At 69.8% G+C, this 113,312-nt stretch carries 101 protein-coding genes (1 of these 101 running past the window's edge); 59 read left to right on the top strand and 42 right to left on the bottom strand.

What is annotated here, in order from left to right; all coding sequences use genetic code 11:
* From FMP39_RS00505 to FMP39_RS00490, 3 genes are all read right to left on the bottom strand, one after another.
* Window positions 1-575: the 5' portion of a bestrophin family protein gene (locus tag FMP39_RS00505; RefSeq protein WP_141588078.1), read on the bottom strand. 349 nt of this gene lie to the left of the window's left edge; 575 of the gene's 924 nt are visible here — the first part of the coding sequence; it begins with the start codon at window positions 573-575; its stop codon lies beyond the left edge, outside the window.
* A 459-nt stretch (window positions 576-1,034) separates the two neighbouring features.
* Window positions 1,035-1,334, bottom strand: a complete 300-nt coding sequence (locus tag FMP39_RS00495; protein WP_141588077.1) for a DUF378 domain-containing protein — start codon at window positions 1,332-1,334, stop codon at window positions 1,035-1,037.
* A 134-nt stretch (window positions 1,335-1,468) separates the two neighbouring features.
* Window positions 1,469-2,386 carry a LysR family transcriptional regulator gene (locus tag FMP39_RS00490; RefSeq protein ID WP_141588076.1) on the bottom strand — a complete coding sequence of 306 codons (918 nt, stop codon included), beginning with the start codon at window positions 2,384-2,386 and terminating at the stop codon, window positions 1,469-1,471.
* A gap of 130 nt (window positions 2,387-2,516) precedes the next feature.
* Here FMP39_RS00490 and FMP39_RS00485 point away from each other — a divergent pair, with 130 nt between their 5' ends.
* Together FMP39_RS00485 and FMP39_RS00480 are read left to right on the top strand one after the other, a co-directional pair.
* Window positions 2,517-3,518 carry an NAD(P)-dependent alcohol dehydrogenase gene (locus tag FMP39_RS00485; protein ID WP_228557521.1) on the top strand — a complete coding sequence of 334 codons (1,002 nt, stop codon included), beginning with the start codon at window positions 2,517-2,519 and terminating at the stop codon, window positions 3,516-3,518.
* 209 nt (window positions 3,519-3,727) lie between these two features.
* Entirely contained in the window at window positions 3,728-4,462 is a 735-nt protein-coding gene (locus tag FMP39_RS00480; RefSeq protein WP_194858172.1) for a glutathione S-transferase family protein, read from the top strand.
* 94 nt (window positions 4,463-4,556) lie between these two features.
* On the opposite strand, the gene FMP39_RS00475 is transcribed toward FMP39_RS00480, so the two are convergent.
* The 3 genes from FMP39_RS00475 to FMP39_RS00465 form a co-directional block, all read right to left on the bottom strand.
* Window positions 4,557-5,591: a rod shape-determining protein gene (locus FMP39_RS00475; RefSeq protein ID WP_011556714.1), complete on the bottom strand. Its 1,035-nt coding sequence runs from the start codon at window positions 5,589-5,591 to the stop codon at window positions 4,557-4,559.
* Window positions 5,592-5,760: 169 nt separating this feature from the next.
* Entirely contained in the window at window positions 5,761-6,312 is a 552-nt protein-coding gene (locus FMP39_RS00470) for a hypothetical protein (protein ID WP_141588073.1), read from the bottom strand.
* Window positions 6,313-6,496: 184 nt separating this feature from the next.
* A complete protein-coding gene (locus FMP39_RS00465) occupies window positions 6,497-8,473 on the bottom strand; it encodes a hypothetical protein (protein WP_141588072.1) in 1,977 nt (658 codons plus the stop codon).
* Between the two features lie 387 nt (window positions 8,474-8,860).
* On the opposite strand from FMP39_RS00465, the gene FMP39_RS00460 reads away from it, so the two are divergent.
* Together FMP39_RS00460 and FMP39_RS00455 are read left to right on the top strand one after the other, a co-directional pair.
* Window positions 8,861-9,310, top strand: a complete 450-nt coding sequence (locus FMP39_RS00460) for a hypothetical protein (protein ID WP_228557520.1) — start codon at window positions 8,861-8,863, stop codon at window positions 9,308-9,310.
* A 139-nt stretch (window positions 9,311-9,449) separates the two neighbouring features.
* Window positions 9,450-11,549, top strand: coding sequence for a cation:proton antiporter (locus FMP39_RS00455; RefSeq protein ID WP_141588070.1), 2,100 nt, complete (start codon window positions 9,450-9,452; stop codon window positions 11,547-11,549).
* A 42-nt stretch (window positions 11,550-11,591) separates the two neighbouring features.
* On the opposite strand, the gene FMP39_RS00450 is transcribed toward FMP39_RS00455, so the two are convergent.
* A complete protein-coding gene (locus FMP39_RS00450; protein WP_090487873.1) occupies window positions 11,592-12,311 on the bottom strand; it encodes a glycosyltransferase family 2 protein in 720 nt (239 codons plus the stop codon).
* An 81-nt stretch (window positions 12,312-12,392) separates the two neighbouring features.
* Complete coding sequence (locus tag FMP39_RS00445; RefSeq protein ID WP_141588069.1) at window positions 12,393-13,835, bottom strand: aminotransferase class I/II-fold pyridoxal phosphate-dependent enzyme; 1,443 nt, start codon at window positions 13,833-13,835, stop codon at window positions 12,393-12,395.
* 188 nt (window positions 13,836-14,023) lie between these two features.
* Between FMP39_RS00445 and FMP39_RS37275 the strand changes: the two genes are divergently transcribed.
* The 7 genes from FMP39_RS37275 (at window position 14,024) to FMP39_RS00415 (ending at window position 18,688) form a co-directional block, all read left to right on the top strand.
* Window positions 14,024-14,260: a SelT/SelW/SelH family protein gene (locus FMP39_RS37275; RefSeq protein WP_225888260.1), complete on the top strand. Its 237-nt coding sequence runs from the start codon at window positions 14,024-14,026 to the stop codon at window positions 14,258-14,260.
* Between the two features lie 226 nt (window positions 14,261-14,486).
* Window positions 14,487-14,915 carry a hypothetical protein gene (locus FMP39_RS00440; protein WP_228557519.1) on the top strand — a complete coding sequence of 143 codons (429 nt, stop codon included), beginning with the start codon at window positions 14,487-14,489 and terminating at the stop codon, window positions 14,913-14,915.
* Between the two features lie 203 nt (window positions 14,916-15,118).
* Window positions 15,119-15,436 (top strand): hypothetical protein, encoded by a 318-nt coding sequence (locus tag FMP39_RS00435; protein WP_228557518.1) that lies wholly within the window; start codon window positions 15,119-15,121, stop codon window positions 15,434-15,436.
* 53 nt (window positions 15,437-15,489) lie between these two features.
* Entirely contained in the window at window positions 15,490-16,314 is an 825-nt protein-coding gene (locus FMP39_RS00430) for a 2,3,4,5-tetrahydropyridine-2,6-dicarboxylate N-succinyltransferase (RefSeq protein ID WP_141588067.1), read from the top strand.
* A gap of 40 nt (window positions 16,315-16,354) precedes the next feature.
* Window positions 16,355-17,005, top strand: a complete 651-nt coding sequence (locus tag FMP39_RS00425) for a dimethylsulfonioproprionate lyase family protein (protein WP_141588066.1) — start codon at window positions 16,355-16,357, stop codon at window positions 17,003-17,005.
* Between the two features lie 25 nt (window positions 17,006-17,030).
* Window positions 17,031-18,119 carry a succinyl-diaminopimelate desuccinylase gene (gene dapE / locus FMP39_RS00420; protein WP_011556702.1) on the top strand — a complete coding sequence of 363 codons (1,089 nt, stop codon included), beginning with the start codon at window positions 17,031-17,033 and terminating at the stop codon, window positions 18,117-18,119.
* 167 nt (window positions 18,120-18,286) lie between these two features.
* Complete coding sequence (locus FMP39_RS00415; RefSeq protein ID WP_141588065.1) at window positions 18,287-18,688, top strand: cell envelope biogenesis protein TolA; 402 nt, start codon at window positions 18,287-18,289, stop codon at window positions 18,686-18,688.
* Window positions 18,689-18,761: 73 nt separating this feature from the next.
* Here the strand turns inward: FMP39_RS00415 and FMP39_RS00410 are convergent, their stop codons facing one another.
* The 12 genes from FMP39_RS00410 to FMP39_RS00355 form a co-directional block, all read right to left on the bottom strand.
* Window positions 18,762-20,102 (bottom strand): hypothetical protein, encoded by a 1,341-nt coding sequence (locus FMP39_RS00410; RefSeq protein WP_228557517.1) that lies wholly within the window; start codon window positions 20,100-20,102, stop codon window positions 18,762-18,764.
* A 393-nt stretch (window positions 20,103-20,495) separates the two neighbouring features.
* Entirely contained in the window at window positions 20,496-21,788 is a 1,293-nt protein-coding gene (locus FMP39_RS00405; protein WP_141588063.1) for a hypothetical protein, read from the bottom strand.
* A complete protein-coding gene (locus FMP39_RS00400; RefSeq protein WP_011556698.1) occupies window positions 21,785-22,096 on the bottom strand; it encodes a 4a-hydroxytetrahydrobiopterin dehydratase in 312 nt (103 codons plus the stop codon). Before FMP39_RS00400 ends, FMP39_RS00405 begins: the two co-directional genes overlap by 4 nt.
* A gap of 53 nt (window positions 22,097-22,149) precedes the next feature.
* Window positions 22,150-23,511 (bottom strand): hypothetical protein, encoded by a 1,362-nt coding sequence (locus FMP39_RS00395; protein WP_228557516.1) that lies wholly within the window; start codon window positions 23,509-23,511, stop codon window positions 22,150-22,152.
* Complete coding sequence (gene glpK, locus FMP39_RS00390; protein ID WP_141588061.1) at window positions 23,508-24,998, bottom strand: glycerol kinase GlpK; 1,491 nt, start codon at window positions 24,996-24,998, stop codon at window positions 23,508-23,510. The genes FMP39_RS00395 and glpK overlap by 4 nt, the downstream gene beginning before the upstream one ends.
* Before the next feature lie 92 nt (window positions 24,999-25,090).
* Window positions 25,091-25,315, bottom strand: coding sequence for a hypothetical protein (locus tag FMP39_RS00385; protein WP_141588060.1), 225 nt, complete (start codon window positions 25,313-25,315; stop codon window positions 25,091-25,093).
* A 168-nt stretch (window positions 25,316-25,483) separates the two neighbouring features.
* Complete coding sequence (locus FMP39_RS00380) at window positions 25,484-27,118, bottom strand: hypothetical protein (protein ID WP_141588059.1); 1,635 nt, start codon at window positions 27,116-27,118, stop codon at window positions 25,484-25,486.
* Between the two features lie 163 nt (window positions 27,119-27,281).
* The gene (locus tag FMP39_RS00375; protein ID WP_141588058.1) at window positions 27,282-28,166 is read right to left on the bottom strand and encodes a hypothetical protein; all 885 of its coding nucleotides are present in this window, start codon (window positions 28,164-28,166) and stop codon (window positions 27,282-27,284) included.
* Window positions 28,167-28,345: 179 nt separating this feature from the next.
* Window positions 28,346-29,584, bottom strand: coding sequence for a lipocalin-like domain-containing protein (locus FMP39_RS00370; protein ID WP_141588057.1), 1,239 nt, complete (start codon window positions 29,582-29,584; stop codon window positions 28,346-28,348).
* 3 nt (window positions 29,585-29,587) lie between these two features.
* Window positions 29,588-32,128 (bottom strand): FtsX-like permease family protein, encoded by a 2,541-nt coding sequence (locus FMP39_RS00365; protein WP_141588056.1) that lies wholly within the window; start codon window positions 32,126-32,128, stop codon window positions 29,588-29,590.
* Window positions 32,125-32,853 carry an ABC transporter ATP-binding protein gene (locus FMP39_RS00360; protein ID WP_141588055.1) on the bottom strand — a complete coding sequence of 243 codons (729 nt, stop codon included), beginning with the start codon at window positions 32,851-32,853 and terminating at the stop codon, window positions 32,125-32,127. Before FMP39_RS00360 ends, FMP39_RS00365 begins: the two co-directional genes overlap by 4 nt.
* 65 nt (window positions 32,854-32,918) lie before the next feature.
* Window positions 32,919-33,725, bottom strand: coding sequence for a carboxylesterase (locus FMP39_RS00355; RefSeq protein ID WP_141588192.1), 807 nt, complete (start codon window positions 33,723-33,725; stop codon window positions 32,919-32,921).
* Between the two features lie 75 nt (window positions 33,726-33,800).
* Between FMP39_RS00355 and FMP39_RS00350 the strand changes: the two genes are divergently transcribed.
* The 8 genes from FMP39_RS00350 to FMP39_RS00315 all read left to right on the top strand — a co-directional run bounded on the left by FMP39_RS00350 (window position 33,801) and on the right by FMP39_RS00315 (window position 39,311).
* The gene (locus FMP39_RS00350) at window positions 33,801-34,091 is read left to right on the top strand and encodes a DUF3467 domain-containing protein (protein WP_011556689.1); all 291 of its coding nucleotides are present in this window, start codon (window positions 33,801-33,803) and stop codon (window positions 34,089-34,091) included.
* A 91-nt stretch (window positions 34,092-34,182) separates the two neighbouring features.
* Window positions 34,183-34,941: a hypothetical protein gene (locus FMP39_RS00345; protein WP_141588054.1), complete on the top strand. Its 759-nt coding sequence runs from the start codon at window positions 34,183-34,185 to the stop codon at window positions 34,939-34,941.
* Window positions 34,942-35,024: 83 nt separating this feature from the next.
* Window positions 35,025-35,930, top strand: coding sequence for an oxygen-dependent coproporphyrinogen oxidase (gene hemF / locus FMP39_RS00340; protein ID WP_141588053.1), 906 nt, complete (start codon window positions 35,025-35,027; stop codon window positions 35,928-35,930).
* 1 nt (window position 35,931) lies between these two features.
* A complete protein-coding gene (locus FMP39_RS00335; RefSeq protein ID WP_141588052.1) occupies window positions 35,932-36,435 on the top strand; it encodes a hypothetical protein in 504 nt (167 codons plus the stop codon).
* A gap of 78 nt (window positions 36,436-36,513) precedes the next feature.
* Window positions 36,514-37,446 (top strand): Immediate early protein ICP0, encoded by a 933-nt coding sequence (locus FMP39_RS00330; protein ID WP_228557515.1) that lies wholly within the window; start codon window positions 36,514-36,516, stop codon window positions 37,444-37,446.
* A gap of 81 nt (window positions 37,447-37,527) precedes the next feature.
* Window positions 37,528-38,142: an RNA polymerase sigma factor gene (locus tag FMP39_RS00325; protein ID WP_186817864.1), complete on the top strand. Its 615-nt coding sequence runs from the start codon at window positions 37,528-37,530 to the stop codon at window positions 38,140-38,142.
* A 72-nt stretch (window positions 38,143-38,214) separates the two neighbouring features.
* Window positions 38,215-38,859 (top strand): anti-sigma factor, encoded by a 645-nt coding sequence (locus FMP39_RS00320; RefSeq protein ID WP_090487919.1) that lies wholly within the window; start codon window positions 38,215-38,217, stop codon window positions 38,857-38,859.
* A gap of 23 nt (window positions 38,860-38,882) precedes the next feature.
* Window positions 38,883-39,311, top strand: a complete 429-nt coding sequence (locus FMP39_RS00315; RefSeq protein WP_043612483.1) for a hypothetical protein — start codon at window positions 38,883-38,885, stop codon at window positions 39,309-39,311.
* A gap of 16 nt (window positions 39,312-39,327) precedes the next feature.
* Here FMP39_RS00315 and FMP39_RS00310 read toward each other — a convergent pair whose 3' ends face one another.
* Window positions 39,328-40,113, bottom strand: a complete 786-nt coding sequence (locus FMP39_RS00310; RefSeq protein ID WP_228557514.1) for a hypothetical protein — start codon at window positions 40,111-40,113, stop codon at window positions 39,328-39,330.
* 59 nt (window positions 40,114-40,172) lie between these two features.
* Entirely contained in the window at window positions 40,173-40,748 is a 576-nt protein-coding gene (locus FMP39_RS00305; RefSeq protein WP_011556680.1) for a hypothetical protein, read from the bottom strand.
* A gap of 469 nt (window positions 40,749-41,217) precedes the next feature.
* Here FMP39_RS00305 and FMP39_RS00300 point away from each other — a divergent pair, with 469 nt between their 5' ends.
* The 8 genes from FMP39_RS00300 to FMP39_RS00265 all read left to right on the top strand — a co-directional run bounded on the left by FMP39_RS00300 (window position 41,218) and on the right by FMP39_RS00265 (window position 50,713).
* Window positions 41,218-41,457 carry a chaperonin gene (locus tag FMP39_RS00300; protein ID WP_167371056.1) on the top strand — a complete coding sequence of 80 codons (240 nt, stop codon included), beginning with the start codon at window positions 41,218-41,220 and terminating at the stop codon, window positions 41,455-41,457.
* A 20-nt stretch (window positions 41,458-41,477) separates the two neighbouring features.
* Entirely contained in the window at window positions 41,478-43,139 is a 1,662-nt protein-coding gene (locus tag FMP39_RS00295) for a phospholipase D-like domain-containing protein (protein WP_141588049.1), read from the top strand.
* A 152-nt stretch (window positions 43,140-43,291) separates the two neighbouring features.
* A complete protein-coding gene (locus FMP39_RS00290; protein ID WP_141588048.1) occupies window positions 43,292-43,786 on the top strand; it encodes a hypothetical protein in 495 nt (164 codons plus the stop codon).
* A gap of 133 nt (window positions 43,787-43,919) precedes the next feature.
* The gene (locus FMP39_RS00285) at window positions 43,920-45,335 is read left to right on the top strand and encodes a hypothetical protein (protein ID WP_141588047.1); all 1,416 of its coding nucleotides are present in this window, start codon (window positions 43,920-43,922) and stop codon (window positions 45,333-45,335) included.
* Window positions 45,336-45,462: 127 nt separating this feature from the next.
* A complete protein-coding gene (locus tag FMP39_RS00280; protein ID WP_090487935.1) occupies window positions 45,463-45,846 on the top strand; it encodes a BlaI/MecI/CopY family transcriptional regulator in 384 nt (127 codons plus the stop codon).
* Window positions 45,847-45,850: 4 nt separating this feature from the next.
* On the top strand, window positions 45,851-48,283 hold the full coding sequence (locus FMP39_RS00275) for a M56 family metallopeptidase (protein WP_141588046.1): 2,433 nt from the start codon (window positions 45,851-45,853) through the stop codon (window positions 48,281-48,283).
* A 223-nt stretch (window positions 48,284-48,506) separates the two neighbouring features.
* Window positions 48,507-49,676, top strand: coding sequence for a tetratricopeptide repeat protein (locus FMP39_RS00270; protein WP_141588045.1), 1,170 nt, complete (start codon window positions 48,507-48,509; stop codon window positions 49,674-49,676).
* Window positions 49,677-49,942: 266 nt separating this feature from the next.
* Window positions 49,943-50,713: an SDR family NAD(P)-dependent oxidoreductase gene (locus FMP39_RS00265; protein WP_141588044.1), complete on the top strand. Its 771-nt coding sequence runs from the start codon at window positions 49,943-49,945 to the stop codon at window positions 50,711-50,713.
* 52 nt (window positions 50,714-50,765) lie between these two features.
* Here FMP39_RS00265 and FMP39_RS00260 read toward each other — a convergent pair whose 3' ends face one another.
* The gene (locus FMP39_RS00260) at window positions 50,766-51,929 is read right to left on the bottom strand and encodes a sorbosone dehydrogenase family protein (protein WP_141588043.1); all 1,164 of its coding nucleotides are present in this window, start codon (window positions 51,927-51,929) and stop codon (window positions 50,766-50,768) included.
* 114 nt (window positions 51,930-52,043) lie between these two features.
* Window positions 52,044-52,946: a DUF1684 domain-containing protein gene (locus tag FMP39_RS00255; RefSeq protein WP_141588042.1), complete on the bottom strand. Its 903-nt coding sequence runs from the start codon at window positions 52,944-52,946 to the stop codon at window positions 52,044-52,046.
* Window positions 52,947-53,030: 84 nt separating this feature from the next.
* Here FMP39_RS00255 and FMP39_RS00250 point away from each other — a divergent pair, with 84 nt between their 5' ends.
* The 4 genes from FMP39_RS00250 to FMP39_RS00235 all read left to right on the top strand — a co-directional run bounded on the left by FMP39_RS00250 (window position 53,031) and on the right by FMP39_RS00235 (window position 55,014).
* Window positions 53,031-53,921, top strand: coding sequence for a 2-oxo acid dehydrogenase subunit E2 (locus FMP39_RS00250; RefSeq protein WP_228557513.1), 891 nt, complete (start codon window positions 53,031-53,033; stop codon window positions 53,919-53,921).
* A 30-nt stretch (window positions 53,922-53,951) separates the two neighbouring features.
* Window positions 53,952-54,179 carry a hypothetical protein gene (locus FMP39_RS00245; RefSeq protein WP_141588040.1) on the top strand — a complete coding sequence of 76 codons (228 nt, stop codon included), beginning with the start codon at window positions 53,952-53,954 and terminating at the stop codon, window positions 54,177-54,179.
* 79 nt (window positions 54,180-54,258) lie between these two features.
* Window positions 54,259-54,606: a TipAS antibiotic-recognition domain-containing protein gene (locus FMP39_RS00240; RefSeq protein WP_141588039.1), complete on the top strand. Its 348-nt coding sequence runs from the start codon at window positions 54,259-54,261 to the stop codon at window positions 54,604-54,606.
* 102 nt (window positions 54,607-54,708) lie between these two features.
* Window positions 54,709-55,014: a cyclic-phosphate processing receiver domain-containing protein gene (locus FMP39_RS00235; RefSeq protein WP_141588038.1), complete on the top strand. Its 306-nt coding sequence runs from the start codon at window positions 54,709-54,711 to the stop codon at window positions 55,012-55,014.
* A gap of 28 nt (window positions 55,015-55,042) precedes the next feature.
* Here the strand turns inward: FMP39_RS00235 and FMP39_RS00230 are convergent, their stop codons facing one another.
* Window positions 55,043-55,615 (bottom strand): bZIP transcription factor, encoded by a 573-nt coding sequence (locus FMP39_RS00230; protein ID WP_141588037.1) that lies wholly within the window; start codon window positions 55,613-55,615, stop codon window positions 55,043-55,045.
* Between FMP39_RS00230 and FMP39_RS00225 the strand changes: the two genes are divergently transcribed.
* Window positions 55,614-56,381: a hypothetical protein gene (locus FMP39_RS00225; RefSeq protein WP_141588036.1), complete on the top strand. Its 768-nt coding sequence runs from the start codon at window positions 55,614-55,616 to the stop codon at window positions 56,379-56,381. The genes FMP39_RS00230 and FMP39_RS00225 overlap by 2 nt on opposite strands.
* A 285-nt stretch (window positions 56,382-56,666) precedes the next feature.
* Here FMP39_RS00225 and FMP39_RS37680 read toward each other — a convergent pair whose 3' ends face one another.
* Window positions 56,667-57,116 carry a transglycosylase domain-containing protein gene (locus FMP39_RS37680; RefSeq protein ID WP_228557546.1) on the bottom strand — a complete coding sequence of 150 codons (450 nt, stop codon included), beginning with the start codon at window positions 57,114-57,116 and terminating at the stop codon, window positions 56,667-56,669.
* Between the two features lie 519 nt (window positions 57,117-57,635).
* Window positions 57,636-59,945 carry a TonB-dependent receptor gene (locus tag FMP39_RS00215; RefSeq protein ID WP_228557512.1) on the bottom strand — a complete coding sequence of 770 codons (2,310 nt, stop codon included), beginning with the start codon at window positions 59,943-59,945 and terminating at the stop codon, window positions 57,636-57,638.
* A gap of 121 nt (window positions 59,946-60,066) precedes the next feature.
* On the opposite strand from FMP39_RS00215, the gene FMP39_RS00210 reads away from it, so the two are divergent.
* From FMP39_RS00210 to FMP39_RS00200, 3 genes are all read left to right on the top strand, one after another.
* Window positions 60,067-60,951, top strand: a complete 885-nt coding sequence (locus FMP39_RS00210) for a hypothetical protein (RefSeq protein ID WP_141588035.1) — start codon at window positions 60,067-60,069, stop codon at window positions 60,949-60,951.
* Between the two features lie 199 nt (window positions 60,952-61,150).
* Window positions 61,151-68,587: a HAMP domain-containing protein gene (locus tag FMP39_RS00205; RefSeq protein ID WP_141588034.1), complete on the top strand. Its 7,437-nt coding sequence runs from the start codon at window positions 61,151-61,153 to the stop codon at window positions 68,585-68,587.
* Between the two features lie 122 nt (window positions 68,588-68,709).
* Complete coding sequence (locus FMP39_RS00200; RefSeq protein ID WP_186817988.1) at window positions 68,710-70,692, top strand: ATP-binding protein; 1,983 nt, start codon at window positions 68,710-68,712, stop codon at window positions 70,690-70,692.
* Window positions 70,693-70,803: 111 nt separating this feature from the next.
* On the opposite strand, the gene FMP39_RS00195 is transcribed toward FMP39_RS00200, so the two are convergent.
* The gene (locus tag FMP39_RS00195) at window positions 70,804-71,976 is read right to left on the bottom strand and encodes an ankyrin repeat domain-containing protein (protein ID WP_194858171.1); all 1,173 of its coding nucleotides are present in this window, start codon (window positions 71,974-71,976) and stop codon (window positions 70,804-70,806) included.
* Between the two features lie 438 nt (window positions 71,977-72,414).
* Between FMP39_RS00195 and FMP39_RS00190 the strand changes: the two genes are divergently transcribed.
* The 4 genes from FMP39_RS00190 (at window position 72,415) to FMP39_RS00175 (ending at window position 75,747) form a co-directional block, all read left to right on the top strand.
* Complete coding sequence (locus tag FMP39_RS00190) at window positions 72,415-73,197, top strand: aldolase (RefSeq protein ID WP_141588032.1); 783 nt, start codon at window positions 72,415-72,417, stop codon at window positions 73,195-73,197.
* 180 nt (window positions 73,198-73,377) lie between these two features.
* Entirely contained in the window at window positions 73,378-74,271 is an 894-nt protein-coding gene (locus FMP39_RS00185; RefSeq protein WP_141588031.1) for a dihydrodipicolinate synthase family protein, read from the top strand.
* Window positions 74,268-74,690 (top strand): hypothetical protein, encoded by a 423-nt coding sequence (locus FMP39_RS00180; RefSeq protein WP_141588030.1) that lies wholly within the window; start codon window positions 74,268-74,270, stop codon window positions 74,688-74,690. Before FMP39_RS00185 ends, FMP39_RS00180 begins: the two co-directional genes overlap by 4 nt.
* A gap of 151 nt (window positions 74,691-74,841) precedes the next feature.
* Complete coding sequence (locus FMP39_RS00175; protein WP_141588029.1) at window positions 74,842-75,747, top strand: NADP-dependent oxidoreductase; 906 nt, start codon at window positions 74,842-74,844, stop codon at window positions 75,745-75,747.
* 3 nt (window positions 75,748-75,750) lie between these two features.
* Here FMP39_RS00175 and yedA read toward each other — a convergent pair whose 3' ends face one another.
* The gene (gene yedA / locus FMP39_RS00170; protein WP_141588028.1) at window positions 75,751-76,734 is read right to left on the bottom strand and encodes a drug/metabolite exporter YedA; all 984 of its coding nucleotides are present in this window, start codon (window positions 76,732-76,734) and stop codon (window positions 75,751-75,753) included.
* Window positions 76,735-76,967: 233 nt separating this feature from the next.
* Between yedA and hrcA the strand changes: the two genes are divergently transcribed.
* Window positions 76,968-77,999, top strand: coding sequence for a heat-inducible transcriptional repressor HrcA (hrcA, locus tag FMP39_RS00165; RefSeq protein WP_011556651.1), 1,032 nt, complete (start codon window positions 76,968-76,970; stop codon window positions 77,997-77,999).
* A gap of 6 nt (window positions 78,000-78,005) precedes the next feature.
* Here hrcA and FMP39_RS00160 read toward each other — a convergent pair whose 3' ends face one another.
* Window positions 78,006-80,855 (bottom strand): carboxypeptidase regulatory-like domain-containing protein, encoded by a 2,850-nt coding sequence (locus tag FMP39_RS00160; protein WP_141588027.1) that lies wholly within the window; start codon window positions 80,853-80,855, stop codon window positions 78,006-78,008.
* Between the two features lie 79 nt (window positions 80,856-80,934).
* Entirely contained in the window at window positions 80,935-82,044 is a 1,110-nt protein-coding gene (locus FMP39_RS00155) for a lipid kinase (RefSeq protein ID WP_228557511.1), read from the bottom strand.
* A gap of 134 nt (window positions 82,045-82,178) precedes the next feature.
* On the opposite strand from FMP39_RS00155, the gene FMP39_RS00150 reads away from it, so the two are divergent.
* Entirely contained in the window at window positions 82,179-82,658 is a 480-nt protein-coding gene (locus FMP39_RS00150) for a transcriptional regulator (protein ID WP_141588026.1), read from the top strand.
* Window positions 82,659-82,715: 57 nt separating this feature from the next.
* Here the strand turns inward: FMP39_RS00150 and FMP39_RS00145 are convergent, their stop codons facing one another.
* From FMP39_RS00145 to FMP39_RS00135, 3 genes are all read right to left on the bottom strand, one after another.
* Window positions 82,716-83,432 (bottom strand): HAD family hydrolase, encoded by a 717-nt coding sequence (locus FMP39_RS00145; RefSeq protein WP_141588025.1) that lies wholly within the window; start codon window positions 83,430-83,432, stop codon window positions 82,716-82,718.
* Between the two features lie 46 nt (window positions 83,433-83,478).
* A complete protein-coding gene (locus FMP39_RS00140; protein ID WP_141588024.1) occupies window positions 83,479-84,282 on the bottom strand; it encodes a hypothetical protein in 804 nt (267 codons plus the stop codon).
* A gap of 78 nt (window positions 84,283-84,360) precedes the next feature.
* Window positions 84,361-84,708: a hypothetical protein gene (locus tag FMP39_RS00135; protein WP_011556645.1), complete on the bottom strand. Its 348-nt coding sequence runs from the start codon at window positions 84,706-84,708 to the stop codon at window positions 84,361-84,363.
* A gap of 211 nt (window positions 84,709-84,919) precedes the next feature.
* On the opposite strand from FMP39_RS00135, the gene FMP39_RS00130 reads away from it, so the two are divergent.
* The 3 genes from FMP39_RS00130 to FMP39_RS00120 all read left to right on the top strand — a co-directional run bounded on the left by FMP39_RS00130 (window position 84,920) and on the right by FMP39_RS00120 (window position 88,822).
* Window positions 84,920-85,918, top strand: coding sequence for a site-2 protease family protein (locus tag FMP39_RS00130; protein ID WP_194858170.1), 999 nt, complete (start codon window positions 84,920-84,922; stop codon window positions 85,916-85,918).
* Window positions 85,915-86,670 (top strand): hypothetical protein, encoded by a 756-nt coding sequence (locus tag FMP39_RS00125; protein ID WP_141588022.1) that lies wholly within the window; start codon window positions 85,915-85,917, stop codon window positions 86,668-86,670. Before FMP39_RS00130 ends, FMP39_RS00125 begins: the two co-directional genes overlap by 4 nt.
* 163 nt (window positions 86,671-86,833) lie before the next feature.
* Complete coding sequence (locus FMP39_RS00120) at window positions 86,834-88,822, top strand: ATP-dependent DNA helicase (RefSeq protein WP_141588021.1); 1,989 nt, start codon at window positions 86,834-86,836, stop codon at window positions 88,820-88,822.
* Window positions 88,823-88,825: 3 nt separating this feature from the next.
* On the opposite strand, the gene FMP39_RS00115 is transcribed toward FMP39_RS00120, so the two are convergent.
* Window positions 88,826-91,111: a TonB-dependent receptor gene (locus FMP39_RS00115; RefSeq protein ID WP_141588020.1), complete on the bottom strand. Its 2,286-nt coding sequence runs from the start codon at window positions 91,109-91,111 to the stop codon at window positions 88,826-88,828.
* Complete coding sequence (locus tag FMP39_RS00110; protein WP_090488753.1) at window positions 91,108-91,386, bottom strand: LysR family transcriptional regulator; 279 nt, start codon at window positions 91,384-91,386, stop codon at window positions 91,108-91,110. The genes FMP39_RS00115 and FMP39_RS00110 overlap by 4 nt, the downstream gene beginning before the upstream one ends.
* 77 nt (window positions 91,387-91,463) lie before the next feature.
* Here FMP39_RS00110 and map point away from each other — a divergent pair, with 77 nt between their 5' ends.
* The 7 genes from map (at window position 91,464) to FMP39_RS00075 (ending at window position 98,242) form a co-directional block, all read left to right on the top strand.
* A complete protein-coding gene (map, locus tag FMP39_RS00105) occupies window positions 91,464-92,246 on the top strand; it encodes a type I methionyl aminopeptidase (RefSeq protein WP_141588019.1) in 783 nt (260 codons plus the stop codon).
* 95 nt (window positions 92,247-92,341) lie between these two features.
* Entirely contained in the window at window positions 92,342-92,998 is a 657-nt protein-coding gene (locus FMP39_RS00100) for a DUF2231 domain-containing protein (RefSeq protein WP_228557510.1), read from the top strand.
* 134 nt (window positions 92,999-93,132) lie between these two features.
* Complete coding sequence (locus FMP39_RS00095) at window positions 93,133-93,735, top strand: hypothetical protein (protein WP_141588017.1); 603 nt, start codon at window positions 93,133-93,135, stop codon at window positions 93,733-93,735.
* Window positions 93,732-95,465 (top strand): hypothetical protein, encoded by a 1,734-nt coding sequence (locus FMP39_RS00090; protein ID WP_141588016.1) that lies wholly within the window; start codon window positions 93,732-93,734, stop codon window positions 95,463-95,465. Before FMP39_RS00095 ends, FMP39_RS00090 begins: the two co-directional genes overlap by 4 nt.
* A complete protein-coding gene (locus FMP39_RS00085; protein WP_228557509.1) occupies window positions 95,462-96,322 on the top strand; it encodes a hypothetical protein in 861 nt (286 codons plus the stop codon). The genes FMP39_RS00090 and FMP39_RS00085 overlap by 4 nt, the downstream gene beginning before the upstream one ends.
* A 155-nt stretch (window positions 96,323-96,477) precedes the next feature.
* Window positions 96,478-97,935, top strand: a complete 1,458-nt coding sequence (locus tag FMP39_RS00080) for a S28 family serine protease (protein ID WP_141588014.1) — start codon at window positions 96,478-96,480, stop codon at window positions 97,933-97,935.
* 103 nt (window positions 97,936-98,038) lie between these two features.
* Entirely contained in the window at window positions 98,039-98,242 is a 204-nt protein-coding gene (locus FMP39_RS00075) for a hypothetical protein (protein ID WP_090488020.1), read from the top strand.
* A gap of 60 nt (window positions 98,243-98,302) precedes the next feature.
* Here FMP39_RS00075 and FMP39_RS00070 read toward each other — a convergent pair whose 3' ends face one another.
* From FMP39_RS00070 to FMP39_RS00050, 5 genes are all read right to left on the bottom strand, one after another.
* Window positions 98,303-98,866, bottom strand: coding sequence for a regulatory protein RecX (locus FMP39_RS00070; RefSeq protein WP_090488022.1), 564 nt, complete (start codon window positions 98,864-98,866; stop codon window positions 98,303-98,305).
* 66 nt (window positions 98,867-98,932) lie between these two features.
* The gene (locus FMP39_RS00065; RefSeq protein WP_141588013.1) at window positions 98,933-99,322 is read right to left on the bottom strand and encodes a VOC family protein; all 390 of its coding nucleotides are present in this window, start codon (window positions 99,320-99,322) and stop codon (window positions 98,933-98,935) included.
* Between the two features lie 36 nt (window positions 99,323-99,358).
* Window positions 99,359-100,468 (bottom strand): type IV pilus twitching motility protein PilT, encoded by a 1,110-nt coding sequence (locus FMP39_RS00060; RefSeq protein WP_141588012.1) that lies wholly within the window; start codon window positions 100,466-100,468, stop codon window positions 99,359-99,361.
* Window position 100,469: 1 nt separating this feature from the next.
* Window positions 100,470-102,188: a type IV pilus twitching motility protein PilT gene (locus FMP39_RS00055; protein ID WP_141588011.1), complete on the bottom strand. Its 1,719-nt coding sequence runs from the start codon at window positions 102,186-102,188 to the stop codon at window positions 100,470-100,472.
* A gap of 252 nt (window positions 102,189-102,440) precedes the next feature.
* Window positions 102,441-102,977 (bottom strand): N-acetyltransferase, encoded by a 537-nt coding sequence (locus tag FMP39_RS00050; RefSeq protein WP_011556629.1) that lies wholly within the window; start codon window positions 102,975-102,977, stop codon window positions 102,441-102,443.
* A 288-nt stretch (window positions 102,978-103,265) separates the two neighbouring features.
* Here FMP39_RS00050 and FMP39_RS00045 point away from each other — a divergent pair, with 288 nt between their 5' ends.
* The 5 genes from FMP39_RS00045 (at window position 103,266) to FMP39_RS00025 (ending at window position 108,601) form a co-directional block, all read left to right on the top strand.
* Window positions 103,266-103,985, top strand: coding sequence for an ATP/GTP-binding protein (locus FMP39_RS00045; protein WP_141588010.1), 720 nt, complete (start codon window positions 103,266-103,268; stop codon window positions 103,983-103,985).
* Complete coding sequence (locus FMP39_RS00040; RefSeq protein WP_141588009.1) at window positions 103,982-105,475, top strand: ATP-binding protein; 1,494 nt, start codon at window positions 103,982-103,984, stop codon at window positions 105,473-105,475. The genes FMP39_RS00045 and FMP39_RS00040 overlap by 4 nt, the downstream gene beginning before the upstream one ends.
* Window positions 105,476-105,545: 70 nt before the next feature.
* Window positions 105,546-106,133, top strand: a complete 588-nt coding sequence (locus FMP39_RS00035) for an NYN domain-containing protein (protein ID WP_011556626.1) — start codon at window positions 105,546-105,548, stop codon at window positions 106,131-106,133.
* 143 nt (window positions 106,134-106,276) lie between these two features.
* On the top strand, window positions 106,277-107,107 hold the full coding sequence (locus FMP39_RS00030; protein ID WP_228557508.1) for a hypothetical protein: 831 nt from the start codon (window positions 106,277-106,279) through the stop codon (window positions 107,105-107,107).
* Between the two features lie 96 nt (window positions 107,108-107,203).
* A complete protein-coding gene (locus FMP39_RS00025) occupies window positions 107,204-108,601 on the top strand; it encodes a di-heme oxidoredictase family protein (protein ID WP_141588007.1) in 1,398 nt (465 codons plus the stop codon).
* Window positions 108,602-108,625: 24 nt separating this feature from the next.
* On the opposite strand, the gene FMP39_RS00020 is transcribed toward FMP39_RS00025, so the two are convergent.
* The gene (locus FMP39_RS00020; protein WP_141588006.1) at window positions 108,626-110,155 is read right to left on the bottom strand and encodes a hypothetical protein; all 1,530 of its coding nucleotides are present in this window, start codon (window positions 110,153-110,155) and stop codon (window positions 108,626-108,628) included.
* A gap of 129 nt (window positions 110,156-110,284) precedes the next feature.
* Between FMP39_RS00020 and thiL the strand changes: the two genes are divergently transcribed.
* From thiL to FMP39_RS00005, 3 genes are read left to right on the top strand one after another with little or no spacing between them, the layout of a single operon-like run.
* A complete protein-coding gene (gene thiL / locus FMP39_RS00015; protein ID WP_141588005.1) occupies window positions 110,285-111,232 on the top strand; it encodes a thiamine-phosphate kinase in 948 nt (315 codons plus the stop codon).
* A 56-nt stretch (window positions 111,233-111,288) separates the two neighbouring features.
* Window positions 111,289-112,674, top strand: coding sequence for a methyl-accepting chemotaxis protein (locus tag FMP39_RS00010; RefSeq protein ID WP_141588004.1), 1,386 nt, complete (start codon window positions 111,289-111,291; stop codon window positions 112,672-112,674).
* Window positions 112,671-113,279 (top strand): MmcQ/YjbR family DNA-binding protein, encoded by a 609-nt coding sequence (locus FMP39_RS00005; protein ID WP_228557507.1) that lies wholly within the window; start codon window positions 112,671-112,673, stop codon window positions 113,277-113,279. The genes FMP39_RS00010 and FMP39_RS00005 overlap by 4 nt, the downstream gene beginning before the upstream one ends.
* Window positions 113,280-113,312: the final 33 nt, after the last annotated feature.

The following is a 113,312-nucleotide window of genomic DNA, read 5'->3' as shown; positions in this document are numbered from 1 at the left end:
CGCGTCCGCAGCTCGCTCCAGGTGATGTCGGTGAGATGCTTCTCCCGGAGGAGCGAGGCCAGCTCCCGGTCGTGCTCCCGAAGCAGGGCGTTGGGGCGGTTCTGGCTGGCCAGTACGCGCGAGGACTCCGACTCCGGCAGCAGGCGGCTGATGTCCTCCCGGGCGTCGTGCCCGCGCAGGTGCGCGACCATCGCGTGGGCGAAGGCGATGTTCCGCCTCGTCAACCTGCGCGCCGCCTGCTTCGCTCCGCTGCTGTCATCCCCCAGGAGCGCGATGGCCTCATGGGAAAATGAACGCAGTTCAATGATGAGCGCGCCCCAGTGCTTCCGGGCCTCCCACCACCGGTCGTAGCAGGCGTTGTTCCGGAACCCGAGGAAGATGGAGAGCGCGATGCCCAACAGGGACAGCGGCGCCGGTGAGGAGATCTGCAGGTCCAGATAGCCTTGCCGGTACGCCCAGACGACGAGCGCGGAGAGCGCCGCGATGCCCAGGACGTGGGGCAGGACGCGCGGGAGGATGGTCCCGCGCACGACGAAGAGGAGCCGAAGCGAGCTGAGGCGAGGACGAACAATCACGGGCAGGGACCTTCCTGCGCCAAATGCCTCCGGGTCGCAAGCGCTCCTCTTGGGGGACTGTGCAGGCGATTAGGGGGAGCGGGGCCCGCTGGTAAGCGTGTGCCACTCTCCGTCGTGAATCCGCCCGATGGTGTGGTCCGCGAATGACCAGACGCCGTCGCAGGCTCCTCGCCGTACGGTGAACTGCAACGGCGCTTCTTTCGGAAGTTCCAGGGGGGCGCAGCGTCTGGCCGAACGCATGGTCGATGCCAACCAGATGCGCGCAGTGCCCGTCTCTGCCTGGATGAAGGCGTCCTGAAGGAACCCGGCATCGGGGATTCCAGACATGGCGACGACTTCCTCGTGCGGCGGCCCCGGCCCGGGATGGACGGGCCGAGGCGGAACCGCCGCGTTGTGGGTCGCCGAACGAATCACCCGAGGTGGACTCAGGGGCCCGTGAGAACCACGGGCCCGCCTGAGTCAGGGACGCACTTCGGTTCTGCGGTGAACCCCCATGTCCGTTCTCGGCGTGGTGGTGGCTCCCAGGCTCTTCTTCCAGGGGAAGGTGAGCGCCAGCGCGACGCCCGACAGACCCACGATGGAGTAGATGAGGCGGCTGAGCGCGCTCATCGCCGTTCGTGTCTCGCCGCCGAACAGCGCGTTCACGAGGTTCCAATTGAAGAAGCCAATCAGGCCCCAGTTGATGGCGCCGATGATGGCCAGGACGGCCATCGCCTTGGCGAGCCCTCCTCTGGTTCGATCCGCGTCCGCTCGTTCCATGGCTCGTATCCTTGGCTAGGTGTGTTCCACCCGTGCAGGTGGGTGATGCCTCCCGCATAAGGTGTTGCCCGGACGCGTCCTGGCTACTCCTCCGGCACCGATTGTCCGGCTTGGTGCTCCGGACGCCATGCGGCTCAGCGGGAGCGGGGCTCCACCAGTCGCTCGGGAATGCGCGCGACGAGGAGGTCGATGGCCGCGCGCACCTTCGAGGTCAGGTGTTTGCTCTGGGGCCACACCGCGTAGATTTCGTTGCCATAGGGGCGCTGCGTTTCCAGTACTTCGACGAGTCTGCCGCTGCTCAGGTGCTCGGCGATGAGCCAGCGAGGAAGCCACGCCAGCCCGGCCCCCTGCACCGCGGCGTCCATGATGGTCTCCACGTCGTCGAAGCGCAGGCGCGCCTGGACGGCGATGCGCTGCTCGCCGCCTTGTCCGTCCGGGAATCGCCAGGGCTTGTTGATGCCGTTGCGGCCGTAGACGACCGCGTCGTGCTCGCCCAGGTCTTCAAGTGTCTTCGGGCGGCCGTGGCGCTTCAGGTAGCCGGGCGCGGCGCAGACGGACATCGTCTGGACGCCCAGCCGGTGCGCCGTCAGTCCCGCGTGGTCCGCCAGTGGCCCGACGCGGAGGGCCAGGTCGTAACCTTCCTCGACGAGGTCGACCATCCGGTCGCTGAAGGCGATTTCCAGCTCCAGTCCCGGATGCTGGAGGACCAGCTCGCGCAGCAGCGGCGCGGCGCAGTGCCGGCCGAACATCACGGGCGCGCTGACGCGCAGGCGCCCCGTGGGCGCGCGCCGTCCGGAGTCCAGCGCCGTCTCCGCCGCCTCGAGCTCCGCCAATGCGCGCACGCAGCGCTCGTAGAAGGCCTGGCCGTCCTCGGTGAGGCTCTGCCGGCGCGTGGTGCGCTGGAACAGCCGGGTCTCCAGACGCTCCTCCAGCCGCGCGATGCTCTTCCCCACGGCCGAGCGTGAGAGCCCCATGCGCTCCGCGGCGAGCGCGAAGCTCCCTGCCTCCACGGCCTGGACGAACGCGAAGACGCCCCCAAGGCGGTCCCTCATGACGCTGCTCCCATTGGTGCCTGCGTGTCTCCAGTGACTCGACAAAGTGTCGCCACTGGCGACGCTGCTTCGTCCGTATAGCTCCCGCATCACTTTCATGCAGGACGCGGAGCGGACGATGGGCGCAACGATGAAGCGTTGGCAGGCGAAGCAGGCGGGACGGGCGCACCTGGAACTGACGGAGGTGGCGATTCCCTCTCCGGGTGCCGGTGAGGTGTTGATTCGCGTGTCGGCGGTCTCCCTCAACTACCGCGAGAAGCTGATGCTCGACGGGGGGGGCGCCCTGACGGCGCACCAGCCCTTCACGCCGGCTTCGGACATGGCGGGCGTGGTGGTCGCGGCGGGCGCGGGCGTGCAGCGCTTCAAGGAAGGGGCGCGCGTCATCGCCAACTTCCAGACGGACTGGGTGGACGGGCCCGCGCCGCGTGGGACGGTGCGCAGCCTGGGCGGAAATGCGCCGGGCGTGCTGGCCGAGTACGTCGTCATGCCGGAGCAGTGGCTGGTGGCGTCTCCCGAAACACTCGATGACGTGCAGGCGAGCACGTTGCCGTGCGCCGGCCTCACCGCGTGGACGTCCCTGGCGGAGCTGGGCGGGCTGCGGCCGGGGCACACGGTGGTAACGCAGGGCACGGGCGGCGTGTCCCTGTTCGCGGTGCAGCTTGCCGCCGCCATGGGCGCGGAGGTCATCGTGCTCTCGGGGGACGAGGACAAGCTGGCCCGCGTGAAGGCCCTGGGCGCCGCGCACGGCATCCATCGGCGCCACACCCCGGAGTGGCATACGGCGGTGCTCGAGCTGACACGAGGCGCGGGGGCCGACCACATCCTGGAGTTGGTGGGTGGGGACAACCTGGGCCGGTCGGTGAAGGCGCTCGCGTCGGATGGACGCGTCTCGCTCATCGGCGTGTTCGAGGGCTTCGAGAGCCGCTTCCCGGTGCAGCCCTTGTTCCTGAGCTCCGGCGTCATCCAGGGCATCTTCGTCGGACACCGGCGTGGGCTGGAGAACCTGGTGCGCGCGGTGGACCGGCTGGCTTTGAAGCCCGTGGTCGACACTGTCTATTCGCTCGATGCGCTGCCCGCGGCGCTCGAACACCTGGACCGCGGACCGTTTGGCAAACTGGTCATCACGGCTTGACCTGGCCCCGTGGCGAATCGTGCGCCACGACGCGCTCGGGGGACCCCGGTGGTGGTGCTCCAGGACGAAAGACAGACGCGTGCGAGGGTGAAAGACCACGACATGCGTTGGCGGAAGACATAACGATGGGCTCGGGCGGCGCTGCGAGGGTTTGAAGCGTCAGCGGGCCTGGAGTGGCGCAGGCGCCCGGGCGTACTGTCCCGGGCGGCATGCGTACACTCTATGGACTCAGTTACTCGCCCTGGACGGAGAAGACCCGTTGGGCGTTGGACCACCACCGTGTGGCCTATCGCTACCGCGAGCACCTGCCGCTCATCGGCGAGCCGCTGCTGCGCTGGCGTACGCCGCGCGGTGTGCGGCCCGCCGTGCCATTGCTCATCGAGGAGGGCGAGGCCTTTCCCGGCTCGTTCGTCATCGCGCGGCGCGCGGAGGAGCTGGGGCAGGGTGAGCCACTCTTTCCCGCCGCGAACCTCCCGGTGATTCAGCGCTGGGAGGACGACAGCGAGCAGGTGCTCTCCGTGGCGCGCGCCAAGGTGGTAGCGGCGTTGCTGGAGAGTCGTCAGGCCCAGGTGGAGAGCCTTCCCGCCTTCCTGCCCGCGGGGCTCCGGTCGGTCCTGGCACCGTCCGCGAGGCTGGGCGCTCGCTTCGTGGCCCGCAAGCACCAGGCACCCGTGGACATCGCCGCCGCCGTCCATGAGAAGGTCATCCCCACGCTGGAGCGCCTGCGCGAAGCCCTGGGCGGCCGGGACTACCTGCTGTCGCGCTTCAGCTACGCGGACATCACGGCCGCGCTGATGCTCCAATTCGTGAGGGCGGTGGACGACGGCTACCTTCCCCTGGGGCCGGGGACGCGAGCGGTGTGGAGCGACGCGGCGCTCGCCTCCCGCTTCCCGGACCTGCTCGAGTGGCGGGACGGCCTCTACGCGAAGCACCGCCGTCCCTGAACCACTCGCGCGCGGACCTGCCAGACAGCGCCCTGAAAAGCGAAACGGCGCCAGCCTCGTGAGAGGTGGCGCCGTGGAGCCGAAGCCCGGAGGCTCAGCCCGGCTGGCAGACCTGCCGGAGGATGTCGAGCGACTCCAGCGCCTTGCCCGCGCCAATCACGACGGCGGAGAGCGGGTCCTCGGCGAGGAACACGGGCAGGCCCGTCTCCTCGCGCAGCAGCGTGTCCAGGTTCTTCAGTAGCGCGCCGCCACCGGCCAGGACGATGCCGCGGTCGGCGATGTCGCCGGCGAGCTCGGGCGGGGTGCGCTCCAGCGTCAGCTTCACCGCCTCGACGATGCCGTTGACGGGCTCCGCCAGCGCGTCACGCACTTCGTCGCTGGACACCGTCAGCGTGCGCGGCACGCCGGCCACCAGGTCGCGACCCTTGATCTCCATGGTCATGACCTCGTCCGTCGGGTACGCGGTGCCGATGCCCATCTTGATGAGCTCCGCCGTGCGCTCACCGATGAGCAGGTTGTACTTGCGCTTGACGTACTGGATGATGGCCTCGTCCAGCTTGTCGCCGCCGATGCGCACGCTCTTGGCGAACACGATGCCGGCGAGGCTGATGACCGCGACGTCGGACGTGCCACCGCCGATGTCCACTATCATGTTGCCGCTAGGCTCCGTCACCGGAAGGCCCGCGCCAATGGCCGCCGCCATGGGCTGCTCGATGAGGTAGACCTCGCGGGCGCCCGCGTTGGCCGCCGCCTCGCGCACCGCGCGGCGCTCCACCTCGGTGATGCCGGAGGGGATGCCGATGATGATGCGCGGATTGACGAGCGTCTTGCGGTTGTGCGCGCTCTGGATGAAGTAGCGCAGCATCGCGGCCGTGATTTCGAAGTCCGCGATGACGCCGTCCTTCATCGGACGGATGGCCACGATGTTACCCGGGGTGCGCCCGAGCATTTCCTTGGCTTCCTTGCCCACCGCGAGGACCTTCTTGCCCCCGCGCGCGTCCTGCTGGACGGCCACCACCGAGGGCTCGTTGGAGACGATGCCCTGGCCGCGGATGTAGATGAGCGTGTTTGCCGTGCCGAGGTCGATGGCGAGGTCACGCGAGAAGAGGGTGTGAAGCCAGTCAAACATACGGGGGCGGGAACTTTCGGGGGGTCGGCGGAATTTCCCCGTCATAGCGGGGGCAGACGCGGGCCAAGGTACTACGCGACGCAGCACGGAGGAAGAAAAGCCGGTAGCGGCGTTCACATCCGCCTGGGGGGCAGTCGGCCAGCGGACGCAGGCGCGGCGCTTCCGGCTCTCAGGGAGTGGGCGTGGGCTCGGCCTGCGCCGACTCGAAGCGCGCCGCCACCAGCCCCGCCTCCAGCGGCTTCTCCTCGGGGAGCGCCGTGGGCGGCAGCGTCCCCTGGGCCTCGGCGTCGCGGTACTCCGGCGTCTGGCGCAGGGCCTCGCTGGTGACGTGGAGCAGCGTGTCACGCACGGGCTCGAACAGCAGGGCGGTAAGGTACCAGGCCGGGGCGTAATCCAAGCGGATGAGGCCGTGTACGCTCCACCTGTGCGGCGCGTAGTCCCACGGGCAGCGGCCGAGCAGGCGCTTGAGCAACCAGCCCGTGCCGTACTCCGCGCCGAAGATGAGCCCCGTGTAGACCAGGGCCCGCAGCGGCCGGGGCAGGGGCTTGAGCCGGGCGGAGACCTCTTCCAGCGCCAGCGCCGTGCCTCCGTAGATGGGGTGCATCCACAGGTAGGTGCGCGCCGTGGCGTTCCGGTCCTTCTTCAGCGCGGCCCCCGTGCCGGTGAACATCACCTCGAGCACCCAGCCCACGCACCCATAGACGAGGAATCTTGAAAGCACTTCGGAAAGCTAAGGCTGCCCCGCAGAAGGGGCACTCCCGCCCCTTGGGGTCGGTGCTGGCCGCCTGCCTCGGCTGTGCCATGGCGGACGGTGTGCCTGTCCCCAGGGGGATTCCAACTCGGACGACACGGGCCCACACGCGCAGGAGCCCGCCCAGGGCGGGCGGGCCCCCGACAGCGCCGGCTCAGCCCGGGATGCCGGCCGACCAGCGCTGCGTGAGGTACAGCTCGGCGAGCTGGGCCGGGCTGAGGTCCTTCTCCTCGCCCACGTAGGTGCGCTCGGTGGACAGACCCACCTCGCCGCCGCCCACGCCCGCGTGGACGCCCACGCCAAAGTCGCCGGTGACCTTGTGCTTGTCCTGGACGGTGGCCTTGATTTCGACCTTGTCCTTGAGCTGGTTCAGCGCCTGGCCCACGTCGCCCTGGGCGATGCTGCCGAAGGCGCCGCTGGTGGCGATGTCGTTGATGTTGCCGCTGATTTCCGCCTTCACCTCGCGGCCCGTCGCGCCGCCCAGGCCCAGCGCGGACGCGTTGGCCTGGCGCGAGTCGGTCAGCGTCAGCTTGGCCTCATGGGTGTCACGCACGCTGGCGCCAATCTCGCGAGCGGTGCCCTTCGGGTCCTTGATGAAGTCGGTCGGGTTGAAGCCCTCGGGCAGCTCCACGCTCTGCTCCAGCTCCACCCCGAGCGAACCGGAAACCCCCGCGGACGCGTTGGTGGGCAGCGACACGGAGTCCCCGCCACCGGTGGGGATGCCCACGCCCGCGGACGCGCTGGCGTTGGCGTTGATTTCGAGGCTCTGCTTGAGGGTCAGCTTCTGGGGCTTGCCGCCCTCCATCTCGATGCGGGCCGTGGTGCTCTGGTTGACTCCGGCACTCGCGCCGGCGCCCGCGCTGATGGCCTCCGGCAGGCCCTTCATGCCCAGCTCGGCGTTGACGCTGGCCTCGGCGCCCAGCTTGAACTCCACGGCGCTCATGTTCTTCGTCAGGCCCGCCAGGTCCGACAGCGGATCCCCGAGGACCTGATTCACGCCGGCGCCCAGCACGGGGTTGCTCGCGGCAGCGCCCGCGGTGGCGGTGGAGGCCGCGATGATGCGGGTGGCGTTCTTGGCCTCCTCGGCCGTGTCGAACTTGAACTCCACCGTGGCCCCGGCGGTGCCGAAGGCCTCCGCGCCCGCGTCCGCCGCGCCCTTGGCGCCCAGCTTGGCCGCGACGCCCGCGCCCACCTCGCCGGTGACGGACACCGTGTAGCCGCCGCCCTCTTCCTCACTGCGGCTGACGCCCAGGGTGCCCTTCACCTTGCCGGCCACCGTGGCGCCGTTGGCCTCGGCGTAGAGGCTGATGGAGGTGCTCTCACCCGGCTTGAGCTGGTCCACCTGCCGGTTGAGGTTGACCGCGTCGCCAATGGCCCGGGCCGTGTCCACCGGGTCCCGCACCACGTCCGCGGTGCCCTGGAGCGCCCCGCCGATGATGTCGTTGGTGATGCCCTGCAGGGGGTTGAGCGTGGGCGCGTCCTGGATGGCCCGGCCCGCCACGTCCAGGCCGTCCGCGGCGATGTCGGTCGCCTTGTCGAGCACCGGGCCCGCCCGCTGCGCCGCATCCTTGAGGACATTGCCCAGGCCATTCGCGGTGACGGCGGCCGCGGTGCCCGTGGCGCTCAGCGTGCGCTGGGTCGCGGTGCGGCCCGCCTCGAACACGTCACCGGCGGCGTTGCGCACGTTGCCCGCCGCGTCCTGCACCCGGTCCTTGGTTCCTTCGACGACGTTCTGCGTCGCGTTGGCCACGCCGCCCACGACGTTCTTGGTGGCGTTGGCCACGCCGCCCACGGCGTCACCGGCCTTGTCCTTGGCATCCTCGACGACGTTCTGCGTCGCGTTGGCCACGCCGCCCACGACGTTCTTGGTGGCGTTGGCCACGCCGCCCACGGCGTCACTGGCCTTGTCCTTGGCGCCCTCGAAGACGTCCCGGGCCCGCTCCTGGGCCGCGTTGGAGACCTTCTCCTTGGCCTCCTGCGCCTTGGCCGCCGCCTGCTCCGCGGCTTCCGCGGCCTTGCGCGCCGCCGCCTCCGCCGCGCGCCGGGCCGCTTCCGCCGCACGCTTCGCCGCGGCCTCGGCGGCCCGCTTCGCCGCGTCCGCCGCTCCGCCAATCAGTTTTCCGATTCCCATGGGGGCTTCCTTCTCCAGGCTGTCACGGCCGTGGGTCGTCTCGCGGGGGCGGGACGCGGCGCGTGCGCGCTTCAGGGTGTGGTGCCGGCTGGGGCCTTGTGGCGGGCCAGCCGAAGCCCTCAGCAGTGTCGAGTCTTGAAAGCAGGCATGGACGACTCCTGCCCTTTAGAAAGAGCGGGTACGCTGTGAGGGCTGCGGGGATTCTCAGGAAATGAGGCGGAAGAGTTTCGTCGGCGCGGCAGAAACCTGGCCGCCGAGCGCTGGATTGGCGTTTTCCCGCCGTGGGGGAGCGCTTTACTGGGTGGCACCCGCGTAATACAGGAGAAGCGGATGTGCTCAGCCGGCCCGACAGCCCCGCTATCCCCACCCGGGCGACGCGCGCGCGGGATGCTGCTGGCCATTGTCCTGGGCACGGCGCTTGCCTCCGTGCCGGGGATCACCGCGTTGGAGCTGGTGGTGGCCGCCGAGGTCCACGCCGCGTACGGGTCCTCTGAGAGAAACGGCGCGCGGGTGGACCGGGGCGGCGTGGCCTTCGTGGGCAAGCGCACCCGCCAGTTGCGCTGTGGGCGCCTGGCCGGGGTGGGGAGTGACACCTGGGCCGCGGTGATGAGCGCCCCGGCCGGGGTGAAGACGAAACCGACCCTGGGCCGGGAACGCGAGTGCTTCCAGCCGGGCTTCCATGAAGCCCACCGTCAGGCTCGAGAACGGCAGCGGGCCGTTGCCACCGACACCGTCCGGCTGCTGCGCTCCGCGGCCCGGATGGTGCGAGGCGGCAACGCCGGTGACCGGCCGACGCTCGTCACCCAGTCGTTGCGCGGGCCTCCCGGGCGCGGCTGAAGACGGCGCTCGGAATCGGGCCGGCCGGTAACGCGCCTGCCTTCTTCGTTTCCTCCCGCATGATGCGCGGTCCGACGCACAGCGCCGGGCCGGTCCGAACCTCAATCTTCCGCTAGGTTGTTTTTTTCGAGGTGTACCGATGCATGGAGCCCACGAGGTCCTCCAAGCCATTGCCGTCGTCCTGTGCGTCGCGGCCGTGACGACGGTCCTCTTCCAGAAGCTTCGCCAGCCCGTGGTGCTGGGCTACATCCTGGCCGGCCTCGTCGTCGGCCCGTACCTGCCGATTCCGCTCGTCGCCAACCCGGAGGTGGTGACGACGCTCTCGGAGCTGGGCGTCATCCTCCTGATGTTCTCGTTGGGGTTGGAGTTCAGCCTCCGCAAGCTGTTCGCCGTGGGCCCCACGGCGGGTGTCACCGCCGTCATCCAGTGCAGCATCATGATTTGGCTGGGCTTCGTGGTGGGGCGCGCCTTCGGGTGGACCACCCTGGAGAGCCTCTTCACGGGCGCGCTCATCTCCGTGTCCAGCACCACCATCATCGCCAAGGCCTTCGACGAGCAGAACATCCGGGGCCGGCTGCGGGAGCTGGTGGTGGGCGTCCTCATCGTCGAGGACCTCATCGCCGTCCTCCTGATGGCGACGCTGACGGCCATCTCCTCCGGCACGGGCCTGTCGGTGGGGGAGCTGTCGTTGACGACGGGCCGCCTGGTGGCGTTCCTCGTCGGGCTGGTGGTGGTGGGGCTGTTCATCATCCCCCGCGCGGTGCGCTACGTGGTGAAGCTCAACAAGCCGGAGACCACCCTGGTGGCCAGCGTGGGCATCTGCTTCGCGGTGGCGCTGCTGGCGCAGGCCTTCGGGTATTCGGTGGCGCTGGGGGCCTTCCTGGCGGGCTCGCTGGTGGCGGAGTCCGGCGAGGAGAAGGTGGTGGAGCACCTGGTGCAGCCGGTGAAGGACATCTTCGCGGCCATCTTCTTCGTGTCCGTGGGCATGCTCATCAACCCGGCGCTCATCGCGGAGCACTGGGCCGCCATCCTGGTGCTCACGGTCGTGGTCATCGTGGGCAAGCTCTTCAGTGTGACGCTGGGCGCGTTCCTCACGGGGCACAGCACCCGGACCTCCGTGCAGGCGGGCATGAGCCTGGCGCAGATTGGCGAGTTCTCCTTCATCATCGCGGGCCTGGGCCTGTCGCTGAAGGCCACGGGCAACTTCATCTACCCGGTGGCGGTGGCCGTCTCCGCGATTACGACGCTCACGACGCCCCTGCTGATTCGCGTGTCGGGGCCGGTGGCCAGCTACGTGGACCGCAAGCTGCCCAAGCCGCTGCAGACGTTCGTGACGTTGTACGGCACCTGGGTTGAGCGGCTGCGCGACGCGCCCCGGCGCCAGACGTTCGGGGCCTCGGTGCGGCGGCTGGCGCGGTTGATGGTGCTGGACGCCGTGCTGCTGATTGTCCTGGTGATTGGCACGTCGTTGACGGCGGGCAAGCTGGGCTCCTTCATCGAGCAGCGGCTGGGCATCGATGAGAACCTGTCCCGCTACATCATCCTGGGCGGCGCGGTGCTGCTCTCCATCCCGTTCCTGGTGGGCGTGGTGCAGGTGGCGCGCCGGTTGGGCGAGGAGCTGGCGGAGGCGGCGCTGCCCGGGCGGAAGGATGGGCGGGTGGACCTGGCGGCGGCGCCCCGGCGCGTGCTGCTGGTGACGCTGCAACTGGGCATCATCCTGCTGGTGAGCGTGCCCGTGGTGGCGATTACCCAGCCCTTCGTCCGGGGCGCCATGGGCCCCCTCATCGTGCTGGCCCTGATTGGCGCGCTGGGCGTGACGTTCTGGCGCGGCGCCACCAACCTGCACGGCCACGTCCGCGCAGGGGCGCAGGTCATCGTGGAGGCGCTGGCGGCGCAGTCCCACTCGCGAGAGCCGGGCGCGGATGAGCACGCGCTGGACCACGTCTCCAAGGTGCTCCCGGGCCTGGGTGAGCCCGTGCCCGTGCGGCTGGAGGCCTCCAGTCCCGCGGCGGGGAAGACGCTGGCCGAGGTGAACCTCCGCGGCCTCACGGGAGCCACGGTGCTGGCCATCCGGCGCGGGGACTCAAGCGTGTCCGTGCCGTCCGCGCAGGAGGTGCTGCTGCCGGGGGACGTGCTGGCGCTGACGGGCACGCAGGACGCGGTGGAGGCGGCCAAGAGCCTGCTCACCGGTGCACCGGCGCCTGCTTCGGAGCCGGAGCCGACGGGCGCCCAGGTGTAGGGGCCACGGGCCTGGGGGCGGCGTTCGTTCCGCCCCCGGGGCCTACCGCTTCACGCTGTACTTGGCGATGGCGTAGAGGGCGCGTACGCCGTCCTTCCAGCCAATCTTCTTGCCCTCTTCGTAGGTGCGCCCGTGGTAGCTGATGGGCACCTCGAAGACGCGCCAGCGGCCACGGGCCACCTTGGCGGTGATTTCGGGCTCGAAGCCGAAGCGGTCCTCCTCCACCTGCACGGAGCGCAGCACCTCGGCGCGGAAGGCCTTGTAGCAGGTCTCCATGTCGGTGAGGTTCAGGCCGCTGGTCATGTTGGACAGCGTGGTGAGCACGTTGTTCAGCACGGTGTGCCAGTAATAGAGGACGCGCCGGGGCGTGCCGGTGAAGCGGCTGCCGAAGACGACGTCCGCAACCCCGTCGATGATGGGCTGGATGACGTTGGGGATGTCGCGCGGGTCGTATTCCAGGTCCGCGTCCTGGACGATGATGATGTCACCCGTGGCTTCGGTGAAGCCTCGCCGCAGCGCCGCGCCCTTGCCCTGGTTCTTCTCCTGGAAGAGGACGCGCACCTCGTTGCGGTTGCGCGGTGTACCGCCCAACAGGCCCACTCCCTGCTCCTGAAGCTGGCGAAGGAATTCGCGGCTGCCGTCCTTGGAGCAGTCGTCGATGAGGACGAGCTCCTTCGGGAAGTCGACGGCGACGCAGCGGCGCAGCAGTTCGGCGAGGGTGGGAATCTCGTTGTAGACGGGGATGACGAGTGAGACGAGCATGGCGTTTTGCGGCTGTACCGCATTTTGCGTCATGGGGCGACCTTCTGGCACGGAAGGTGTGGGCCGGGTGGGGCGCGGCGTTCAGCGGAGCGCCGCGGCCCGGAGCGCGTCCATGAGGGCGTCCAGGTCCGTGTCGGTGGTGAGCGGGTTGATGAGGGTGACACGGAGATAGACGCCACGGGGCAGCTTTGTCTGCACCAGGTAGAAATCTCCGCGAGTCACCAGGCGCTCGCGCAGCTTCGTCTGGAGGGTGTCCCACTGCTCGGCGGGGATGTGCGCGGGCGTGTGACGGAAGCAGAGGATGTTGCACTCGGGCGGCACGGCGACCTCGAAGTCGCTGGCGGCGGCGAGGCGCTGGGCGAAGCGGTGGGCCTGCTCATAGGACTCCGTCACCGCGTCGGAGAAGAGCCGGGTGCCCAGCACGGCGAGGCAGGCGTACACCTTGAGGGCCATCATCTCCTTGGTGCACTCCAGGGTGCGCAGGCCGATGTCGCTCCAGGGGCGCTCCGCGTCGCCGTGGAAGATGTAGCTGGCCTCCTGTGAGAAGGACTCGAAGGAGCGAGCGCCGTCGCGGAAGAGGACGGCCGTCACCAGCGCGGGCATCAGCAGGCCCTTGTGGGCGTCCCAGATGACGGAGTCCGCCCGGTCGATGCCGCGCACCAGGTGCCGGTGGGCGGGGCTGAGGACGGCGGAGGCGCCGTGCGCGCCGTCGACGTGGAGCCACAGGCCGTTGCGCTCGCAGAAGTCGGCCACGGGTTCCAGTGGGTCGAAGGCGCCGGTGGCGGTGGAGCCGGCGCTGGCCACCACGGCGATGGGCTTGCGTCCAGCGCGCGTGGCGGACTCGAGCGCGGCGTCGAGTGCCTCGGGGCGCAGGCGGAAGTGTTCGTCCACGGGCACGGGCGTCACGCCGCCTTCGCCAAAGCCCATGACGCGGGTGGCGCGGGCAAGGCTGTAGTGCGTCGTCTGGGCGGCCAGCACGGTGAGGGGCGGGCCGGCGTGGGCGCCGCCGTTCCATGCGTCGTAGCCGGCCTTGGCCTGCCGCGCGGCGAGCAGGGCGGTGAGGTTGCCCAGGGAGCCGCCGGAGGTGAGGACGCCGTCGGTCGTTTCGGGCAGGCCGAGCCGCGCGGCCATCCAGCGCAGGACGTTGCGCTCCATGGCGGTGGAGACGGGGCCCATCTCGTACACGGCCATGCCGTTGTTGAGCAGGGAGGACACCGCGTCGCACAGGGCGGCCAGCGGCACGGGGGCCGTCACCTGGTGTCCCACGTAGCGCGGGTGGTGCAGGTGGTTGGAGCCGGAGAGCACGCGGGCGATGAGGTCTGCGAAGTCGCCCGTGGGTGCTTCGGGGAAGGCCGCGGCGAAGCGGTCCACGTTCACCGCGGGGGCGGCCCAGGGGAGCACGGGACCTTCGGCGCGGGTGGTGCGCGCGAGGTAGTCGGAGAGCGTGTCCATCAGCCGGTGGGATTCACGGCGGAAGGCGTCAGCGTCGTAGGCGGCGGCGATTCGCTCTCGAAAGTCCGTCATGGTGCGGCGGAACGTAACCGTGCCGGTGCGAGGGCGGAATGGTCCGTTCGTCCGTTACCGGGTGTGCGGAGAACCCTTGGTAAGAAGGGGCGAGTGAGCAGGCGGGGTGGCGTGTGGTGGCGGCGCGCACTAAGTCTGGCTCATGGGGCGCGCATGCCGTGTGCCCTGCTCACGTGAGGAGGATGGCCATGGCCGACCCGAAGGTGACGATTACCTACTGTACCGCTTGAGGCTACAGGCCTCGGGCCGCCCGTGCGGCGGCCGCTTTGAAGGATGAGCTGGATGTAGAGGCAGAGCTGTTGCCGGGCCCTTCGGGTAGCTACGAGGTCGCCGTGGATGGCAAGGTTGTCATCCGGAAGGCGTCGCTCGCATTCCCCACGGACCACGAGGTGGTGGACGCGGTGGCGAAGGTGCTGGGGCGGTAGCGGGCAGGTTGCCTTGGCCGCTTCGTGCAATGCTGGGCGCGAGTGAGGTGCGGGCCGGCCTCGCGACGCGCCCACTTCGCGCGGACGAGGCTCGCCATGGTTGAGCAGGGGAGCTTCAATGTCTGCACGGCGCTGTGCCACGAGAGTCCTGGGCGTTGCTGCTCTTCTTTGGGTCACGACCCTGGCGGCGGCGGAGAAGTCTGTCTTTGCGAAACTGCATCCTGCAATGACTCGCGCCGAGGTCGAGAAGCTCGGGAACAAGGTCTCCCTGGGGGCCTACCAGGGACATCTCATATCCTCGTTCACGAGCGAAGGTGCGCTTCATCGCGTCGACGCGATGGCCACGCTCCGGCAGGGGAGTTGTCCGGAGGCGCTGGAGAGCGTGCGCCGGTACCTGGAGCAGGATTTCGGCGCGCCACGCAGTCTGAAACCGCATATCCCACTGCGGCATGGTGGGCTGAATCAGCGCTGCCATGACTGGAGGCTCGGTGCCGCGTGGCTGCAGGTCTGCTGCGCTCGGCATGAGCTCAAGAAGGGCCGTCCCCCGTTGATGCACGTATCGGTCACCTATGGAGTCAAAGGCAGGGACCCGCACGTTGCGCATGGAGGCCACGGGGGGGACTCGCTCATCATCCCCTTCGACGGTTTTCACTGACATGCCTCTCACAAGAACGTGAACGGCACCGCTCACGTTTCGAGTCCCTCGCCGTGCGTCCAGTCAACAATCCAAGAAAGGAAGGAAAAATCGAGTGCTACGCCGGGCAGGCGGCCGGGCAACCGGGCGGAAATCAGGCCCCGGTGGTCCGCTCCCGGACATGGCGTGGGGGCCCCAGCTTTAGGGCACAGGAGGTGACACTCATGGCGTGGCCGACAGTCGCGTCGCCCTACGAGCGGCGCTCCCTCACCAGTGGACTGCGGGTTCGGGACGAAAGCGGGGCGATGCTGGGCTACGTGGCCCTCATTGGCCGCGAGCACCTCTATGCGCGGCGCTGGCCCTTCAGCCGGCAGTGGACGGAGTTCCCGCTGGCCCGCGTGCGGCATGTCTCCCGGGGCTCGGTGTTCCTGGAGGGACAGATGCCGGGCCGGGTGGTGGCGGCCGACAAGGGCGCACACGCGGAGATTCCCACGCAGACCCTGCCGCTGGCCGAGCTGGACGAGGCGTCCACTCCCACCTGAGCCCTTCATCCAGGTGCGGCGCGGCGCGGGGTTTTGTGCTTCAAGGAGGCGCCATGGCCCCTATCGAAGAGCTGTCCCAGAGGGTGTCCGCCGCGTTCGCGGATCGGACGTTGTTGAAGGATGCTGCCCACGTGGCCGCCGTGCGCGAGACGCTGGCGCGGCTGGACTCGGGTGAGCTCCGCGTGGCGGAGAAGGGCGTGGACGGCTGGAAGGTGAATGCCTGGGTGAAGGAGGCCATCCTCCTCTTCTTCGCGGTGTCGGAGATGAAGGTGATGGAGGTGGGGCCCTTCGAGTTCTACGACAAGGTGCCGCTGAAGAAGGGCCTGGAGGCGGCGGGCGTGCGCGTGGTGCCCCCGGGCACGGTGCGCTACGGCGCCTTCGTGGAGAAGGGCGCGGTGGTGATGCCGGGCTATGTGAACATCGGCGCGCGCGTGGGCGCGGGCACCATGGTGGACACGTGGGCCACCGTGGGCAGCTGCGCCCAGGTGGGCAAGCACGTCCACCTGTCCGGCGGCGTGGGGCTGGGCGGGGTGCTGGAGCCGCCCTCCGCGACGCCCGTCATCATCGAGGACGGTGCCTTCCTGGGCAGCCGCTCCATCGTCGTGGAGGGCGTGGTGGTGGAGGAGGAGGCGGTGCTGGGCGCCAACGTGGTGCTCACCGCGAGCACTCAAATCATCGACGTCACCGGCCCCGAGGAGCGTGTCTTCAAGGGCCGCGTCCCCGCGCGCAGCGTGGTGATTCCCGGCATGCGAGAGAAGCAGTTCCCGGCCGGCAAGTACATGGTGCCGTGCGCGCTCATCATCGGTCAGCGGACGAAGTCCACCGACCAGAAGACCAGCCTCAATGCGGCGCTGCGCGACTTCGCGGTGGCGGTGTAAAGGCTGAAATCCAGCAGCCCGCGCGCGCCGTAGAAGGCGTGTGACGGCACGGAACGTGACGATGGCGCACCATCTGGACGACATCCTGCCCGAATGGGCACTGGGGATGCTGGAGGCCCCAGTCCGGGCGTCCGTCGAGCAGCACCTCGCGGAGTGCGCGAGGTGCCGCGAGGTGGCGGACCGGCTGGTGTCCACGCACGCGGCACTGGCGTCGCTGGTGGTGCCGCCGCCCGCGGTGCTGGCGCGGTTGATGGACCAGATGGAAGGTCCGGGGCGGCTGGCCCGCTTCGCGGACCGGGTGGCGGCCTTCTTCGACCTGCCGCGCGAGCGAGCGCTGGCGCTGCTGAACGCCGTGGGCAACCCAGCGGCTTGGATGCCCGGACCGGTGGAGGGCTCGGAGCTGATGCCGGTGGAGACGGGCCCCGCGCGCGAAGGGATGATGGCCGCCATCCTCCGGCTCCACCCGGGGGTGCGCTACCCCCTGCACACGCACCACGGCCGCGAGTGGAACCTGGTGCTGGAGGGGGGCTTCCGCGAGGATGAAGGGCACGAGGTCTGGCCCGGCGAGGAGTTGGAGAAGACGGACGGCAGCGCGCATGGCTTCACGGCGCTGACGGAAGGGCCGGCGTGTCTGTGCGCTTCCGTCCTGGAGGGCGTGACGCGCTTCGAGGAAGCGTTCGCGGACGGCTGACGCCCGGCGCTATGGTGGAAGGCGTATGGCTTCCATCGACCTCGCCACGCGGCTGGCTCGCACCACGCTCGAGCTGTGCCGCATCCCCAGTCCCATCACCCAGGAAGGGCCCATCGCCGACCATGTGGAGCGCTGGGCGCTCCAGCACTTCCCGCGGGAAGAGGTGTTCCGGGTCGGCCACACGCTGCTGCTCGGCAAGCTGGAGGATGCGCGCCCCACGGTGGCCCTCATCGGTCACCTGGACACGGTGCCCGCGCACCCCAGCGACGCGGGCCGCGAGGCGCGCATCGAGGGCGAGCGCGTCTTCGGGCTGGGCGCCTCGGACATGAAGGGCGGGCTCGCGGTGATGATGGCGCTCGCGGAGGATTTGCGCCGCGACACGCTGCCCGTGAATCTGGCCTTCCTCTTCTACGAACGCGAAGAGGGCGCCTACGCCGAAAGCGGCCTCATCCCGCTGTACGAGAAGCGGCCGGACCTGGCGAAGGTGCGGTTCGGCATCGCCATGGAGCCCACCGACAGCGTGGTGCAGGTGGGCTGCGTCGGCTCCATGCAGGTCACCGTGCGCTTCACCGGGCGCAGCGCGCACTCCGCCCGGCCGTGGCAGGGGGAGAATGCCATCCACAAGGCGGGGCCGTTCCTCGCGGAGTTGCTCGGGCGTCAGCGCGTGGAGGTCAACGTCGCCGGCTTCCCGTTCTACGAGGTCATCAACGCCACGCTCGCCAAGGGGGGCCGCGCGCGCAACGTCATCCCCGAGGCCTTCGAGCTGAACCTCAACTACCGCTTCGCGCCGGGCAAGAGCATCGAACAGGCGAAGGCGGACGTGCACGCGCTCGTCGCCGGGCGGGCCGAGGTGGAGTTCACCGATGCGTCGCCCAGCGGCCCGGTGGTGGCGGGCAACCCGCTGTTCCAGAAGTTGATGGCCCTCACCGGCCTGCCCGCGGCCTCCAAGCAGGCCTGGACGGACGTGGCGCGCTTCGGGGAGTGGGGCGTGGATGCCATCAACTTCGGGCCGGGTGAGACGGCCCAGGCGCATCAGGCCAACGAGAGCGCGCCCATCGCGCCGCTCGCGGACGCGTACGAGAAGCTCGCGGCCTTCCTCAAGGGCGCGAGCTGACGAGGACTCGTCGCGGGACATGCCCTCCGGGGCATGACGCCCGCGCGCGGTGCACGTCATTCGTCCGCTGTCGTTCATCTGCGTGCCTTCACCGCACACGCCCTGGCGTGCATGGGCGTACCCTGTCCATGCATCGCCTGCAGTCTTCCCCAACCGGAGCCGACTGAATGACGAACGAGTCCGTCAATCCGCAGCTGACCGACGATGTCTCTCCCTCCCCGGCGGAGGCGGGCATTGCGCCCACGCCGCGGCGCCGCACCGCCACGAAGCGCAAGAGCGCTTCACGGACGGGCAGCACGCGGAAGTCCGCGCGCAAGGCCACCACCAAGCGGGGGACTCCGCGCGCGAAGAAGACGGCGGCACGCGGGAAGACGGCCACCCGCAAGTCCGCTACGCGCAAGTCCGCCACGCGAGCCACCGGCCGCGGCGCGCGCAAGGCCACCACGCGGAAGACGGGGACGGCGGGACGGACCGCCCGCAAGACGGGGACGCGCGTCACCGCGACGAAGCGGACCACCACGCGTGGCGGCGCCCGGAAGTCACCGGCCCGGCGCACGACGCGCCGCTGAGGCGTTCCGCGGTCAATCACTTCAGGGCCATGGGGGCTGGACTCCCATGGCCCTTGGTGTTTTCAGGCGCCGCTCAGCGCTTCAGTCGCAGCAGGAAGACATCGCCGCGCGCGGGGCTCTGGCGTCCGGTGCCGAAGTCAGTCTCGCGGTCCGTGTGGCCGAAGAGGAAGACATCCCCGTCGGGCAGCACGCCCATGGAGGAAATGGCTTCCATGCCATACAGCTCGCCTCTCGGCCGGGGCGGGTCCGACAGGAACATCGTCGTGAGAAGCGACGTGCCCGCCGCGTCGTAGCGCAGGGCCACGGGCTGCGCCGAGCCCATGCCGTCCTTGCCCGCAACGCCGTTCTCGATGCGGTTGTAGGTGAAGCCCGCCACCATCAGCTCTCCGGAGGGCGCCAGCGCGACTGCGTCCACCTGGAGCCCGTCCCCCAGACCCTTGGCCCAGGTCTCCTGGCCTTCCGCCTTGGCGGAGACGATGAAGGGGGTGTCCCGGAACGCATGCCCCGGCACCTGCATGTCACCCCAGCGCACGGTGCCCAGGAATGGGCCCGCGGCCACCACGGTGCCCTCGCCGTCAATCGCCACGTCGCGCAGGGTGCCGCGTGCCTGGCTCATGGCCTTGGTCCACGTCAGCGAGCCCTGCTGGTAGAGCGCGACGAAGGGACTGCCGCCTTCGGCGGCGCTCACCTGCTGACTGCCGAAGCGCACCGCGCCCTCGTACTGGCCGCCCACCGCCATGCGCCCGGCGCCATCCACCGCCAGCGTCGTGAGCGCCACGCGCCCACCCCCCTGGGGCTGGCCCACGGACACGGCGGATTCGGCCAGCCCGCCGTGGGCGTATGTCACCACCACCGCGCCAGCGCCGGTGACGCCGTTGCCAAAGTCCGTGCTGCCCGGCGCGTTGAAGGCCACCAGCGTCCGCCCCTGGGTGTCCACCGCCAGGTCCGCCACCGCGAGGCCGGTGCCCACGGGCGTGTTCGTCCACAGGACGTTGCCGTCCGCGTCCATCCGGACCACGAAGGTGCCATCCCCCAGCTTGTGGCTGAGGAGGTCCAGGACGCCCTCCGTGGTGCCGGCGATGACGATGCCGCCCGCCGGGTCCGCGGCGATGCGGCCCCGGACGAACGCGCGCACCTCCAGCGGCGCCTCCGGGGCCCTCACGTCGAAGGCCTTCTGCCAGCGCGGCTCGCCCGTGGGCGCGCGGCGCGTCAGCACCAGCTTCGCCCGGTTATCCGTGGGCTGAAGGCTGTCCAGGTCATCGATGTCATGCAGCGACAGCGTGAGGAGGTCGCCGCTGGCATCCACCGCCGCGCCCAGCGCCAGGTCGTCCTGGGGCGTGCCCTCGCGCTGCATCCACAGCGTGCTGCCCGGCCCCGGTGGTGGCGGTGGCGGACGCGGTGGTGGCGGTGGCACGCCGGGTGGCCTCTCTTCCGGAGGTGTCTCCGGAGCTTCTTCGGGAGGCGCGACGCAGTCCCCCGTGGGGTCCTCCGTACAGCGCTCCTCGCCAGGACGCTCGCTCGTGCTTTTCCCACCACAGCCCAGCCACAACCCCGCCCCACCCAGAACCGCCGCACTCACGACGGTCCGGACCCATCGCCACGCTGGATGCATGCAGTCCCCCCGCTTCGCCCAGGGGAGGGTCGGCATGCGTGTCTGTGTCAGCAACACCCACTGGGGCGTTTGCCTGCCTGGCCGCCCGGATGCGCGAGGCGGCTCCGCTGACCGTGGGAAATGCCGCCCCGAAGGTGGCACTCCCGTTGCCCCATCAGGGGCCTGGCATTCCATGGCCGTGGCGCCCGAGGTGCCTCAGCGCCAGAAGCCCACGGACAGGCCCACGTTGGTGTAGCGGCGCGCCAGGTCGAAGGAGGCCGTCACGGACCAGTCCTCCCAGTAGCGGAAGACGAACACCTCGAATCCGCCGGTGACGTGGGGGCGCGCGGGCCGCTTGTCGAACGGGGACGGCTCCGCGTACGCGCCGGCCCGCAGCCGAATCATGCCCGGCACCGTGTCATGCTCCACACCGATGCGCGGCGCGAAGGAGGTGCCCTTGCCCACCGTGGCCTCGTCCGCCGTGGACGCGAAGGTGCGCGCGGGCACCGCGTTGTCCACGCTGGAGATGAGGTCCACCTGGGCGCTGATGAGCCAGCGGCCAGCGGGCGCGTCCAGGGGCTCGGCTTCCGGCACCGGCAGCGCGTCTCCCTCCACGAGGAGCTGCCGCCGTGCCGCGGGGGACAGCCGGTTGTAGCGCTCCGAGCCTTCGCCCAGCCGCCAGCTGGCGCCCACCGACAGCACGGCGGGGGACACCACCGCGCCGAAGAGGGTACGCCCCGCCAGCTCCGGGAGCTGGTTCGGCTCGCGCCGCCAGTCTCCCACCACCTCCGGCCGGACCGTCACGCCCATGCGCCAGGGGCGGCCATGTGGCCGGTACAGGATGTCCACCGCCACGCCCGTGTCGCCGTAGCGCAGGTCCGTGCCTCCGGAGTCCAGCCGGAAGGAGGCCTGCGCCGCGTAGATGCCCAGCGCGAGGATGAAGTCGTCCTGGCCAAAGGACATGGCCCCCGCCAGCACCGACTGCGTGAGCGACACGCGGATGCGCTCACCGGGCCCCGCGCACGCGGCCGTGGCGCAGTAGGACACCACGCTGTTGCGCATCGCGAAGCCGATGCCGAAGCGCTTGTACTGGAGCAGCAGGCCGCCCAGCAGCTGCCGGCTGTCGTGGGACTCGTCGGGCTGCCCGTCGTTGTCCACGTCCCGCTTGCGCGAGCCGGTGAAGGGCAGGTCCAGCCAGGACAGGGTGACGCCCAAATCCCAGTCCTTCTCCAAGGCCGGACCCCGGTGTGCCAGCGAGGCCAGGTTGCTGGGCAGCCCCGCGGCGCCCTCGGCGATGCCCACGTACGCGCCGCCCATCGCCACCATGCGCGCGGAGCCCAGCAGCGCGCCGGGGTTGAGGTACAGCCGCTCCGGGCGAGGCTCCAGCGGAGGGGGCGTCTCCTGCGCCCATGCCGCTGACGTGGCGCCCAGCACCAGCGCGCACCCGAACGCTTTCACCCCCCCGCCACCGCGTCCTGCCGGACGCGCCACCGACCTGGAGGGACTCACCGAGCGCGCGTGGCCTCCGTGAAGAGGCGGTCCGCCTCGGTGGCCAGCGCGGTGTCGCGGGCGGTGAGGCCCCCGGCGTCATGGGTGACGAGCGCCAGTGTCACCTTGCGCCAGCGGATGTCGATGTCCGGGTGGTGGTCCGCCTTCTCCGCCGCCTGCGCCACCTGCTCCACGAAGGCGATGCCGGCGAGGAAGGTGGGGGCCTCGAAGGTGCGGCGAATCATCCCGCCCTCGTGCTTCCACTCGGTGTGCTGCGAGAGGAAGGACTGGAGCGCCTCGGGTGCGAGCAGCGTGGGTTTGGAAGCCATGGCTGCCTTTCTACCCGCTCCCAGGCTTGAGGGAAGACACCCGCCGTCCATCGTCATGGGGTGGACGGCCGCGCGTACACTTTCACGCCGTACAGAATGTTCCAGTGCTCCAGGTGGAAGTAGCGCCCACCGACGAAGGGAGGCTGGCGCCCGTCAGGAGACGGCAGCAGCTCCAGGGTGACGGTGCCCGTCTCCGCGCGCCAGCGGGGCACGGCGTAGGACCTCGATGCGCCCGTGGCCGGCGACACCACGGGGAGCCCGAAGCCCGTCGTCCGCAGACGCCTGGCGCTCTGCAACTGGAAGGAGGAGGTCATCTCCAGGACGCCGTCCAGGCGCAGGCGGCCGCTCGCCGCCGAGTACCGGAGCAGCTCCAGGTTCTGCGTGCCGGAGGCGGCGCGCGCCCACAGCACCCCCTCCTCGTGGCCCACGGGCAGCCCGGGGACGCTGTGGCAGGGCTCGTCGGGGACGGGCTGCGGCGCGCCCGCGGCGTCGAACTGGTAGGGGCAGGCCTCGATGGCCATGGTGGCGGGCGCTGGCGCCTCGGCGATGCGGACCACCAGAAGCCGCTCGCCCGCGCGCATCAGCAGCGAGGGGATGTCATCGCTGAACGTGGCCAGCCGCGAGGGGGGAACGGGGGTGGAGCCCATGGCGCGCAACCCCTCCTCCTCCGAGAAGGCGTAGCGGTGCAGATGCGTTTCATCCAGCAGCAGCAACTCAGTCGCGGTGGCGAGCCGCGCATGGGGCGGCGCATCGGCGGGCGCGCCCGTGGCGGGGAAGGGCGCATCGGCGGAGGTCGCGAGGGGCCCGTTTCCCATGTCGATATAGCGGCGCACCCGGGCGGCCTCCGTCACCCACACCACGTCGCCGGCCACGACGGCGGGGGCGAAGTAGTCGCCCAGGGGCTGGGGCTCCTGGTCCGGCGTGCGCAGCGCCTGGCTGCCGCACAGCCACGTTCCCGACGACGTCCGGTCCACGCCAGGGCACGCCACCACGGTGGACAAGTCCGCCAGGGGCGCCTGGGCGCTGTGGTCCTCCACCACGTAGAGGGAGGACTGGCGCACGCTGCCCACCGGAGAGAAGGAGACGACGAGGTGGTGGTACCCCGTCTGCTCCGGCGTGAACCGCACGATGGCGGACGCCCCATGCACCATCAACTCCGCGGTGGCGGGGACCACGCGGTTCTGCGGGTCCCTCACCTCCACGGAGACGGACTGCGCCCGGTCTTCCTGCGAGGCGCCACACCTGCTGAAGACGCCGTGGACGGTGAGCGCCTGCGGCTGGCCCACGCCGACCATCGTGCTGTCGAAGAGGGGGGATGGCGCGTGGTCCTCGCAAGGGCCCATGGGGCACCCCACCCCCGTGCCCACCGCCAGCAGCACCGTCAGCAACCGAAGGACGTGGGGTGCCTGTCTCATGCGCGCTCCACGGCCCGCTTCCACTTGGCCAGGTGCCGCTCGCGGGCATCCGGCTTCATCTTCGGCTTGAACGTCTTCTCCGCCTTCCACGCGCGGCGGATGGCCTCGGGGCTGTCCCAGATGCCCGCGCCCAGGCCGCCGAGGAAGGCCGCGCCCAGGCTCGTCGTCTCCAGGTTGCGCGGGCGCACCAGCGGCACGCCCAGCACGTCCGCTTGGAACTGCATGAGGAGGTTGTTGGCCGCCGCGCCGCCGTCCGCCTTGAACACGGGGATGTCCCGCCCGCTGTCGCGGCGCATGGCCTCCGCCAGGTCATGAATCTGCAGCGCGATGCCCTCCAGCACCGCGCGCGCCATGTGGGCCACGGTGGTGGAGCGGTCGATGCCGGCGAAGAGGCCGCGCGCCTCGGGCCGCCAGTGTGGCGCGCCCAGTCCGGCCAGCGCGGGCACGAAGACGACGTCCCCGGAGTCCTTCACGCTGGCGGCCAGCGCCTCGATGTCCGGCGCGCGCTTGATGACCTTGAGCCCGTCGCGCATCCACTGCACCGCCGCGCCGGCGATGAAGCTGCTGCCCTCCAGCGCGTACGTGGTGGTGCCGGTGCCGCCCAGCCGCCACGCTACGGTCGTGAGCAGGCCCGCCGACGAGCGCACCGGCTCTGAGCCGGTGTTCATCAGCAGGAAGGCGCCGGTGCCATAGGTGCACTTGGATTCGCCGGGCTCGAAGCACGCCTGGCCGAAGAGCGCGGCCTGCTGGTCTCCCGCCATGCCCGCCACGGGGATGCCGTCCGGCAGGCTGCGCATGCCACGCGTGGTGCCGTACACCTCCGCGGAGCCGCGAATCTGCGGCAGGCACGCGGCGGGGACGGACAGCATGGCGCGCATCTCGTCGCTCCACTGGAGCGTCGTCAAATCCATGAGCAGCGTGCGGCTGGCGTTGGACACGTCGGTGACGTGCGCCGCGCCGCCGGTGAGCTTGTAGACGAGCCAGGTGTCGATGGTGCCGAAGCACACGTCGCCCTTCTCCGCCTTCGCGCGAGCGCCCTTCAGGTGGTCGAACATCCACGTGAGCTTGGTGCCGGAGAAGTACGGGTCCACCACCAGCCCCGTCACCTCGCGCACGCGCGGCTCCACGCCCTGCTCCTTGAGCCGGCGGCACTGCTCGGCGGTGCGGCGGTCCTGCCAGACGATGGCGTGGGACAGCGGCTGTCCGCTGCCGCGCATCCACAGGCCCGTCGTCTCGCGCTGGTTGGTGATGCCGATGGCGGCGATGTCCTTGCCGCGAAGGCCTGCGTCCTTCAGAGCCCGGGCGATACACCATTCACTGCTGGCCCAGATTTCATCCAGGTCGTGCTCCACCCAGGACGGCTTGGGGAAGTGCTGGGTGAACTCCTTGTAGGAGCGGCCGACCACCTGCAGCTTCGTGTCGAGGATGGAGACGTGCGTTCCAGTGGTGCCCTGGTCCAGGGCCAGGACGTACTTCGCCTTCGGCATGGGGTGTGCCCTCCCTATGGTGGATGCCAGCGGGGAGGGACCCTACTCCAGTCGAGGGGCCGGGCAGGCGAGCTTCCTGCCCGGCGGCGCGGCTAGTAGCCGTAGGGGCGCCGGTTACCGAGCACCTTCCGGAGGCCGAGCGCGGCCAGCCCGCCCAGGGCGATGCGGCCCAGCGAGCTGCCGAACACGCCGCTCGAGGCCGCCCGGCCGCGGCCGTAACCGCCGTGGCCCCGGCGTCCATACCTGCTCCGGCCACGGTTCCATCCACCGAAGCCCGAGCTGCGACGATTCCCCAAGATGTTGTCCAGTAGCGACATGGTGGCTCCTCTGTTCGTCGATGCGTTGAGAGCCCCCGCCGGGGCGGAGATGCCCCGCGGGCGCGGAGTGCCCTCAAGTTGACGCTTCCCTCCGCCGGGGGCAGCCCTGGCCGAAGGAAGTGCCTCCCGGGCCCCCTGGCAGGCACGGAAGGCAATCAGGCGGTCTGCCTACTTCCCGCTGTAGATGCCGATGGCGCCCGGGCGGACGATGGCGCCCGCCGCGTCCCGCTGGGCACTGAAGGCCACCAGCACCTTGCGCGCGTCACCGCTGCCCACCATCTGGATGTCCCAGACGGGCAGGGCGGACAGCCCTCCGAGCGCCGGGTTGTGGCTGACGAAGGCCCCCTCGCCGTGCATGCGCCTCAGGCCCTTGCCCCAGCGGTGGCCAATCCAGAGGCTGCCGTCGCGCGAGTCCAGCTCCAGCGAGGAGATGTTGCGGTCGCCGTCGCCCTCCAGCAGGTAGCCCGTCACCAGTCCGGCGTCGCTCATCTTCGCCAGGCCCCACGCGAAGCTGGACACCCAGACGGTGCCGTCCGGCATCAGCACCAGGTCGCTCACCAGGTCGTCCTTGCGCTGCGCATGGGTGGGGAACTGGGGTTCGGCCACGGCGTCCGGCCACAGGTCGATGCGGTTGGCGACGTGCTTCTTTTCCTCGCTCTGCTTGCGCGCCATCTCGAAGTTCCATGGCGCGCCGGTGCCCTCGTGGCCCACGGCGTTGGTCATGATTTTGAACCGCGTGGTCCGGATGTGCGTGCCCAGCCAGACGTCGCCGTCGGGCCGCACCGCCACGCCCCAGACGTCTCCGGCGAGCCGGCTGTCCTCGCTGGTGCCGTCGCCCATCGCGATGGCGGGATGGATGTGCTCCATGACGCCGAACTTGCAGCGCTGGCGCTTCTCGCCCCCCGTGTAGACCCACGCGTTGGCGGCGACGACCTCGGCGTTGGCGCACGCCTCGCCGCCCTGGTAGTCGGGCTCACCCCACGCCAGGCCGTGGTTGGACGCGAACCACAGGCTGTTGCGTGCCTTGTCCCAGATGATGCGGTTCACCGAGCAGAGCTTCTCGCGGTGGCCGTAACCGGGCACGGAGTGCGCGGGCGAGTGGATGTCGTAGTGCACCACGCGGAGCGTTCCGTCCGGCTGGAGCTCCACGCGGTCCGCGTCACCGCTCTTGTAGATGGCGGGGTCCTCGAACACGCCGGGGGCTTTGTAGAACTCGCTCTCGCAGTTGGGCCGGCCCTCGTAGCCGACGAAGACGGTGCCCGCGGGGCCACCCGTCACCGAGAGGACCTTGAGGTAGCGCGCTTCGGGCGCTGGGTCCTTGCCCTTCCACGGCGCCCAGGGCTTCAGGCCGTCCGCCAGGGTGTAGCAACGCAGGGCGGTGGCGCCCGGGCGCAGGAGGCACAGGCCGTCCTCGCCGCCCGCGACCCAGATGTTGCCTCCCTCGTCCTGGGTGACACCCAGGACCTCGCGAGGGCCGCCCTCGGCGGTACCCCAGAAGCGCCAGCTCGCGCTGTCAGGAGGAATGGGTTCGCCGCCGCCCACGGGACCGTTCGTGCCCGCGTCGGGCTCCACCGGGGGTGGATCCACGGGCGTCCCCGAGTCCGGACCCTCTTCGGGCGGCGGCTCCTCGCCTCCGCCCGGTGGTGGCTCTCCGGGCGGCTCGGTGGGGGGTGGTTCGTTCCCTTCGCCAATCCCATCGTCTGTGGACGGCGGCGACTGGAGCTGCTCGCTGCCATGACAGCTCAGCAGCAACGTCAGCCCGAGCACGCCCGCCCACCACCTGCCCTGTCCAAGTCCACTCATACCTGGGTCCGCCTCCGGCGTCTGTCTTTGGACGCGTCACTTCGCGTCCTGACTCCAGAGGCAAGCAGGGTGCCAGGGGGGAATGTCAGGCAGTGGGGTGGGGCAGGGGAAGGCCGAGGAAGCGGCAGGGCTCCGCGCTGCTCTCATGAGGAACCCGGACGCCTCACCCTCGGGGACGTGCCGTGTGTCCGTTGGCCGCGGAGGACAGGACGCGAGGCCTGCGCACGGGCGGGAGCGCGTCGGGGTCCACGTGGTGCGCCACGCAGCCGGGCCGGAGCCGCTCGAGCTTCAGGGCCTCCTGGAGCCCCAGGCCCGGGTTGCCGTCGAACCAGACCTCCCGCAGGTTCTTGAAGGCGGCCAGGATTTCGACGCCCTCCGCGCCCACGCGGGTCTGCACCAGCCGGAGCCTTGGGACGGCGCCGATGTCCGTCTGCTCCCGCAGCGTGTGCAGCATCGCCGTGTCGACCGCGCCGCCGAGCATCTGGAACTCCTCCGTCGGCGTCAGCGCGCTCAATATCTCCATGTCCAGGAAGCTCGCGTCCCGCAGCACCAGCTCCCGCAGGTGGCCGTCGTCCCGCGTGTTGAGGCCGTAGACGAGCTCACCCTTCAAGCCCCGGCGTTGGATGCGTCCGTCGGGGAACCAGGACGTGTACTCACCGCCGTCCACGTGCATCTTGGGTTGTCCCGACACGTACCAGCGCCGCTCGGACACCTCGGTGGCGAAGCCGCCCGCGTACTCCACCTCGGAGGTACAGTAGCCGTTGCGCGTGAAGGCATAGGCGATGCCCGTGAAGGGCCGGCCCTGGAAGAGGCGAGGGCCGTAGTCCTCGGGCATCTCCAGCAGCGCGCTGTTCACGCGCAGCCCGCCTTCGGGCAGCGGGAGCCAGTCGGGGGAGGGGCCGGTGATGACACCTTCCGACGCCGCCATCAGTGAATCCAGCGTGCCGTCGTGCCTCAACGAATACGCCAGGCCCGAGAAGAGCGCCTTGCCGTGTCGCAATCTTCCGTCCACGCCCCGAATCAGAAAGCTCGCTCGCATCCGTTGCATGGTCCGCTCCCGTTCTCACCGGGCACGCGCCGGTGAAGGCCCTGGCACCTGATTCGTGCCACTGGAGCGGAGGCCCGGGCAATCCAGGCAGGCGGCAAAGCGTTTGCCCAAGCCGTTCGGCGATTCCGGCTGTCTGGAGTTGGCGAACGGGATGCCCCCGGGTTGGAGGCGAGGATGCGCTACCGGATGTTCTGCGTGGTTTGCGCCTCCGGCGTGCCTCGCGCCTGGGACTCCCTGCGCCGAGGCCCCTGCGTGTCCGCGTAGCCCGTCAGCTCCACATACCCGCGCCCCGTGAGGGGCTGGCCCGCGCGCGTCCCCTCCAGTCCCACCGTGCCTTCCCAGTACAGCACGCTGACGGGGAGCTCCTGGTCCGCCAGGCGCGGTGTCACGGTGAGGTCCAGGCCCAGCGAATCCACCTGCATGCGCCAGCGTGACGGGTATTCACCGCCACTGTGTGGGCTCTTCCAGGTGTCCAGCACCGTGAGCTTCATGTCGTCACGGCCGACGTGCACCGCTTCACCCGTGCCTTCGGGGGGCCCCCACAGGCCGGTGCTGAACGCGTCCGGCGAGCCGTCCCGGTGACGGAGCTGGTAGTACATCAGCTCGCTGCCATCGGAGAGCTGGAGCGAGAACCAATCCCAGCCCACCTGGTTCGCGCCGAGCGCGCTGGTGCTCCACTCGCGGTCCATCCAGCTATGGCCCTTCACCGCGTACGTGCGCCCGTCCACCCGCACCGTGCCGCGTGAGGGCATGCGCGTCATGGAGTAGTAGTAGGACGCGTTGCCGCGCTCCGCGCTCTTCTGGCTCAGGCCCCGGTCGCCCTGGAGCACCGGGGGTTTGCCCGGCTCCAGGAGCAGCTCCAGTGTCACCGCGTCGGTCCGCGCGCGCAGCCGCATGGGCCAGGTGGACGGGCCCGCGCTGGCCGCCTCCCAGTCCTCCAGCCACACCTTGAAGGGTTGCGCGGTGGCGCCGGACAGTCCCAGCGCCACGCGGCTGAAGCGCTCCGCGGCGTGGAATCCGCCACGGGCCACGTCCGTCACCGCGAAGTGCCCCATGTAGACCTGGCTCGCGCCCCAGGCGGAGTCACGCGGCGTGGCCTCGGGGGCCAGCGCGTTGCGGAACAGGGTGAACTGGTAGCCGAAGGCGCGCCCGTCCTCCGTCTCCAGGTTGCCCGTCCAGTACCACCACTCCGTGCGGTACTCCGGATGCGGGCCGTGGTCCTCGGGGAAGTGGAAGTCCCGAGGCTCCTCCGCGCGCGCATAGCCCTCCGTGCTGCCGCTCATGGCGCTGGCCACGGTCAGCGTGCCGCCCTGGCGCAGCGCGGGCAGTGGTGGCTCGCGGGTGATGGCCACCACCGCCGCCGCCAGCCCCACCAACACCACCGCCGTTCCCACGACGAGTCCCCGGCCGTTGCTCATGTGTCACTCCTCCCGCAGCGCCAGCGCGGGATGGGCGCGCGCCATCTTCCAGGCGGGGTAGAGGCCCGCCAGCGCCGCCGCCACCAGCGCCAGCACCACGGCCTGCACCAGTGTCTGGGGCGTCAGGGCCAGTTGCAGCGTCCAGCCGAAGGACCGCTGGTTGATGACGTGCACCAGCACGTAGGCCAGCCCCACGCCCAACGGCACGGAGAACAGTCCCGCCAGCAGTCCCAGGAGCCCCGTCTGCAGGGACACCAGTCCCCAGAGCTGCTCCGGCGTCAGGCCGGTGGCGCGCAGCACGGCGAACTCGCGTGCCCGCTCCAGTTGCAGCGCCATCAGCGCGCTCAGCACGCCGACGAAGGCCACGCCAATGGCGAGCAGCCGCAGCACCTGCGTAATCGTGAAGGTGCGGTCGAAGACGTCCAGGGACGCCTGCCGCAGCGAGCGGTTGGCGCGCACCAGCAGCGCCTGGGCGTCTCCGGCGCGCTCGCGCACCGAGATCACCAGCGCATCCACGTCCTGGCCGGGGGCCGCGTACAGCGCCACGCCGCTGATGCCCCGGTCGTCGAACCAGTGCTCGTAGGTGGTGCGTGGCATCAGCAGCGTGCCCACGTCGGAGCCGTAGTCGAAGTACACGCCCACCACGCGGAAGTCGCGGGGGCCCTTGTCCGTGGCCAGTCGCACGGTGTCCCCCAGTTCCACGCCCCGGTGGAAGCCGAAGGGCTCCGAGACGAGAATCGTGTCGGGCGAGGACTCCAGCTCACGCCACGCCGTCTCCGCGTCGCCCTGCTTGAAGGTGTAGGGGCGCACCGGCGTGCGCGAGAAGTCGACGGCCATCAGGTCCGTGGGCACGCCGTCCACGCGCACGTTCGCCACGCGAAGGGTGCTGCTGCCCGCGACGCCCGGCGTGGCGCGCAGCGTCTCCGCCAGACCGGGGAGCAGCGTCGCGCCTCCGCGCCGCGCCACGAGCGAGGGCGGTGAGATGAACACGTCCGCCTGGAGCGAGGTGTCCAGCCACGACACCACCGTGCCCCGGAAGCTGGACACCATGAGGCCCACGCCCACCGTGGTGGCCACCGCCACCATCAGCGCCGCCAGCGCCACGGATGTGCGGCTGAGGCTGGTGTGCACACCCCGCGCGGCCATGCGCCCCAGCAGGCCAAAGGCCATGCCCAGCGGTCGTGCCGCCAGCGAGGACACCGTCTGCGTGGCCCAGGGCACCAGCAGCGCCGCGCCGAGCAGCACCGAGAAGAGGCCGCCATACGCGGGAAGCAGCGCCTGGGTGGGCCACCGCAGCAGCACGGTGCCCGCGGCCAGCACCCCGAGGCCCAGCAGCGCCAGCCGGGGCGCCCGTCCGCGCGACACGTCCTCCAGCGTGGACCTGCGCATCGTCGTCACCGGCGGCGAACGCGCGGCCTCCCACGCGGGCACCAGCGCGGCCAGCAGCGTGGCGCCCAGTCCCAGCGCCAGCCCCTTGAACAGGGTGAAGGGCTCCAGCGCCAGCCGCCGCACGCTCACCACGAAATACAAGTCATTGAGCGTCTGGGTGACGAGCTCCACCAGCCCTCGCGCCAGCAACACGCCCAACAGCAAGCCCGCCACGGTCCCCACCGCGCCCAGCACGGCCGCTTCGCCCAGCACCAGCGCGAAGAGCTCGCGCCGGGTGATGCCCACCGCGCGCAGGCGGCCCAGCAGCCCGCGCCGCTGCACCACGGAGAAGGTCATGGTGTTGTAGATGAGGAACATCCCCACCACGAGCGCCAGCAGCGACAGCGCGGTGAGGTTGGTGCGGAAGGCCCGCGTCATCTGCTCCACCGTGCCCGCTCGCGCGGCGGCGCGCACCAGCTCCAGGCCTTGCGGCAGCGTGGCCGCCACGGCGCGTTCCTGCGCGTCGCCGCCGGTCAGCCGCAGGTCCACGCGCGTCAGCCGGCCGGTGTGCCCCAGCAGCTCCTGCGCGGTGGACACGTCGGTGAGCACCAGGGCCTCCAGGGCCCGCGCGGTGTCCTCGTCCGCGGGCTCCAGCAGCCCCACCACGCGCAGCGGCTTCTCCAGTCCCTCCAGGCGCACCGGCAGCGTGTCGCCGGTGGACAGGCCCAGGGCGCGCGCGGCGCGGGCGCTCAGCATCACCGCGCCCGGCTCGGTGAGCAGCGCGCTCACGTTCCCCACCGCCTCGCCCCGGGCGTAGTCGCGGAACGGCCCTTCCGCGAAGGGGTCCACGCCCAGCACGGTGAGCGTGCGCTTGTCGCCCACCGCCGCCTGGACGTAGCCCTCCACCACGGGCGCGGCCACGGGGGCGCCGGGGCGCACGCGCAGCGCCTGGTACACCGCCTCCGGCACGCCCGTGGAGCCGCCCAGGAGCTGGTGCGTGGCGCGTCCGGCCACCGCGTCGGTGGAGCGCTCGAAGGCGCGCAGGGCGCTGCCGCTGGCCAGGTCGATGGACACCACCACCGCCACGCCCAGCGCGATGCCCAGCAGCGACAGGGCCGTCAGCCACGGGTGGCGGCCCAGGTGGCGCAGGCTGGAGCGGACCAGCAGCCCCTTCACAGCGCCTCCTTCATCGCGCGGAGGGGCGTGTGCTCCACCTCCACCAGCCGGCCGCCCTCCATCGTCAGGACGCGGTGCGCGCGGGCCACCAGGCCGGGCTCGTGGGTGACGACGAGCGCGCAGGTGTTGCCCTTCCGGGTCAGCGCCTCCAGCAGGTCCAGCACCTGCCGTCCCGTGGCCTCGTCGAGGTTGCCGGTGGGCTCGTCCGCCAGCAGCAGCGGGGGTTCATGGGCCAGCGCGCGGGCCACCGCGACGCGCTGCTGCTCGCCGCCGGACAGCCGGTCCGGGAAGCTGCTGGCGCGAGCGCCGAGCCCCACCTGTTCGAGGAGCGCCCGCGCCCGCGCACAGGCCTCCGCGCCGCCATGGCCGTTGAGCTCCAGCGGCAGCCGCACGTTCTCCTCCACCGTCAGCGTGGGGAGCAGGTTGAAGGCCTGGAAGATGAAGCCGATGCGCTCGCGCCGCAGCAGCGTGCGCTCGCGCTCATTCATCCGTCCCAGGTCGCGGCCATCCACGCGGACCTCGCCCTGACTGGCCAGGTCGATGCCGCTGATGAGGTTGAGCAGCGTGGACTTGCCCGAGCCGCTGCGCCCCAGCAGCACCACGAACTCGCCTCGACGTAGGGAGAGCCGCACGCCGGAGAGCACCTCGCGCGTGGTGTCGCCTTCGGCATAGGCCTTCGTGACGTCGCGCAGTTCGACCAGGGGAGGGGAGTCGGGCGGAGACATGGGGGCTTCTCCATACACGGATGCCCTGTCCGTCGCTCGACCTTCAGCGCATGCCCGCACCCCACTCAGGCGCCAGCGGCGGGCGACGCGGCCTCCCACCACGAGGCGCTCCGCTGCTGCGCCAGGAAGTCTCCGACCTCCGCCGCCAGCAAGGGCCCCGCCGTGTCCCGAGGGATGATGTGATACCCCTGCCGCAGCGACAGGACGCGCACCGAAGGCGCCGCGGTGAGGCGCCGTGCGAGCCACCGCCCGCCCTCCGGGTCCACGACGTGGTCCTGCTCCGCCACCGCCACCAGGGTGGGGCAGCGCACGCGGGCCGCGTCCCGGATGGCCAGCGCCTGCAACGTGCACAAGTCCCGCAGCCGGGCCACGGGAAAGGCGGGCAGCACGGGCGCTTCCGCCAGCGCCTCCGGGTCCGAGATGTCGGTGCCCGTCTTCGCCACCCACGGACGCGTCCACTCCAGGACGGGCGTGCGCGCCAGTTGCCGGACCAGGAACATGCGCGGCCCCCGGAAGCGCACGGCGGGCGCCATCAGCGTCAGCGCGCGTATCGCCTCCGGATGCCGCGCGGCCAGCTCGAGCGCCAGCAGCGCGCCCATGGACAGGCCCGCCACGAACACGCTCCGGTGGCCCCGGAGCGCGTGCAGGGCATGCTCCGCCGCCGCCAACCAGTCACGCCAGGTGACGTCGAGCAGGGCCTGTGGGGTGGTGCCATGGCCGGGCAGGCGCGGCGCCACCACGCGCAGGCCACGGACCGCCAGGGCCTCACCCAGGGGGCGCACGTCCCAGGGGCTCCCCGTGAAGCCATGCAGGAGCAGGCACACCTCCTGGCCCCGGCCCAGCTCGAAGGGCGCCGTCTTTCTCGGGTCCAGGGGGGCGGCTTCTGGGAGCGGGCTCACGCCGTGACACTGGCCACGCGCGAGCGCAGGCGCTATGCCCCCTGCCTCATGGCGGACACTCCGAAGCCCCCGGACATGCAGTTGCAGATTCAGATGGACGAAGACGTGGCCAATGGTCAGTACGTCAACATGGCCCTGGTGAACCACTCCGACACCGAGTTCACCCTGGACTTCATCTACGTCCAGCCCCAGCAGCCCAAGGCCCGGGTGCGTTCGCGCATCATCACCAACCCCAAGCACATGAAGCGCCTGGTGGCGGCGATGCAGGACAACATCCAACGCTACGAGGCGAAGTTCGGCCCCATCGCGATTCCAGAGGAAGACGGCGGCATGCACTGAGCGCCGTTTTCGCCAGGGAAAACCCGCACGTCGCGTGTTTCCATGGGCGCTTCGCTGGCCTTCGGGGCCGGTGACGCGCAGACTCGGGGTCATGGTGCTGAGATTCCTGGTCCCCTTGCTCGTATCGCTCTACGCCTCTTCCGCCGCGGCCCAGTGCCTGGGGGATGGCGTGCAGCTCTTCCCCACACCGGGCTCCATCATCCCCACCAACTCCCGCTTCCTGCTGGAAGGCGTCGGGACGGCGCGCCCCCAGGTGGCCGCGCTGGTGGGGAAGAAGCTGCGGCTGGTGTCGGACAGCCACGTCGTCGAGGTGGCGGTGCAGCGCGGCTGGGAGAGCAGCCTGGGCCGCGTCACCGTCATCCTCAAGCCCGCCGGGGCCATGGAGGCGGACAAGCGCTACACGCTGCGCGTGGATGAGGTGCTGCCCAACGTGGCGCTCCTCAACGGCCGGGGCACCATGCTGCCCGAGTGGCGCACGGGCAAGGGGCCGGACAAGCAGGCCCCTCGCTGGCTCAAGCGGCCCGCCGTCTCCGAGGGCTTCCTTCGCCGCACCGCGCAGGGCACCGCCCGCTTCGTGCGGCTCAACCTGTCGCTGAAGGAGGACAGCCCGGCGTACCTGGTGGTGAAGCTGGAGCCGCGCCGTCCTGGCCCCAGCGTGCAGCAGTACGTGGTGCCGGTGAGCAACAACACCGCCTTCATCGGCCATGAGGCCTGCAGCGGCACCTTCGCCATGGAGGACGGCCGCAGCTACCGGGCCCGCATCCAGGCCTTCGACGCGGCGGGGCAGATGGCGCCGTCCGTCCCGCCCGTGGACTTCGAGGCCCCGGACGAATACTCGATGCAGCAGTAGTGCGCGGGAGTTCTCCGCAGGACCGGGAAGTTGGTGTAGGCCGGACGCGGGCGCCCCCGCGCGCCGAGCCTTCGGGAGAGCGAATGACGACGGTGGACGTTGAGAGCCTCAAGGAGCGGATGACGGGCTTCATCCGGTCGCTGCAGGACGACATCTGCGGCGGCCTGGAGCGGCTGGACGGCTCGGTGCGTTTCCGCGAGGACTCCTGGACCCGGCCGGGCGGCGGCGGTGGACGCAGCCGGGTGCTGGAGGACGGCGCCGTGCTGGAGAAGGCCGGCGTCAACACGTCCGTGGTGTACGGCGAACTGGAGGAACAGTTCGCGCAGAAGCTCCAGGGCGAAGGCCGCCACTTCTGGGCGGGTGGCATCTCCCTGGTGCTGCACCCGCGCAACCCGCATGTGCCCACCGTGCACGCCAACTACCGCTTCATCCAGCAGGGCGGGAAGGCGTGGTTCGGCGGCGGCGCGGACCTGACGCCCTACTACCTCTATGAAGAGGACGCGGCGCACTTCCACCGCGTGCACCAGGCCGCCTGTGACAAGCACGACGCGGGCTACTACCCGCGTTTCAAGAGCGCCTGTGACAAGTACTTCTACCTGCGCCACCGCGAGGAGACGCGCGGGGTGGGCGGCATCTTCTTCGAGAACATGGGCGGGGAGCTGGAGAAGGAGTTCGCCTTCGTCCAGGACTGCGGCCGGGCCTTCCTGGACGCGTACCTGCCCATCGCCGAGCGGCGCAAGGACACGCCGGTGACGGAGGGGCAGCGCTTCTGGCAGGAGGTGCGGCGCGGGCGCTACGTGGAGTTCAACCTCGTCTATGACCGGGGCACCGTCTTCGGCCTGGAGACGCGCGGGCGCACCGAGTCCATCCTCATGTCCCTGCCGCCGCAGGTCCGCTGGCGCTACGACTACCACCCCGAACCCGGCACGCCGGAGGCGCGGCTGGTGGAGGTGCTGCGCCAGCCACGCGACTGGGCGAGAGGCGGCTGAGATGGGTTTGAATGAGTCGGACTGGAATGCGCCGGTACGGAAGAGGCGGGCCCACCCCATCCTCATCGTCGTCGTGCTCGCGGTGACCGCGGGCCACTTGCTGATGACGCAGTGTTCGGAAAAGTCCCCCGCCACACAGGCGGCGCTCCCCAGCGACGCGGAGGCCCGCGTCAACGTGCTCTCGCTGTGTGACGCCGTCCAGGCCTACCGCGACGAGCACGGCGTCTACGTCACCGCGGGCCCCACGCCGAAGGAGGTTCCGCGCGGCGGCAGGGCCGTGGCTTTCCCCAAGGACGAAACCTTTCACCGGCTGGGGTTCGAGCCCGACGGAAAGGTCCGCTTCCAGTACCAGGTGGTGGTGCAGGAGAGTCCCGTGGGCGAGCCGGAGGTGTCCTGCATCGCGCGGGGTGACTTTGACGGCGACGGGCTGAACTCCCTCTACCGCGTTCGTCTGGATGCCAACGGAATGACGACGCCCATCGAGGTGGAGCGCGAGGGCGAATAGTCCACCGCGCAACCCCGCGCTTCCGTCCGCCGAAAATCAGGAAGCCGGGACCCCCCAAGCCAGAATGAGGCATTGCCCATGCCCTCCTTCCGCATCCCCAACGTGATTGACCGCGCCCTCCGCTCGCTGGGGGGCGGTGGTGGCGCCAGACGCCCCGAAGGTCGGGGTGCGCCGGGGCCTCGGCTCCAGGACTGGGGCCCGTCGGTGCAGCCGCCCCGGCCAGGGGACAACTTCCGTCCGCGATTGCCGCCGCCCCTGCACCCACCCATGGGCGGCCAGGAGCGCGCGCCGGTGAAGTCGGTGGCGGAGCTGGTGCCACCGGGCCTGGAGGACACGCCGGGGCAGGAGGCATTGGGGCAGCGCTTCGGGGCGGACGCGGCGCTGCTGGCCTCGCATCTGTCGCCTCCGCAGGTGTCGGGCTCGGAGCGGGCCACGCGGCTGTGGGCGTTCTACACGGCCTACGCCACGGCGGCGGCGCGGCACCCGCCGGAGCCCGAGGCGCGCCAGGCCTTCCGCGAGGCGCTGGAGGGGCAGGGCTTCGCCGAGCTGCGGGACGCGCACACCGGCGAGGACGGCGTGACGCGGGGCCTGTGGGTGATGGAAGCCCGCACCCCCGCCGAAGCCCGGACGCGCGCCGCCGAGGTGCGGCTGGAGCCGCCTCCCGAGGTGCGCCACTCCGAGGAAGCCGCAGCCCGGCCGGCCGAGCAGCCGCTTGTCCAGGCGGCCGGTGCCCGCGCGGCCACGGCCTTTCACGGCCCGGTCATGCCCGCGCTGCGTCCGCGCGACGAGGCCGCTTCATCCGAGGACGCGCAGCAAGCCGGGGATGCCCCGCGCCGACGGGGGACGGACCGCCGCCTGGGCGCGCGGATGCTGTGGAACGTGCTGCACCGCTTTCGTGCGGGGCCGGACGACGGGGCGGTCGCGGAGGGGCAGTGGGACCGGCTGACGTTCGGCGCACTGCTGGTGCTGCTGGCCATCGCGCTGGCCGTGACGGCGCTCGTCAGCCTCTAGGCTCGTCGGCCCGTCGGCGGCGCCTTCGTCGGCGCGAATCTCCTTGGATTGTGTCCGCTTGTGCTAGGTTGCCGCACCTACTTGGCAACCGACGACCTCACTCTCGTCAAGCGCGTCCGGACCGGCGACCAGCGCGCTTTCAAACTCCTCGTCGAGCGTTACCAGCGCAAGGTGTACGCCGTTGCGTTGGGCATGCTGAAGGACAAGGAGGAAGCGATGGACGTCTCCCAGGAGGCGTTCGTCAAGGTCTACAAGTACCTGGACCACTTCAAGGGCGACTCGTCCTTCTACACGTGGCTCTACCGCATCACCGTCAACATCTGCATCGACGTCATCCGCAAGCGTGGCGGGGGCGGCGAGGCCGTGGAGTTCGACGAGAGCCAGACCATGGACCTGTCCGAGGCCCGAATCGGCGCCCTGGGCAGCCGGCTGGGCACCAATCCCCAGAAGAGCGCCCTGCGCCGCGAACTGGCGGAGAAGATCCAGGAGGCCCTGGCCACGGTGCCGGAGAAGCACCGGGCTATCCTCTTGCTGCGGGAAATCGAGGGCATGTCCTACGACGACCTCGCACGCACCCTGGACATCCCCAAGGGCACGGTGATGAGCCGGCTTTTCCATGCCCGGGCCAAGGTCCAGAAAATCCTCAGTGAATACCTGGAGTTGGACGAAGCGAAGAGCGGCGTGGGCAGTGAGTGAGGGGGCCTCGAATATCTGAGGGACCTGCCCGTCCCAATTTTCGCAGCCCCTTCCAGCAAGCAGGTGGAACCAATGGCCGGTAATCCCGCGTGTGAGCGTTTCGTACCCATGCTGTCCCCGTACGTCGACGGAGAGCTGAGCTCCGGCGAGCGCGTCAACGTGGAGCGGCACCTGGCGGCCTGCCGGGACTGCACCGGACGGGCGGCGGACCTGCGCGCGGAGTCCGGGCTGCTGCGAGTGGGCCTGGACATGGCCGTGGACGACGTGGACTTCAAGGACTTCACCCAGCGCGTCATGGCGCGGGTGACGCCGGACAAGCCGCCCCTCATGGAGCGGCTGAAGCTGGCAGTGTCCGAAATGTTCCTCTACCAGCGCACCGCGATGATTTCGTCGCTGGCCACCGCGGCCGTGCTGGTACTGGTGGGAGTACCCCTGCTGACGAGCGACCGGGCGCCGGTGGGGTACGCCTCCGAGCGCATGACGGTGAAGTCCATCCAGCCCTACCGCAACGCCCAGGTGGCGCCGGTGGTGATGGAGACGGACAATGGGGGCACCATCATCTGGCTGGTGGACGAGGACTCGGACGTCCTGTCTCCCGGCGCGGAGAAGGGTGAGCGGCAGGACCAGACAGGTGTCGGTCAGCCAGACGCAAGCGGGCGCAACGTCCCCGCGCGCCCGGCCCCCGACGCCCCCAGGCCGTCGGGAGGTTCCTTGTGAGAAGACACGTGTCGTCGGGCCGGATGCTGTGGGCGCTGCTGGGGCTGGGCCTGCTGCTGCCCATGGCCGCCAGCGCACAAGACGCGAAAGTCCAGGTCCAGGTCGAGGTGGTGCTCGCCTCGAAGAAGGGCACCGAGGTCGACCCGCCCGAACTGGAGAAGATGAAGGAGCAGTTCCAGAAGCAGAACTTCAGCTTCACCTCGTTCAAGCGCCTCTCGAATGAGGTGCTGACGGTGAGCGCGAAGAGCGCCTCCGAGGTGAAGCTGCCCAACGGCGCCAACGCGACGTTGCAGCTGCAGGGCATCAAGGACGGCACGGCCACGGTGCGCGTGGCCATTCCCCGTCAGCCCACGCTGGACGTGGAGCTGGGCCGCCAGGGCGCCGTCTACCAGAAGGCCGGCAAGTACGTGGGCGGGGAGCTCATCCTCGTGCTCTCCCCTCCCGCGCGGTAGTTCCCCCAGCGCCGCCTCAGGCGGCGCGGGCTTCCCCGTCCTCTTCCAGGACGATGATTTCCAGGTCCTCTTCCATCTCCAGGGGGAGGACTTCGGCGGTGGCGGTGTGCGCCTGGAGGCCCGGTGCGGGGGCCTCGGCGTGCTCCCGCTCCAGGTTGACGCGCAGCCCGTCGAACATGGTGTCGAACGCCGCGTAGATGCGGTCCACCATGGCCAGGGCGTCCGCGCGCACCTCCGGGGACAGCTGCATGGCCTCCAGCTCCGCCGCCAGCTCCTGTTCGAACATGGCGTGCTGCGCTTCGGCCTGCATGTGGTGGTCGGAGAAGTACTTCAGCCGGTCGTCCGCGCCCTGCGCCGCGCTGATGATGGCGGTGCGGCTGAAGAAGACATGGCTGGTGGACTCCAGCGCCCACAGCAGGACGATGCGCAGCCGGTCATCCACCGGGCGGTACACCTCGCTGATGATGGCGTAGGCCGCGTCACGCGTCTTCACGTGCGCGCGGCCGTACATGCTGCCGATGCTCAGCGAGCCGCCCGTGAGCGCGGAGATGTCGTCCTCGAACCACTGGTCATGCCCGCCCTCCTCGGCATGGTGCCGCGTGGCCAGCGCCTTGAGGTGCGCGTCCTGGATGAAGTGTGCGTTGAGGCGCAGCACGTCCTGGAACGTCATCACCCAGAAGGTCAGGCGCGGCGCGAAGGCCATCACCTGTTCAATGGGGCGGTCCATCCGCATGTCGGAGAAGAAGGGGTGCGCTGCGAAGCGCGCCTCGCGCACGGCGATGTGTTGGAGCACTTCCTTCATGATGGACCTCCCTGGGGTGTCTGGTGATGCGCCGCCCCCGGCCCGCTGGCGGGACTCCGCTACCAATTGATGCTGTACGTGCAGGCGCTGTCGCCGCGCCGCCGGCAACTCTTGGCCTCATGTTCAATACGCACCCAAAGCGAATCCTTGGGACGGAACCGGTCGCCAATGGCTTCGATGAGCCCCAGGTCCAAGTCACACGGATAGGGGTTGTCACACACCATGCGAGCGTTTCGCTTATCCACCGGCTCGAAGCGGTAGCCGCCGATGGCGCCCTTGCCGCGGTGGTTCATCCGGTACGCCATGTCCACCGCGCGCAGCCCCTTCTCCAGCGTGTCGATGTCTGGCGGGAAGTGCGCGCTGTCTGGAATCTTCCGGCCAATGGTCCTCACCGTGCTGGGACCAATCTTGTCGAACACCAGCCGGAACGACTTCAGCAGGGCGGGCATGGGGTACCAGGCATCCGCCTTCAGTGGCGCGATGCCGTTCTCCCCCAGGATGCGCAACGCGCGTGACTGGGCGAGCTCCATGCCGTTGACGATGGCGAGAATCGACTGGCCGATGACTTCGATGCCCTGGAACGACATGGGCTGAAGGGTTGGTGCGGTGGCGCTGATGGGAGTCTTCAATTCCATACGGGTTACGCCCTCGTGAGGAGTGACACGTATTGAAGCGGCTTTTTCCTATATTTTCAAATAGACTTACATGTCTGTAATTTTCCGGAAGATTCGATATGGGATTCCCCGTGGCGCAATAACGACCCGCGCGGTCGGTATGAAGTCAGGTGACCTGGGTTTCGCTGTGAGTGGGCGTGGGCTCACGCGGCGCGCGGGAGCGAGCAGCCGTGGGCCGCGTGGGGCGGGATGCCCCAGCGGGGCAACCTGCCCCGGCGGAGCGCCCCAGCGGCCGGACGCCGTCATCCGGTGGCAGGGAAGAACTTCCGTCGGAAGCCTGCCGGGACAGGGCTGAAAAAAAGTCAGAAGTCCGGTCCCTGGGGCGGGGGGGCAGGCAGCCGGCCTTCGGAAAATCGCGGGGTTGGCGCTCGGCACGCCGGTTGCTGAAGGAAGCAGCACAAGCAACCCTCTCACCCTTGGAGACGAAATCATGGCGAAGACTCAGAAGCGTGGACAGGTCATCCGTCGTGAGGCCCAGCAGATGAAGGTGTCGGCAGCGAGCGCGGTGAAGGGGGCTGGCCGGGGCGCCCGCCAGGTGCAGGTGACGCTGGGCGACCTCATCGCGGCGGCCTTCGACACGGTGGGCGGCGAGGTGAAGAAGGTGGCGCAGGTGATGTCCTCCAAGGACATGGCGGTCGCCACGGGCAAGCACATCGTCTTCGTCGGCTGACACACGCCAATCCGGGGCGTGTGCGGTGCAGGAGGACCTGGCGGTGGCGCCAGGTGAGGGCGGCCGAGGCGGGGACGGGAAGGGACGCACCTGTGAGACGCATCATCAGTCCCGGACGGAATTGCTGGACGGTGGAGGAGGCGAGCGACGCGGGCGTGCTGGTGGACGCGCGCGACTACTACCGGGAGCTGTACCGGGCCGCGCAGAAGGCCCGTCGTTACATCGCGATTACCGGCTGGCAGTTCGACAGCGACGTGGCGCTGCTGCGAGGCGAGGACCTTCGCGAGGCGCGCGGCGAGTCACGGCTGCTGCCGATGCTGGACGAGCTGTGCCGGGCCAACCCGGAGCTGCGCGTCTACGTGCTGGCGTGGGACTTCAGCCTGCTGCTCGCCATGGAGCGCGAGTGGATGCAGCGGCTCATCTTCAATTGGACGGCGAACGGGCAGGTGTGCTTCCGCTTCGACGCCTCCAGTCCGTTGTATGGCGCGCATCACCAGAAGGTGGTCGTCATCGACGGCGCGCTGGCCTTCACCGGCGGCATGGATGTCTGTGATTGCCGGTGGGATGACCGGGAGCACCGGGTGCACTCGGAGCTGCGCTGTGACAGCGGGAGGGATCCGCACGGCCCCTATCATGACGTGCAGTCCGTGCTGACGGGGCCGGTGGTGGACCGCCTGGCGGAGTTGTTCGAGGCGCGCTGGGCGCACTCGGGCGGCGGTGAGCTGCGGCTGCCCAGGGTGTCTCGGGATGACGTGGACTTCACGCCGAGCCTGCCAGCGCCGCCGGGGCCGGTGGCCATCAGCCGCACCTTCGGCAAGACGCTCCTCCCGCCGCAGCCCGCGGTGCAGGAGGTGGCCATGCTGTATCTGGACGCCATCGCTTCGGCCGAGCGCTTCATCTACATCGAAAACCAGTACTTCTCCTCGCGGGCCATCTTCCAGGCGCTGGTGAAGCGCATGCGGTCCTCCTGGCGGGGACGGCTGCAGATTGTCCTGGTGCTGCCGCGGCAGCCGGAGGCGCTGCGCGAACAACTGGCCATGGGCATCGCCCAGGTGCGGCTGCTGCGCACGCTGGAGCGCGTGGCGCACGAGACGGGACATGCCTTTGGCGTGTACTGCTCCGCGGGGCACGACGCGCGCACCGGCGAGGACATCTACACGTACATCCACTCGAAGGTGATGGTGGTGGATGACCGCTTCCTCACGCTGGGCTCCGCGAACACCACCAACCGCAGCCTCGGGTTGGATTCGGAGCTGAACCTGAGCTGGGAGGCGGAGGCGCCGAACGGCGCGACGGCGCGCGCCATCCGCCGCATCCGCGTGTCGCTGATGGCCGAGCACGCGGGGCTGGAGGGCATGGCGGCCCTTCGCCTGCTGGCGGCCGCGGACAGCGGACTGGTGGAGTGGCTGGACGACGTGGCCGTCATGGGGCTGCGGCGCCTGCGCGTCCACCCGATGTCGACGGTGTTCGACCAGAGTCCGCTGCTCAAGTCGCTGGAGCCCGAGGAGCTCATCATCGACCCGGAGCAGTCGGTGCTGGACGAGTCCCTCTTCGAGGCACTCCACCGCGCCGAGGACGGCCTGTTCGCCTCCGGTGTCCGCCTGCTGTCGCGCTGGCTGGTGGGCACGGGCACCGAGCGCCCGCACCGCGCCATCCTTCCCTGCGCACAGGACGAAGGGTAGCCGCGCGCGGAGGCGGGAGGCGGCCAAGGGCCTGCCCGCTCGCCTGCCTTGGGACGGGCCCGGGGGCACGGGCACGGCCGGCGGGTTGTCCCTGTCGCGCGGGACGCCACCTTGTCGAGAGCACAACTTCTCTCACGCAAGGGGGATTCACCATGAAGCTTCCTCTCATGGCCGCAGCGGCTGCGCTGGCCTTCTGGGGTTGTTCGAGCAACTCGGCGAACACGCGCGCGGATGACAGCGCCATCGGTGGTTCGGGCACGGAGACCACGGCGCCCGAGTCCGTGGACACGTCTTCTGAGTGGGATGACCGCAGCGCGGGTGAGGCCGCGGACGTGACGAAAAACGAGCGCCGGGACAGGGAGGACGCGCCCACCGTCTACGACGGCGAGGCCACCGGTGGCAGTGGCCCCGGCATGGGCGCGGGCACCTCGGTGACGACGCCAGAGGGCGAGAAGTACGACGTGCAGGACGGCCCGCTCCTGGGTGGCCAGCAGAGTGAAGAGGCCCGCAAGGATGGCGTGGGCGGCTCCGGCAACATCCAGCGCGAGCCAGTGGACGGCAAGTCCGACGTCAAGGAGCTCGACGCCAGCGACGTCGAGACGCGGGAAGTGGAAGCCGACGAGGTTGAAGTCGACGGCAACCGTTGATGCGGCGTGAAGGTCGCGCGTCGCCCGCTGGCGCCAGGCGGGGGCGCGTGTACCGACGGTCCGCAGTGGCACCCACACGCGGATGCAGTCACCTGCTTCGTCTCGCGCCATGGACAGGTAGAGTCGGGGGACGATGACTGGCGCCCCCCTCTTCGCTCTACTCGCCCTGGTGTCCACGCAGTACGACGGCAGCTCTACCGTGGAGGAGGTCTCTTCGGAGGAGGAGGTCTCCTCGACATCGCGGAGGGAAGGTGCCCCCGTCTCCGCCGCGCGGCTGGATGAGCCCGCGCCTCCGGGCAGTGCCCACACGGGCGGCGTGGGCTTCGGCTTCAGCGGCCAGTTGGAGGTGGGTGGCCTGAGCCTTCCCTCGGGGCCTCGTGGCGGGGGGCAGGACTTCTTCGCGCGCATCTACCCCTCGCTGGGGCTGACGCACGGGGAGACCTTCGTGCTGCGGCTGGGGGCGAACCTGCGGCTGCGGGTCGTGGACGAAGCGCCCACGACCACGGAGGACTACAGCGGCGGCGTGCGCCGTGAGGACTGGGATGAGCTGAGTGACTTCGGGCAGGTGGTGCGCATGCTGCGCATCGGCCAGGAGGGTCGCCCCTTCTTCCTCCGCGTCGAGCCTTTCTCCGAAGAGACGCTGGGCCGCGGCTATCTCGTGGGCCGCTACAGCAACGTGCTGGCGCCGGACTATCACCCCGCGGGTGGCTCGCTCACCTTCGTGAAGGGCGCGGTCCGCGCGGAGATTCTGGCCAGTGACGTGCTCGCCGCGCGCATCTTCGCGGGCGAGGCGCTGCTGGACATCGGCCGCATGGCCAGTGACGACGCCAATCGTTTCGACCGCTACCTCATCCGGTTGTCCGCGGCGCATGACGCGGGCCGCGCGGGCGGCACTTCGCCCGACCTCACCTTGGCGTCAGTGGGCGGAGACATTGCCCTGTACAAGGGTGAGCGCCTGCGCGCGTGGGCCCTGCTGGGCGGCGGCGCGCGCTTCACGCGGGCCTACACGCCGGCCTTCGGTGGATTGCTGGGCGTGGCCTTGGAAGGACAGATGGCCAGTGGCACGCAGGTGAGCGTGACGGTCCAGGGCCGCAAGCAGGGGGGCCGCTTCCGCTTCGGCATGTTCGGTCCCGACTACGAGCTGGGCCGCTTCTCCGGCGTCGGTCTGTCGGAGACGCCCATCGCGGAGGAGGTGCTCCCGTCGGGCTTCGCTGGCTACGTGGAGCTGAGCGTCGCGAAGGGGAATCCCAACGAGCTGCTCCTGCTGGGCAGCGTGGCGGCGCAGTACTTCGGCTTTGGCAGGACGGACACGGATGTGTCCGCTGGCTTCGAGTTGCCGGGCGGCAGGACGCGGGCGCTGGCGCGCGTGGTGCTGACGGGCCTGGGAGACAGGCCGCGTTATTCGGCGGGCGTGGAGCTGCGGCAGCGCATCGTCAACCACGTCTATGCCTGGGGCTCCGGCGGAACCGTTCATTTCCCTCAACCGGACGGTACGCTCGTGCGAGGTGTCACCGCGGGCGCCGGCGTCGGCGTGGACTTCCAGCGCTGAACGGCAGTGACTCGAGCGGCGAGTGGGCCTTCAGGGGCCTGCCGCCGCTGTCTTTTTGTCCGGCTTGACTACGGTTGTAGTCAGTCGTACCTTCCTCGTGACTACAGTTGTCGTCACGGGATGGTCCATGAAGAAGCCGGTGGGAGAGCAGGAGCTGTTGGTGCTGCGGTACGTGGCCGAACACGGTCCGGCGACCGTGGGCGAAGTGGCAGAGCGCTTCGGCGAGGCGCAGGGGCTGGCGCGCTCCACTATCCTCACCGTCATGGAGCGGCTGCGGCTCAAGGGCTACCTGACACGGCGCAAGGTGGAGGGCGTGTTCCAGTACGCCTCACCCGTGCCGGCGTCGGAGCTGCTGCGGGACGTGGTGGGGGACTTCGTGCAGCGCTCGCTGTCGGGCTCGCTGTCGCCGTTCGCCGCGTACCTGTCCGAGGCGGAGGACGTGTCCGACGAGGACCTGGCGCAGCTCCAGGACGTCGTGGCGCGGCTGCGCTCGAAGAAGCGGAAGGGATAGCGACATGGGCACGGACTGGCTGTCGCACGTAGGGGCGTGGGCGTCGTCGGGTCTGTGGCGGGCGTCGTGGCAGGGGGCGCTTTGCGCCGTGCTGGTGTGGGCGGTGGCGAGGGCGTGGCCGAAGCTTCCGGCGTCGCTGCGCGCGGGGCTCTGGTGGCTGGTGGCGCTGAAGTTCGTGGTGGCGCTGGGGTGGCTGCCTTCCCTCGCGTTGCCGGTGCTGCCCGCGTCGGCGGCTGCTGGCGTGGCGCGGGTGGAGGCCTGGTGGGGCGGGAGTTCCGCGTGGGAGGCGGTGCCTCGCGTCTCGGAGGCTGTGGCGGTGGACGCTCAGCGACACGTGTCTCCCGGGGAGGGCTTTGACTCCGAGAGGTCCGTGGCCGAAGCGGCAACCGACGGGCCCGTGCTCTCTCCGCAGCGGGATGGCTCATCGTGGGAGCGCACGACCTTCGCGACGTCCGGGGCGGAGGCCGCGCGGCGTGGCGCCCTTCAGGCCGGTGCTGTCGATGCGGGCACGGTGGCCGAGCCCGATGCTCCCTTTCCGTGGGGCCGCGCCATGGTGGGGCTGCTTCTGGCGGTCTGGGGAGCCGGCGTGCTGTGGCAGGTGTATGGCCATGTGAAGGGCGGGCTCGCGGTGCGTCGCCTTCGCCAGTCCGCACGCCCGTTGGTTCACCCGGGATTGGAAGCGGAGGTGCGGGCGCTGTCCGCTGCCGCGGGACTGCGGCGCGTGCCGGGACTCCTTGTCTCCGAATCGGTGGCCAGCCCGCTGGCCACGGGACTGCTGTCTCCAGTCGTGGTGCTGCCCGGGAGGGCGGTGCGACGGTTGCCCGTGGCGGCCCTGCGCATGGCGCTGGCGCACGAGCTGGCGCACCTGCGTCGCGGTGACTTGTGGCTCGGCTGGGTGCCGGCGCTGGCGGAGTCGCTCTTCTTCTTCCATCCGCTCGCGCGGCGGGCGGCTCGCGAGTACGCGCTGGCCCGTGAGGAGGCGTGTGATGCCGAGGCCATCCGGCTCACGGATGCGGAGCTCGCGGACTACGGCGAGCTGATTCTCGCCTTTGGAATCGCCAGAACTCCCGGCACGGCTGCTGCGCTGGGGGCGTCCTCTCACGTTGATGCGTTGCACAGGAGGTTGAGCATGCTGGAGCACGTCGATGCCGTTCCCCCTCGAATCCGGCGCCTGTTGAGGGTGGCGCTCTCCGCCGTGGGTGTTGCTGCGCTGGTGCCCTTCCAGGTCGTCGCACGGGAAGCGAGTGGTGCACCTCGCCTGGCGCCCGAGTCGGCGGCGTCTGGACAGAGTGGCACCGCGTCGTCGAAGCCTGCGTCCACCGCGGCCCAGAACGCGCCCACACCGAGCACACAATCCGCGTCCCCGGTTGCCAAGAGCGCGCCGTCACCGAGTGCTCGGCCCTCGACGGCACCCGCATCCGCGCCGGAGGCCCGGCCCGCCCCCGCTGCGACCCCGTCGGACGCACAGGCCGAGCGCACCGTCATCAAGCAGGGCGTGGTCGTGTCGTACTCCACGGGCGTGATGACCTCCGAGCCTCCTCCGGTGCCGCCCGCTCCGCCCGCGTCACCCGGCTCCGCTCCGGTGCCGCCCGTCCCGCCCAGCGTTGCTCTGTCGCCATCCGTTCCCAGAACGCCGCCGGCGCCTGCTGCTCCGCGTCTCGCTGTCGTCACGCAGCGGCACATCGTGGGGGGCACGCCGCACATCGCGGCCGTTCCGCCGACTCCTCCGTCTCCACCCTCACCGCCTGCGCCGCCCGCGCCGCCCGCGCCCGGCGACCCGGACCGCGGTTACGTGCTGCTGACGGACGGCATGGCGATGATGAACGGCAGCACTGTCGACCTGGAGCTGGCGCGCACCTTCAAGCAGAAGGACAAGGAGCTCCTGTTCGTCCGCCGCAAGGGCGAGGCGTTCATCATCCGCGACGCGGCCACGCTGAAGTCCATTCGCGAAGCGCACTCCGTCACCCGCGAGCTGGGCGAGGCGCAACGCGCGCTGGGAGCGAAGCAGGGTGCCCTGGGGCAGCAGCAGGCGATGCTCGGCCAGAAGCAGGCCACCCTGGGCCACGAGCAGGGCGGGCTGGGACGCAAGCTGGGCGACCTGGCCTACAAGCAGTCAATGCTCCACCTGGAGGAGTCGCGTCTGGACACCCTGCCCGAAGCCGAGCGCGAGCGCCGCCGCTCCGAGCTGAAGAAGCAGGAGCGCGAGCAGGAAGAGGAGATGAAGGCCCTGGAGATGAAGATGGCGGGCCTGGCCGAGAAGCAGTCCGTCCTAAGCAAGGAGCAGCACCAGCTCAGCGAGAAGCAGCACGCCCTGCACCTGGAGCAGGCCAAGTTGAGCGAGCAGCACCAGTCCCGCGCGAAGGAAGCGGAGGCGAAGGTGCAGGGCCTCATCGACGAGGCGCTGCGCAAGGGCCTGGGCCAGCCGATGCCCACCTGAGACGCTCGGGGGCTCGAGGGGCTGGGGAGCGCGTCATCCATGCGCTCCCCAGGGTGGGTCCTCGGTACCTCCCGCCGGAATGGCAGGCAGCGCCCTCGCACTTCGAGGCGAAGGCGGATGCCGCTGCGAGTATGGGCGGTGCTCGGTCCCGCGGGCGCGGACCGCACGGGCAAGTGGCTCCGTGAACTGCCGGGACTCGACACCCCGTGGTAGATGCTGATGCATGGCTTCGACGCATGCTCAGGAAGGGGGTCGCTTCCTTCAAGTGGGACAGACCCAGGACGCGGTGAAGAGCTTCCAGAAGGGGCTCTCCATTGATCCGAATGACGTGGATTGCCTCCTGGGCCTGGTCCGTGTGCACCTGAGCACCGGCGCGGCGGCGGATGCGGAGGCCGCCGTGCTCCGCCTGCTGAAGGCGAAGCCGGACCACACGGAGGGGCAGGCGCACCTCGCCATGCTGCGCGCCCAGGCGGGCGACCCGGAGGCGCTGGAGTCCCTCAAGGCGCTGGCCGCCGCCCCCACCGCGGGCTACTTCGAGCGCTTCAACCTGGGCTCGCTGCTGTTCGAGCGCGGGGACCTGGCGGGAGCGCGCGCCGCCTTCGAGTCCGTGCTCCAGATTTCCCCCAGCAGCACCCACGTCCACTTCGAACTGGGGCGCATCCGCCTTCAGCAGAACGAGCCGGATGGCGCGGTGTCGCACTTCCTGCGGGCCGCCGAGGGCGCGCCACAGGAGGCCATGCCGCTGCTGATGTTGTCGCGAGCCCATTCCGCATGCGGCCAACTGGGGCTGGCCATCCAGGCCGCCACGCAGGCGCTGGAGAAGGCGCGGGGGGGGCTCCAGCGCGCGGTGCTGGAGGACCTCTTCAGACTGTACCTGTCCGCCGGCAGCTCGGATGGCGCCAAGCGCGTGGCTCAGGAGTTGCGCAAGCTGGACCCTTCCAGCATCACCTATCTCTACTTGCTCGGCCTGGCGACGATGAGCGCTGGCGCCTTCGCCGAGGCCAAGGACGTCTTCGCGGAGGTGCTACGGCAGGCGCCCGGAAGCTGGCAGGCCCAGCACGCGCTGGCGCAGATGCACCTCGCGCTGGGCGAGCGCGCCGAGGCGGTGACGCTGCTGGAGGCGGCCGTGGCCACGGTGCCGACGGACCCCGGACCCACCAACGACCTCGCGGTGGTGCTGATGCAGGACAACGGGCACTCGCGGGTCGCGGCGTTGCTGGCGCCCGTGCTGGGCGCGCACCCGAATGACGCGGGCACGCACCTCAACATGGCCCTGGGGACCTTCCCCGCGGACAAGGAGCTCTCAGCGCGCCACGCGAAGCAGGCGCTGGCGCTGGGCGCCGAGGACGTGCGCGCGCAGGCCGAGCAGTTGTTGAAGCAGCTCGGCGCCTGACGTACCGGCGGGAGGGCGTCAGCCCTCCTCATGCGGCTCGAAGTACAGGTACAGGCGCGGGAGGATGGGTTCGCGCGCGACGTTGACGGGCAGGGTGATGCGCCCGCGCCCGCGCGAGCCCCTGGCCGCCTGGAACAGCGTGCCGAGCTCCGCTTCGAGCGCCGTCGAAACGGTGTGTCGGAGCGCAGCCCCCTTCTCAATCCGCTCACGGCTCCCAATTCATGGACAGGTGCGGCGCACCGCCGCGTCACCGGAAAGGATTGGAGATGAGCACCTCGAAGAACATGCCCGTGGCTCTCATCACGGGGGGGAGCCGTGGACTGGGGCGGAACATGGCGCTCAAGCTGGCGGCCCGGGGCACCGGCATCATCCTGACGTACCGCACCGGCGCGGACGAAGCGGCGGCGGTCGTGAAGCAGATTGAAGCAGCAGGCGGCAAGGCGGTGGCGCTCCCGCTCGATGTGGGGGACACGCGGGGCTTCGGCGCCTTCGTGGACGCGGTGCGGACGGAGCTGGGCCGTCACTTCGGGCGCGAGCGACTGGACTTCCTGGTGAACAACGCGGGCATGGGCATCCAAGTCAGCTTCGCGGAGACGACCGAGGCCCAGTTCGACGCGTTGATGAATGTTCACCTCAAGGGGGCGTTCTTCCTCACGCAGCGGCTGTTGCCGGTGCTGGCGGATGGGGGGCGCATCCTGAACATCTCCTCCGGGCTCGCGCGCTTCACCTTCCCTGGTCACGCCGCCTACGCGGCCATGAAGGCGGGCGTGGAGGCGCTCACCCGGTACCTCGCGAAGGAGCTGGGACCTCGGAGGATTTCCGTCAACGTGCTCGCGCCGGGCGCGACCGCGACGGACTTCGGGGGCGGCGTCGTCCGTGACAACCCGGAGCTGAACAAGACGCTGGCCGCCCAGGTTGCGCTCGGCCGCGTGGGGCAACCCGACGACATCGGGGATGCGGTCGCCATGCTGCTGTCGCCGGAGAGCGCGTGGGTGACGGGCCAGCGCATCGAGGCCTCGGGCGGGATGATGCTCTGACGGCGCGCGCTCCAGTGCCCTTGGGCAAGGCCGGAGCGCTGAAGGCCCGTGCTCAGCGCTTCAGGCGGAGGATGACGTCCTTGTCCGGGCCGCAGTCACCGCGTCCGTCGCAGTTGCTGGTGGTGACGTAGAGGTGGCCATCCGGCCCCATGATGACCTCGCGCAGCCGGCCGTAGGTGTTGCGCAGGTACACTTCGTGCCTGGTCACGCGGCTCGAATCCGGCGCGAACTCCACGCGCTGGAGGTGGCGTGAGCCCAGCGTGCCGATGAGCAGCGAGCCCTTCCATTCGGGGATGGCCGTTCCGGTGTAGATGGCGGCGCCGCCTGGGGGCATGGCGTCCTTGTAGGTGATGGACGGTGTGATTTGCCCCTCGCGCGTCTCGCACGAGTAGATGCCGGGCCAGCCCAGGTTGTCACCGCGGTGGGCGACGCTGACCTCGTCGTGTCCCCGGCGCAGCGTCTCGCCGCTGGGGCCGTGGTCCACGATGTACAGCGTGGAGGCGTCGCGCCAGTCGAAGGCCTGGAGGTTGCGGATGCCGGTGAGGAACGCGGGCGAGCCAGGGATGGGATTGTCCTGGGGCACCGCTCCCTCCGGCGTGAGGCGCAGCAGCTTTCCGGCCGGGTCGTTCGCGTTCTGCGAGCGGTCCGGGTCTCTCGCGTCACCGGTGCCCGCGTACAACATGCCATCTGAGCCGAAGCGCAGGCGCCCACCGTCGTGATACTTGGCGGAGGCGATGCCGCCGAAGATGACGCGCTCGTGCGTCGCCGAGGTGTGGTCCTCCGACAGCGTCCACCGCTCGATGCGGTTCTCCTCGGGGCCGCCCGCGTCCGTGGTGACGTAGATGTAGAACTGGCGGTTGTTCGCGAAGTCCGGGTGGGCCGCGATGCCGAGCAGGCCACCCTCCGCGGCGTCCGTGACGGGCACCGTCGCCACGGGCCGCGGCTGGAGGACGCCGTCCTTGAGCAGGCGGATGCGGCCCGGGCGCTCGGTGACGAGCGCGTCGCCTCCGGGGAGCCACGCGATGCCCCACGGCGTCTCCAGGCCCCGCGCCACCACCTCGACGTTGAAGGGCACGGTGCCGTCGGCGCCCCAGCCTTTCTCTACGAGGATGCAGTCCTGGGGAGACGCGGTGCCTTGCGCCTGGCTCTTGCGGCAGGCGGAGGCGGACAGGGCGAGCACCACGAGAGCGGGGAGGAGCGTCAAAGAGGCGCGCATGCGTGGATTAATGTCCGCGAGCGCGTGGATGCGCCAGCCTCCCGGGGCACGGAGCGTCCAGGGACGGACGCGCGTGCCGGGCTGCTTGCTCGAGACCTAGAGGCAGGCCCGGCGTCAGTGGTCCGCGTAGCGTTTCTCGCCGGCCTCCACGCGCGTGGCGAGCCGGTTGCCGCGCGGAGGCAGCGGGCAGGTGGCGAACTTCGTGAATGCGCAGGGCGGATTGTAGGCCCGGTTGAAGTCGAGCACGACGCGCCCGTCGGTGGGCATGTCCGCGGAGAGGAAGCGGCCCGCGCCGTAGGTCGCGTCGCGGTTGGTCTCATCCGCGAAGATGATGAAGAGCTTGCCCGAACCGTCCTCCACGGGCGTCAGCCGGTGCTCCTTGCCCGCCACCGTGAACACGAGCGTGCCGGGGGCCTTCATCTCGTCGATGGTTCCCAGCACGTTGGGGACCTGCAGCATCCGAGGCGTCTGCGCGGGCTCGAAGCGCGCCTCGATGCGCCAGTCGTTGCTCGCCGGGTACGTGGGGATGCCCTGGAACTGCTTGCGCGTCGCCGCGCCGGAGTCCCTCACGCGGACGCCCAGCTTGTCGCCTCGGAGGATGAGCTGGAAGCTGACGTTGCCGAGCTTGAGCACGTCCGGCGAGCCCTGCTCGTCCGACTGGAGCGCGCCGCCCGTGAAGGGCTGGCCGTTGCGGGTGAAGGTGAGGCCGGGCGCCGGCTGGAAGCGCGCGGTGTTGCCCTGCCGCGTGAAGGTGCCCAGCTTCGCGGGCGTGCCCGCGGGGAAGTCCAGGTCGCTCTCGGGCGCGGAGCCTGCTGTCTGCTCGCCTTCCTTGAGCCAGAACAGGCCCACGAGGGTGAGCCAGCCGTCCTCCGCCTGGAGTCGCTGGACGCGCTGCTCATGCCAGGCGCGGGTGGACGTCTGCAAGTCATCGGCGGTGGGCGCGGTGGTCTGGGACATGTTCTGGGGGGCTGGCGAGGCTTGGAGGGCGAGGGACAGGGCCAGGGCGATGGGCGTCATGTCGGGGCCTCGGGGGAGGGAAGCCCCTGTCTAACAGGGCGGCGGGCCAGGCGCAGGGCTCACAGTTGCAGGGGACCGGGCTCCGTGCGAAGGCGGACGCTGCCCGTGCACCTCGACCTTCAGCCCGCACCGCCGGCCGGTGCCTTCCGCAAGCTCGCCCTGGGGACATGGCGTTCGCCGGGAGACCCCAGCGCCTATGCGGCGGTGGAGGTGCGCATGGAGCGAGCGGTGGCCTTCCTCGAAGCCTTCCGCGCCCGGACGGGACAGCGCCTCACGGTGACGCACCTGGTGGCCAAGGCCGCCGCGGATGCGCTGCGCCGCCATCCCGAAGCGAATGTCCTGATGCGCTGGAATCGCCCCTGGCGGCGCAAGGAGGTTGGCGTCTGTGTGTTGGTGGTGCAGCCCGCGGAGACGGGACGCGCGGACCTGACGACTGCCACGGTGCATCGCGCGGACTCGCTGTCACTGGGAGCTTTCGCGGAGACGATGGCCTCGCGCATCGCAGCGGTCCGAGCGCGCCGGGATGCCGTCATCGAGCGTGGCAAGCGGCGCTCCTCGCTCATCCCTGGCTTCTTGATGGGATTGGCGCTGCGGATGTTGTCCTTCGTCTGGTTCACGTTGAACGTGGACCTGCGCTGGGTGGGCATGCCGTGGGACCCGTTCGGCTCGGTGGCGGTGACGAGTCTGGGCTCGTTGGGGCTGGAACGGGGCTATGTGGCCCTGGTGCCGTACACGCGCGTGCCCTTCCTGCTGGCACCGGGCGCGGTGCGGACGGAGCCCGTGATGGATGCGGGCGCGCTGGTGCCTGGGCTGGTGATGACGCTCACTTGCACCTGGGACGCCCGGCTCATCGGCGTGGAGGACGCCGCGCGTGTCTTGCGCGACATCGGCGCGGCGCTGGAGGATCCGGAGGGGACGTGGGGCTTGGCTTCGCCAGACGGGCGCGGGGCTGCGAGTGGTGCGGAGGTGGGGTAGCATCGGGCCGCTGCTTCGAAAGGGGCCTTCATGTCCGTGGATACGAACCGCCGTGTCATTGCTTCGCGCCCCGTGGGGCGCGCGCTCGGTGGGCAGGACCGCTTCGAGAAGGAGGCGCTGGAAGGGCCTGCGGAAGGCGGCCTTGCGCTGGCGCGGCGGCAGCGGATGGCGGGCGGGACGCTGCGGGCGGGGGAGGAGAGCCCGTTCGCAGCGAAGCTGCGGAAGCTCGCGGGCGGCGCTTCGGATGACGAGCGTTGAATCCGCTTGAGCCTCACGCCGCGTGAGGCCGTACCCATCTCATCACGCCACACTTCCGTGGCGGGATGAGGTGTGAATCATGTTCGAGAAGCACTATACGCCGGAGCAGCTCCAGCAGTTGAAGGCCCGCCGCGAGGCCCTGGGCGAGGAAGCCATCCGCCAGGTCGAGGCCGAGTGGCCCCAACTCATCGCTCGCGTCCGCGCGGAGATGGACCAGGGCACGGACCCCGCGAGCGAGCCGGTGCGCTCGCTGGCCATGCGCTGGCGGGAGCTGCTGAAGGCGTTCACGGGGGGCGACCCTGGCATCGAAGGGGCGCTGAATGCGACGCATCAGCAGGAGCCCGAGGTCGCGGCGAAGCACGGGTTGGACCCCGCACTCTTCGCGTACATCGGCAAGGCGATGGCCAGTCTGGAGCAGCAGGCGTAGCCGTGGTGAGGCTGCTTGCTTCATCGTCTTCGCTGGATTCAGTCACGGTGCTTCAGGCGCGTCCCTGGGGCGCTGTGTCACCGAATGCGAGGCGTGGATGCCATGAAGGTCTATCTGGATGACGAACGGGCCACTCCCGACGGCTGGGTGCGTGTGTGGTGGCCCGAAGAGGCGATTTCGCTGCTGGAGTCCGGGCAGGTGACGGAGCTGAGCCTGGACCACGACCTGGGCGACGACACGCATGGCACCGGATACGACGTCTTGCTGTGGTTGGAAGAGGCCGTGGCGACCCGTGGCTTCGTGCCGCCACGGGTCCAGGTGCATTCGGCGAACAGCTCCGCGCGACAGAAGATGACGCTGGCCATCGCCCGCAGCGAGCGCTTCGTCCTGGATGGGCAGGGTGGTTGAGCTCGTCGCCAGGTGAAGGGGCGGGGCTTCAGCGCCTGCGGCCGGGATAGGCCCGAATCTGCGTGGCGTAGGTGTCACCATCCGCGATGTAGTTGAACGCGGCCTGCACGGGCGTGCCCTCGGAGAGTTGCTGCGGTGAGACGCGCTTGCCGTTGGCGCTGATGCGGGTGGTGTTGGTTACGAAGAGGTTGAAGGTGTCTCCGGACTCCGCGTCGCGGACCACGACGTGGTCCTTTCCGACGGAGGCCACCCGTCCTTGCATGACGACGTTGGCCAGCACCGTGGAGCCCGTGTCCGCGTCAGGCGCAGTGGCCTGAGTCCCTGAGCCGCCCGTCCCCGTGCCCTCGCGCCGCAATGTGTTCACCTCGGCTTCGAGCCGCTGGACCTGGTCGCGAAGCCGCGCGACCTCTTGCTCGAGGTTCTCGGGTCGCGCGCCGCTGGCTTCCTGAGTCTCTGCTGCACCGCCGCTGACCGCGCCGCTCGTGAGCGCGCCAGCCGGTGTTTCACTGCCACCTGTCGAACTGCCCGGGCTCGTCGCAGAGGGCTGGGGTCCCATCGTGTTGCTGCCGGCAGCGCCACCCGTCGCGGAGCCGGTCGTCATGCCGCTGCCGCCGGTCGCCGTACCGCCGACACCGGAGCCTGTCGACACGCCGCTGCCGGTCGCCGTACCGCCGACATCGGAGCCTGTCGTCATGCCGCCGCCGGTCGCCGTACCGTCGACATCGGAACTTGAGCCTGTCGTCGTGCCGCTGCCAGTCGCCGTACCGCCGACATCGGAGCTGGAGCCGGTCGTCGTGCCGCTGCCGCCGGTCGCCGTACCGCCGACATCAGAGCTGGAGCCGGTCGTCGTGCCGCTGCCGCCGGTCGCCGTACCGCCGACATCGGAGCTGGAGCCGGCCGTCGTGCCGCTGCCGCCGGTCGCCGTACCGCCGACATCGGAGCTGGAGCCGGTCGTCGTGCCGCTGCCGCCGGTCGCCGTACCGCCGACATCGGAGCTGGAGCCGGCCGTCGTGCCGCTGCCGCCGGTCGCCGTACCGCTAACGCTGGGGTTCGCGCCTGCCGTGTTCGTGCTTCCGCTGGTCGTGCCCGTTCCACCGGTGCCACTCATGCCCGACCCACCTGTGCCGGTCGTGCTCGTGGAAGGAACGTTCAATCCAGTTCCCCAGGTGCCGTCGGCGGCGTTCGTGGATGTGTCAGGTTGTCCGCTGCCGCCAATACCCGGTTGTGGGGTGTACCCGCGTGTCGCGCCCGCCGGTGGCGCGGCAACGGGCTCCGCGCCAGTGTTGGTCTCAATCGTGTCCATTGAGTTTCTTCCCGAATCGCCGGGAGCCGTTTGCGGCGGAGGCGAGAAGTTGCCTGGTTCATAGGCGTCCTGTGGTTGGACGATGCCCGGCGCTCCGCCAGACGCCGTGCCTCCGGCCGAGCCACTGCCCGCTGATTGGGCGAGACCGGCCGACGACGTGAGGAGGCTGAAGGTCAGGGCGGCATGGGTGATGGCGCGTCGCATGGTCGGTTCCTTTCCCTTTGCCTCGCAAAGGTGAGGTCCGGGAGCGAGGCGGCAAGCGCGGGAACAGGCGAACAGCCAGGAGGATGGCCGCATGTAGGGATCGTCGGCGTCAGGAATCCACCGTCGAGTCCACCCGACGGGCTTCTCAGCGCCGGGGACATGACGGCTCACGAGCGGGGGATCTCAGTGCCGGTGGCGACGTGCGCACTGCTTCAGCTTCAGCCGCACTGACGACGCCAGCGTCGGACAGGTGTCCCAGCAGCCTGTCTCGCCGCTGTCGAACTCGGTCTGGAGCGCAGCCGGCGTCGCGAGGGTTCTCGGCAATGGCGAGGAGCAACGCTGCGTCTGTCGCATCGAGCCGTACCCACTCCTTGCGCAGCAGCACGGGTGCGGCGGCATGTGCGCCGATAAGGTCACGACCCAACCAGAGGTGCCTCGCTTCGAAAGCAAGCAGCTCCTCCGCGGTCCAATTTCGGGTGAGCCAGATGGTCAGGGCAAGGGTTTCAAAGACGCGTATCCGCCTTTCGCCAGCTCCTTCCTGAATGCGTGACCATGTGTGAGCCACACTGCCGGAAAGCCTGAACCCATGAGGCATGGTGTCGCGCATTCCTCCTGCCGCGGGGCGACTCAGCGTGACCTTCATCAAGGTGAAGAGGAGGGTGGTCGGCCAGACCGGTTGCACGCGAAGCGCCGACGTGTGTTCGCTCTGCGCCCACCGCACCTGATTCCAGGATGCCGGGGGCGACGGGCCCTTCACCTTTTGGGAAGGGAGGGCACCCGCGCGAGCATGGCCTGGTAGACGCACTCCACAGTGGCCAGCGGCACCACAAGCCCGAGGCTCAACAGCCACAACATCACCTTGAAAGCCCGTCTCCAGCGCATGGCCCAGGCGCATGAGCAACCTTCAGGCCAGCGATGCCACCCGTGAGCACCGCTGCCTCTGTCCTGGCCGCATTCCCATGGGGACTCCGGCGCCCAAACGAATGAGCGCGTGGCGAGCCCGGCCCTGGACGGGCTTCAGAGCTTGCTGTTCGGAAATGTCGGGACATTCGCCGCTCAAAAGTCCCGACATTTCCGAACAGCAGCCGGCACCCTCGGCCGGAGGAGGTCTGCCTCAGAAGGCGTAGCGAACCCCGAGGCGGAGCTGTCGTGGCGTCTGGTACCGCAAGGGCAGCAACGTCTCCTCTCGGAGAACAGTTTGTGAATTGAGCACATTGAACGCGTCGATGCTCAGCGTCACGATGTGCTGGTCGGCAGTGCCGTAGCGCGCGCTCAGTTGGGCATCGATGGTGTGTACCCACGACGTCCGCATGCTGCCCGCTTCGGGCGGTGCCCCAGCGGCGCCCAGGTAGGCGAGGCCCGCGTTGAGCGTGAGCCTCCGCGTGAGCGTGAAATCCTTGGATGCAAAGGCCTTGAAGACATGGGGCCGGTCCGCTGCGAGCAATCGCGACTGTGACAGCGGCCGTCCGCCATCCGTGCCGAAGGGGCCTGTGTAGTTCCCATGGAGCCGAGACCATGTGTAACGGAGCTGGGCCTGCCAGCCGTCCCAGAAGCTGCGGCCAAGCTCCACCGTGACGGCATCATAGGTGCGCGTTGCCTTCGGCAAGCTGGCAGCAGGGCCCGCGCCGGGATTGACGATGAGGAACCCGCCCGCCCCGTCGTCCGCAGTGGTCGCGAGCGCATCATCCAGGCGGCGGCGCGTGTAGGTCACACCCGCCTTCGCGAACAGCGAGAGCTCATGCTCCGCGCCCGCGACGAACTCGGAAGACGACGTCGGGCCGAGCCGCGAAGCGATGCGCGCGTCCGGCGTGAGCAACCCCAGGGGAACCATCCCCTGATACTTCGCGGCGTGCGCGAACAGCTTCATCCGGCCGTTCCCACCGGGGTCGAAGACGAGCCCGAATCGCGGTGAGAGCTGGTGATGCGTCATGTTCCCACGCACGTCCGCATCGAGGAACTGCGCGTCGTAGCGAAGACCTCCATTCACCGTGAGCCGGTCGCTCAAGGTCCATCGGTCCTGCACGAACCCGCTCAAGTGGCTGCTGGTGATGTCGGCGGCCTGCGATGGGCGTTGGACGACATGTTCGAGCTCCAGGCCCGTTGCCAGCGCATGGTGTCCCAGGGCCTTCAGCCAATAGGAAGCCTGCGTCTTCGCCTGGAATCGGTCCGTGTCGACGCTCGCAGGGCCAACAGGCGACAGGCGGGTGACATCGTGGCCCAGCCAACTCGCCTTGGCATCGAGCGTGACGCGACCGTCGAGGACCATGGCGTTGTAGGCGAGCACGGTCATGACCGTGTCGCTGTCCACCGCCCACGGAGCCTGCGCGCCTTCCATCCCCCGCATCAACGCGGGAGCGGTGACAACCGTCAGCGATGTCCAATGTCTGTGTTTGAGGGCATACGTCAGCCTGGCCAGTGCCTGGAGGCTGCGCTGGTCCATGAAGCCGGCGTCCTGTTCGACGCGGCTGAGCGCGGGGACGATGCCCGCGAAGAACCAGAGCCGGTCCTTGAGCAGCGGTCCGCCCAGTGTCCCGCCGAAATCCCCCAGGTGACGGAGCGCGCCGTCCGAGGAGACGGCGGGGCGGGGGCCTGTCGCGGGCCTCCATGCCCCTTCCAGCGCGCCCGGTGCCCAGTTCGCGAAGACCTCACCATGCAGCTCATGGGAGATGACCACTGGCTTCAGGTCGATGATACCGCCCGTGGTACGTCCGTACTCCGGCAGGTATCCGCCGGTGAGCACGCTGATGTCGCTGACCAGTTCCTGGCTCAGCGGGAGCAGGTTGCGGCCCGTGGTCGGATCGCGAGTCGAAAGCCCATCCAGCAGGTATTCGTTTTCAAAGGGAGTGGCACCGCTGAAGGACCGTCCGTCCACTCTGTCCACCGTGCCGGGGGCCCACTCCGCGAGGCTGTCCGAGGTGCGCATGGCACCAGCCCACTTCGTTGGGCGGCTGACCGGAACGCGCGAGGCGCCTTCTCGCCACTGGATGAACCGAAGTGTCGAACTGCTCGTGTCGACAGTTGGGCCTCCGCAGAACAATCCAACGGTCTCTCCTGGCTCCGCCGGCTGGAGCTCGACGTTGACGCGTAAGGCGCGCCCTTCACTGACGGAGAGGGGGAGGGAGTAGGGCTCGAACAGCTCGCGCTCGAAGCGGAGCGTGTAGTCGCCCGGGGGCAGGTCGGGAATCCGATACCTTCCGTCGGGCTGGGTCACGGCGATGCGCTCACCGCCCTGCGCGGACAGGCTCGCCGTCACGACCACCTCCGCGAGGGGCTGCCGTGACTGGGCATCGATGACCGTGCCCAGAATGGCACTCCGTGGATTCTCCGCCGCACCGGCCGTCAGCAACGCGGCCAGGGCGACTCCCACGATTCGCAGCGCCTTCTCCCCCACCATGCGGGCGTTGTCTCCCCTCCAGAACAGCATGGCACGGCCACCCTTCGGCCCCGTTCTGTGCTGTCGTGGGGAAACGAACTGGGACGTGGCGCCGGGCCGCTGTTGATACCGCCACCCGGCAAGGTCAGGAACACCGCCGCGAGGAGCCGCCGTGAGTGGACGCGAGAGTCCGGTGTCAGGAGGCAAGGCGGCGCGCGCCTCCGCGAAGGAGGCGCGCCTGCGCCGAGCCGGCCCATGGCCGCTCACCATGGCCACCGCCGCCGCGCTCGGGTTGCTCATCTACGTCGCCACCACCAGCCTGCCCTACCTCATCTCCGCGCCCACCTCGGATCCGCACTTCGGCGCGCTGAACCACTGTCTCGCCCGTCTCCTGCAACGCCCCCTGCTGGGCTGGGCCGTCTCGCCGGATGCCTCGCGCGCCGCCGTCTACGGCGCCCAGGCCATGGCGGTCTGTTCCCTGCCGGAGGGCTCCCAGCGGTTCCCCCTGGCGGGCGTACGCGCCGTCACCTTCGACCGGGAGAATCGCCTCTGGTGGTCGCAGGCCGGACAGCTCTGGCGCGACGACGGTGCCGAGCCCATGCGCATGGGCGACTTCTCCCCAGTATCACTCGTCAGCCATGGGGACGGGGTGCTGGCGCTCGACGCGGAGGGGCAGCTCGTCTCGGTGGCGCCTGACGGAGCGGTGCTGGGACAGGTGCCGGTATCCGGGGCGGAAGCACGGCTGTCCGTGGGAGCGGAGGGCACCTTCGCCGCCGTGCTCGACGAGGCCTCGCTCCGCTTCTACGAAGCGCGAACCCTCACTCCGCTCCCCGTGGAGTTGCCGTGTGAAGTAGCGGGTTTGTGGTGGCTCGAGCGCCCGGAGCGCGTCCTGATCGCCTGCGCCCAGGGGGACGAGCAGGCTTTCGTCGTGGATCTCCAGACCGCAAGGTACGAGCCGGCGCAGCGCCCGCCAGGGGAGCCTGCTCGGAGGCTCCTCGGACGGCCCCTCTATGTGCACGGCTGCGACGGATTTCCGTGCACGGCCCCTGCCCCCTGAGATGTTGGTAGGAGGTGCGGCGCCGGGTGCCTTTCACGGGCGGTCCGGGCCTCTGAATCACTGCGTTCATTGGTGAACGCTCAGGGTTCCGCGGGACCTGCATTGAATCGACAAGCCCGCGAACTCCCTGGAGATTCGCGCCAGCCCGGGCGCCGCTCAGCGCAGCCAGCAGCGTTCATCCCGATCAGAGGTTTCTCGCGTGGACGACACCAAGGTTCCCCAGTCCCCATCCAACGGCCGAAAGCGTGCCTCCGCGCGCAAGCCTTCGGGGAACGGCACTTCCCGACCGGAGGCGCCCACCCGCGAGGTGGCCCCTTCCGAGCACCCCGCGGCCAACCGCTTGCGCGGTGACCGAGGACGAACCCGCTCCACCTCTCCAGCCGACCTCGAAGTGGCGGCGCCGAAGCCCGCCCGCCGCAACGGCCGGGGCCGTGGCGCTCGCGCGTCCACCCCGCGTGGCCAGGGACGCGGCGGCCATCCGCTGCAGCCCCTGCTCGCCGCGCTTCGTTCGGTGCACGGCGGAGACTTCTCCGTGCGGCTGCCTGGCGGGGACGCCGATCCGGTGATGGAGGAGATTGCCACTGCCTTCAACGCCGTGGTGTCCCTCAACGCCACCCTGACGCAGGAAGTGGTCCGCGTGGAGCGTGTGGTCGGCCGCGAGGGCCGCATGGGCGAGCGCGTGTCACTGGGCGACGTGCGCGGCGACTGGGCCCACAGCATCAACTCCATCAATTCGCTCATCGGCGACCTGGTGCAGCCCACCACGGAGGTGGCGCGCGTGCTGGTGGCCGTGGCGCAGGGCGACCTCACCCAGAAGATGGCGTTGGAGATTGATGGCCAGCCCGTCAAGGGCGAGTTCCTCCGCATCGGCACCACCGTCAACGCGATGCTGGACCAGCTCAACTCGTTCGCCGCCGAGGTGACGCGCGTGGCGCGCGAGGTGGGCAGCGACGGCAAGCTGGGCGGTCAGGCCGAAGTGCGCGGCGTGTCCGGCGTGTGGAAGGACCTCACGGACAACGTGAACCTGATGGCCAACAACCTCACGGCCCAGGTGCGCAACATCGCCGAGGTGTCCACGGCGGTGGCCAACGGCGACCTGTCCAAGAAAATCACCGTGGACGCGCGCGGCGAGGTCTTCGAACTCAAGAGCACCATCAACACGATGGTGGACCAGCTCAACGGCTTCGCCTCCGAAGTGACGCGCGTGGCGCGTGAAGTCGGCACCGAAGGGAAGCTGGGCGGTCAGGCCGCGGTGCCCGGCGTGTCCGGCACGTGGAAGGACCTCACGGACAACGTGAACTTCATGGCCTCCAACCTCACCACGCAGGTGCGGGGCATCGTGAAGGTGGTGACGGCCGTCGCCAACGGCGACCTCACCCAGAAGCTGATGGTGCCGTCGCAGGGTGAGATTGCCGCGCTGGGCGCCACGCTCAACGCGATGACGGACACCCTCAACGTCTTCGCGCAGCAGGTGACCAGCGTCGCGCGCACGGTGGGGGTGGAAGGAAAGCTGGGCGCCCAGGCCCAGGTGCCCGGCGCCGCCGGGACGTGGAAGGACCTCACGGACAACGTGAACCTGATGGCCAACAACCTCACGGCCCAGGTGCGCAACATCGGCGAGGTGACGACGGCCGTCGCCAAGGGCGACCTGTCCAAGAAAATCACCGTCGACGTGCGCGGCGAGGTGCTGGAGCTCAAGGACACCATCAACACCATGGTGGACCAGCTCCGCGCCTTTGCCTCCGAGGTGACGCGCGTCGCCCGCGAGGTGGGCACCGACGGCAAGCTGGGCGGCCAGGCCGACGTGAAGGGCGTGGGCGGCGTGTGGAAGGACCTCACGGACAACGTGAACTACATGGCCTCCAACCTCACCACGCAGGTACGCAACATCGCGCTGGTGACGACGTCGGTGGCCAATGGCGACCTGTCCAAGAAGATTACGGTCGACGCGCGCGGCGAAATCCTGGAGCTGAAGAACACCATCAACACCATGGTGGACCAGCTCAACAGCTTCGCCTCGGAAGTGACGCGCGTGGCGCGCGAGGTCGGCACCCACGGCAAGCTGGGTGGCCAGGCCGAGGTGCGCGGTGTGTCCGGCACCTGGAAGGACCTCACGGACAACGTGAACGTCATGGCCGTGAACCTCACCACCCAGGTGCGCGGCATCGCCAAGGTGGTGACGGCGGTGGCCAACGGTGACCTCACCCAGCGCCTGAAGATGGAGGCCAAGGGTGAGGTGGCCGAGCTGGCCGACACCATCAACGCGATGACGCAGACGCTGTCCATCTTCGCGCAGCAGGTGACGGACGTGGCGCGCACGGTGGGCGTGGAAGGCAAGCTGGGCGCCCAGGCGGTGGTGCCGGGCGTGGCGGGCACGTGGAAGGACCTCACCAACAACGTGAACCTGCTCGCCAACAACCTCACCGACCAGGTCCGCAACATCGCTGAAGTCACCACTGCGGTGGCCAAGGGTGACCTGTCTCGCAAGATTACCGTCGACGCCAAGGGCGAGGTGCTGGAGCTCAAGAGCACCATCAACACCATGGTGGACCAGCTCAACAGCTTCGCCGCCGAGGTGACGCGCGTCGCGAAGGAAGTCGGCACCGAAGGGAAGCTGGGCGGTCAGGCCGAAGTGCGCGGCGTGTCCGGCGTGTGGAAGGACCTCACGGACAACGTGAACTTCATGGCCGTCAACCTCACCACGCAGGTGCGCGGCATCGTGCGCGTGGTGACGGCGGTGGCCAACGGCGACCTGAACCAGAAGCTGACAATGGATGCCAAGGGCGAGATTGCCGCGCTCGCGGACACCATCAACGCGATGACGCAGACGCTGTCCATCTTCGCGCAGCAGGTGACGGACGTGGCGCGCACGGTGGGCGTGGAAGGCAAGCTGGGCGCCCAGGCGGAAGTACCGGGCGTGGCGGGCACGTGGAAGGACCTCACCAACAACGTGAACCTGCTCGCCAACAACCTCACGGCGCAGGTGCGAAACATCGCTGAAGTCACCACGGCCGTGGCCAATGGTGACCTGTCCAAGAAAATCACGGTCGACGCCAAGGGCGAGGTGCTGGAGCTCAAGAGCACCATCAACACCATGGTGGACCAACTGCGCGCCTTCGCCGCCGAGGTGACGCGCGTCGCGAAGGAAGTCGGTACCGAGGGCAAGCTGGGCGGTCAGGCCGACGTGAAGGACCTGTCCGGCGTGTGGAAGGACCTCACGGACAACGTGAACGTGCTGGCCGGAAACCTCACGGACCAGGTGCGGAACATCGCCAAGGTGACGACGGCCGTCGCCAACGGCGACCTGTCGCAGAAAATCACCGTCTCCGTGAAGGGCGAGGTGCTGGAGCTCAAGAACACCATCAACACCATGGTGGACCAGCTCCGTGCCTTCGCCTCCGAGGTGACACGCGTCGCGAAGGAAGTCGGCACCGAAGGGAAGCTGGGCGGTCAGGCCGCGGTGCCCGGCGTCGCCGGCACCTGGAAGGACCTCACGGACAACGTGAACGTGCTGGCCGGAAACCTCACGGACCAGGTGCGAAACATCGCGAAGGTGACGACGGCCGTCGCCAACGGCGACCTGTCACAGAAAATCTCCGTGGAGGCCCGGGGCGAAATCCTGGAGCTCAAGAGCACCATCAACACGATGGTGGACCAGCTCCGCGCCTTCGCCGCCGAGGTGACGCGCGTCGCGAAGGAAGTGGGGACGGACGGCAAGCTGGGCGGCCAGGCCGCGGTGCCCGGCGTCGCCGGGACGTGGAAGGACCTCACGGACAACGTGAACAGCATGGCCTCCAACCTCACCGCGCAGGTGCGAAACATCGCGCTGGTGACCACGGCGGTGGCCAATGGCGACCTGTCCAAGAAGATTACGGTCGACGCCAAGGGCGAAATCCTGGAGCTGAAGGACACCATCAACATCATGGTGGACCAGCTCAACAGCTTCTCCGCGGAGGTGACGCGCGTCGCTCGCGAGGTCGGCACCGAGGGCAAGCTGGGCGGTCAGGCCGAAGTGCGCGGCGTGTCCGGCGTGTGGAAGGACCTCACGGACAACGTGAACTTCATGGCCCGCAACCTCACCACGCAGGTGCGCGGCATCGTCAAGGTCGTGACGGCCGTCGCCAACGGCGATTTGAAGCAGAAGCTGGCCGTGGAGGCGAAGGGCGAGGTCGCCGCGCTGGCGGAGACCATCAACAACATGACGGACACGCTGGGCACCTTCGCCGAGCAGGTGTCCACGGTGGCCCGCGAGGTGGGCGTCGAAGGGAAGCTGGGCGGTCAGGCCCGCGTGCCAGGCGTCGCGGGGACGTGGAAGGACCTCACGGACAACGTGAACTTCATGGCCTCCAACCTCACCACGCAGGTGCGCGGCATCGTCAAGGTCGTGACGGCGGTGGCCAACGGCGACCTGACGCAGAAGCTGGCCGTGGAGGCGAAGGGCGAGGTCGCCGCACTGGCGGAGACCATCAACAACATGACGGACACGCTGGGCACCTTCGCCGACCAGGTGACGACGGTGGCCCGCGAGGTGGGTATCGAAGGGAAGCTGGGCGGCCAGGCCCGCGTGCCCGGTGCGCGTGGCACGTGGCGGCAACTGACCGACAACGTGAACCAGCTGGCCGGCACGTTGACGAGCCAGCTGCGCGCCATCTCCGACGTGGCCACCGCGGTGACGAAGGGTGACCTCACGCGCAGCATCACCGTCGTGGCGGAGGGCGAGGTCGCCGCGCTGAAGGACAACATCAACCAGATGATTGTCAACCTGCGTGAGACGACGCAGAAGAACCAGGAGCAGGACTGGCTCAAGACGAACCTGGCGAAGTTCAGCGGCATGATGCAGGGCCAGAAGAGCCTGGACGCCGTCAGCCGCCTCATCATGAGCGAGCTGACGCCGCTGGTCTCCGCGCACCACGGTGCCTTCTTCCTGGTGGACGGCGCCGAGGCCGGCACGCCGCTGCTCAAGCTCACCAGCACCTACGCGTACCGGGAGCGCAAGCACATCGCCAACCGGTTCCGCTTCGGTGAGGGACTGGTCGGCCAGTGCGCCCTGGAGCGGAAGACCATCCTGCTCACCCAGGTGCCAGAGGACTACATCACCATCTCCTCCGGGCTGGGCGAGGCCGCGCCGCTCAACATCATCGTCCTGCCCGTCCTCTTCGAGGGCGAGGTGAAGGCCGTCATCGAGCTGGCCTCCTTCCACGCGTTCAGCGCCATCCACCAAATCTTCCTGGATCAGCTCACGGAGACCATTGGCGTGGTGCTGAACATGATCATCGCCAACATGCGCACGGAGCAGTTGCTGCTCCAGTCGCAGGACCTGACGCAGGAGCTCCAGAGCCAGTCCAAGGAGCTGACGCAGCAGCAGGAGGCCCTCAAGCGCAGCAACATCGAGCTGGAGGAGAAGGCGACGCTGCTGGAGGAGCAGAACCGCCGCGTCGAGGAGAAGAACAACGAGGTGGAGCGTGCCCGCGTCAGCCTGGAGGAGAAGGCCGAGCAGCTCACCGTCATCTCCAAGTACAAGAGCGAGTTCCTGGCCAACATGAGCCACGAGCTGCGCACGCCGCTCAACTCGCTGCTCATCCTGGCCAAGCTGCTGTCCGACAACAAGGACGGCAACCTCAGCACCAAGCAGGTGGAGTACGCGAACACCATCTACGCTTCCGGCGGAGACCTGCTCAGCCTCATCAACGAAATCCTCGACCTGTCCAAGGTGGAGGCCGGGAAGATGCAGGTGGAGCCGCGGGACATCGTCCTCACGGAGCTCAATCAGTTCATCGAGCGCAGCTTCCTCCCTGTCGCGGAGCAGAAGGGCCTGTCCTTCACCGTGGAGGTGGGGCCCGGCGCGCCACGCCACATCCGCACCGACCCGCAGCGGCTCCAGCAGGTGCTGAAGAACCTGCTGTCCAACGCCTTCAAGTTCACCGACGAGGGCAGCGTCCAGTTGAAGGTGAAGCTGGCCGAGGTCGGCACGCACTTCGACCACGAGATTCTGCGGCGCTCGCGGTACGTGCTCGGCTTCGCGGTGTCGGACACGGGCATTGGCATCGCGCGGGACAAGCAGCGCCTCATCTTCGAGGCGTTCCAGCAGGCGGACGGCTCCACCGCGCGCAAGTACGGCGGCACGGGCCTGGGCCTGTCCATCAGCCGCGAAATCGCCAAGCTGTTGGGCGGCGAAATCCAGGTGACCAGCGAGCCCGGCCGCGGCAGCACCTTCACCCTCTACCTGCCGCCCGAGTACATCAGTCCGGAGGAGGAGGGCCTGCCGTCCATTCCGTCCCCGTACGAGCCTCCGCCCCGGCTGCCGCCTCCTCCGGTGCCGGAGTCGCCGCGCGCGGAGCCGCCTCCCGCGCCGCCGGTGGTGGACAGCGGCCACGTGCTGGACGCGGCGCTGCCGCCGCCCATCGAGTCGCTGCTGACGCCCGTCGCCGTGGAGGATGACCGCGACCACATCCGCGAAGGGGACCGCGTCCTGCTGCTCATCGAGGACGACGTGAAGTTCGCCCGCATCATGGTGCAGATGGCGCGGGAGAAGGGCTTCAAGGCCCTGGTGGCCACGCGCGGCGACACCGGCCTGTCCATGGCCAACGAGTTCCAGCCGCACGCCATCACCCTGGACATCCAGCTCCCCGTGGTGGACGGCTGGAGCGTGCTGGACCGGCTCAAGCGCAACCCGCGCACGCGCCACATCCCCGTGCACGTCATCAGCGTCATGGACAAGAACCAGGGCAACTCACAGGGCGCCTTCGGTTACCTCACCAAGCCCGTCAGCAAGGAGGGCCTGGAGCGGGTGTTCAACCAGCTGGCCAGCTTCCTGGAGCGCAAGGAGCGCCGGCTGCTGCTGGTGGAGGACGACGACGTCCAGCGCGACAGCCTGGTGAAGCTGCTCAGCGAAGGCGGCGATGTCGAGGTGACGGCCGTGGCCACCGGCGAGGAGGTGCTCCAGAACCTGGAGACGGGCGAGTTCGACTGCGTCGTCATCGACCTGATGCTGCCCGACACCGACGGCATCCGGCTGGTGGAGGAGGTCAAGACACAGAACCGCTTCCGAGACCTGCCCATCGTCATCTACACCGGCAAGGAGCTGACGCCCAAGGACGAGGCCCGGCTGCGCCGCTACACCGGCAGTGTCATCCTCAAGAGCGGGACGAAGAGTCCGGAGCAGCTGCTCAGCGACACGGCGTTGTTCCTCCACCGGTTGGACCAGAACCTGCCGCCTCGCGCCCGCGCCGCCCTGGCGCAGCGCAGCGAGAAGGACGCGGAGCTGTCCGCCAAGAAGGTCCTGGTGGTGGATGACGACATGCGCAACATCTTCGCGCTCACCAGCGTGCTGGAGAACCACGGCATGCAGGTGGTGTTCGCGGAGAACGGGCGCGCGGCCATCGAGATGCTCGAACAGCACCGCGACGTCGACATCGTCCTCATGGACGTGATGATGCCGGAGATGGACGGCTATGAGACCATGCGGGCCATCCGCAAGGACCTCAAGTACTCCAGCCTCCCCATCATCGCGGTGACGGCGAAGGCGCTGAAGGACGACCGGGAGAAGTGCATGGCGGCCGGCGCGAGCGACTACCTGCCCAAGCCGGTGGACACCGACAAGCTTCTGGAGCTCATCCGTCTGTGGGTGACGGCTTGATTCGCTGAGTGATGGTTACCGTACGGCGCCTCTCTTCCGGGCTTGGGTCCGGTCGAGGGGACGCCTAGCCTCTTCCACCTTGAGAACAGGTGGGACCGGGGCAGATTCATCCGCCGACTTCAATGACGCCTAGCGAACACATCTCCGCGGACCGCAATCAGGAAAGGGCTTCCCAGCCCCGGGCGAGCATCCTGATGGTGGACGACCATCCGTCCAACCTGCTCGCGCTCGAGGCCATTCTCGAGCCGCTCGGGCAGGAGTTGGTGAAGGCCACCAGCGGTGAGGAGGCCCTCAAGTTCCTGCTTCAGCGCGACTTCGCCGTCATCCTGATGGACGTGCAGATGCCGGGGCTGGACGGCTTCCAGACGGCCACGCTCATCAAGCAGCGCGAGCGCACGCGCACCATCCCCATCATCTTCCTCACCGCGCTCAGCCGCGACGCGGCCCACGTCTTCAAGGGCTATGCGCACGGCGCGGTGGACTACCTGCTCAAGCCGTTCGATCCGGAAATCCTCCGCTCCAAGGTCAGCGTCTTCGTGGACCTGTTCCTCAAGGAGCAGCAGATTCAGCGGCAGGCGGCGCTGCTCCGGCAGCGCGAGCGCGAGGCGCTGGAGCGGCAGAGCGAGCTGCGCCACCTGCGGCTCACGGAGTCCTTGCCGGAGGTGATGTGGGCGGCGCGCTCGGACGGCAGCTTCACCTACGCCAACCGCGCCTCACGGGACTACACCGGCATCCAGGTGGACCAGCCGCTGTCACTCAACACCTTCCTGGAGTTCGTCCACCCGGCGGACCGCGAGGCCATGCGCGCCGTGTGGACGCAGGCCATCCGCATGGGACAGCGCGTGGAGCGCGAGTTCCGCCTGCGCCGCTTCGACGGCGTGTACCGCTGGCACCTGGCGCGCGCGGTGCCGGAGCGGGACGAGAATGGCCTGCTGGCCGGCTGGATTGCCGTGGCCACGGACATCGACGACAAGCGCCGGGCGGAGGAGGCGCTGGGGCGCTTCAAGGCGACGCTGGACGCGACGCTGGACTGCGTCCTCATGTTCTCCCCGGACTCGCTGACGCTCACCTACGCCAACGCGGGCGCGGCCAAGCAACTGGCCAGCAGCACCGAGGAGCTGGTGGGCCTGTCGGTGCTGGAGGTGGAGAGCGCCTTCGACGAGGCCGGCTTCCGCAAGCTGCTGGCGCCGCTGGTGAGCGGCACGTTGCCCAGCCAGACGTACTCCACCAGCCACCGCCGGCGGGATGGCTCGGAGGTGCCGGTGGAGGTGGTGCTCCAGTACGTGGCGGCGGACGGCGGTCCCGGGCGCTTCATCTCCGTGGCGCGCGACATCACCGAGCGGCAGCGGGCGGAGACGGCGCTGCGGCTGGCCAGCGAGGCGAAGGATTCCTTCCTCGCGGCGGCCAGCCACGAGCTGCGTACGCCGCTGGCCGCGGCCAAGGGCCACGCGCACCTGGCGCTGCTGAAGCTGGGTGGTGAGACAGAGGCCGGGCCGGGCAAGTCGCTCAAAATCATCAACCGGCAAATCGACCGGATGGCCAAGCTGGTGGAGGACCTGCTGGACATCAGCCGGCTCCAGGCGGGGCGCCTGTCGTTGGAGCTGGAGCGGTTCGACCTGAGCCATCTGGTGCACGAGACGCGGGACCGCATGGCGGTGCTGTCGCAAGGCCATGAAATCCACGTCGAGGCGTCGGAGCAGCTCGAGGGGACGTGGGACCGGGGCCGGTTGGACCAGGTGCTCACGAACCTGCTGTCCAATGCGCTGCGCTACTCGCCCGAGGGCGGGCCCGTGTGGGTGCGGGTGCAGGGGGAGCGCGACGAGGGCGTCCACCTGTCGGTGACGGACACCGGCGTGGGAATCCCCAAGGAGAAGCAGGCGCTCATCTTCGAGCGCTTCGGCCGCGCGCACGGCAGCAAGTACGGCGGCCTGGGCCTGGGGCTCACCATCAGCCAGGGCATCGTGGAGCAGCACGGCGGCCGTATCTGGGTGGAGTCTCCGGGCGTGGCGGGGGAGGGGTCCACCTTCCACGTCTGGCTGCCGCGCGAGACGGAGGCGCCTACCGGCGGCGTGCATCCGGACGCGGCGACGCGCTCCACCAACTGAGCGCGTCCCACGCGAAGTATCCCGGCGTCCGTGCAGCGGAAGGGCGTCGGGGGCTGCCTCCGTGACGCTCCGGCGCCTTTCGCGCTCAGGGCCTGGCTGGAGGGGAGAGGCTCAGCTCAGCCGCTCCGCCAGCTTCGTGTGGCCTTGCTGGCGGGCACGGTCCGCCGCGCTCTCACCGGCCGCGTTGCGCAGCCGCGCATCGGCACCGCCCGTCAGCAGCAACTCGATGACCTCGGCGTGTCCGTTGCGGGCCGCGGTGTGCAGCGGCGTGTTGCCGCCCTCGTCCGCCAGGTCTGGGTTTGCTCCCCGTCCGAGCAGCGCCGAGACGCTCGCGCTCAGCCCCTTCCAGGCGGCGAGGAACAGCGCCGTGGCGCCGCTGTCGTCCCGTGGGTTGACGTCCTGCTCGGGCCGAAGCTGAAGGATGCTCTGCACCGCGTCGTCGCGCTTCATCGCGGCGTAGTGCAGCAGGTTCTGCGCGTCGGGCTCCGTGGGCTGCGCCGTGTCGATGCCTCGCTTCAGCATGGCCACGAGCACCTCCACGGGTTGGCCCAGGCCAATCGCCATGGCCGCTGGCGAGACGAGGAGCGTCGCCGGCTTCTTGCCCAGGTCCACGCGCTCATCCAACGGCGCCCCCGCGGAGACCAGCGCCAGGATGAACTCCGCCGGCAACTTGTGGAGAAGTGCCTTCGCCAGCGCGGACTCACCCTGCTCGTCGCGTGCCGTCGCGTCGGCGCCGTGCGCGAGCAGCAGCTTGACGGCGTCGATCGCCATCGCTTCGACCGCGCCCGGCTGATAGTTCCCCATCTTGCGCTCACGATAGAAGTGGATGAGCGAGTGCACCGGCCTGCCCGTCTTGAACGGGGCGTTGGCGTCGGCCCCCGCCTTCAGCAGCGCTTCCGCGATGCCCAGGTGGTGCGTCTTCAGCGCGAAGAAGAGTGGAGAGAAGCCGCCATCCCTGGCGTTGCCATTCGGGGTGGCGCCGCGCTCAAGCAGCAGCCGCGCCGCATGGATGGCATCCGGAAACGTACCCTGGAGGCAGACGTGGTGCAGCGCCGTCCAGCCCGTCTCCTCGTCGCTGTCCTCCCCTTGCACCGCGTTTACGTCGGCGCCCGTGTCCAGCAGGGCCCGGAGGACTTCGACATCCGCGGTGCCCGCCCGTGACGCCGCCGCGCTGAGCGCTGGACGTCCGAATTCGTCGCGGAGGGTGTGGTCCGCGGTGGCGGCGAGGGAGCGGACCGCGGCGGCATCACCGCGGGCAATGGCTTCGAGCAAGGCTTGGGACACGGAGGTTTCCTGCGAAGTGTGAACGAAGATGGACTGATGCACCGGCGAATGGCCGCGCTTTTCTAGGGAGATGCTCCCACGCTGCCACGGTCGCGTGTCCAATGGCGCGTGGAGAGAAAATGGCCGGGGGACTCATGGTAGCCCACGGATTCCTCGCGCTCCGTGGATGACATCGAGTTGCTCGTCGTGATGGGCGGTCCGCAGTCGCCCTCGACGTCCCGGGAGGAATGTCCCCACTTCGATATTTCTCCGCCGCGCACCGCGACGCGCGCCCTCGTCGGCGCGGTCCTCGCGGTCGCGAATGTCCTCGGGAGCACCGTCCCTGGGCTCGGCCAACTGGCCCCGTAGTCGTTTCTGTTCTGGATGATGCACGGGGGCCAGCATGCCCTTACACCCGTGTTGCGTAGCGACGCCCACCAACACGAACGAGGAGCTGAGATGTCGAAGACCTTTACGCAGACGAAGGAGGAGCTGGTCGGAAAAGCGAAGAAGCAGATGGACACCACCTTCGGCCAGAGTGACTGGACCGTGCGTCAGAAGCTGGCGCTGACCTGCCGGATCTTGTTCGAGGGCGGCCACGACTCAGGGTTGGCCGGGCAAATCACCGCTCGCGCTACGGAGCCCGGCACCTACTACACGCAGCAGTTGGGCCTTGGCTTCGACGAAATCACCGCGTCGAACCTCCTGGTCGTCAACAGCGACCTCGAGGTCCTCGAAGGCAAAGGGATGGCCAACCCGGCGAACCGCTTCCATAGCTGGGTCTACGAGGCGCGGCCCGACGTCAACTGCATCATCCACACGCACCCGACGCACATCGTCGCGCTCTCCATGCTCGAGGTCCCCCTGCAGGTCTCGCACATGGATATGTGCCCCCTCTTCGATGACTGCGCCTTCCTGAAAGACTGGCCGGGGGTGCCGGTCGGCAACGAGGAGGGGGAGATCATCTCCAAGGCGCTCGGCTCCAAGCGCGCGCTCGTCCTCTCCCATCACGGTCAACTGGTGGCCGGCGATAGCATCGAGCAGGCGTGCGTGCTCGCCGAGCTCTTCGAGAGGGCGGCTCGCCTGCAGCTCCTCGCCTCTGCGGCGGGCGACATCAAGCCCATACCGGAGAAGCTGGGAAGGGAAGCGCACGACTGGATCTTGCGGCCCACGCGCAGCGCAATCACGTTCGCCTACTTCGCACGCCGAGTGCTGAAGAAGCACGGGGACGCCTTGGCTTGAGCCGCATGCACGCAGCACTGGACCCTTCGTTCTTTCTCTTCTGGGGGTCGCTCAGGGTCCAGCCGCCCGGTACACGAACGAACCGTGCGCAACGACGCGCACGGCAGGCTTGGAGACCCACATGACAGCGAACCGTTACATCGACATCGAGATGCGCCACGAGGCGGCGGGGGGAGCACGATGAGCGCGCTGCTTCGCGGTATCGTCGCGTACCCAATCACGCCGTTCACGTCGAAGGGACGTGTCGACGAGGTGCTCCTCGGCAAGATCGTTGACGACATGGTGAAGGCGGGTGTCCACGCCATCGCGCCGCTCGGCAGCACCGGCGTGCTGCCGTACCTCTCCGATGACGAACGGGAGCAGGTTGCGGAAATCGTCATCAAGCGGGTCGCCGGGCGCGTACCCACGCTCGTCGGCGTTTCGAGCCTCACCACCGAGCGCACCGTCCACCACGCGAAGCACGCCGAGAAGCTCGGTGCCAGCGCGGTGATGATCATCCCGATGAGCTACTGGAAGCTGAGCGACGCGGAGATCATCACCCACTACGAGACGGTGGCGAAGCGCATCGCCATCCCCATCGCGGTCTACAACAACCCCGCAACGGGTGGCCTCGACCTGAGCCCCGACGTCATCTCGCGGCTGCTGAAGATCCCGAACGTCACGATGGTCAAGGAGAGCACCGGCGACGTGAACCGCATGCACCGCCTCGTCCAGCTCTGCGGAGAGGATGTGGCGTTCTACAATGGGAGCAATCCGCTCGCGTTGGCCGCCTTCGTGGCCGGTGCTCGCGGTTGGTGCACCGCAGCGCCCAACATCATCCCGAAGCTCAACATCGAGCTCTACGACGCCATCCAGCGAGGTGACGTCGCGGCAGCGCGTCAGAGCTTCTATCGGCAGCTTCCTTTCCTGCAATTCATCGTCGCTCACGGCCTCCCGCGTGCAATCTCGGCGGCGCTCGAGCTACAGGGGACGTCTGTCGGGCCGCTCCGCGCGCCCCTGCAGGCGCTCCCTGCAGAGCGTGTCGAGGAGCTCCGTCGAATCCTCGTCGGGCTCGAAGTCATTCCCGGCGAATGAGGATAGAGGGAACCTCCATCCTCGCCGCGGGCGCCTTGCTCGCGGTGGGGATGGCTTCCGGTGTCTGGAAGTGGCGCGCGATGGTGCGCAGCCCCGAACGGCGGGCCCCGATGTACGTCGACATCTTGCATCGCGCGTCGCTCCTCTACGCGAGCGCGACGTTGGTGCTCGGTCATCTCGCGGCAGCGAGCGCGTTCTCTGCCACGCTCAACCGAGGCGCGTTCTGGACGGCGTACTTCTATTTCGTCGTGACCCTCGTGGTGTACGCGTTCCACGGTATTCGCCGGACCGAGCGCACGATGTTCACGCAGCGCAACCTCGTGACGGGGCCAGGGGTCGCGCTGCTCGTCGTCGGCGAGCTGGGCTCGACGCTCTTGCTGCTCGTCGGTGCAGCGCTCGGCGAGGGACGCGCGCCATGAGCGGCCGTGCCTCGTAATGCTCGCCTGCCTGGCGCCTGCCGGCTGCCCTTCCAGCAAGGGGGAGGTAGGGCCGGGCAGGCGCCGAGGTGGGCGGCCTCCATGGGTGATTACCCTTCGCGCGACGTCAGCTCTTTCGCTTTGGGAGGCGCTCATGAAAGCCGTGGTGCTCAAGTCCTATGGAGACGTGGATGCGCTCGCCGTTCAAGACATGCCCGAGCCGAAGGTGGGTCCGGGCGAGGTGAAGGTCCGTGTCACCGCCGCGGGCATCAACCCCGTGGACTGGAAGATTCGACGCGGGGACATGAAGGCGGTGATGCCCGTGCAGTTCCCCACCATCCTCGGACGGGACGTGGCCGGCGAGGTCATGGAGGTGGGCCCGGGCGTCAGCGACTTCAAGCCGGGTGACCGCGTCATGGGCGTGGTGAACGCCGGCTACGCGGAGAAGGTCGTCGCGCCCGTGGAGTCCTGGGCGAAGGTCCCCGAGTCCATGGACCTGAAGGACGCCGCCGCGCTCCCCCTGGTCACGCTCACCGGCGTGCAACTGATGGAAGAGGCGGTGAACCCCCAGAAGGGGGACACGGTGCTCGTCATCGGCGCGCTGGGGGCGGTGGGCCGCGCCGCCGTCTTCGCGGCGAAGGCCCGGGGCGCGAAGGTGCTGGCCGGCGTGCGCGCCAGCCAGAAAGCGGAGGCGCAGAAGCTGGGCGTGGACGGCGTCTTCGCGCTCGACGTCGCGGACGAGTTCGCCAAGCTGCCCATGCTGGATGCGGTGGCGGACACCGTGGGCGGCCAGGTGGTGGCCCGCGTGCTGGAGAAGGTGAAGCCCGGAGGCACCCTGGGCAGCGTCCTGGGTGAGCCTCCCGAGGCCAAGGGCCGGCAAATCACCGTGCGCGCCATCCTCTCGCACCCGGACTCGCGCCGCCTGACGCAACTGGGGCAGGCCGTCGCCAAGGGCGACCTGGTCATCCCCGTCAGCAAGCGCTTCCCGCTGGAGCAGGTGAAGGAAGCGCAGAAGCTGGCGGAGCAGGGCGGTGTGGGCAAGGTGCTGCTCGTCAACTGAGCGTCACTTCTTGCGCGTCAGCAACACGACCGCGCTCAGGATGGCGCCCATGGCCAGCCAGGCCGTGGGCGTCATCGTCTCGCCCGCCAGCAGGCCGCCCAGGAACACCGCCAGCACCGGGTTGACGTAGGCGTAGCTGGTGGCCAGCGACGGGCGCGCGTTGCGCAGCAGGTAGCCATAGGCGCTGTAGCCCACCAGCGAGCCGAAGACGACGAGGTAGAAGAACGCGAGCACTGCCTTGGGCGTGGGAATGACGGTGGGGCGTTCCCCAATCAGCAGGCTGAAGCCCAGCATGACGACGCCACCGCACAGCATCTGCGCCGCGGTGGACATCAGTCCCTGTGGCATGGGCAGCCGGCGGCTCCACACCGAGCCCAGCGCCCAGCTCATGGGCGACACCAGCATCGCCAGCGTCGGCAGCAGGCCGCCGCCCATGTCACCGCCCAGGTTGAGCAGGACGATGCCGCCGAAGCCGACGGCCAGTCCCCAGCGCTCCGCGCGCCCGGGCCACTGGCCGAAGAGTCCCCCGAAGAGCGCCGTCCACAAGGGAAGGCTGCCCACCACCAGCGCGGCCACGCCCGACGGCACCGACTGCTGCGCGAAGACGAGCCCCCCGTTGCCCACGCCCAGCAGCAACAGCCCCACCAGCGCGCTGGCGCCCCACTGACGGGCCGTGGGCATGGGCGCCCCGCGCAGCCACAGCACCGCGAAGAGCAGGGCGCCGGCGAGCACGAAGCGCACCCCTGACATCTGGAAAGGCGGCATGCCGCCTTCCAGCGCCCACCGGATGGCCAGATAGGTGGAGCCCCAAATAATATAAAGGGACAGGAGGCTGGCGATGAGCCACCCGCGCTTGGGGCCACCGGGGAGGACGTCTCCGGAGGGCAGGCTGACGGGGGCTGGCTGTGAAGCGGGGAGCGGCGCGGCACGCGAGGCGAGCACGGCGCGGCTTGTATCGTTGGCGATTTTCGCCGGCCATGTGGGCATTGCCGCACCTCACAGCCGGGTCCTTTTCGGAGCAGTACAGTGGCGGGCACCGCGCTCGTGCGTCGGGGCGGCCGTCCGGCTGGCCGGAATGTGGGCGTCGGGAATGTCGCGCCGGGTCGCCCGTAGGGACAGGGCGGCTCCTGGATTGAATGCCCGGGGCCGCTTCCTTAGACTTTCCCAGGGAGCCAGGGCGGAGGTGCCGCCGCACCGTGGCTCCGGAGTGAGCGCCAGGGATGTCCGAAGAGCTGGGTGAGCGTGAGAAGGAAGTCCTCCGGGCGGTCGTCCAGGAGTACATCTCCACGGGCGGGCCGGTAGGCAGTCAGCAGCTCACCCGCAGGCCGGGGTTCGAGGTGTCCTCCGCCACCATGCGCAACGTGCTGGCGGACCTGGAGGAGCTGGGCTTCCTGGAGAAGCCCCACACCTCCGCCGGGCGTGTTCCCACCGACCAGGGCTACCGCTTCTACGTGGACACGTTGGTGAAGCTGAAGGACCCGACGCCCCGGGACAGGGAGCTCATCCACGCGGGGCTCGCGCACGAGGCCGACCTGGCGGAGATGCTGGGCGAGGCCAGCCGCATCCTCCACTCGCTGACGCGACACGCGGGCGTGGTGGTGGCGCCGCGGCCGGAGTCGGCGGTGTTCCGGCGCATCGAGTTCGTCCGGCTGCGCGAGGACCGGGTGCTCGCCATCCTGGTGGGGCAGAGCGGCCAGGTGCACAACAAGGCGATTACCGTGGAGTTCCCCATCACTTCCGACGAGCTGCTCAAGGCGAGCAACTACCTGTCGGAATTGCTGCGGGAGGTGCCGCTGGAGTCGGCGCGCGAGCGCATCCGCGCGGAGATGGACCAGGAGCAGGCGCTCTACAACGCGCTGACGGCCAAGGCGCTGAAGCTGGGCGCGGCGGCCACGGACCTGGCGTCCACGGAGCGGATGCTCATCCAGGGCACGGGTTCCTTCTTCGAGCAGCCGGAGTTCGCGGACGTGGAGCGCATGCGCGCGCTCTTCAGGGCCCTGGACGAGAAGCACAAGCTGCTCTCGCTGCTGGACCGGGTGCAGGTGGCCAACGAGATGCAGATTTTCATTGGCGCGGAGAGCGACTTCTCCGCGGCCGGCGACGTCACCGTCATCGCCAGCCCCTACGGAAACCAGGAGCAGGTGCTGGGCACGGTGGGCGTCATCGGCCCCACGCGCATGGACTACCGGCGCGTGATTCCCCTGGTGAACTTCACCGCGCAGGTGCTGTCGCGCGTGCTGGAGAAGGTGTAGCGGGCCTCACTCCGCGCGGGTGACGAGCACCTCCTGCTCACCATTCGCGCGCCGGACGTGGAGCCGCACGGGCGTGCCGGGCGCACCCCGGGTGCGGGACTCCGCCTCCGTGCTGTCGCGCACCACCTGGCCATCCACCGCCACCAGCCGGTCCCCCACGTTGACGCCCGCGCGCGCCGCGGGCCCGTCCGGCGTCAGCCACGCGAAGGCGACGTGGCCCCGGTCCTCACTGAAGCCCGCGCCCAGCGTGCCCGGCGTGGCCCGGCGCGGGGACACCGTGACGTCACCCACGTCGGTGGCCTCCGCCTCCGCCACCTTCACGGTGCGCGTCTCCACGCGGCCCTCCGGCGGCAGCAGCCGCACGGTGTGGATGCCCGGGCGCACGTCGCTCAGGCGGAAGCGTCCGTCCTGCCCGGTGAAGGCATCCGGGCGCCCGCCCACGGCCTTGTCGAGGAACACCGCCACCCCTGGCGCAGGGCCGCCCCCCCGGCTCCACACCGCGCGCCCGGAGATGGACGCCACGCCGCCGGTGAGCGGCACCTCCACGTCCGAGGTGCCCCCGGGCCGCAGCGTCACCTGGGCTTCGCCCGTGCGGCCGTCCTCGGTGCGCACCGTCACCTTCAGCGCCTGGGCGGGCGCGTCTGGAAGCAAGAAGGTGCTGCCAGCGAAGCGCCGCGTGGTGGGCCAGGCGCCGGCCCAGGGCAGGGCCTCACCGTTGGCCTCAAGCAGCTCCAGGGTGAAGCCATCCGGTGCCGCGCCGCTGCCCGCCACCACGCGCCCGCGCAGGGTGGCCGCGGGCTCCAGCCGCACCGTGAGCGGCGCCTGGTCCTCATGCGCGGCGGGCAGCCGCCCCACGCGCCCCGCGTTGTGGGCCACCAGCTCCAGGGGCTGGGCGCCCTGGGGGCGCGGCGGCATGGCGAACTGGCCCGCCTCGTCCGCGCGCTCCTTGCGCGTCATGGGGAAGTCCCCGCCCTGGATGGCGGCCACGATGGCCAGCGGGCTGGGCACCCCGGAGGGCTCCAGCACGACGCCGGACAACACGGAGTCCTCCTTCAACAGCAGGTCCTGCCGCACGGCGCCGCCCGAAGGCACCGTCACGAACGGGTCGCTCTCCATGTGGAAGTAGATGGCGGGTGTCTGGTGGAGCAGCGCGACCAGTTGGTAGACGCCCGCGGGCAATTCCAGCTGGAACTGGCCCTGCGCGTCCGTCTCCGTGGAGGCCGTGCCCGAGCCGCCCCGAGGCACGGCGTGGACCAGCGCGGGCTCGGTCAGCGGCCCGCCCGACGCGCGCGTCACCTGTCCCCACACGGAGCCGGAGTCCGCCAGGGTGAAGTCCGCGCGGGTGACGACGCCCGCCTTCAGCGTCTCCATGCGGGACGTCCACCGCTGCGAGCCCTCGCGCCGCGCGCGCACGGAGGTGGGCCCCGCCTCCAGCCCCTCCAGCTTCCAGGCGCCCTCGGCGTCGGTGAGCGCCGTGTGCGCCACGCCAGAGAAGGACGACGGTTCGGCGCGCACCTGCGCGCCTCCCAGCGGCCGTCCCTCCGCGTCCACCACCAGGCCTTCCAGCGCCGCCGTCGCGGGCTCCAGCCGCACGTCCAGGGGCGTGTGGCCGCCCGGGTTCACCACCACGGCTTCGAACACGCGGCCCGTCATTCCCGCCGCGCGCACCGTCACGTCGTACTCGCCGGGAGGGACATCCATCCGCCACCCGCCATCGTCCTCGGATGCCGCCCGGCCCAGCTCGCCCTGGCCGCCCGCGGGAGACGCCACCAGGATGGCCCCGCGCACCGGCGTGCCCTCCACCGTGGACACCGTGCCCGTCAGGCCACTGGCCGCGCCCAGCGTCACCACGAGCCCGCGCAGCGTCTCGCCCGGCGCGACGGACAGCGGCCCCGGCACGCGGCCCAACTGGTCCCCGCGGCGCGCGGACACGACCCACGTTCCGGCGTTGACCTCCAGCGCGAAGCCGCCGCCTTCCCCGGTGGTGACGCGCACCGGCGCGGTGCCTCCCGCCGCCACCACCTCCGCGTCCGCGACGGGCTGACCCTTCGCGTCGACGACGAAGCCCTCCAGGGTGCTCGCGCCCCAGAGCCCCACGACGACTTCACCGGCCCGCGGCACCTGGAGCAGGCGCAAGGTGCGGCGGCTGAAGCCCGGCGCCTCGGCGGTGAGCTCGTAGCGTCCGGGCGCCAACTGCGTGAAGGCGAAGCGGCCCTGAGCGTCACTCGTCGTCTCCGCCGCTTCTTCCGGCAAGCCGGTGGGGACCGCCCAGGCCGTGGGCGTCCCGGGGTAGGGCCGCAGCGTCAGTGAGGCGAGCGGCACCGGCTCCTCGCGCCCTTCCGCCACGGTGCGCCCGCTCAGCGTCACGCCGTCGGGCAGGCGCAGCTCGACGGCCGTCTCTGCCTCGCCGAGCGGACGCGTGGCCTCCAGCCGCACGGGGCCGTGGCCCGGGGCATGCGCGGACAGCAGGTAGTCGCCGGGCGCCGCGGGCAGGCGGAGCACGCCGCCGTCCGCCGTGGTGCCCTCGCCCGCGCGGCGCCACGGCGTGGCCCCGGTGCCGTCCGCGCCCACCCGCAGGTAGGCCCGCACGCGCGCGCCCGTCACGGGGCCCTGGGCGTCCACCACGCGCACCACGAAGGCGCCCAGCTCGGCGTCGGGGGCGGTCTCCAGCGGCGGGGTGGGCGGCGTGCTGGCGCGGGACGGGGCGCCGCTGGTGACGGGCGCTGGCGCGGTCAACGCCGCGGCCTCCGGGCGCGCGCCGGCGGGGGCCGCGGGGACGGGCATGCGGAACCACAGCAGCAGCACCGCCGCGATGGCCAGGCACAAGGCAATCAAGAAGGGGGTTCGATGGCGCACGGGCTCGGCCTCCCCCGCGTCCGGCCGTCGCCGTCGCGGCTGCCCACAGTGTAGGCCAGCCTCGCAGTGAACCGAAACTTCAGGAGGGCGCGGGCGCGTAGACGCGCAGGGCCGCGGGCGCCACCTCGAAGCGCATGGGCGTCTTGCCCACGAGCTCGCCGTCCGCGTTCACCTCCTGGACGGGGTCGGCCTCCACGTAGAGCCGCGCGGCGCGCAGGGCGGTGACGGCGGGGTGCTCCACGTGCTCGCCCGAGCGCAGGGACAGGGCCACGCGCATCAACGTGGCGATGTCCTGGAGCTGGCCCAGGCCGGTCCCTTCGTGCCCCGACGCGGCGGAGGGCGCGGCGATGGCGTAGATGTCCAGCCGCCGGTCATCCAGCCGGGCATCGGGCGCCACCATGTTTCCGGCGCCGTGGTAGAGGCCGTTGCCCACCACCAACTGGAGCACGTCCAGCGCCAGCTCCTGGTCATCCGCCTTCAGCCGGATGTGGAAGGGGCGCAGGTCCTTCACCTCCGCCGCGGCCGCCACGGGGTAGGCCAGCTTGCCCGCGCGCTGCTTCAGCCGCTTCGTCAGCCGCTTGGCGATGCCGGTGGCCAGTCCCAGGCTGGCCGCGTTGAGGAAGGGGCGCCCATTGGCCAGGCCCACGTCCACGCGGGCCGTGTAGCCCTGGGCGATGACGTCACAGGCGGCCTCGATGTCGGGCGGAATTCCCAGCGAGCGCGCGAAGTCGTTGCCAGTGCCCAGCGGGAGGACGCCCAGCGTCACGTCGCGGCCCAGCAGCCGGACCACCGCGCGGCTCAGGGTGCCGTCGCCTCCTCCCACGATGAGGCGGCGGGTGCCCCGTGCCACCATCCGCTCCACCACCGCGTTCAGCCGATCCGCTCGGGACAGCGCGTGGCATTCGACGATGGAGACGCCCCGCGCCACGAGTGTTTCCCTGGCGGTCTCGAAGGCCTCACGCCCTGAACGCGAGCGCGTATTCACCACCAACACCGCGGGGCCGTCATCCAGGACGGGCCTGCATGGGGGCTTGATGAGGGCGGGTTCCAGGGTGCCTCCTCTTTCGTGTCGTCCGCCAATCTGTGCACGCACTGCCCGTCCGACCAGCGGGACGCGAGGTGGTGTCGCGCGCGCATCCTCGCGGCGAGTCGCCCCGTGCTCCGGTGCATTCCCGATGTCGGGTGCCACGTGGGCGTGCATGCGTGCGTCGGCGGGTGAACAAGTCCATCCGGCTGCACGCTTCCGGATGAGTGGATGACTGCCCACCTCTGCGCTGGAGCTGGCCCCATGCAGGTGTCAGTCAGGCCTGGAGAGCAAGTCGCATGGCACGAGGAAGCAAGGCGAAGTACACGGCGAAGCAGAAGCGGATGGCCGAGCACATCGAAGAGGGCTACGAGAAGCGCGGCGTCTCCGACGAGACGGCCGAGTCCCGGGCCTGGGCTACCGTGAACAAGCTCACGGGCGGCGGGATGAAGAAGGGCGGCTCGGGCAGCAAGGCCAAGGTCGCGCGCAGCCGTCCCCTGGCGCGGAAGAACGCGCGCAAGGCGGGCCGCAAGGGAGGCAAGGCCACCGCCGCGAAGCGCGCCGGCACCCGTCGTCGCGCCGCCACCGGCCGCACGCGCAAGCCCGCTGCTCGAGCCACGCGTTCGGGTTCCAAGTCCACCGCTGCCCGGAGCACCGCGGCTCGTCGCGCCACCGCGCGTCGCACCACCACCGCCGCGAAGCGGCCTGCTTCCAAGTCCCGGAGCGGCACGCGTCGCGGAACCAGCAGCCGCGGTCCACGCAGCCGCACCCGCACCTAGCACGCCGCCGCTTCCCCATCCCTCTCGCGGGGGTGGGGAAGGGCGGGGGGCGCGGCTTCAGCGTCGCTCGTCGTCCTTGGCCACCTGGCTGGTGCCGGACTCGTTCCAGGGCCATTCGCGCCGGGACGCCTCGTAGCGCGCGAGCAGCGCCGCCGGGTCCTTCACCAGCGTGCGGCAGCCCGCGGCGCGCAGGTCATCCGGAGGAAAGCCGCCCGCGAGCACGCCCACGGAGGGCAGGCTCGACTTGTTGGCGGCGAGCGCGTCATAGGGCGTGTCGCCCACGACGACCGTCACGTCCGGAGAAGGCTTGCCCAGCCGCGCCAGGGCGGCCTCGAAGATGTCCGGGTGGGGCTTGCTCTTGTCCACCTCGTCCGCGCTCGTCTTCGTCTCGAACAGGCCTTCGATGCCGCACAGTTTCACGTAGTGCTTCAGCTCCTGCTCTTTCGCGCTGGAGGCCAGCACGATGCGGATGCCGCCCGCGCGCAGCCGCTGGAAGAGCTCCCGTACCCGGGGGAAGGGACGCACCTTCGGCAGGAACTCGTCCAGGAACAGCTTGCCGCGGTATTCGTCCAGCTCCTTGCCGAAGCGCTCCACTTCCTCGTCGTTGAAGAAGACGGGGATGATCTGGTCGGCGCCCTTGCCAATCTGGCTGCGCACGTGCGCGAACGGGATGTCCCGGCCGAAGTGAAGGAAGGCGCGCCGCCATGCCTCGGCGTGCTCGTCCACCGAATCCACCAGGGTTCCATCCACGTCGAAGATGACGTTTTCCACCATGTGCCTTGTCCCTCGGCCTCGAAGGTGGGGATGCCGAGGGTGGCGGTCAACCGTCCGTGGGCTGGGTGGCGGGGGTGGACTCCACCAGTGTCCGCGTCTGTACGTCGTAGCCTTCGGGCGCGGAGAGGGTGAAGCCGTCGTTGGGCAGGGCCGCGTTCAGCTCCACGCGCGTGAGCACCGTCTCGCCTACGCGCTTGCCTCCCTGCCACCGGCCAAGGCGCTTGGGCACGCAGAGCGACAAGGCCGCGTCGCAGTGCTCCTCCTCCACGCGCTCCTCGGCCGCGGCGCCGTCCGGTGAGACGGTGCGCCGGCCCAGGAAGTCCAACTGGGGCCAGCGCAGCACGTAGACCATCTCCAGTCCCGCGGCATCACCGTCCAGCTTCTGCACCAGCTCCACCGCCTGCGGCGCCAGCGGGTGCGTGGCGCGGCGGACCGTCGCGTGGCTCAGCAGGAGCGGCGTCCGGAAACCCTCCGGCATGAAGGGGTGGAACGTCTCCGACAGGAAGCCGGCGAGCTTCGCGGGCGGCAGCTCCGACGTGAAGGTGGTGAAGCGCTTCTCCCCGTCGAGCTGCTGGAAGAAGTGCGCGCCATCCCACGCGAAGGTGCGCGAGGCGGGCGGGCCCAGCGTGCCACGCAGGCGCTGCGGCGCGCGGTATTCGAAGGTGAATGTCACTGGCTCCAGCCCCGCGTCCTGCACGGTGCCGGCGATGCGGTAGCTCTTCAGCTTCGCTTCGCGGGTGACGAGCCCGGCTTTGACTTCGGGCAGCAGTGTGGCCGCGTCATCGCCGCCCTTCTTGGGGCAGCCGGTGAGGGCCGTCAGGGCACACAACAGGAGGAGGCGTTCACGCATGGGAGGGCACAAAAGCAAGAAGGCCCGCCTGTCGCCAGGGGGCCTTCCGCATGAACCGCGCGGCTTGCGCGGTGTGGACTACTTGACCGCCACGCCCACGGCGCTGGAGCTGGTCACGCCGATGATGGTGCCGGTCAGGGCGTAGATGCCGTGACGCGCGGTGGTGCCCGCGGTCAGCAGCTCCACCTTGGAGGCGCCCATGGCCTTGGCCTCGGCGATGAGCAGCTTGTTGATGACGGTGTCGAGGTCGCTCTGCACGATGTCGACGATGTGGAAGATGGCGGTCAGGCCCAGGGCGTTGGCCTGAACAACGGCCACGGCCTCACCGTTGGAGGCGATCTCCGTGCCGGAGACAACGGCGCTCTCAACGCTGGTGCAGGCAACCATGCTGCTGGCGGCAACGGCGGACAGGACGAGCTTCTTCATGTTCTTTCCCCTCTTGAATTGGATGCTTGTGTGGCGGCCGGACGCCTTGGAGAGCAACCGGCCGTTGTCTTGAGACCTTCAAGCGGGCGGGGTCGTAGCAGATGTCGACTCCATGTCAAGGTCCGTCCGAGACACTTGGTATCGCTCCGGTTGGGCGGCTGCGCGTTGCAATGCACACCTCCTCTTGCTAGCCAACCTCGAGGCTCCCTTCATGGACACCGTCTCCGCTGCCCGCCCCGCGCCGCGTTACTGGGTGCACCTGTTGCTCCTGGTGCTGACGGTAGGGACCACCTTCACCTCGTACCTGCTCTACTTCCATTTCCAGCGGCCCTACTCACTGGGAGAGGTGTCCCCTGAAGCGGCCTTCCGCGCGCTGGCCTTCAGCCTGTCGCTGCTGGCCATCCTGGGGACCCATGAGATGGGGCACTACCTGTTGGCGCGCTGGCACCGGGTTGAAACATCCCTGCCATATTTCATCCCGCTGCCGGTGCTCGGCGTGGGCACGCTGGGCGCCGTCATCCGCATTCGCGACCGCATCCCGAACCGCAACGCCCTGGTGGACATTGGCGCGGCGGGACCGCTCGCGGGGTTGGCGGTGGCCCTGCCCATCCTCTTCTGGGGGCTGGCTCACTCCACCGTGGTGGATGCGCAGCACATCCCGTCCACCCTCTTCCCGGGGGACGGCTCGCTGTGGGCCATTGGCCGGGACGTCTTCACCTGGGTGATGGACCGCGTCACCAACGCGCCGCCCGCGCCGGAGACGCCTTTCAACGGCGTGCAGACGCTCTTCGGCGACAGCCTGTTGATGCAGGGCCTGACGCGCCTGGCCCTGGGGCCGCTTCCGGAGGGCAAGGACATCCTGGTCCATCCGGTGGTCATCGCTGGCTGGTTCGGGCTGCTCGTCACGCTGCTGAACCTGATGCCCGTGGGGCAGCTCGACGGCGGGCACCTGGCCTATGCGCTGTGGGGCCGGCGCGCGCACTGGGTGGGCCGCGCGGTGGCGTTGGTGCTGTTGGTTCTCACCCTTTTCGTCACCGCGTCCTGGGGCTTGTGGCTGCTGGTGACGAGCAAGCTGGTAGGCTTCGGCCATCCCGAGGTGGTGGAACCCCAGCAGCCGCTCAGTCCACTGCGGAAGTGGATCTGCGCGCTGTGCCTGCTGGCACTCATCGGCTGCGCCATGCCCATTCCCCTGCGCCAGGTGATGACATGAAGTTCCAGTGTGACGCGTGCGAGCGGCTCGTGCCGCTGGAGACCTACCGGATGGAGGCCGGGGGGCTCGTGGTGACGTGTGGCCGCTGCGGCGCGGACAGCCGCGTGGGCCCGCCGGTCACCACCGCGCCGCGAACGGAGGTGCCGGCTGCTCCCGCCGCGGGGGCTGCGCCGTCGCTGGCGGTGCCGGTGGTGCCGCCCTCCGACAGTTGGAGCGCTTCCGCGCCAGTGACGCCGGCCCTGCGGGTGGTGCGTTCGGAGTCGGCGCCGCTGACGGACGACGCGCTCTTCGAGCCGCCCCCTGGCGTCTGTCCCAAGTGCGTGGCGCCTCGGCGCGAGGAGGCCCTGGCCTGCCCGCAGTGTGGGCTCGTCTACGTCAACTACCGGCCCGAGGAGCACCCCCTGTCGGACGTGCTGGCGGACGCATGGCGCAAGCTGGCGGCACGCTGGGAGGACTGGGACGCCCATGACCGGGTGATGACGCTGGCGGTGGGGCGGGGCGAGCTGGCCATGGCGGGGCGGCTGTACCGGATTCGCCTGGCGCGTGCGCCCGACGATGCCGTCGCCCGGCGGGGCCGTGATGAGGTGGTGCGCAGGGCCACCCTGGTGGTGCCGTCATCGGTGGAGCCCGCCGGAACCCCCAACGTCTTCCGGCGCCTGAAGACGGTGGCGGTGGGCGTGGGCTTCATCGTGGTGCTGGTGCTGGCCGTGCTCGTCTTCCAGCACCTGCGCACGCTGAGCGCGGGGTACTGAGGGCCGGGCTGTCCGGGCGCCGTGCCGCCGAGGGCGGTGCGGCTCGCTGGCGGAGGAGCAGGCGGCCACCCGGGCCAGACGGCGCGACCGCGGCCGGAAACGCGCTTGAAACGGCGGTCGCTGCTATTTTGTCCGGCCGCTTCCCGTCTCCCCCTCGGTGCCGATGTCGCTCTCCGTCTCCACCCCTCCGTCCGTCGACAGCCTGCTCGGTCCGGGAGGCGCGCTCGAGGTCGCGCTGCCCGCGTATGAGCACCGCCCGGAGCAGCTTCAGATGGCGCGCGCCGTGGAGCGGGCCTTCGCCGAGCACAGCTACCTGCTGGCCGAGGCGGGGACCGGCACGGGCAAGACGCTTGCCTACCTGGTGCCCGCGCTGCTGTCGGGACGCCGGGTGGTCGTGTCCACGGCCACGAAGACCTTGCAGGACCAGATTTTCTTCAAGGACCTGCCGCTGATGCGGGAGAAGATGGGCCTGCGCTTCGAGGCCGCGTACCTCAAGGGCCGCAGCAACTACCTCTGTCTGCACCGCTATGACGCCTTCTCCAAGGAGCCGCAGTTCGGCTCGCGCGAGGAGTCGCGCTACTGGCCCAAGCTGAAGGCGTGGGCGGAGGAGACGGACACCGGCGACCGCAGCGAGTTGGACCTGCCTGAGTCCTTCAGCGCCTGGTCGCGCCTGTCCACCACGTCCGAGACGTGCGTGGGTACCAAGTGTCCGCAGTACGAGACGTGCTTCGTCACGCGCATGCGCAAGCGCGCGGAGCAGGCGGACCTGCTGGTGGTCAACCACCACCTCTTCTTCGCGGACCTGGCGCTGCGCAGCTCCGGCAAGCGCACCGAGGGCGTGCTGCCCTGGTACGAGGCCGTCATCTTCGATGAGGCCCATGCGCTGGAAGACGCGGCCAGCGGCCACTTCGGTTGCAGCGTGTCCAACTACCGGCTGGAGGAGCTGGCGCGGGACGCGGTGGCGTCGCTGAAAGAGGACGACGCCCGCCACGCCATGCTGCGCGCGCTGGCGGCCCGGTTGCGCGCGGGGGCGGATGCGCTCTTCGCGCAGGCGCCCCGGGCGTTGGGGCTGTCCGGCCACGAGGCCTCCGTGGCGCTGCGCGCGGAGGTCATGGCGAAGCTGTCCACGCCGCTGGAGGGCGTGCGGGACGCGCTGGCCGCGTTGTCCGCCTTCACGGTGGGCGAGCGCGAGCCGGAGCTGGCCGCCATCACCCGCCGCTCGGACGAGATGGAGGAGCAGCTCTCCTTCCTGGAGAAGGCCGAGTCCTCGGACCACGTCTACTGGGCGGAGCAGCGGGGCAAGGGCCTCTTCCTGCGCGCCAGCCCCATCGACGTGGCGAAGGAGCTGCGCGAGCGGATGTACGGCGCGCTGGATACGGTGGTGTACACGTCCGCGACGCTGGCGGCCGACAGCCGCTTCGACTTCTTCGCCAACCGCATGGGCCTGTACGGCGAGGACGGCCAGCCGGTGACGCGCGTGCGGACGCTGGCGGTGCCCAGCCCCTTCGACTACCCGTCCCAGGCGGCGCTGTACCTGCCCACGCACCTGCCGGACCCGTCCGCGCCGGGCTTCATCGAGGAGGCGGCGGAGGAGATTGAGCGCCTCTGCGAAGTCACGGGTGGGCGCGCCTTCGTGCTCTTCACGTCCCTGCGCAACATGGTGCGGGCCTATGAGCTGGTGGCGCCCCGGTTGCCCTATCAGTCGCTGCTGCAAGGCGAGCGTCCCAAGCAGCAGTTGCTGGAGGCCTTCCGCGAGACGCCGAGCGTCCTCTTCGCGGCGCACAGCTTCTGGGAGGGCGTCGACGTGCCGGGCGACGCGCTGAGCCTGGTCATCATCGACCGGCTGCCCTTCGCGTCGCCAGGAGACCCGCTGGTGGCCGCGCGCATCAATCAGCTCCAGCAGCGAGGCGAGGAGCCCTTCGAGCAGTACCAGCTCCCGCACGCGGCGCTGGCGCTGCGGCAGGGCTTCGGCCGGCTCATCCGCACGCAGTCGGACCGGGGCATCGTGGCGATGCTGGACCGGCGCATCGTGACGAAGGCGTATGGCCGCGTCTTCCTCGACAGCCTCCCGCCCGCGCGCCGCATGGAGGACGTGGTGTCGCTGAGCCGCTGGTTCAACGGCCCGGTGCGGCCGGTGCGCACCATCCGCTGAGCCTCAGGGCGCGTCGCGCAGCCGCAGGCCGATGCGCGCCAGCAGGGGCGGGCCCAACGTGTCCACCCCGGCGCGGCCCGCGAGGTACTCGCGGTCGAAGAGGTTCTCCACCGCGCCGAAGACGTGCAGCTTCCAGAAGAGGCGGCGGCTGGCGGACACGTCCACCACGGCGTAGCCACCCATGGGGCGCTCGTTGAGGTCGTCCTCGAACTGAGCGCCCGTCACGCGAAACTGCACCGTGGCCGTCACGATGTCGGGGTCGTGGAAGGTGAGGATGGCGGTGCCCCGGTGTCGTGGGTCCTGGGCGAGCTGCTTGCCCACCAACCCAGGCTGCCCGGGCGAGCGCGTCACGACAGGGTCCACGAAGGTGTACGCGAGCAGCGCCGTCCACTGGCGTGCCACCTTCCAGTCCACGCTCGCCTCCACGCCGCGCACCCGCGCCTGCCCCAGATTCTCCCGCTGGCGCGAGGAGCCATCCGGAAGCGGCTGCTCCAACGTGACGTTGGTGATGGGGTCGTCGAGCACGTTCCAGAAGCCCGTCACGCGCGTGGTGAGGCCCAGCGAGGAGGACTCGGCTTCCACGCCGGCCTCGGCGCCCCACAGCCGCTCCTCGCTCAGGTGGGCGTTGGCGGCGGTGAGGATGGTGCCCACCTGGAAGGGGCGGTACAGCTCGTTGAGCGTGGGGGCGCGGAACGCACGGTAGGCGGAGGCGCGCAGGGTGAGCCCCTCCAGCGGGCGCACTCGCAGGCCCAACCGCGGGCTGAGCTGCTGCTCGGTGCGGTCGTCGAAGCGCGTCGTGTCCACCGCGCCGTTGGCGCGCTCCAGACGCTGCTCACCGTTCTGGTTGCGCCACACGTCCATCCGGAGCGCGGCGCTGAGCTCCAGGGCGGGCGAGGGCGTGTAGAGGTCCTCGATGAAGACACCGCCGGACAGTTGGGTACCTCCGGTGTCGCGCAGGCGGAGGGAGGTCTCCGAGGGCGCGGGCGGGAAGAGCTGCTCCCGGGACGTGCCCGCCATGCGGCGCGCATCCAGGCCCGCGGTGAGGACGTGCGTGCCCAGGGCCGTCCAGGACGGGCCGGTCCAGACGAGGGACGCGCCCTGGTCGTTGGCGGGTACGTCCTGGCTGGCGGTCAGCGCCTCGGAAGAGCGGTCCTGGGCGATGCGCGCGCGGTCCTGTTCGAAGCGCTGCACGCGGCCGAAGAGGTCCAGCGTGAAGGTGCCGCTGTCCGCGGTGCGCAGCCGTGCGCCCGCGCCGAAGTGCGCCAGCTCCACGCGCGCGGTGGTGAGCCGGGTGCCGCCGTTCTGGTCCTCGCGGAAGAGGCCGGCGCGGGCGGAGAGGGTGAGCGCATCGGTGGCATCCGCTTCGATGCGTCCGTTGAGGACGGCGTGGCTGCTGGGTGTGTCCGCGTCGATGGCGCCGCGCTGGGCGGCACGGACGATGGGGTAGCCGTCGCTGTCGAGCAGCTCAGCCTCCAGCGAGGCGCGGACGGGACTCCACATCTCCGCGCCGCGTGCCGCGAGCATGCCCGTATGCGCGTTGCCATAGGTGGCATCCGCGTCGAGCTGCGCTCCGGTGATGTCGCGTGACACGAGCTGCACGACGCCGCCGAGCGCGCCGCTGCCGTAGAGGGCGGAGCCTCCGCTGGGGACGACCTCGATGCGCTCGAGTCCGAGCCGTGGCAGTGAGCGCCAGAAAATCCAGCCACCGAACGGGTCGTTGACGGGAATGCCGTCGAGCAGCACGAGGCTGCGCGCCACGCCCGAAGGCGCGAGCCCGCGCAGGTTGAGTCCCTGTGCCGTCGGGTCGGAGACGAGGCTGGGCGTGCGGCGGAAGGTGGCGGCGGAGGGCACGGTGCGGACCAGCGAGTCCTGCGTCAGCGTGGGGCTCCGGTCGATTTCCGGGCGGGGGAGGACCGTGGTGGTGGCGGGCACGTCCCTCGCGGGCCGGGGACGCCGCGAGCCCGTGACGACGGTCCGCCCAGCGTCTGCTGCCTCCGTCCGCTCCCGCGTGGGCGCATCCGTTGGCGGCTGCCCGTTCGTGTCGGGAGCCTCCTGGGCCTCGGGAGCAGGCGCCGCCATCACCGTGGAGGAGGCGAGGGCCCAGAGCAGGGGCGCGAGCACCCGGATGCGGCGCACGTGAGGACTCCGATGAGTGACGAGGAGGTCGGGCATCGATGCCCGCTCTAGCAGCCCGACGCCTCGGTTCCAGGTCTTCGGGCGGATGACGCCGCCAAAGGTGGCGCCTGTCCGTCTGATGCTGAACGCACGCACCCAACCCGGCTGCGTCATCCGCCGGCGCGGTTGCCCGCTACGTCCCGCACGGTGAGCACTGCGGCGTCCACCTCCGCCAGGATGCGACGCGCGTGCCGCAGGAAGGCTTCGCCCGCGGGGAGCAGGCGCATGCCACCCCGGGTCCGCTCGAAGAGGCGCGCTCCGAGTTCGTCCTCGAGCGCCTGGATGTGACGGCTGAGCGGCGGCTGCGTCAGGTGCAGGCGGCGCGCGGCCCTGCCCACGTTGCACTCCTCGGCAACGGCGACGAAGGACTGGATGTGCGTAAGGCTCACGTCCGCCACTCTAGCGCTGTCGGTCATACCGAAACAGCATTGGACGCCAGGCACCCTGGCCCCTCACCTTGGCGGCCATGAGCATTCCCTTGTTCAAGGGCGCGGACGTCGAACGTCTGCGCCGAGCGAGTCAGGCCGCCGCCGGTACGCTGGCTTTCGTTGCCTCGAAGCTGACCCCTGGTGTCACCACGGCGGACATCGACCAGTGGGTTCGCGAGGACACGGCGCGCCGGGGTGGCAAGCCCAGCCAACTGGGGTTCAAGGGCTACCCGGCCACCGTCTGTACCAGCCGCAACCACATCGTCTGTCACGGCATCCCGAACGCAGGCGAGCAACTGGTCCGTGGGGACATCATCAACGTGGACGTGACGACGTGCCTGGACGGCTTCCACGGGGACACCTCCGCGACCTTCCTCATTGGCGAGGTGTCCGAAGACGCTCGTCGCATCGTGGACGCGGCGCGCCGGTGCCGTGACGCGGGCATCGCCGTCGTCCGCCATGGCGCGCGGCTGGGGGACATCGGCGCGGCCATCGAGGAGCTGGCGAAGAAGGAGGGTTGCAGCGTGGTGGAGGAGTTCGGTGGGCATGGCATCGGCCACCAGATGCATGGGCCGCCCACTGTGCCCCATACCGGAAAGCGCGGCTCGGGCATCAAGCTGCGCTCGGGCATGGTCCTCACCGTGGAGCCCATGGTGAACCTGGGTCGGCCGGACATTCGCATCCTGGCCGACGGTTGGACGGTGGTGACCGAGGACGGCAGCCTGTCCGCGCAGTTCGAGCACACCATCCTGGTGACCCCTGACGGCTGCGAGGTGCTCACCCAGCCCGAGCTCGCCCTTTCGCTCGAAATCGCCTGCTGAACGCTTCCCTGCTCTGGGAGGGCGGGCAGGCGGCCATGCCTGCCATGGGTCCTCGGGGTGCCTACCCTTGGAGGATAAGGGCAGGAGGCCGCGCGATGAAGAAGGAGATGCTGTTGTACGAACTGCACCCGGCACTGGTGCACATGCCACTGGCCTTGCTTCCCACGGCGGCGGTGGCGGACCTCATCTCGGTGACGACGGGCGACGGCGCCTGGGCCCGGGTGGCACGCCGCATCTGGGTGGCTGGCTCCATTGGCGGCTTGCTCGCGGGCGTGTCGGGACTGGCGGCCAGCCAGGAGGTCCGGCTGGAGACGCCGCGTGCCCGGGACATGACGTTCCTGCATGGCGTGGGCAACGCCTCCGTGCTGCTCGGCGCCTTGGGGGTGACGGTGTGGCGGCTGCGGCGCGAGCCCACCGCGGTCACCGTGGCGTTGGGGCTGGGCGCCTGTGGGCTGGCGCTCTGCACGGCGACGCTCGGCGGAAAGATGGTCTACGAGCTGGGCGTGGGACAACCCGCTTCAATGCGCGATGCGAACGCCCCCGCGTTGCTGTCGCGCGACGCGCCGCTGCTGCTGGTGCGTGACGCGCTTCGGGGAGTGCAGTGGCTGGTGACGCGTGCGCGTGAGGTGCTCGCCGGTGGGCGTCCGCTCGCGAAGGGCGCCGCGGGCACGGCGCCTGACGACGCGTCGCTCACGTTGTCCTCGCCCGTCGCCGTGTTCCACGGCCCGGGCCGTCCCATGCCTCAGGCGTAGTGCCCGCCCTTCCGGCGTCCACGTCATGACACTTCGGCGTGACGTGGATACCCCCGCACAGACTGCTGCGGGGTGGGTTTGCCGTCCCCGGCAAATGGCGCTAGAGCTGCGCGCCAGCGAGTGGGGGACGACGCATGCGCACACGAGGGGAAGTCGCAGCGGTAGTGCTGGGCATCATGCTGGTCGGAGCGAGTGCTTCGTTGCTGGTCCCCCGGTGGGCGCTCGGCAATCAAGAGGCAGCGCGCGAAGTCGCCCGGACGCCCGCGGCTCCCCCCAAGGTCGCCGCCGAGCCGCGCTTCCACGTCGAACCCGCGAAGGATGACACCGGTCGCTCGGTGCAGGTGGCGAGCCTTCGCGACGAAGCGCCGGAGTGGGAGCGGTTCGCTGCGCGCGCGCTGGTGCCGCTGACGCCGGACGAACGGGCCTTGCTTCAAGAAGAGCCGGTGGACGACCTGGCGGCGCTGGTGACGCGCACGGAGCGCGCCTTCATGGACGCCACGCCCGAAGCACGCGTGGAGAAGGAACGCCGCTATCTGGCGGCGCTGAACCTGGTGGCGAAGCTGGCCCCGCCGCCGGAGCCCTCGGCCGAGGACCTCCGCGCGCGCGAAGTGGACGCGCGCTACCAACAGGCGCTCACCGTGGAGCAGGTGAAGTGGCGGTCGCTTCCGCCAGAGGAAGGGTCGCGTCAGCACGACGCCTTCAAGGAAGCCTTCTTTCGCGCGGAGGAGACGCGATGAAGGCGCTCCTTACGCTGGTGTTGCTGGCGCCCACGTTGGTGCTGGCCGGGCCGCACTACGTGGCCTCGCGTGACTGGGGCACCTTCATCTGGTTGAGCACGTGGCTGGACGCGGGGCAGACGTACACCTTCGAGACGCGGGATTTGACGGGCACCGCGCCGGACACCGTCCTTCACGTGCTCCGGGACCGGGGCGGCTGGAGCCAGGTGGCCATGGGCGATGACTGCGCGGGCGCGGCGCGTTCCTGCGTGACGTTCACCGCGCCGGACTCCGGGCTCTACCGCGTCTGGGTGCGCGCCTATGCGGAAGGACGCGGCGGGACGGCCAGCCTGTATCGCAATGGAGCGCTTCTCCTGAGCAACCAGCCCTTCGGCGGCGTGCCGCTCAGCTTCGCCTGGAACGTGAAGGACACCTTCCGGGCTACGTCCACGACGCCGGGCGCGGGGGACCACCTGGTCTTCCTGCTGCGCTCCAACGCGGAGTACCTGCAACACGACGATGACAGTGGGCCTCGCTCCTACCCGCTGGTCGTCGCGGCGAGCACACAGAACGCGGGCGCCCAGCGCGTGGTGGTGGGCCGCTTTCCCGGGAGTACGGGCACGGCCAGCTTCGTCCACGATGACGCGCTGTGGTCCACCATCTTCAGCGACAACGACGAGGATGAAGACGGCATCTCCAATGCCCTAGAGCCGCTGGTGGGGATGAACCCGGACTCGAAGGACTCGGACGGGGATGGGATACCGGACACGCTGGAGCTGTTCGGCAATGACGGCTTCTCCTTCTCCGAGTGGGGCAGCCCCACGGTGAAGGACCTCTACGTGGAGGTGGATTGGATGGAGCACCCCACCAATCCCTATCTCACGCGGAAGCCCTATGCCGGGCTGGTGGCGGACGCGGCGGCGGTGTTCGCGCGGGACGCGGGCGTGCGACTGCATGCCTTCGTCGACAGCGCGCTGCCCTGGCATGAAGTGGTGTGCTTCGGCGCGTGCAGCGGCGGCGTGGACTTCTATTCGTTGAAGCAGGGCGGGTTCTCCACCGGATACCCGGAGCGGCGGCCCTACTTCCACTACGCAGTGTGGGCCTACCGGCAGGGAAGCAGCACGTCGTGTTCATCCGGCAAGGCGGAGGTGCTGGGCAATGACCTCATCATCAGCCTGGGCTGCTGGAGCAGCCCGAGCATCCAGGAACAGCGTGGCACCTTCATCCACGAGCTGGGCCACAACCTGGCGCTGGACCACAACGGCAACGACGTGGCGGGGCAGACCAGCGTGGTGCACGCCAGCGTGATGAACTACCGCTACCAGATGCTCGGCGTGGGCTCGCCGGGCTCGCACACGTACTCGTTCGGAGGCAATGCGTGCGCGGCGTGTAGCGCGTCCCCCAAGAGCAAGTGTGTCTCCTGTCGGAACGGCTTCCTGGGATGCGGCTTCCCTGGGTGCGGCTCGTGCGACTGCGATGTGAATGAGTGGGGCGCCGTGGAGCTGGACTTCCTGGACGACGGCGACGCGGACGACGGCACCCACCGCGCGCTGCTGGCGAAGTACGCTCCGGACGACAAGGGAGGGCCGGTGCGGTTCCAGCCGCGCGTGCCCCACGCGGAGCCACCCGTCGCGGCGCGTCGCCTGAAGGTGGAGCGCACGCGGGAGCGGCTGCGGGCGCGGGGACAGGTGGAGGGGCAGGACTTCTTCGTGTCGACCGACGGAACGACGCTGTACGCTGAGTGCCCATGAGCATTCGCCCGCGTCCGGCCCGTTGGCGTGCCCCGGTGCGCTGGGCGCGCGGCGCCGCGGGGCTCCTCCTGACCGGCTTGATGGGCTGCCAGATGAAGTGCTCCGAGCCGGTCCCCGACGCCAGGCGCGCCTTTTCGCTCCGGCGCGAGAGCCCATGTGTCCAGGTCTGGCGCGCGGCCCAGGTGGACGTGGCGTTCAAGGAAGAGCCCGAGGACGCCGCGCAGCAGCGCACGGACACGCGGCTGGAGCGCCGCTTCACCGTCGCCCGGCAGTTGCGCGGTGCGTACCGGCACCAGGACCGGTGGGCCTCCGTGCTGGAGTACGAGGCGGGGCCGGTGCGCGGCGGCGTGAGCTACGGCCTCCAGGTGCCGGACGTGCTGGCGGACCTGACGGGTCAGGTCGTTCAGTGGACCAGCCATCGCGAGCCCGCGTCCTGTCCGACGAAGGAGGATGGTGAGGTTCCCGTGCTGTTGTCGGGGGACACCCTGCGGGACGCGGAGGGCCGGCTGTTGCTGCTCACGGTGCCGAGTGCTCCCACCACCATCGCGGGAGACGTGCTGCTTCCTCCAGGGCTCGTTCCGGAGCTGGGCTTCCAATGGGAGGACGCGGGCTGCACGCTGGCGGCTGGGACGCATGCGCTGGACGTCCACCTCCGTGTGACGCACGCGAATCGTTCGCAAGGCCCGGGGACCACCGTGACGGCCGAGGTAGGACAGCCGGCCCCGCTGCCCCTGGACGGTGTGCGCTATGTCGTTCGGGTGGCGCGTGCCACGGCGGATATGCAGGGCCGATGTGGGCAGGCTGTGTTCACGCTGATTCGGGAGGACCTGCTCGAACAGGGGCAGTCCGGGCCCTGAGTCACGGCGTGGATGCCGTTCCTGGAAATAGTCTGCCTTACCGCTCGTTGTGCGGGACCGGTATGTAGGCATGCCGCGCCCAAGCGCTTCATGCGTCGTGTGGGCCCAAGCCTGCTATCTTCGCGGGCTTCAACGGACACCTGAGGGACGACACCATGCGAAGCAGGCTGAAGCGGAACTGGGCGGGGTTCGCGGTGGGCGGCCTGCTCGGCGCATGGGTGCTCGGCTGTGGCGGCTCGACGACGGAGGGCTTGGAGTCGTTGGAGCAGGGGACCGCGCCGCCCCCGTCCGTCTCTGTGGACCTGTCGAGCGTGGACCTCCGCACCCGCCTGGAGTCCATCGCCGGCCTCACGGTGCTGACCGACGTCGAGGTCAACGGCTTCCGCTTCTTCACGATGGACTACGAGCAGCCGGTGGACCACCTGCGTCCCTGGGGCACGCGCTTCCAGCAGCGGGTGACGCTGATGCACCGCTCGGAGACGGCGCCCATGGTGCTGGACACGGAAGGCACCGCCCTCTTCGAGGAGCCCATCCCCGCCGAGCCCACGGACCTGCTCCAGGGCAACCAGCTCACCGTGGAGCACCGCTTCTACGGCGCGTCCAAGCCGGCCGACATGGACTGGCGGAAGCTGACGATGTGGCAGGCGGCCGCGGATGCCCACCGGCTCGTCGAAGCCTTCAAGCCGCTGTACGGCGGGCGCTGGCTGTCCACCGGCGTCTTCAAGGGTGGCACCGCCGCCCTGGCCCACCGCTTCTATTTCCCGAACGACGTCCACGCCACGGTGACCTATTCGGCACAGCACAACCGGGGCCTCCATGACGCGCGCCACGGGCGCTTCATCCTCACCAAGGTGGGCGACGCGGCCTGCCGCCAGCAGCTCGCGTCCCTCCAGTACGCCGCGCTGACCCGCCGCGACGAGCTGCTGCCCTTCATGGATGGCTACGACGCCCAGGGCTTCACCTTCAACACGCTGGGGAAGGACCGCGCCTTCGAGTTCGCCGTCATCGAGGTGCCCTTCATCTTCTGGCAGTACTACGGCATGGCGGGGACGTGTGAAGGGCTGCCCTCGCCGGAGGCGAGCGCGGAGGAGCTCTTCGCCTTCTTCAGCTACGTCTCCACGCTGGAGTTCACCTTCTCCGACCAGGCGCTGGAGGAGTCGGCGCCGCTCTACTACCAGGGCGCCACGCAGTTGGGCGGCCCGGGGTACCCGGAGGTTCACCTGCGGCCGTTGCTGCGCTACGCCGGTGAGCACATCCCCACGCGCTTCCCGCCCACGGGCGTGCGCAAGCAGTACGAGCCGTGGACGGTGGGCCTGCTGGAGGCGTGGACCCGCTTCGAGGCCAAGCGGGTGCTGCTCGTCTATGGAGACCTGAGCCCCTGGTCCGCCAGCGCCTTCAGCACCACGACGGGCAACGACGCGTACCGCGTCATCGCCGATGACAGCATCGGCTTCTTCGGCACGCTGAGCGCGCTGCCGGAGCCGCAGCGGAGCTTCCTGCTCGGGCGCCTGTCGGAGTGGGCGGACGCCCCGGTGCAGCTCCCGACGGGGATGGATGCCCTGCGGCGCCGCGAGTCGAGCGACGCGCGCATGAAGGCCTACCGCGCCCGGTAGCGGGCCGGACTTCATGTGCGTGTTTTGACATTCTGCTCACCCCCTCCTTGGCGTCCAGGCGGCCGTGACTACCTTCCGCCCGACTTTCAGGAGGGGTGTACGAATGCTGAAGAACATGCTGATGGCCGCGGCGTTGGGCGTTCTGGTGGTGGGCACGGGCTGCCACCGCAACACGCGGGAGAGCGCCGAGAACGACGCCGAGCGCGCCGTCGACAAGACGGAGGACGCCGCGGATGAGGCGGGCGACAAGATCGAGGACACGGCCGAGGAGGCCGGGGACAAAATCGAAGACGCCACCGACAACTGAGCGTGCTCGCGCGGTGGTCTGCTCCGAGCGGGCGGGCCGCCGCTGATTCTCCAGCCCGGCTCAGGCCGGGCTGGAGTCGATGACCTTCTTCGCGATGCCGAAGGAGAAGCCCGCCCGGGCCAGCGCGGCCAGGTCCCGCTTCCGATTCTCCTCCCGGGTGCCGGGCTGCGTGCGGAAGGGACCCAGCCGCTTCTTCCGCGCCCAGATTCGCGCGGCATCTTCCTCGGACACCTCGTGGGTGGCGTCGGCGACCTTCTTCGCCACGACTTCCGCGGGGACGCCCTTGAGGCGCAGCTTCTGGGCAATCACCCGCGTGCTGCGGCCCGAGGCGCGCAGTGAGTGCGCCTTCATCTGGGCATAGGCCTCGTCGTTGAGCAGGCCGTTGCGCACCAGCTTCGCGACCAGCGCCTCCACCCAGGCCAGCGCCTCGCCGCGCTCGCCACCGTGGAACTTGATGGAGCGGTCCACCCGGCGCAGCAGCACGCGCTGCAACTGGCTCTTCGTCGCCGCGTAACGCTTCAGGTAGTGCAGCGCCGCGTTCTCCAGGTAGGTGGGGGACACCTTCCGGGGCCGCTTCGGACCGCGCTCCTTCTTCTTGTCGGGTCCTCCCCGCGCCTCATCCATCACGGGCCTGGGTCTACCACCCAGGTCCGACACCTGGAAGGAACGCTGGGAGGAGCGTGCGGCCCGTCAGTCGCTCCCTGACTGATAGAGCGCGCACGCCGTGCCGGACGGGTCTTCGATGAAGCAGAAGCGGCCCGTCTTGGCGGAGCCGCGAATCGTCCCGAGCACCCGGCCCCCCATCGCGGTGACGCGCTCCAGGCTCTGCTCCAGGTCCGCCACGGTGATGTAGACCATCCACCCGCCGGGGATGTCCGCGTTCTTGCCGCGCGCGTGGCAGATGCCTCCGGCGGGCGTCTCGCCGCCGCCCGGGGGCATCATGACGAAGTCCTCGTAGCCGCCCATGTCCAGGCCGGTGGCAGACCAGCCCACCACGTCCTTGTAGAAGTCCCTCACCGCCACGGCGTCCTTCACCGTGAGGTCCATCCAACCCACGCTCCCTACCGCTGGCTTCTTCATGTCCGTGCTCCTGCCCTTCGAAGTGCCCGAGGCGCGCTAGCCCAGCGACTTCAGGGACTCCGGCACCTGCCAGTCCGGCTTGAGGCGGGAGATGACCTTGGCCAGGTTCTCCTTGTCCTGCGCCTTCTCCAGCGCGGCCTCGGGCGTAATCACGTTGTCCTTCACCAGGCGCTCCAGGTGCATGTCCAGCGTCTGCATGCCCTGGCCCTGGCCCGCCTGCATCTTGGAGGCAATCTGGAACACTTTGCCCTCGCGAATCATGGAGGCGATGGCGGGCCCGCCCACCAGGATTTCCAGCGCGGCCACGCGGCCCTTGCCGTCCGCCGTCTTGATGAGCTGCTGGGCGACGATGCCCGCCAGGCTCTCTGCCAGCATGCCGCGCACCTGCTGCTGTTCGTCGGCGGGGAAGGCGTTGATGATGCGGTCGATGGTGGCCGGCGCGCTGTTGGTGTGCACCGTGGCGAACACCAGCACGCCGAAGCTCGCCAGTTGGAGCGCCAGCTTCATCGTCTCGTTGGTGCGGAGCTCGCCAATGAGGATGACGTTGGGGTCCTCGCGGCCCGCTGAGCGGATGGCGGTGGCGAAGCTGGACGCATGCGGGCCCACTTCCCGGTGCGTCACCTGCGCCCGCATGGACTCGTGCACGAACTCCACCGGGTCTTCGATGGTGAGCACGTGCGCGGGCCGCGTCTTGTTGATGTAGTTGATCATCGCGGCCAGCGTGGTGGACTTGCCGCTGCCCGTGGGGCCGGTGACGAGCACCAGCCCGCTGCGGCGCTCCGACAGCTTGCGCACCACCTCCGGCGTCTTCAGGTCCTCCAGCGACAGCACCTTGCTGGGGATGGTGCGGAAGACGGCCGCCAGGCCCGTCATCTTGTTGAAGTAGTTGGCGCGGAAGCGGGCCTTCGTCCCGTAGCTGTAGGCGAAGTCCAGGTCCAGGTCCTCGACAATCTGCCGCTGCTGCTCCGGCGAGCAGATTTCGAAGAGCAGCGCCTGCATCTCCGGCGCGCTGAGGGGCTGCTCGCGCAGCGGCACCAACTCGCCGCGGATGCGGCCCATGGGCGGGTAGCCGATGCCCAGGTGCAGGTCGCTGCCCTTCTGCTCCAGCAGCGCATCGAACAGGACGGCCAGACGGGGCGTCGTCATCTCAGGAGCCCTTCCTTCCCATCAGCGAGCCCATCTTGCTGAGCAGCCTCGCGCTATCCTGCTGCGTCTCCGGCGCGGCCACGGTGGCGCCGGACCGCTTGCCCGTCACCACCGCCTCCAGCTCGTCCGGGTTGTCCGCGAAGCCCTTGGCGACCTCCAGCTTCACCTTCCCGGCGCGCACCAGGTCCGCCAGCGAGTCCTCGAAGCGGATGATGCCCAGGCTCTTGCCGCGCTGCTGGAGCGAGGGAATCTGGAACGTCTTGTTGTCGCGGATGAGGTTGCCCAGCGACACCGAGCCCGGCAGCACCTCCGCCGCGGCCACCAGCCCCTTGCCGTCCGCGCTTGGCATCAGCCGCTGGCTGACGATGAGCCGCAGGCCGCTGGACAGCGACAGGCGCACCTGCTGCTGGTCCCCCGGCGGGAAGAGGTCGATGAGCCGGTCGATGGTCTTCGCCGCGCTCGGCGTGTTCATGGTGCTGATGAGCAGGTGGCCCGTCTCGGCGGCGGACAGCGCCATGCGCACCGTCTCCGTGTCGCGCAGCTCGCCCACCACGATGACGTCCGGGTCTTCACGCAGGCTGCCCTTCAGCGCGCTGGCGAACGTCTTGGTGTGCGAGCCCACCTCGCGCTGGCTGATGAGCGCGCGCTTGCGCGGGTGGACGAACTCCACCGGGTCCTCCACGGTGAGCACGTGGTGGGACGTCTCGCGGTTGATGAGGTCCACGAGCGCCGCCAGCGTGCTCGTCTTCCCGTGGCCGGACGGGCCGGTGATGACGATGAGTCCCTGGTGGTGGTGCGTGGCCTTGGCGATGTCCGCGGGCAGGCCCAGCGACTCCAGCGTGGGCACTTCCCGCGCAATCAGCCGGAAGGTGCCCTTGAGGCCGGTGCGCTGGCGGCTGACGTTGACCCGGAAGCGCCCCATCTCCGGCGTCTCCAGGGAGAAGTCACAACTGCCCTCGCGCTCCAGCACGGGCCGCAGCCGCTCCGGCACCACCGGAAGCAGCAGCTTCTCCACCGTCGTCGCGTCCAGCACCGGGCCCTGCGCCATCAGCTCGCCCGCGAAGCGGAAGAGGGGCGGGCGCTCCGCGATGATGTGCACGTCGCTGGCCAGGCCCCGGCGGCCTTCCTCCAGCAACACGGCCAGCTCGCGCCCCGCGCCCGTGAAGGTCCGGGCCGGCGCGGCCACCGGACGGGCCGCCGCGGGCTCGGGCGCACGGGCTGCCTGGGCCACGGCGGGCTCGGGCGTGCGGTAGGGCTGCGACGCAGCGGGCTCGGGCGTGCGGTATGCCGGAGCAGGGGCGGGCTCGGGCGTGCGGTATGCCGGTGCCGCGGCCTGCGCGGGCGCTGGGGCGGCGGGACGCGCGGCGGGCGCGGGTTGCGCGGGACGCGCGGTGGCGGCCTGGGCGGCGGCCCCCGCGTCGGCGGCCCGGCTGAGGCGCAGGTGGATGAGGTCCCCTCGTCGCATGGCGGCGATGGACAGCGAGCCCAGGCCGGTGGCGTTGACGGTCCACTGGACCGGCGTCTCCGTGACGGTGGAGGCCCGGGCCACGCCCACCATGGCCTGCAGGGCGCGAGTGATGTCCTCGGCCGTGGCGGTGGTGGGGTCCACCGGCTCATAGCCATTGGCGCCGCGGATCATCGGTGGACGGCCGGTGGCCAGGGTCAACTCGGTGACACCCGGACGCGACAGGTGCCGCAACAGTTCTGCGAGCGATTTCATGCGGGATGTCGGCTCAGCCGCGACGGCGCGCGGGCGCGGGGGAGCCGCAGGATAGACGACATCGCGCGGAATCCGGCCACCCCTTGTCCCAGGATTGCCCGCCTGCTTCCGGACAGATGGAAATCATCCGTGCCTGACGGAGACTGTCACCTGGAATGCGGGGGAGGGAGCTCCGGGACCCACCAGGGGGCCCGCTCGGAGCAGCAGGCGGGAGGAGGGCCCCCCGCCCTGCGGCATCACGTCCCGTGGGCTCTAGAGCTCGCGGGACATCAGGAGGCGAAGCTTCCCGGACTTCTTGGAGACCACCGTGGCCACCGTGGTGAAGCCTTCCTTCCGGTAGAAGCTCACCGCGGGCGAGTTGGACGGATCCACCCGCAGGGCGATGGTCTTCCGGTACATGTCCCGGGCCGCCTTCAGCGCCTGCTCCAGCAGGATGTTGCCCAGGCCCTTGCGGCGCAGCTCGGGCTTCACCACGATGTTGCGCAGGTACGCCGCGCCCGGAACCGGGCCGTCCCGCTCCACCGTGACATAGCCGACAAGCTGGCTTTGCAGCTTCGCCACATGGATGAAGGGCTTGAGCTGCGTCAGGGCCTTGAGGCTGTCCTCCTGCGTCTCACCCCGGCTCTTCCAAGGCTCAGAGCCGGCGCGCAGGTCCGCCACCGCCGTCATGTCTTCGTCGGTGGGCAGGCCGAACTTCACCGCCGCCATCAGGTCGTTGGGGAGGCCAGCCACATCCAGTATCGGTGCTGGGGCCACCTCCACGCCTGCGTCCACCTGCTTCATCGTCATCGCCTTGCTCCTCCGTCGAGTTGCGATCCTAACCGCTCCGGCGGCACCGGTGCACGCAGTGATTCCGCGCACATTGTCCCATGAAGTGAGGAGAGGCCCTCCTCTCCGCTGGTGAGGAGCCGGATTTCGTCGAACCGGTCATGCGTTCAGGCCATTCCAAGAATGATCATCGCCTCCACGCCTGGCACCCTGCCGGCCTTCCGTGTCGGGCCGCTTCCCACTATAAAACCCGTAGTCGGGCGCGAAGGCGTCAAACTCCTCCGCTCGACCGTCAGCCAGAGCCCCACCTTGCAACTCAACCATGCCCAGCGAGAGCTGACGCTCAAGATCGTCTACTACGGGCCCGGCCTCAGCGGGAAGACGACCAATCTGCGTCACCTCCACGCGAAAGCGTCCCCGGAGGTGCGGGGGCGGTTGCTGACCGTGGAGACTCACGACGACCGCACGCTCTTCTTCGACCTGCTGCCCGTCTTCTTCTCCACGTCCTCCGGCTTTAAGGTGAAGGTGAAGCTCTTCACCGTGCCGGGCCAGGTCATCCACAACGCCACCCGGCGCATCGTCCTGCAGGGCGCGGACGCGGTGGTCTTCATCGCGGACAGCCGCCGCGGCGCCACGGCGGACAACAACGCCTACTGGCGCAACCTCCAGGAGAACATGAAGGAGAACAACCTGGACCCCAGCCAGGTCCCGGTGGTCATCCAGTTCAACAAGAAGGACCTGCCGGACGCGCGCACGGATGCCGAAATCGAGGAGTCGCGCCGGCGAGGCGGCGAGGCGGTGGTGGGCGCGGTGGCGCTGCGGGGCGAAGGCGTGCTGGAGACCTTTCACGCCGTGGCGCAGGCAGCCTACCGGCGGCTCGACATGCGCGCCCACCTGGCGCGCAACCTGGGCCTGACGGAGGCGGAGTTCCTGGGCCAGATTTTCCGGCGCATGGACCTCACGGGCACGGCGTTGGCCTCCCTGTACGGACGCGCGGCGGGTGAAGCGCGCAGCGGAGACGGGCGATGAGCGGCGCGTCGGACGGCGTGGGCGCCTCGCGCCGTGAGTCCGTGCTCCAGCGGAGGCTGTCGCTGGCGGACATGCTGGACCTGCCCTCCTTCGTGGAGGTGGTGCGGAGCTTCAGCGAGCTGTACCGCGTGGGCATCAAGGTGATGGACACCGCGGGCGACAAGCTGGCCGACGTGAAGGTGGGCCACGGCGACTTCTGCTCGTACGTGTTCGGCTTCCCGGAGGGCCGCTCGCGCTGCACCGCCACGGTGGCCCGCGTGAAGGACGGACCGGTGGCCCTGGTGCAGGGCGCCCGGCCCGCGCGCGGTGATGGCTCGGAGGCGGCGGGCATCATCGCGCTGCCGTGCTTCACCGGCCTGCGCTACCTGGTGATGCCGGTGCGCTGGGAGGGCGACGAGCTGGGCCGCGTCATCCTGGGCCCCTTCACGCCGGAGGAGCTGGCGGACTTCCCGCCGTCGCTGACGGACATCTCCGGGGTGGACCTGTCGCGCGCGCACGAACTGGTGGCCCGCGTGCGGCGCGTGCCGGAACGCACCGCCGCGCAGGTGCTGGTGCACTTCGGGCAGGTGCTCGCCGCCCTGGTGGCCAGCGGGCAGCGCGCCTTCCTGGCGACGCAGCTCCACATCGAGGCGATGCTGGAGACGCACCGGGATTTGGAGGCGAACAACGCCCGGCTGGCGCAGGCCAACACCCGCCTGAAGGAGCTGGACCGGCTGAAGTCCACCTTCCTGGGCACGGTGAGCCACGAGCTGCGCACGCCGCTGGCTTCCATCATCGGCTACTCGGAGATGCTGGCTGAGGGCCTGGCCGGCGCGCTCAACCCGGAGCAACTGCTCTACGTGCGCACCATCGTGGAGAAGGGCGAGTCGCTGCTCAACCTCATCTCCTCCATCCTGGACCTGAGCCAGATTGAAGCCGGACGGCTGCGCCTGGTGATGGGCCCGGTGGACCTGGGCAGCGTCATCCAGACGGCGGTGTCCAGCGTGGCGCCCCAGGCGCAGCGCAAGGGCGTGGAGCTGGAGGTGCGCCTGCCGCCGTTGCCTCAGCCGCGCCTGGCCGCGGACGCGGACAAGCTGCGCCAGGTGGTGGTGAACCTGCTCGCCAACGCGGTGAAATTCACCTCGTCCGGGGGCCGGGTGTCGGTGGTGATGTCGGAGGCCACCGCGCAGAAGGAGCTGGCCGCGCCGGGCTACCGCGTGAGCGTGGAAGACACCGGCATGGGCATCCGCGAGGACCAGTTCGAGAACATCTTCCAGAGCTTCTACCAGGTGGACGGCAGCTCCACGCGCGAGCACGGCGGCGCGGGGCTGGGACTGGCCATCGTGAAGAGCCTGGTGGAAGGCCACGGCGGCCGTGTGTCCGTGGAGAGCGAGTTCGGCCGGGGCTCTCGCTTCACCGTGGTGCTGCCGCTCCAGCCGCCGCTGTCGGAGCACGGCGGCTTCTCCGCGCTGGCGCCCACGCCGTTACCCAGCGGACACGACCGCTTCTGACGCGACCTGACGCACCGGGGGACTGAACTGAGTTCCCCGGCCGGAAGGGCTCCCGCGTATCCTCGCGCGCATGCTCTCCGGACGTCCCCCCGCCTCCTCCTACGTACTCATCGACGCAGAAAACATCGACTGGGCTGTGTCCAACGTGGTGGGGCGCAAGCCCGAGTCCCAGGACCGCGTCCAGTTCGACCGGCTCGTGTCCTTCTGTGAGACGAACTTCCCGGCGCCCGTGCGCTGCGTGGTGGTGCTCAACGCCCGCGGAGAGCAACTGCCGGACGTCATGATTGGCTTCGTGCGCGCGCTCAAGTCCGCCGGCTGCGACGTGGCCCTGCTCTACGGCCGCCCCGACCAGAAGGTGGTGGACCTGGGCATCCTGAAGCTGCTGGAGAACATCCGCACCCAGCGCCCCGGCGCGGCGGTGGTGCTCGCCAGCCATGACGGCGCGGACTTCGCGGACGCGCTCAAGCCCATGCTGGAGGAGAAGCGCCAGGTGGCCGTGCTCGGCCTGCGTGAATACGTCAGCCAGCGCTTCCGGGAGCTCGTCCCCTCCGGGCTCAAGATTCTGGATTTGGAGTTGAACGCCAAGGTGTTCAACCGGCCCCTGCCGCGCATGCTCCCTGTCAACGTGGACGAGTTCGACCCGGGGCTGTTCTTGTAGCAATGGCAGTCACAGGACCCGCCTGGGCTGTGGTGATTCCTGTCACAGCCCGGTGTATTCTGAGAGTGCGGTAAAACATGGCATGACGCTTGAACTGGCTCCTCCTGAGCTCAGGGATTCCCTCTGGGTCATCAGGAGCCTTCATGCGTTCGTCTCGTCGCGTTGGAACCGCCCTCTGGGCCGCCGTCTTCTCGCTCGCTCTCCCGCTCAGCCAGGCCCACGCCGCTGACGACTGTGTGGAGTTCCAGGGGCTCCAGCACTGTGGCCTTGGCGCCGTCAAGGTGAGTGGTTCGGAGAAGGGCGTTCGCATCGACAGCCTGGAGAAGGAGCCGTCCGGTAAGGCCGGCGTCGCCATCCACACGCCGCCCGCGGCGGCCTGGACGGCGGAGACCCAGTCGGACGGCGCGCAGCGCAACTTCTTCACCGCCTACGCCGAGGATGTGCCGGTCAGCACGTCTACCGTCAGCTCGTCGCGGGAGTCCACCTCGTACTCCGCGACGTTCACCGGCTCCGGTGACGCGACCACCTACTCCGTGCTCGCGTACTACAACGGCCGGCTCCAGGCCGCCGTGGGTGGCATCAGCAGCGGTGACACGGGCGCCGTGGGCATCATGGTCCCCAACCCGGGCTGGACGCCGAACTGCCGCCCGCGCACCCAGACGTATGCCCAGTGTGAGTCGGCCTGCTACGCGAACGGCTACTCCAACTGCAACTACTGCAACACGGTGTGCTCCCTCACCGTAGGCTTCGCGAGCGCTCAGCTCAGCAGCGCCTGCTTGTGGCAGTACACCGTCGCGGAGCCGGGGGTCCGGCTGCCGAACGGCCAGATTGTCCGGGCTGACCAGATCGTGTTGCAGGAGGAGATCTCGGGCCCGTCCAACTACCCGTACCTCAACTTCAACCGCATCGACGTGCAGACCACGGCGCGCTCGACGGTCATCACCGGCGAGTCCCTGGTCCCCGCCGGGAAGTAGTCTCCGCGTCGTTTCGGCCTGGAGCGGGCTCAGGGGGGACGCCCGCTCCAGGCCGTTGTCTTTCCCGTTCCAAATCCTCTCTCCGAAGAGCGTCCCATGAAGGCATCGTGGTGGTTGACGGCCCTGCTGCTCACGGCGGGAGCTCCCAGGCAGGAGAACGACGCACCCGCGCCGGGCGCGGCCGTCTCGGAGGTGCCCGGGCGCCCGGACGACGAGGCCCTGGCGGGGGGCGGCACCACGGTGTTTGACGTCTCGCACAATGCCTATGGCCGCGCGCTGGGAAACCTGGCGCCCACGCGCTGGTACCAGATGCGCGAAGGCAAGGTGTTGTTCATGCGGGACTGGGCCGCGCATGAAGAAGGGCTGGCGGGCCCGCTGACGAACGCCGCCGGGTGTGGTTCGTGTCACTTCAAGGATGGCCGGGGCCGCCCGCTGCCCGACGTAGGGCCGGAGGCGCCGCTGCTCGTCCGGTTGAGCGTGCCCGCGAAGGACGCGCCCGCGGGGCATCACGAGCCCGTCTACGGCGTGCAGCTCAATGACCGTGGGACCGCGGACGTCCCGGCCGAGGGCACGGTCCAGGTCACCTATACGGACGTGAAGGGGACGTACGCGGACGGGACGCCGTACACGCTGCGTCAGCCGCGCTACCGCATCAACCAACTGGGCTATGGGAAGCTGGCTCCCGAGGTGATGCTCTCGCCGCGCATCCCCTCCCAGCTCTTCGGCCTGGGGCTGCTGGCGGCCATCCCGGATGAAGCCATCCACGCCCTGGCGGACGCGGATGACCGCGATGGGGACGGCGTCTCCGGCCGTCCGAACCGCGTGGTCAGCGTCCACTCCGGCAGGGCGGCGCTGGGCCGCTTCGGGTGGAAGGCCAATCAGCCCACGTTGGAGCAACAGGTCGCCAGCGCCTTCTCCGAGGACCTGGGACTGACGTCACCGCTCTATCCGGAGAGCAACTGCACGGCGAAGCAGGAAGGCTGCATGACGCGAGTGGCCGCCAAGGGCCCCGCGTTGTCGCGCCACGTCCTGGAGCGGACGACGCTGTACCTGCGGCTCATCGGCGTGCCCGCGCGGCGCGACGTGCTGGAGCCCACCGTGATGAAGGGACAGGTCCTCTTCCAGAAGACGGGCTGCGCGGCGTGCCACCAGCGGGAGTTCACCACGGGCACCGTCGAGGACGTCCCCGAGCTGTCCAACCAACGCATCCGTCCGTACACGGACCTGCTGCTGCACGACATGGGGCCGGAGCTGGCGGACGGCCGCCCGGACGGAGAAGCGAGCGGTACCGAGTGGAGGACGCCGCCCTTGTGGGGCCTGGGGCTGCTGGAGACGGTGAACCGTCAGGTCCGGATGCTCCACGACGGGCGCGCGCGCAGCTTCGAGGAGGCCATCCTGTGGCACGGCGGCGAAGGCGCGCGTGCCCGCGAGCGCTTCAAGGCCTTGGGCATGGCGGAGCGTGAGGCATTGGTGGCCTTCCTGCGCTCGCTCTGAACGCGAGCGCAGGGGGCGTCGCCGTCAACTGTTGGCCATGGCGGTGCGGAGGCTGTCCAGGATGTAGTACCGGAGCTCCTCGCTCGTCATCTCAGGCGTCTCCTTCAGCTTCTTTTCGGCGAACTTCTTCCATTCGTGCAGCTCGTTGGGCGTTGGCTCGCTCGACGGTTGTGAGGGCCCGGCCTCGTTGAGGTAGATGAGCCAGCCGTAGGCCGCCCGGATGTGGTCTTCGATGCGATTGCTGGCGGGAGCGTCCGTCCCCATCTTCTCGTCGCGCATCGCGTCCTGGATGGCGAACTTGAGCTCCTCCGGGGAGATGTCCTTGTTCTCCTTCTTCTTCTCGTTGGCGAAGGCGCGCCAGCGCCGCATCTCCTCGGGCGTGGCGTCGCGCTCCTGCCCCTCGTAGCAGAAGGACACCCACTTGACGGCGTCCTGGATGAACTGGTCGATGTTGGTGCTGCCCGTGCCGTCCATGCCCGTCGCCTTCACGCGGATGGCGTCCTGGATGGCGAACTTGAGCGCCTCCGGCGTGATGTCCGGGTTCGCCTTCTGGTGCTTCCGGGCGAAGTCGCGCCAGTGCGCCAGTTCCCCGGCGGTGGGCTTGCGCTCCTGACCCTCGTAGCACTGGGTGACCCACTTGACGCCGTCCTCGATGAACCTGTCGATGTTCAGCGGCGTCGCTTCACCGGTCCCCGTCATCTTCGCGCGAATGGCGTCGGTGATGGCGTACTTGAGGTGCTCCGGCGAGATTTCCGGGTCCTTCTTCAACTGCTCCTGGGCGAAGGCGCGCCACTCCTTCAGCTCCGCGGGCGTGGCCTCGCGCTCCTTGTCGTCGTAGCACTGGGTGACCCACTTGACGGCGTCCTGGATGAACTTGTCGATGTTCTCCGGCGTCACCGCGTCCGTCCCCAGCACCTTCGCCCGGACGGCGTCGATGATGGCGTACTTGAGCTCCTCCGGGGTCGTCTTTGGATTCTTGCTCATCAGGTCGGCGGCGAAGGCGCGCCAGTGCTGCATGTCCGCCGCCGTGGGAGGGGGCGCCTTTTCGTCGTAGCACTGGTGGACCCACGCGAGGGCCTCGGAGATGAACCTGTCGGTGTTCGCCGGCGAATGGGCGTCCAGTCCGTCCCGCTCCAATCGCAGCTTGTCTTGGATGGCGAAGCGGACCTCCTCGGCGGTGATTTCGGGGTTCTTGTTGCGGAGCTCCCGTGCGAAGTCCATCCACTTGGAGCGCTCGGGCCCGCTCGGCCAGCGCTCGCCTTTGAAGACCTCTCGGAAAGCCTTGTCAATGCAGGCCGCCAGGCGCTCATCCCTGAGCGGGCCCAGGGCGGAGGGGAGAATCTCCTTGCCGAAGGGGGGCTGCGGGGTGCCCGAAGTCCCCGGGGCCTGCGCGGCGAAGGTGCTCGCGGGGGTTGCTTTCGTCACGCCCTGCGTTGGAAGCACGGAGCCGAGCAGGTCCACCCACTGCTGGGTGCTGACGTCCTTTTGGCCCGTGGGGCTCGTCTGGGTTTTGGACGTGGAAACGAAAGGCAGCCGCTCGCCAATCTTCGACATGAAATTCCCCCAGGAGATGGAAGTCCCAATCTTTACGTTGTCTTGGATTGGTGGGAAAAAGTTGCGTCTGCCCAAGGTGCCAAAAAGTGTCGTTGCCCTGACACGCCGTCTGGTCTTACGTGTGCGTCCATGTCTGGTGAGTTCGATTTCATCCGCCGGTTCCTCGCGCACTTCCCGGCCGCGCGTGTGCCCGTGGGGCCCGGGGACGACTGCGCGGTGCTGCCCCCCTCACGTGGGGCGCAGTGCGTCACCACGGACGCGGTGGTGGAGGACGTGCACTTCACGCGCGCCGCGTTCTCCCCCGCGGACATCGGCCACAAGGCGCTGGCGGTGAACCTGTCGGACCTGGCGTCCATGGGGGCCACGCCGCGCTGGTTCGTCTGCGCGCTCGCGCTGCCGAAGGACTATCCCTTGCGGGAGCTCACGGGCCTGGCGCGAGGCATGGCCGCGCTGGCCACCGCGCACCGGATTGCCCTGGTGGGTGGCAACTTCACCTCCGCGCGCGAGCTGTCCGTCACCATCACCGCCGCGGGCGAGCTGTCACGCGCGCCCCTCACCCGCGCGGGGGCCCGGCCCGGGGACCTCCTCTATGTCTCCGGCACGCTGGGCGATGCGCGCCTGGGCCTGGAGCACCTTCGTGCGGGGCTGCGCCGGGGCGCCGCCGTGCGCCGTCAGCGCCGCCCCGAGCCTCGCGTGGCGCTGGGCCTGCTCGCCTCGCGCCATGCATCCGCCGCGCTGGATGTTTCCGACGGACTTGCACAAGACCTGGGTCATCTCTGCACCGCCTCGGGTGTCCGCGCGGAGCTGGAGGTGGAGCGGCTGCCACTGTCGGCGGCGGTGCGCAAGGCCCTGGGGCCCGAGGGCGCGCTGGCGGGGGGCGAGGACTATGAGTTGCTGCTGGCCGTTCCCCCGGGGCGTAGCCGGGCGTTCGAGCGCGCGTGCGCTACAGGCGGGCACGCCATTACCCGCATCGGCCACTTCACAGAGGGGAGCGGGTGGGTGAGCCGGGACAGGACAGGCCGTGTTCTCCCACTGCCAGAGGGGTTCGACCACTTCCGACCTCGGGCGATGGATTGACCCTGCGGAGCAGCAAGGCTAAACCCGAGACGCTTCTCATCCCCCGAAAGCAACCCGTGCGCCGTCCCCTCCGCGACGACACAGTCCCCGGACACACTCCCCGCCGCGAGCCCCTGCAGCGACTGCTGCGCGCCGTGGACGGACCTCGCGCGACCCGCGAGGTCTCCCTTCACCGGAAGATTCTCAACGGCTACGTCTTGATGGGGCTGGCGCTGACGGGGTGGATGTACGCGTCGGACGGCCTCATCAGCTTCGTCTTCCCCGCGCTCAGCACGGGGGGGAAGGACGCCGTGCGCATCGGCGTCGCCATCATCATCACCGGGGCCGCCGCCGCGCTGCTGCCTTCATGGCTCGCGCGCGTCACCCGCGTGAAGGTGCTCAGCCGCTCCGCATACGAAATCTCGCAGGGCGACCTGTCCAAGCCGGTGGCCGCCGAGGGCGGCAGCAAGCGCGACGAGATTGACGAGCTGACGGGCGCCATCACCCGCATGCAGGAGAACCTGCGCGAGCTGGTGGGCAAGATTCAAGAGACGGCCAAGAGCGTGGCCGACACGGCCATCGACCTCCAGCGCTCGGCGGAGAACGTCAACGGCTCCACCGAGGAGGTGGGCTCGTCGATGGAGAAGATTGCTGGCGGCGCCGAGTCCCAGTCGCAGTTGGTGTCGAAGGCGTCCAAGGTCATCACCGAGATGGCCGGCAGCATCCAGCGCACCACGGCCAGCGCCGAGGACGCGGCGCGGACGACGGCGGAGACGAGCAGTGCGGCCGAGGATGGCTCCAAGGCGGCGCGGCTGGCCGGCGACAAGGTGAAGAAGGTCTTCAACCGCATCGAGTCCGCCAGCCAGCAGGTGTTTGCCTTCGGCGAGAAGACGCAGGAAATCTCGAAGATCGTCGATGCGATTACGCAGGTGGCGCAGCAGACGAACCTGCTGGCGCTCAACGCGACCATCGAGGCGGCGCGCGCGGGTGAGTACGGCCGCGGCTTCGCGGTGGTGGCCGATGAAGTGCGCAAGCTGGCCGAGAGCGCGGGCCGCTCCGCCGAGCAGATCTCCAAGCTGGCGCGCGACATCTCCGGGCAGTCCACCTCCGTCGTGAGCGCCATGAAGGAAGGCATCGCGGAGCTGGCCGAGGGCCGTGAGGACCTGACCAACATCGTGCGCTCCATGGGCGCCATCACCGACACCATCCGTAAGGGCTCCGAGAAGGTGCACCTCATCTCCGAGAGCGCCCGCGAGCAGCTCAAGGGCAGCGAGGAGATGGTGACGGCCATCGAGGAAATCAAGCTGGTGGCGCGCAACAACGCCTCCTCCACGGAGGCCATCCAGGCCGTCATCCAGGAGCAGACCGCTGCCGTGTCCCGCATGACGTCGCTGGCCAGTGAGCTGACCAACCTCTCCGTCGAGCTGCAGAGCGTCGTGCGCAGCTTCCGCCTGGGCCCATGAGTCAGACGCCCTCGGACAACGTCGACGCGAAGCTGAAGGCCGCGGAGGACCACCTGCGCGAGGTGATGCTCGCGCTCCCCGAGGTCACCGAGGAGTTCCCCTGGGGCCACCGCACGGCCAAGGTGAAGGGGAAGATGTTCGCCATCCTCGTGCTGGACAACGACGGGCTGGGGGTCACCACCAAGCTCCCGGAGTCCAACGAGGCCGCGCTCACGCTGCCCTTCACCGCGCCCACCGGCTACGGCCTGGGCAAGAGCGGCTGGGTGTCCTCCCACTTCAAGCCGGGCAGCGAGGTCCCCATCGGGCTGCTGGCCCAGTGGATTCACGAGAGCTTCCGCGCCGTGGCGCCGCAGAAGGTGCTCAAGGCGCTGATGGCTCCGGGCGCGGCGCAGGGTCCGAAGGCGAAGCCGGTGGCTCGGAAGGCGAAGTCGGCGGCGAAGCCCGCGGCCCCTGCAAGGACGTCCGCGGCGGCGAAGCCAGGGGCCGGTGCCGGGAAGGGCGGGGCGGCGAAGCGGCGGCGATGGTGCCGGAGATGGACAGCGTGCCCACCACGTCGCCCAGCAACAGCAGGCCCACCAGCAGGGACTGTCCGCCCAGCGCGGTGATGAGCAGGGCCCGCTGCGCGGATTCGCGGGCGG

The sequence above is a fragment of the Myxococcus sp. AB056 genome (assembly GCF_006547365.1).
Taxonomy (GTDB): domain Bacteria; phylum Myxococcota; class Myxococcia; order Myxococcales; family Myxococcaceae; genus Myxococcus; species Myxococcus virescens.
This window is presented reverse-complemented; position numbering and strand designations above follow the sequence as displayed.

Coding starts and splice junctions, on each gene's coding strand:
- FMP39_RS00050 (WP_011556629.1), bottom strand. CDS start 102,977: ATGACGATGAAGCAGGTGGACGCAGGCGTGGAGGTGGCCCCAGCACCG.
- FMP39_RS00430 (WP_141588067.1), top strand. CDS start 15,490: ATGGCCCCTATCGAAGAGCTGTCCCAGAGGGTGTCCGCCGCGTTCGCG.
- FMP39_RS00275 (WP_141588046.1), top strand. CDS start 45,851: ATGGGCACGGACTGGCTGTCGCACGTAGGGGCGTGGGCGTCGTCGGGT.
- FMP39_RS00305 (WP_011556680.1), bottom strand. CDS start 40,748: ATGGAATTGAAGACTCCCATCAGCGCCACCGCACCAACCCTTCAGCCC.
- yedA (WP_141588028.1), bottom strand. CDS start 76,734: ATGCCCACATGGCCGGCGAAAATCGCCAACGATACAAGCCGCGCCGTG.
- FMP39_RS00180 (WP_141588030.1), top strand. CDS start 74,268: ATGAGGATAGAGGGAACCTCCATCCTCGCCGCGGGCGCCTTGCTCGCG.
- FMP39_RS00380 (WP_141588059.1), bottom strand. CDS start 27,118: ATGAGTGGACTTGGACAGGGCAGGTGGTGGGCGGGCGTGCTCGGGCTG.
- FMP39_RS00310 (WP_228557514.1), bottom strand. CDS start 40,113: ATGAAGGAAGTGCTCCAACACATCGCCGTGCGCGAGGCGCGCTTCGCA.
- FMP39_RS00375 (WP_141588058.1), bottom strand. CDS start 28,166: ATGCAACGGATGCGAGCGAGCTTTCTGATTCGGGGCGTGGACGGAAGA.
- FMP39_RS00175 (WP_141588029.1), top strand. CDS start 74,842: ATGAAAGCCGTGGTGCTCAAGTCCTATGGAGACGTGGATGCGCTCGCC.
- FMP39_RS00145 (WP_141588025.1), bottom strand. CDS start 83,432: ATGGTGGAAAACGTCATCTTCGACGTGGATGGAACCCTGGTGGATTCG.
- FMP39_RS00475 (WP_011556714.1), bottom strand. CDS start 5,591: ATGTTTGACTGGCTTCACACCCTCTTCTCGCGTGACCTCGCCATCGAC.
- FMP39_RS00460 (WP_228557520.1), top strand. CDS start 8,861: ATGCTGCTGGCCATTGTCCTGGGCACGGCGCTTGCCTCCGTGCCGGGG.
- FMP39_RS00285 (WP_141588047.1), top strand. CDS start 43,920: ATGACTGGCGCCCCCCTCTTCGCTCTACTCGCCCTGGTGTCCACGCAG.
- hemF (WP_141588053.1), top strand. CDS start 35,025: ATGACGACGGTGGACGTTGAGAGCCTCAAGGAGCGGATGACGGGCTTC.
- FMP39_RS00190 (WP_141588032.1), top strand. CDS start 72,415: ATGTCGAAGACCTTTACGCAGACGAAGGAGGAGCTGGTCGGAAAAGCG.
- FMP39_RS00125 (WP_141588022.1), top strand. CDS start 85,915: ATGAAGTTCCAGTGTGACGCGTGCGAGCGGCTCGTGCCGCTGGAGACC.
- FMP39_RS00435 (WP_228557518.1), top strand. CDS start 15,119: ATGGCGTGGCCGACAGTCGCGTCGCCCTACGAGCGGCGCTCCCTCACC.
- FMP39_RS00485 (WP_228557521.1), top strand. CDS start 2,517: ATGAAGCGTTGGCAGGCGAAGCAGGCGGGACGGGCGCACCTGGAACTG.
- FMP39_RS00400 (WP_011556698.1), bottom strand. CDS start 22,096: ATGGCTTCCAAACCCACGCTGCTCGCACCCGAGGCGCTCCAGTCCTTC.
- FMP39_RS00265 (WP_141588044.1), top strand. CDS start 49,943: ATGAGCACCTCGAAGAACATGCCCGTGGCTCTCATCACGGGGGGGAGC.
- FMP39_RS00240 (WP_141588039.1), top strand. CDS start 54,259: ATGTTCGAGAAGCACTATACGCCGGAGCAGCTCCAGCAGTTGAAGGCC.
- FMP39_RS00235 (WP_141588038.1), top strand. CDS start 54,709: ATGAAGGTCTATCTGGATGACGAACGGGCCACTCCCGACGGCTGGGTG.
- FMP39_RS00385 (WP_141588060.1), bottom strand. CDS start 25,315: ATGTCGCTACTGGACAACATCTTGGGGAATCGTCGCAGCTCGGGCTTC.
- FMP39_RS00215 (WP_228557512.1), bottom strand. CDS start 59,945: ATGCTGTTCTGGAGGGGAGACAACGCCCGCATGGTGGGGGAGAAGGCG.
- FMP39_RS00245 (WP_141588040.1), top strand. CDS start 53,952: ATGTCCGTGGATACGAACCGCCGTGTCATTGCTTCGCGCCCCGTGGGG.
- hrcA (WP_011556651.1), top strand. CDS start 76,968: ATGTCCGAAGAGCTGGGTGAGCGTGAGAAGGAAGTCCTCCGGGCGGTC.
- FMP39_RS00260 (WP_141588043.1), bottom strand. CDS start 51,929: ATGCGCGCCTCTTTGACGCTCCTCCCCGCTCTCGTGGTGCTCGCCCTG.
- FMP39_RS00025 (WP_141588007.1), top strand. CDS start 107,204: ATGAAGGCATCGTGGTGGTTGACGGCCCTGCTGCTCACGGCGGGAGCT.
- FMP39_RS00480 (WP_194858172.1), top strand. CDS start 3,728: ATGCGTACACTCTATGGACTCAGTTACTCGCCCTGGACGGAGAAGACC.
- FMP39_RS00085 (WP_228557509.1), top strand. CDS start 95,462: ATGAGCATTCGCCCGCGTCCGGCCCGTTGGCGTGCCCCGGTGCGCTGG.
- FMP39_RS00150 (WP_141588026.1), top strand. CDS start 82,179: ATGGCACGAGGAAGCAAGGCGAAGTACACGGCGAAGCAGAAGCGGATG.
- FMP39_RS00335 (WP_141588052.1), top strand. CDS start 35,932: ATGGGTTTGAATGAGTCGGACTGGAATGCGCCGGTACGGAAGAGGCGG.
- FMP39_RS00465 (WP_141588072.1), bottom strand. CDS start 8,473: ATGGGAATCGGAAAACTGATTGGCGGAGCGGCGGACGCGGCGAAGCGG.
- thiL (WP_141588005.1), top strand. CDS start 110,285: ATGTCTGGTGAGTTCGATTTCATCCGCCGGTTCCTCGCGCACTTCCCG.
- FMP39_RS00280 (WP_090487935.1), top strand. CDS start 45,463: ATGAAGAAGCCGGTGGGAGAGCAGGAGCTGTTGGTGCTGCGGTACGTG.
- FMP39_RS00330 (WP_228557515.1), top strand. CDS start 36,514: ATGCCCTCCTTCCGCATCCCCAACGTGATTGACCGCGCCCTCCGCTCG.
- FMP39_RS00315 (WP_043612483.1), top strand. CDS start 38,883: ATGCTGTGGGCGCTGCTGGGGCTGGGCCTGCTGCTGCCCATGGCCGCC.
- FMP39_RS00020 (WP_141588006.1), bottom strand. CDS start 110,155: ATGTCGAAGATTGGCGAGCGGCTGCCTTTCGTTTCCACGTCCAAAACC.
- FMP39_RS00345 (WP_141588054.1), top strand. CDS start 34,183: ATGGTGCTGAGATTCCTGGTCCCCTTGCTCGTATCGCTCTACGCCTCT.
- FMP39_RS00135 (WP_011556645.1), bottom strand. CDS start 84,708: ATGAAGAAGCTCGTCCTGTCCGCCGTTGCCGCCAGCAGCATGGTTGCC.
- FMP39_RS00200 (WP_186817988.1), top strand. CDS start 68,710: ATGACGCCTAGCGAACACATCTCCGCGGACCGCAATCAGGAAAGGGCT.
- FMP39_RS00225 (WP_141588036.1), top strand. CDS start 55,614: ATGCCGCTGCCGCCGGTCGCCGTACCGCCGACACCGGAGCCTGTCGAC.
- FMP39_RS00090 (WP_141588016.1), top strand. CDS start 93,732: ATGAAGGCGCTCCTTACGCTGGTGTTGCTGGCGCCCACGTTGGTGCTG.
- FMP39_RS00030 (WP_228557508.1), top strand. CDS start 106,277: ATGCGTTCGTCTCGTCGCGTTGGAACCGCCCTCTGGGCCGCCGTCTTC.
- FMP39_RS00065 (WP_141588013.1), bottom strand. CDS start 99,322: ATGAAGAAGCCAGCGGTAGGGAGCGTGGGTTGGATGGACCTCACGGTG.
- FMP39_RS00270 (WP_141588045.1), top strand. CDS start 48,507: ATGGCTTCGACGCATGCTCAGGAAGGGGGTCGCTTCCTTCAAGTGGGA.
- FMP39_RS00370 (WP_141588057.1), bottom strand. CDS start 29,584: ATGAGCAACGGCCGGGGACTCGTCGTGGGAACGGCGGTGGTGTTGGTG.
- FMP39_RS37680 (WP_228557546.1), bottom strand. CDS start 57,116: ATGCCTCATGGGTTCAGGCTTTCCGGCAGTGTGGCTCACACATGGTCA.
- FMP39_RS00300 (WP_167371056.1), top strand. CDS start 41,218: ATGGCGAAGACTCAGAAGCGTGGACAGGTCATCCGTCGTGAGGCCCAG.
- FMP39_RS00320 (WP_090487919.1), top strand. CDS start 38,215: ATGGCCGGTAATCCCGCGTGTGAGCGTTTCGTACCCATGCTGTCCCCG.
- map (WP_141588019.1), top strand. CDS start 91,464: ATGAGCATTCCCTTGTTCAAGGGCGCGGACGTCGAACGTCTGCGCCGA.
- FMP39_RS00255 (WP_141588042.1), bottom strand. CDS start 52,946: ATGACGCCCATCGCCCTGGCCCTGTCCCTCGCCCTCCAAGCCTCGCCA.
- FMP39_RS00415 (WP_141588065.1), top strand. CDS start 18,287: ATGACGAACGAGTCCGTCAATCCGCAGCTGACCGACGATGTCTCTCCC.
- FMP39_RS00100 (WP_228557510.1), top strand. CDS start 92,342: ATGAAGAAGGAGATGCTGTTGTACGAACTGCACCCGGCACTGGTGCAC.
- FMP39_RS00005 (WP_228557507.1), top strand. CDS start 112,671: ATGAGTCAGACGCCCTCGGACAACGTCGACGCGAAGCTGAAGGCCGCG.
- FMP39_RS00115 (WP_141588020.1), bottom strand. CDS start 91,111: ATGACGCAGCCGGGTTGGGTGCGTGCGTTCAGCATCAGACGGACAGGC.
- FMP39_RS00040 (WP_141588009.1), top strand. CDS start 103,982: ATGAGCGGCGCGTCGGACGGCGTGGGCGCCTCGCGCCGTGAGTCCGTG.
- FMP39_RS00185 (WP_141588031.1), top strand. CDS start 73,378: ATGAGCGCGCTGCTTCGCGGTATCGTCGCGTACCCAATCACGCCGTTC.
- FMP39_RS00070 (WP_090488022.1), bottom strand. CDS start 98,866: ATGGATGAGGCGCGGGGAGGACCCGACAAGAAGAAGGAGCGCGGTCCG.
- FMP39_RS00075 (WP_090488020.1), top strand. CDS start 98,039: ATGCTGAAGAACATGCTGATGGCCGCGGCGTTGGGCGTTCTGGTGGTG.
- FMP39_RS00350 (WP_011556689.1), top strand. CDS start 33,801: ATGGCGGACACTCCGAAGCCCCCGGACATGCAGTTGCAGATTCAGATG.
- FMP39_RS00290 (WP_141588048.1), top strand. CDS start 43,292: ATGAAGCTTCCTCTCATGGCCGCAGCGGCTGCGCTGGCCTTCTGGGGT.
- FMP39_RS00080 (WP_141588014.1), top strand. CDS start 96,478: ATGCGAAGCAGGCTGAAGCGGAACTGGGCGGGGTTCGCGGTGGGCGGC.
- FMP39_RS00455 (WP_141588070.1), top strand. CDS start 9,450: ATGCATGGAGCCCACGAGGTCCTCCAAGCCATTGCCGTCGTCCTGTGC.
- FMP39_RS00495 (WP_141588077.1), bottom strand. CDS start 1,334: ATGGAACGAGCGGACGCGGATCGAACCAGAGGAGGGCTCGCCAAGGCG.
- FMP39_RS00360 (WP_141588055.1), bottom strand. CDS start 32,853: ATGTCTCCGCCCGACTCCCCTCCCCTGGTCGAACTGCGCGACGTCACG.
- FMP39_RS00395 (WP_228557516.1), bottom strand. CDS start 23,511: ATGAGACAGGCACCCCACGTCCTTCGGTTGCTGACGGTGCTGCTGGCG.
- FMP39_RS00445 (WP_141588069.1), bottom strand. CDS start 13,835: ATGACGGACTTTCGAGAGCGAATCGCCGCCGCCTACGACGCTGACGCC.
- FMP39_RS00140 (WP_141588024.1), bottom strand. CDS start 84,282: ATGCGTGAACGCCTCCTCCTGTTGTGTGCCCTGACGGCCCTCACCGGC.
- FMP39_RS00055 (WP_141588011.1), bottom strand. CDS start 102,188: ATGAAATCGCTCGCAGAACTGTTGCGGCACCTGTCGCGTCCGGGTGTC.
- FMP39_RS00450 (WP_090487873.1), bottom strand. CDS start 12,311: ATGCTCGTCTCACTCGTCATCCCCGTCTACAACGAGATTCCCACCCTC.
- FMP39_RS00490 (WP_141588076.1), bottom strand. CDS start 2,386: ATGAGGGACCGCCTTGGGGGCGTCTTCGCGTTCGTCCAGGCCGTGGAG.
- glpK (WP_141588061.1), bottom strand. CDS start 24,998: ATGCCGAAGGCGAAGTACGTCCTGGCCCTGGACCAGGGCACCACTGGA.
- FMP39_RS00120 (WP_141588021.1), top strand. CDS start 86,834: ATGTCGCTCTCCGTCTCCACCCCTCCGTCCGTCGACAGCCTGCTCGGT.
- FMP39_RS00130 (WP_194858170.1), top strand. CDS start 84,920: ATGGACACCGTCTCCGCTGCCCGCCCCGCGCCGCGTTACTGGGTGCAC.
- FMP39_RS00230 (WP_141588037.1), bottom strand. CDS start 55,615: ATGACGACCGGCTCCGCGACGGGTGGCGCTGCCGGCAGCAACACGATG.
- FMP39_RS00440 (WP_228557519.1), top strand. CDS start 14,487: ATGACTCGCGCCGAGGTCGAGAAGCTCGGGAACAAGGTCTCCCTGGGG.
- dapE (WP_011556702.1), top strand. CDS start 17,031: ATGGCTTCCATCGACCTCGCCACGCGGCTGGCTCGCACCACGCTCGAG.
- FMP39_RS00060 (WP_141588012.1), bottom strand. CDS start 100,468: ATGACGACGCCCCGTCTGGCCGTCCTGTTCGATGCGCTGCTGGAGCAG.
- FMP39_RS00035 (WP_011556626.1), top strand. CDS start 105,546: ATGCTCTCCGGACGTCCCCCCGCCTCCTCCTACGTACTCATCGACGCA.
- FMP39_RS00095 (WP_141588017.1), top strand. CDS start 93,133: ATGCGCACACGAGGGGAAGTCGCAGCGGTAGTGCTGGGCATCATGCTG.